Origin of the sequence: Aureimonas altamirensis (assembly GCF_023702225.1) — a bacterium.
GTDB classification, from domain to species: Bacteria; Pseudomonadota; Alphaproteobacteria; order Rhizobiales; family Rhizobiaceae; genus Aureimonas; species Aureimonas altamirensis_B.
Genome location: NZ_JAMQCO010000003.1, coordinates 258435 through 371275, shown reverse-complemented (window position 1 = coordinate 371275; position 112841 = coordinate 258435). Strand labels below are relative to the sequence as shown.

106 protein-coding genes and 2 pseudogenes (1 of these 108 only partly in view) are annotated in these 112841 nt (G+C 65.5%); 65 read left to right on the top strand and 43 right to left on the bottom strand.

Annotated features, from left to right (window positions below; genetic code table 11):
- The 14 genes from NDN16_RS07020 to NDN16_RS21080 all read left to right on the top strand — a co-directional run.
- On the top strand, positions 1-251 hold the end of the coding sequence (locus NDN16_RS07020) for a TerC family protein (RefSeq protein ID WP_251112897.1). It extends 778 nt beyond the left edge of the window; 251 of the gene's 1029 nt are visible here — the last part of the coding sequence; its start codon lies off the left edge, out of view; the stop codon is at positions 249-251.
- A gap of 247 nt (positions 252-498) precedes the next feature.
- The gene (locus tag NDN16_RS07015; RefSeq protein ID WP_435301070.1) at positions 499-1560 is read left to right on the top strand and encodes an ABC transporter substrate-binding protein; all 1062 of its coding nucleotides are present in this window, start codon (positions 499-501) and stop codon (positions 1558-1560) included.
- Between the two features lie 78 nt (positions 1561-1638).
- A complete protein-coding gene (locus NDN16_RS07010; protein ID WP_435301069.1) occupies positions 1639-2535 on the top strand; it encodes an ABC transporter permease in 897 nt (298 codons plus the stop codon).
- The gene (locus tag NDN16_RS07005) at positions 2532-3353 is read left to right on the top strand and encodes an ABC transporter permease (RefSeq protein ID WP_251112894.1); all 822 of its coding nucleotides are present in this window, start codon (positions 2532-2534) and stop codon (positions 3351-3353) included. Before NDN16_RS07010 ends, NDN16_RS07005 begins: the two co-directional genes overlap by 4 nt.
- A gap of 3 nt (positions 3354-3356) precedes the next feature.
- Positions 3357-4403 carry an ABC transporter ATP-binding protein gene (locus NDN16_RS07000; RefSeq protein WP_251112893.1) on the top strand — a complete coding sequence of 349 codons (1047 nt, stop codon included), beginning with the start codon at positions 3357-3359 and terminating at the stop codon, positions 4401-4403.
- A 66-nt stretch (positions 4404-4469) separates the two neighbouring features.
- Positions 4470-5894: an alkaline phosphatase D family protein gene (locus NDN16_RS06995; RefSeq protein WP_251112892.1), complete on the top strand. Its 1425-nt coding sequence runs from the start codon at positions 4470-4472 to the stop codon at positions 5892-5894.
- Positions 5895-6080: 186 nt separating this feature from the next.
- On the top strand, positions 6081-7097 hold the full coding sequence (locus tag NDN16_RS06990) for a sulfate ABC transporter substrate-binding protein (protein WP_251112891.1): 1017 nt from the start codon (positions 6081-6083) through the stop codon (positions 7095-7097).
- Positions 7098-7254: 157 nt separating this feature from the next.
- The gene (gene cysT, locus NDN16_RS06985) at positions 7255-8130 is read left to right on the top strand and encodes a sulfate ABC transporter permease subunit CysT (protein WP_251112890.1); all 876 of its coding nucleotides are present in this window, start codon (positions 7255-7257) and stop codon (positions 8128-8130) included.
- On the top strand, positions 8120-8986 hold the full coding sequence (cysW, locus tag NDN16_RS06980; protein WP_251112889.1) for a sulfate ABC transporter permease subunit CysW: 867 nt from the start codon (positions 8120-8122) through the stop codon (positions 8984-8986). Before cysT ends, cysW begins: the two co-directional genes overlap by 11 nt.
- Positions 8987-8998: 12 nt before the next feature.
- Positions 8999-10030: a sulfate/molybdate ABC transporter ATP-binding protein gene (locus NDN16_RS06975; protein ID WP_285292470.1), complete on the top strand. Its 1032-nt coding sequence runs from the start codon at positions 8999-9001 to the stop codon at positions 10028-10030.
- 128 nt (positions 10031-10158) lie between these two features.
- Positions 10159-12300, top strand: a complete 2142-nt coding sequence (locus tag NDN16_RS06970) for a type I secretion system permease/ATPase (protein WP_251112888.1) — start codon at positions 10159-10161, stop codon at positions 12298-12300.
- Between the two features lie 4 nt (positions 12301-12304).
- Entirely contained in the window at positions 12305-13711 is a 1407-nt protein-coding gene (locus NDN16_RS06965) for an HlyD family type I secretion periplasmic adaptor subunit (RefSeq protein ID WP_251112887.1), read from the top strand.
- A 250-nt stretch (positions 13712-13961) separates the two neighbouring features.
- On the top strand, positions 13962-14543 hold the full coding sequence (locus NDN16_RS06960; RefSeq protein ID WP_251112886.1) for a toxin-activating lysine-acyltransferase: 582 nt from the start codon (positions 13962-13964) through the stop codon (positions 14541-14543).
- A 25-nt stretch (positions 14544-14568) separates the two neighbouring features.
- Positions 14569-18963 (top strand): hypothetical protein, encoded by a 4395-nt coding sequence (locus NDN16_RS21080; RefSeq protein WP_251112885.1) that lies wholly within the window; start codon positions 14569-14571, stop codon positions 18961-18963.
- Between the two features lie 38 nt (positions 18964-19001).
- On the opposite strand, the gene NDN16_RS06950 is transcribed toward NDN16_RS21080, so the two are convergent.
- Complete coding sequence (locus tag NDN16_RS06950) at positions 19002-19346, bottom strand: RidA family protein (RefSeq protein ID WP_251112884.1); 345 nt, start codon at positions 19344-19346, stop codon at positions 19002-19004.
- A 3-nt stretch (positions 19347-19349) separates the two neighbouring features.
- Positions 19350-19988: an RBBP9/YdeN family alpha/beta hydrolase gene (locus tag NDN16_RS06945; protein WP_251112883.1), complete on the bottom strand. Its 639-nt coding sequence runs from the start codon at positions 19986-19988 to the stop codon at positions 19350-19352.
- 185 nt (positions 19989-20173) lie between these two features.
- Here NDN16_RS06945 and glgX point away from each other — a divergent pair, with 185 nt between their 5' ends.
- From glgX to NDN16_RS06910, 7 genes are all read left to right on the top strand, one after another.
- A complete protein-coding gene (gene glgX / locus NDN16_RS06940; RefSeq protein ID WP_435301064.1) occupies positions 20174-22462 on the top strand; it encodes a glycogen debranching protein GlgX in 2289 nt (762 codons plus the stop codon).
- Between the two features lie 112 nt (positions 22463-22574).
- Complete coding sequence (locus NDN16_RS06935; RefSeq protein ID WP_251112882.1) at positions 22575-22736, top strand: hypothetical protein; 162 nt, start codon at positions 22575-22577, stop codon at positions 22734-22736.
- Positions 22737-22879: 143 nt separating this feature from the next.
- A complete protein-coding gene (locus NDN16_RS06930; RefSeq protein WP_251112881.1) occupies positions 22880-23179 on the top strand; it encodes an alkylphosphonate utilization protein in 300 nt (99 codons plus the stop codon).
- A gap of 3 nt (positions 23180-23182) precedes the next feature.
- The gene (locus tag NDN16_RS06925) at positions 23183-23803 is read left to right on the top strand and encodes a LysE family translocator (protein WP_251112880.1); all 621 of its coding nucleotides are present in this window, start codon (positions 23183-23185) and stop codon (positions 23801-23803) included.
- Between the two features lie 40 nt (positions 23804-23843).
- On the top strand, positions 23844-24263 hold the full coding sequence (locus tag NDN16_RS06920; RefSeq protein ID WP_251112879.1) for a hypothetical protein: 420 nt from the start codon (positions 23844-23846) through the stop codon (positions 24261-24263).
- 62 nt (positions 24264-24325) lie between these two features.
- A complete protein-coding gene (locus NDN16_RS06915) occupies positions 24326-24811 on the top strand; it encodes a copper chaperone PCu(A)C (RefSeq protein WP_251112878.1) in 486 nt (161 codons plus the stop codon).
- 25 nt (positions 24812-24836) lie between these two features.
- Entirely contained in the window at positions 24837-26234 is a 1398-nt protein-coding gene (locus NDN16_RS06910) for a PepSY-associated TM helix domain-containing protein (RefSeq protein WP_251112877.1), read from the top strand.
- Here the strand turns inward: NDN16_RS06910 and glsA are convergent.
- A complete protein-coding gene (gene glsA / locus NDN16_RS06905) occupies positions 26188-27159 on the bottom strand; it encodes a glutaminase A (RefSeq protein ID WP_435301068.1) in 972 nt (323 codons plus the stop codon). The two genes, NDN16_RS06910 and glsA, sit on opposite strands and share 47 nt — an antisense overlap.
- A 102-nt stretch (positions 27160-27261) precedes the next feature.
- Here glsA and NDN16_RS06900 point away from each other — a divergent pair, with 102 nt between their 5' ends.
- A complete protein-coding gene (locus tag NDN16_RS06900; protein WP_251112875.1) occupies positions 27262-27837 on the top strand; it encodes a TIGR00730 family Rossman fold protein in 576 nt (191 codons plus the stop codon).
- Between the two features lie 57 nt (positions 27838-27894).
- Positions 27895-28329: a (R)-mandelonitrile lyase gene (locus tag NDN16_RS06895; RefSeq protein WP_251112874.1), complete on the top strand. Its 435-nt coding sequence runs from the start codon at positions 27895-27897 to the stop codon at positions 28327-28329.
- Here NDN16_RS06895 and NDN16_RS06890 read toward each other — a convergent pair.
- Positions 28326-29189, bottom strand: coding sequence for an alpha/beta hydrolase (locus NDN16_RS06890; RefSeq protein WP_251112873.1), 864 nt, complete (start codon positions 29187-29189; stop codon positions 28326-28328). The two genes, NDN16_RS06895 and NDN16_RS06890, sit on opposite strands and share 4 nt — an antisense overlap.
- A gap of 98 nt (positions 29190-29287) precedes the next feature.
- On the opposite strand from NDN16_RS06890, the gene NDN16_RS06885 reads away from it, so the two are divergent.
- The 3 genes from NDN16_RS06885 to NDN16_RS06875 all read left to right on the top strand — a co-directional run bounded on the left by NDN16_RS06885 (position 29288) and on the right by NDN16_RS06875 (position 32853).
- A complete protein-coding gene (locus tag NDN16_RS06885) occupies positions 29288-31444 on the top strand; it encodes a TonB-dependent siderophore receptor (protein WP_251112872.1) in 2157 nt (718 codons plus the stop codon).
- 22 nt (positions 31445-31466) lie between these two features.
- Complete coding sequence (locus NDN16_RS06880) at positions 31467-31895, top strand: EamA family transporter (protein WP_251112871.1); 429 nt, start codon at positions 31467-31469, stop codon at positions 31893-31895.
- Between the two features lie 67 nt (positions 31896-31962).
- Positions 31963-32853, top strand: a complete 891-nt coding sequence (locus NDN16_RS06875; protein WP_251112870.1) for a DUF3800 domain-containing protein — start codon at positions 31963-31965, stop codon at positions 32851-32853.
- 78 nt (positions 32854-32931) lie between these two features.
- Here the strand turns inward: NDN16_RS06875 and NDN16_RS06870 are convergent, their stop codons facing one another.
- From NDN16_RS06870 to NDN16_RS06850, 5 genes are all read right to left on the bottom strand, one after another.
- Positions 32932-34449 (bottom strand): tripartite tricarboxylate transporter permease, encoded by a 1518-nt coding sequence (locus NDN16_RS06870; RefSeq protein WP_251112869.1) that lies wholly within the window; start codon positions 34447-34449, stop codon positions 32932-32934.
- Positions 34450-34469: 20 nt separating this feature from the next.
- Positions 34470-34958 carry a tripartite tricarboxylate transporter TctB family protein gene (locus tag NDN16_RS06865; RefSeq protein ID WP_251112868.1) on the bottom strand — a complete coding sequence of 163 codons (489 nt, stop codon included), beginning with the start codon at positions 34956-34958 and terminating at the stop codon, positions 34470-34472.
- Positions 34959-35909, bottom strand: a complete 951-nt coding sequence (locus tag NDN16_RS06860) for a Bug family tripartite tricarboxylate transporter substrate binding protein (protein WP_251112867.1) — start codon at positions 35907-35909, stop codon at positions 34959-34961.
- A 125-nt stretch (positions 35910-36034) separates the two neighbouring features.
- A complete protein-coding gene (locus NDN16_RS06855; RefSeq protein WP_251112866.1) occupies positions 36035-38464 on the bottom strand; it encodes a sensor histidine kinase in 2430 nt (809 codons plus the stop codon).
- Positions 38454-39128 carry a response regulator transcription factor gene (locus NDN16_RS06850; RefSeq protein ID WP_251112865.1) on the bottom strand — a complete coding sequence of 225 codons (675 nt, stop codon included), beginning with the start codon at positions 39126-39128 and terminating at the stop codon, positions 38454-38456. The genes NDN16_RS06855 and NDN16_RS06850 overlap by 11 nt, the downstream gene beginning before the upstream one ends.
- Positions 39129-39322: 194 nt before the next feature.
- Here NDN16_RS06850 and NDN16_RS06845 point away from each other — a divergent pair, with 194 nt between their 5' ends.
- Genes NDN16_RS06845 through NDN16_RS06830 form a run of 4 tightly spaced genes read left to right on the top strand, consistent with a single transcriptional unit; the run spans position 39323 to position 42923 of the window.
- Positions 39323-40309, top strand: coding sequence for a metal ABC transporter solute-binding protein, Zn/Mn family (locus tag NDN16_RS06845; RefSeq protein ID WP_251112864.1), 987 nt, complete (start codon positions 39323-39325; stop codon positions 40307-40309).
- A gap of 10 nt (positions 40310-40319) precedes the next feature.
- A complete protein-coding gene (locus tag NDN16_RS06840; protein WP_285292469.1) occupies positions 40320-41078 on the top strand; it encodes a metal ABC transporter ATP-binding protein in 759 nt (252 codons plus the stop codon).
- 4 nt (positions 41079-41082) lie between these two features.
- Entirely contained in the window at positions 41083-42003 is a 921-nt protein-coding gene (locus tag NDN16_RS06835; protein WP_251112863.1) for a metal ABC transporter permease, read from the top strand.
- On the top strand, positions 42000-42923 hold the full coding sequence (locus NDN16_RS06830) for a metal ABC transporter permease (protein ID WP_251112862.1): 924 nt from the start codon (positions 42000-42002) through the stop codon (positions 42921-42923). The genes NDN16_RS06835 and NDN16_RS06830 overlap by 4 nt, the downstream gene beginning before the upstream one ends.
- A gap of 2 nt (positions 42924-42925) precedes the next feature.
- On the opposite strand, the gene NDN16_RS06825 is transcribed toward NDN16_RS06830, so the two are convergent.
- The 3 genes from NDN16_RS06825 to NDN16_RS06815 all read right to left on the bottom strand — a co-directional run bounded on the left by NDN16_RS06825 (position 42926) and on the right by NDN16_RS06815 (position 48028).
- A complete protein-coding gene (locus tag NDN16_RS06825) occupies positions 42926-44356 on the bottom strand; it encodes an FG-GAP-like repeat-containing protein (RefSeq protein ID WP_251112861.1) in 1431 nt (476 codons plus the stop codon).
- Positions 44357-44429: 73 nt separating this feature from the next.
- On the bottom strand, positions 44430-46520 hold the full coding sequence (locus NDN16_RS06820) for an Ig-like domain-containing protein (RefSeq protein WP_251112860.1): 2091 nt from the start codon (positions 46518-46520) through the stop codon (positions 44430-44432).
- Positions 46505-48028, bottom strand: coding sequence for a hypothetical protein (locus NDN16_RS06815; protein WP_251112859.1), 1524 nt, complete (start codon positions 48026-48028; stop codon positions 46505-46507). The genes NDN16_RS06820 and NDN16_RS06815 overlap by 16 nt, the downstream gene beginning before the upstream one ends.
- A gap of 146 nt (positions 48029-48174) precedes the next feature.
- Here NDN16_RS06815 and metH point away from each other — a divergent pair, with 146 nt between their 5' ends.
- From metH to NDN16_RS06785, 6 genes are all read left to right on the top strand, one after another.
- Positions 48175-51936: a methionine synthase gene (gene metH / locus NDN16_RS06810; protein ID WP_251112858.1), complete on the top strand. Its 3762-nt coding sequence runs from the start codon at positions 48175-48177 to the stop codon at positions 51934-51936.
- 66 nt (positions 51937-52002) lie between these two features.
- Positions 52003-52914: a sugar kinase gene (locus tag NDN16_RS06805; RefSeq protein WP_251112857.1), complete on the top strand. Its 912-nt coding sequence runs from the start codon at positions 52003-52005 to the stop codon at positions 52912-52914.
- A gap of 107 nt (positions 52915-53021) precedes the next feature.
- Positions 53022-54302, top strand: a complete 1281-nt coding sequence (locus NDN16_RS06800; RefSeq protein WP_251112856.1) for an L-fuconate dehydratase — start codon at positions 53022-53024, stop codon at positions 54300-54302.
- A 69-nt stretch (positions 54303-54371) separates the two neighbouring features.
- Positions 54372-55790 carry an FAD-binding oxidoreductase gene (locus NDN16_RS06795; protein ID WP_251112855.1) on the top strand — a complete coding sequence of 473 codons (1419 nt, stop codon included), beginning with the start codon at positions 54372-54374 and terminating at the stop codon, positions 55788-55790.
- Between the two features lie 27 nt (positions 55791-55817).
- Positions 55818-56843, top strand: a complete 1026-nt coding sequence (locus NDN16_RS06790; protein ID WP_251113012.1) for an Ldh family oxidoreductase — start codon at positions 55818-55820, stop codon at positions 56841-56843.
- Positions 56844-56864: 21 nt separating this feature from the next.
- Entirely contained in the window at positions 56865-57533 is a 669-nt protein-coding gene (locus tag NDN16_RS06785; protein WP_251112854.1) for an HAD-IA family hydrolase, read from the top strand.
- Positions 57534-57540: 7 nt separating this feature from the next.
- Here the strand turns inward: NDN16_RS06785 and rpe are convergent, their stop codons facing one another.
- From rpe to NDN16_RS06750, 7 genes are read right to left on the bottom strand one after another with little or no spacing between them, the layout of a single operon-like run.
- Entirely contained in the window at positions 57541-58218 is a 678-nt protein-coding gene (gene rpe / locus NDN16_RS06780; RefSeq protein ID WP_251112853.1) for a ribulose-phosphate 3-epimerase, read from the bottom strand.
- Positions 58215-59150: a CbbX protein gene (gene cbbX / locus NDN16_RS06775; RefSeq protein WP_251112852.1), complete on the bottom strand. Its 936-nt coding sequence runs from the start codon at positions 59148-59150 to the stop codon at positions 58215-58217. Before cbbX ends, rpe begins: the two co-directional genes overlap by 4 nt.
- Positions 59147-59566: a ribulose bisphosphate carboxylase small subunit gene (locus tag NDN16_RS06770; RefSeq protein ID WP_251112851.1), complete on the bottom strand. Its 420-nt coding sequence runs from the start codon at positions 59564-59566 to the stop codon at positions 59147-59149. Before NDN16_RS06770 ends, cbbX begins: the two co-directional genes overlap by 4 nt.
- Before the next feature lie 42 nt (positions 59567-59608).
- On the bottom strand, positions 59609-61069 hold the full coding sequence (locus NDN16_RS06765) for a form I ribulose bisphosphate carboxylase large subunit (RefSeq protein ID WP_251112850.1): 1461 nt from the start codon (positions 61067-61069) through the stop codon (positions 59609-59611).
- A gap of 38 nt (positions 61070-61107) precedes the next feature.
- Positions 61108-62187, bottom strand: coding sequence for a class II fructose-bisphosphate aldolase (gene fba, locus NDN16_RS06760; protein ID WP_251112849.1), 1080 nt, complete (start codon positions 62185-62187; stop codon positions 61108-61110).
- Between the two features lie 26 nt (positions 62188-62213).
- A complete protein-coding gene (locus NDN16_RS06755) occupies positions 62214-63089 on the bottom strand; it encodes a phosphoribulokinase (protein ID WP_251112848.1) in 876 nt (291 codons plus the stop codon).
- Positions 63090-63103: 14 nt separating this feature from the next.
- Complete coding sequence (locus NDN16_RS06750; protein ID WP_251112847.1) at positions 63104-64126, bottom strand: class 1 fructose-bisphosphatase; 1023 nt, start codon at positions 64124-64126, stop codon at positions 63104-63106.
- 113 nt (positions 64127-64239) lie between these two features.
- Here NDN16_RS06750 and NDN16_RS06745 point away from each other — a divergent pair, with 113 nt between their 5' ends.
- The 3 genes from NDN16_RS06745 (at position 64240) to NDN16_RS06735 (ending at position 67369) form a co-directional block, all read left to right on the top strand.
- Positions 64240-65178 (top strand): LysR substrate-binding domain-containing protein, encoded by a 939-nt coding sequence (locus NDN16_RS06745; RefSeq protein WP_251112846.1) that lies wholly within the window; start codon positions 64240-64242, stop codon positions 65176-65178.
- A 167-nt stretch (positions 65179-65345) separates the two neighbouring features.
- Positions 65346-66650: a Ppx/GppA phosphatase family protein gene (locus NDN16_RS06740; RefSeq protein WP_251113011.1), complete on the top strand. Its 1305-nt coding sequence runs from the start codon at positions 65346-65348 to the stop codon at positions 66648-66650.
- The gene (locus NDN16_RS06735) at positions 66647-67369 is read left to right on the top strand and encodes an RlmE family RNA methyltransferase (protein ID WP_251112845.1); all 723 of its coding nucleotides are present in this window, start codon (positions 66647-66649) and stop codon (positions 67367-67369) included. Before NDN16_RS06740 ends, NDN16_RS06735 begins: the two co-directional genes overlap by 4 nt.
- A gap of 39 nt (positions 67370-67408) precedes the next feature.
- Here NDN16_RS06735 and NDN16_RS06730 read toward each other — a convergent pair whose 3' ends face one another.
- Positions 67409-68785 (bottom strand): MFS transporter, encoded by a 1377-nt coding sequence (locus NDN16_RS06730; protein ID WP_251112844.1) that lies wholly within the window; start codon positions 68783-68785, stop codon positions 67409-67411.
- A 161-nt stretch (positions 68786-68946) separates the two neighbouring features.
- Between NDN16_RS06730 and NDN16_RS06725 the strand changes: the two genes are divergently transcribed.
- Together NDN16_RS06725 and guaB are read left to right on the top strand one after the other, a co-directional pair.
- Positions 68947-69999, top strand: a complete 1053-nt coding sequence (locus NDN16_RS06725) for an MBL fold metallo-hydrolase (protein ID WP_251112843.1) — start codon at positions 68947-68949, stop codon at positions 69997-69999.
- Between the two features lie 192 nt (positions 70000-70191).
- A complete protein-coding gene (guaB, locus tag NDN16_RS06720) occupies positions 70192-71694 on the top strand; it encodes an IMP dehydrogenase (RefSeq protein WP_251112842.1) in 1503 nt (500 codons plus the stop codon).
- Between the two features lie 10 nt (positions 71695-71704).
- Here guaB and prpB read toward each other — a convergent pair whose 3' ends face one another.
- The 4 genes from prpB to NDN16_RS06700 are packed head-to-tail and all read right to left on the bottom strand — an operon-like array spanning position 71705 to position 75610.
- Entirely contained in the window at positions 71705-72619 is a 915-nt protein-coding gene (prpB, locus tag NDN16_RS06715; RefSeq protein ID WP_251112841.1) for a methylisocitrate lyase, read from the bottom strand.
- A gap of 34 nt (positions 72620-72653) precedes the next feature.
- Positions 72654-74165, bottom strand: coding sequence for a tripartite tricarboxylate transporter permease (locus NDN16_RS06710; RefSeq protein ID WP_251112840.1), 1512 nt, complete (start codon positions 74163-74165; stop codon positions 72654-72656).
- A gap of 1 nt (position 74166) precedes the next feature.
- Positions 74167-74613 carry a tripartite tricarboxylate transporter TctB family protein gene (locus NDN16_RS06705; protein ID WP_251112839.1) on the bottom strand — a complete coding sequence of 149 codons (447 nt, stop codon included), beginning with the start codon at positions 74611-74613 and terminating at the stop codon, positions 74167-74169.
- A 10-nt stretch (positions 74614-74623) separates the two neighbouring features.
- Positions 74624-75610: a Bug family tripartite tricarboxylate transporter substrate binding protein gene (locus NDN16_RS06700; protein WP_251112838.1), complete on the bottom strand. Its 987-nt coding sequence runs from the start codon at positions 75608-75610 to the stop codon at positions 74624-74626.
- 121 nt (positions 75611-75731) lie between these two features.
- Here NDN16_RS06700 and NDN16_RS06695 point away from each other — a divergent pair, with 121 nt between their 5' ends.
- Positions 75732-76382, top strand: coding sequence for a GntR family transcriptional regulator (locus NDN16_RS06695; RefSeq protein ID WP_251112837.1), 651 nt, complete (start codon positions 75732-75734; stop codon positions 76380-76382).
- Between the two features lie 22 nt (positions 76383-76404).
- Here the strand turns inward: NDN16_RS06695 and NDN16_RS06690 are convergent.
- Together NDN16_RS06690 and odc2 are read right to left on the bottom strand one after the other, a co-directional pair.
- Positions 76405-76926: pseudogene (locus NDN16_RS06690) on the bottom strand (GNAT family N-acetyltransferase); the annotation flags it as partial.
- Positions 76927-77033: 107 nt separating this feature from the next.
- Positions 77034-78167, bottom strand: a complete 1134-nt coding sequence (gene odc2, locus NDN16_RS06685) for an ornithine/lysine decarboxylase (protein ID WP_251112836.1) — start codon at positions 78165-78167, stop codon at positions 77034-77036.
- Positions 78168-78709: 542 nt separating this feature from the next.
- On the opposite strand from odc2, the gene NDN16_RS06680 reads away from it, so the two are divergent.
- From NDN16_RS06680 to NDN16_RS06665, 4 genes are all read left to right on the top strand, one after another.
- Positions 78710-79630: a LysR family transcriptional regulator gene (locus NDN16_RS06680; protein WP_251112835.1), complete on the top strand. Its 921-nt coding sequence runs from the start codon at positions 78710-78712 to the stop codon at positions 79628-79630.
- Positions 79631-79669: 39 nt separating this feature from the next.
- Entirely contained in the window at positions 79670-80185 is a 516-nt protein-coding gene (locus NDN16_RS06675) for a L,D-transpeptidase (protein ID WP_251112834.1), read from the top strand.
- Positions 80186-80260: 75 nt separating this feature from the next.
- Positions 80261-80926 (top strand): DUF1007 family protein, encoded by a 666-nt coding sequence (locus tag NDN16_RS06670; RefSeq protein WP_251112833.1) that lies wholly within the window; start codon positions 80261-80263, stop codon positions 80924-80926.
- Entirely contained in the window at positions 80914-81948 is a 1035-nt protein-coding gene (locus NDN16_RS06665) for a nickel/cobalt transporter (protein ID WP_251112832.1), read from the top strand. Before NDN16_RS06670 ends, NDN16_RS06665 begins: the two co-directional genes overlap by 13 nt.
- Here the strand turns inward: NDN16_RS06665 and NDN16_RS06660 are convergent.
- A complete protein-coding gene (locus NDN16_RS06660) occupies positions 81922-82704 on the bottom strand; it encodes a gamma-glutamyl-gamma-aminobutyrate hydrolase family protein (RefSeq protein WP_251112831.1) in 783 nt (260 codons plus the stop codon). The two genes, NDN16_RS06665 and NDN16_RS06660, sit on opposite strands and share 27 nt — an antisense overlap.
- Positions 82705-82755: 51 nt before the next feature.
- Between NDN16_RS06660 and NDN16_RS06655 the strand changes: the two genes are divergently transcribed.
- From NDN16_RS06655 to NDN16_RS06630, 6 genes are all read left to right on the top strand, one after another.
- The gene (locus NDN16_RS06655) at positions 82756-83313 is read left to right on the top strand and encodes a regulatory protein RecX (protein WP_251112830.1); all 558 of its coding nucleotides are present in this window, start codon (positions 82756-82758) and stop codon (positions 83311-83313) included.
- Between the two features lie 79 nt (positions 83314-83392).
- On the top strand, positions 83393-83956 hold the full coding sequence (locus NDN16_RS06650; RefSeq protein ID WP_251112829.1) for a type 1 glutamine amidotransferase domain-containing protein: 564 nt from the start codon (positions 83393-83395) through the stop codon (positions 83954-83956).
- A 150-nt stretch (positions 83957-84106) separates the two neighbouring features.
- A complete protein-coding gene (locus NDN16_RS06645) occupies positions 84107-84331 on the top strand; it encodes an aa3-type cytochrome c oxidase subunit IV (protein WP_251112828.1) in 225 nt (74 codons plus the stop codon).
- 85 nt (positions 84332-84416) lie between these two features.
- A complete protein-coding gene (locus tag NDN16_RS06640; RefSeq protein WP_251112827.1) occupies positions 84417-85571 on the top strand; it encodes a Re/Si-specific NAD(P)(+) transhydrogenase subunit alpha in 1155 nt (384 codons plus the stop codon).
- Between the two features lies 1 nt (position 85572).
- The gene (locus NDN16_RS06635; RefSeq protein WP_039188862.1) at positions 85573-85992 is read left to right on the top strand and encodes a proton-translocating transhydrogenase family protein; all 420 of its coding nucleotides are present in this window, start codon (positions 85573-85575) and stop codon (positions 85990-85992) included.
- A gap of 6 nt (positions 85993-85998) precedes the next feature.
- Positions 85999-87399 carry an NAD(P)(+) transhydrogenase (Re/Si-specific) subunit beta gene (locus NDN16_RS06630; protein ID WP_251112826.1) on the top strand — a complete coding sequence of 467 codons (1401 nt, stop codon included), beginning with the start codon at positions 85999-86001 and terminating at the stop codon, positions 87397-87399.
- A gap of 43 nt (positions 87400-87442) precedes the next feature.
- On the opposite strand, the gene NDN16_RS06625 is transcribed toward NDN16_RS06630, so the two are convergent.
- From NDN16_RS06625 to NDN16_RS06605, 5 genes are all read right to left on the bottom strand, one after another.
- Complete coding sequence (locus tag NDN16_RS06625; protein ID WP_251112825.1) at positions 87443-88693, bottom strand: AGE family epimerase/isomerase; 1251 nt, start codon at positions 88691-88693, stop codon at positions 87443-87445.
- An 83-nt stretch (positions 88694-88776) separates the two neighbouring features.
- Positions 88777-89625, bottom strand: coding sequence for a tetratricopeptide repeat protein (locus NDN16_RS06620; protein ID WP_251112824.1), 849 nt, complete (start codon positions 89623-89625; stop codon positions 88777-88779).
- A gap of 215 nt (positions 89626-89840) precedes the next feature.
- A complete protein-coding gene (gene rpsU, locus NDN16_RS06615) occupies positions 89841-90071 on the bottom strand; it encodes a 30S ribosomal protein S21 (protein WP_039188866.1) in 231 nt (76 codons plus the stop codon).
- Between the two features lie 138 nt (positions 90072-90209).
- Positions 90210-90722, bottom strand: coding sequence for a DUF2380 domain-containing protein (locus NDN16_RS06610; protein ID WP_251112823.1), 513 nt, complete (start codon positions 90720-90722; stop codon positions 90210-90212).
- Positions 90723-90804: 82 nt separating this feature from the next.
- The gene (locus NDN16_RS06605) at positions 90805-92778 is read right to left on the bottom strand and encodes an FUSC family protein (RefSeq protein WP_251112822.1); all 1974 of its coding nucleotides are present in this window, start codon (positions 92776-92778) and stop codon (positions 90805-90807) included.
- A 62-nt stretch (positions 92779-92840) separates the two neighbouring features.
- On the opposite strand from NDN16_RS06605, the gene NDN16_RS06600 reads away from it, so the two are divergent.
- The 4 genes from NDN16_RS06600 (at position 92841) to NDN16_RS06585 (ending at position 95231) form a co-directional block, all read left to right on the top strand.
- Positions 92841-93302: an Lrp/AsnC ligand binding domain-containing protein gene (locus NDN16_RS06600; RefSeq protein ID WP_251112821.1), complete on the top strand. Its 462-nt coding sequence runs from the start codon at positions 92841-92843 to the stop codon at positions 93300-93302.
- Positions 93303-93441: 139 nt separating this feature from the next.
- Entirely contained in the window at positions 93442-94353 is a 912-nt protein-coding gene (locus NDN16_RS06595) for a class I fructose-bisphosphate aldolase (protein WP_251112820.1), read from the top strand.
- A 97-nt stretch (positions 94354-94450) separates the two neighbouring features.
- Positions 94451-94858 (top strand): Fur family transcriptional regulator, encoded by a 408-nt coding sequence (locus NDN16_RS06590; RefSeq protein WP_251112819.1) that lies wholly within the window; start codon positions 94451-94453, stop codon positions 94856-94858.
- A 130-nt stretch (positions 94859-94988) separates the two neighbouring features.
- Entirely contained in the window at positions 94989-95231 is a 243-nt protein-coding gene (locus tag NDN16_RS06585; RefSeq protein WP_251112818.1) for a hypothetical protein, read from the top strand.
- Here the strand turns inward: NDN16_RS06585 and NDN16_RS06580 are convergent.
- From NDN16_RS06580 to NDN16_RS06555, 6 genes are all read right to left on the bottom strand, one after another.
- Positions 95200-95634: a type II toxin-antitoxin system VapC family toxin gene (locus NDN16_RS06580; RefSeq protein WP_251113010.1), complete on the bottom strand. Its 435-nt coding sequence runs from the start codon at positions 95632-95634 to the stop codon at positions 95200-95202. The two genes, NDN16_RS06585 and NDN16_RS06580, sit on opposite strands and share 32 nt — an antisense overlap.
- The gene (locus NDN16_RS06575; RefSeq protein ID WP_251112817.1) at positions 95631-95882 is read right to left on the bottom strand and encodes a type II toxin-antitoxin system Phd/YefM family antitoxin; all 252 of its coding nucleotides are present in this window, start codon (positions 95880-95882) and stop codon (positions 95631-95633) included. Before NDN16_RS06575 ends, NDN16_RS06580 begins: the two co-directional genes overlap by 4 nt.
- 71 nt (positions 95883-95953) lie before the next feature.
- On the bottom strand, positions 95954-96331 hold the full coding sequence (locus NDN16_RS06570) for a response regulator (RefSeq protein ID WP_251112816.1): 378 nt from the start codon (positions 96329-96331) through the stop codon (positions 95954-95956).
- 11 nt (positions 96332-96342) lie between these two features.
- Positions 96343-97473, bottom strand: a complete 1131-nt coding sequence (locus NDN16_RS06565; protein WP_251112815.1) for a sensor histidine kinase — start codon at positions 97471-97473, stop codon at positions 96343-96345.
- 119 nt (positions 97474-97592) lie between these two features.
- Entirely contained in the window at positions 97593-98018 is a 426-nt protein-coding gene (locus NDN16_RS06560) for a MerR family transcriptional regulator (RefSeq protein ID WP_251112814.1), read from the bottom strand.
- A gap of 101 nt (positions 98019-98119) precedes the next feature.
- Complete coding sequence (locus NDN16_RS06555) at positions 98120-98560, bottom strand: c-type cytochrome (protein WP_251112813.1); 441 nt, start codon at positions 98558-98560, stop codon at positions 98120-98122.
- Positions 98561-98758: 198 nt separating this feature from the next.
- Here NDN16_RS06555 and NDN16_RS06550 point away from each other — a divergent pair, with 198 nt between their 5' ends.
- On the top strand, positions 98759-99520 hold the full coding sequence (locus NDN16_RS06550; RefSeq protein ID WP_251112812.1) for an outer membrane protein: 762 nt from the start codon (positions 98759-98761) through the stop codon (positions 99518-99520).
- A gap of 59 nt (positions 99521-99579) precedes the next feature.
- On the opposite strand, the gene NDN16_RS06545 is transcribed toward NDN16_RS06550, so the two are convergent.
- Positions 99580-100533 (bottom strand): carbohydrate kinase family protein, encoded by a 954-nt coding sequence (locus NDN16_RS06545; RefSeq protein WP_251112811.1) that lies wholly within the window; start codon positions 100531-100533, stop codon positions 99580-99582.
- Between the two features lie 128 nt (positions 100534-100661).
- Here NDN16_RS06545 and NDN16_RS06540 point away from each other — a divergent pair, with 128 nt between their 5' ends.
- From NDN16_RS06540 to pqqE, 5 genes and pseudogenes are all read left to right on the top strand, one after another.
- Positions 100662-101672, top strand: a complete 1011-nt coding sequence (locus NDN16_RS06540) for an asparaginase (RefSeq protein ID WP_251112810.1) — start codon at positions 100662-100664, stop codon at positions 101670-101672.
- A gap of 29 nt (positions 101673-101701) precedes the next feature.
- The gene (pqqA, locus tag NDN16_RS21075) at positions 101702-101875 is read left to right on the top strand and encodes a pyrroloquinoline quinone precursor peptide PqqA (protein ID WP_251112809.1); all 174 of its coding nucleotides are present in this window, start codon (positions 101702-101704) and stop codon (positions 101873-101875) included.
- Between the two features lie 42 nt (positions 101876-101917).
- Complete coding sequence (gene pqqB, locus NDN16_RS06530; RefSeq protein WP_251113009.1) at positions 101918-102832, top strand: pyrroloquinoline quinone biosynthesis protein PqqB; 915 nt, start codon at positions 101918-101920, stop codon at positions 102830-102832.
- A pseudogene (pqqC, locus tag NDN16_RS06525) lies at positions 102829-103862 on the top strand (pyrroloquinoline-quinone synthase PqqC). The gene pqqB and the pseudogene pqqC overlap by 4 nt, the downstream one beginning before the upstream one ends.
- 23 nt (positions 103863-103885) lie before the next feature.
- Positions 103886-104995 (top strand): pyrroloquinoline quinone biosynthesis protein PqqE, encoded by a 1110-nt coding sequence (gene pqqE / locus NDN16_RS06515; protein WP_435301067.1) that lies wholly within the window; start codon positions 103886-103888, stop codon positions 104993-104995.
- On the opposite strand, the gene NDN16_RS06510 is transcribed toward pqqE, so the two are convergent.
- Together NDN16_RS06510 and NDN16_RS06505 are read right to left on the bottom strand one after the other, a co-directional pair.
- Positions 104990-106081: a magnesium transporter CorA family protein gene (locus NDN16_RS06510; protein WP_251112806.1), complete on the bottom strand. Its 1092-nt coding sequence runs from the start codon at positions 106079-106081 to the stop codon at positions 104990-104992. The two genes, pqqE and NDN16_RS06510, sit on opposite strands and share 6 nt — an antisense overlap.
- A gap of 12 nt (positions 106082-106093) precedes the next feature.
- The gene (locus NDN16_RS06505) at positions 106094-106444 is read right to left on the bottom strand and encodes a DUF2267 domain-containing protein (protein WP_251112805.1); all 351 of its coding nucleotides are present in this window, start codon (positions 106442-106444) and stop codon (positions 106094-106096) included.
- A gap of 95 nt (positions 106445-106539) precedes the next feature.
- On the opposite strand from NDN16_RS06505, the gene NDN16_RS06500 reads away from it, so the two are divergent.
- Positions 106540-108066 (top strand): helicase HerA-like C-terminal domain-containing protein, encoded by a 1527-nt coding sequence (locus NDN16_RS06500; protein ID WP_251112804.1) that lies wholly within the window; start codon positions 106540-106542, stop codon positions 108064-108066.
- A gap of 18 nt (positions 108067-108084) precedes the next feature.
- Here the strand turns inward: NDN16_RS06500 and NDN16_RS06495 are convergent, their stop codons facing one another.
- Entirely contained in the window at positions 108085-108792 is a 708-nt protein-coding gene (locus tag NDN16_RS06495) for a L,D-transpeptidase (RefSeq protein ID WP_251112803.1), read from the bottom strand.
- Positions 108793-108944: 152 nt separating this feature from the next.
- On the opposite strand from NDN16_RS06495, the gene NDN16_RS06490 reads away from it, so the two are divergent.
- The gene (locus NDN16_RS06490) at positions 108945-109847 is read left to right on the top strand and encodes a branched-chain amino acid aminotransferase (RefSeq protein ID WP_251112802.1); all 903 of its coding nucleotides are present in this window, start codon (positions 108945-108947) and stop codon (positions 109845-109847) included.
- A gap of 83 nt (positions 109848-109930) precedes the next feature.
- Positions 109931-110533 carry a superoxide dismutase gene (locus NDN16_RS06485; RefSeq protein ID WP_251112801.1) on the top strand — a complete coding sequence of 201 codons (603 nt, stop codon included), beginning with the start codon at positions 109931-109933 and terminating at the stop codon, positions 110531-110533.
- A 73-nt stretch (positions 110534-110606) separates the two neighbouring features.
- Here NDN16_RS06485 and NDN16_RS06480 read toward each other — a convergent pair whose 3' ends face one another.
- Positions 110607-112703, bottom strand: a complete 2097-nt coding sequence (locus NDN16_RS06480) for a S9 family peptidase (protein WP_251112800.1) — start codon at positions 112701-112703, stop codon at positions 110607-110609.
- Positions 112704-112841 lie beyond the last annotated feature (138 nt).

Here is a 112841-nt window from a genome sequence, read left to right as displayed (position 1 = left end):
TTCTGGGCGGACTGCTGGACCGGCTGGTCTATCTGGGCTTCGGCCTGGCGCTCATCCTCGGCTTCATCGGCGTCAAGCTGATCATCCACGCCATGGAGGCGAACACGCTGCCCTTCCTCAACGATGGCCAGCCGATCGAGGGCCTGCCGCACATCGAGACCAGCTTCTCGCTGTCGGTCATCATCGGCATCCTGGTCATCACCACCGTCGCCAGCCTTCTCAAGAGCCGCGCGACGGCACGAAAGGAGTAGCTCCGCCACGACGCGTCGCTGCCTGTCATTTTTGCTTGCACAAGTTTTGGGAAGACGCTTCTCTTGTGCTCCGGCAGCGCCGCGTTGATCGGGTGTTCAATCGTCACCCGCCTGTCATCCGGGCCGCATATGAGGCGATGCGTTCACACCGGGTGGCAGGGGCGAAAATCCTGCCTTCCCGCCGCTTGAGGGAAGCAGGGGATACAAGATGTTCAAACGTTCGATCTCGCTCGTCGCGCTGGTGGCCATGTCCACGAGCGCGGCGTTCGCCCAGGAAGCGTCGATGGACGCCCTGGTGGCGGCCGCCAAGGAAGAGGGGCAGCTCACCACGATCGCGCTGCCGCACGACTGGTGCAACTACGGCGAGGTGATCGCCGGCTTCAAGGACAAGTACGGCCTGACCGTCAACGAGCTGAATCCGGATGCCGGTTCGGCCGACGAGATCGAGGCCGTCAAGGCCAACAAGGGCAATACCGGCCCCCAGGCCCCCGACGTGCTGGATGTCGGCCTGTCCTTCGGACCGGCGGCGCAGGCCGAAGGGCTGGTGCAGCCCTACAAGGTCGCGACCTGGGACGAGATTCCGGACGACGCGAAGGATGCGGACGGCCATTGGTACGGCGACTACTACGGCGTCCTTTCCTTCGAGATCAACAAGGACATCGTCGAGACGGCCCCGGCCGACTGGGAAGATCTCCTGAAGCCGGAATACGCGAATTCGGTTGCGCTGGCCGGCGATCCGCGCGCGTCGGCCCAGGCTATCCAGGCGGTTTACGCGGCGGGCCTGTCGCGCAAGCCGGACGGCTCTCCCACCGAGATCGCCGAAGCCGGCCTGCAGTTCTTCAAGGAATTGAATGCCGCCGGCAACTTCGTTCCGGTGATCGGCAAGCCGGCCTCGCTGGCGCAGGGCACCACCCCCATCATGATCCGCTGGGACTATAACGCCCTGTCGGGCCGCGACACGCTGGCCGGCAACCCGGAAGTCGAGGTCGTGGTGCCGAAGACGGGCGTGCTCGCCGGTGTCTACGTGCAGGCGATCAGCGCCTATGCGCCGCATCCCAATGCCGCGAAGCTGTGGATGGAATATCTCTATTCCGACGAGGGCCAGCTTGCCTGGCTGAAAGGCTATTGCCACCCGATCCGCTTCAACGCCATGGCCGAGGCCGGCAAGATCCCGCAGGAGATGCTGGACCGCCTGCCGCCGGCCGAAGCCTACAACGAGGCCAAGTTCCCCAGCGTCGCCGAGCAGGACGAGGCCAAGGCCGTGATTACCGCCAAGTGGGACGAGGTCGTGGGCGCCAACGTCCAGTAAGGCTTAGGGGCGCGCGGCATGCCGTGCGCCCTTTCCGTCCGTCCGGCAACTTCCGACAAGCGGGGTTTCATGGCCACAATGGCACGGGCCGGCCTGCCGGCAGGGACGCCCGCCGGGGCCCCGGCGAGGCGCAAGCTGTCCCTGTCCTGGCTTGGGGTCGTCCCCTTCTTCCTGTTCGCACTCCTGTTCCTGGTGGCGCCTACGCTGTACCTGGTGGTCGGCGCGTTCCAGGATCCGGAAGGCAACTTCACGCTCGCCAACATGATCGGCCTGTTCCAGCCGCAGATCATGGCCGCCTACTGGATATCCATTCGCGTCAGCCTGGCCTCCGCCGCGCTGGGCGCGCTGATCGGCTTTTTCCTGGCCTATGCCATCGTGCACGGCAATCTGCCGCGCTGGGTGCGCCCCACCGTCACGACGTTCTCCGGCGTCGCCTCCAACTTCGCCGGCATTCCGCTGGCCTTCGCCTTCCTGGCCACGCTCGGCAGGCTGGGGCTCGTGACGGTGTTCCTGAACGAAGCGTTCGGCGTCAATATCTATCGCCTCGGCTTCAACCTCCTGTCGTTCTGGGGCCTGACGATCACCTACCTGTATTTCCAGATCCCGTTGATGGTGCTGATCATCGCGCCGGCGCTCGACGGGCTGAAGAAGGAGTGGCGCGAAGCGGCTTCCATCCTCGGTGCATCGCGCTGGCAGTACTGGCGCATGGTCGCCCTGCCGGTGTTGTTCCCCAGTCTTCTGGGCTGCTTCCTGCTGCTCTTCGCCAACGCGTTCGGCGCGGTTGCGACGGCCTACGCCCTGACGGGATCCTCGCTCAACATCGTGCCCATCCTGCTCTATGCGCAGATCCGCGGCGACGTCCTCTACAATCCGCATCTCGGCTATGCCCTTGCCGTCGGCATGATCCTCATCACCGGCTGTTCCAACGTGCTCTACATCTGGCTGCGAACCCGCGCCGAAAGGTGGCTCAAATGAGCGCCCGCCGCATCGGGCCCTGGATCGCGGTGTTCGTCGGGGCGCTCTACTTCCTGCTGCCGCTGGTGGCGACGTTCCAGTTTTCGCTGTCGATGCTGCGGGGGCAATGGAGCTTCGAGGCCTATCGCGTCGTCTTCGCCGATCCCCGTTTCCACCAGACATTCCTGTTCTCGGTAGTGGCGGCGCTGGCAACCATCGCAATCGGCGCGCTCCTGGTGGTGCCCACGGCCTACTGGGTCCGGCTGCGCCTTCCGCGCCTGCGGCCCTGGGTCGAGTTCGTCACCTTGCTGCCCCTGGTGATTCCGCCCATCGTGATCGTGTTCGGCTATCTGCGCCTGTACAATTCGTCGTCGTGGCTGCCTTTCACGGGCACCGTCGCAGGCACCAACGTGCTGATGGTGTTCGGCTACGTCATCCTGTCGCTGCCTTACATGTACCGTGCGGTGGACACCGGGCTGACCGCCATCGACATCCGGACGCTGACGGAGGCCGCCGAAAGCCTCGGCGCAAGGCGTCGCACCGTGCTGTGGCGCGTCATCCTGCCCAATGTACGGGCGGCCGTCCTGTCCGGCGCCTTCCTGACCTTCGCCATCGTGATCGGCGAATTCGTCATCGCCAGCCTCCTCAATCGCCCGGCCTTCGGACCGTATCTGCAACTGATCGGCGCCAACCGCGCCTACGAGCCGGCCGCGCTTGCCATGATCGCCTTCGCGGTGACGTGGGGCTGCATGGTCATGCTGCAATTCGTGGGCGGCGCGACGCCGGGGCAGGCCAAGGCGCCGCCGCGCCGCTGGTTCCGCCGCCGCCAGGAAGGGTAAGACATGGGGTTTCTGGAACTGTCCGGGTTGCGCAAGACCTATCAGCACAACGCCGTCGTCGAGAATTTCGATCTTTCCGTGCAGCGAGGCGAATTCATCTCGTTTCTCGGCCCCTCCGGCTGCGGCAAGACGACGACCCTGCGCATGGTGGCCGGCTTCGAAACCCCGACGGCCGGCACGATCCATATCGACGGACAGGATGTCGGCCCCCTGTCGCCCAACCAGCGGCGGATCGGCATGGTTTTCCAGTCCTATGCGCTGTTTCCGAACCTTTCCATCGCCGACAACGTCGCTTTCGGGCTCAAGGTGGCCGGCCGCCCGCGCGCCGAGATCGATGCGCGCGTGAAGGAAATGCTGGAGATGATCAAGCTGCCGCATGTCGCCGGCCGCTATCCCTACCAGTTGTCCGGCGGCCAGCAGCAGCGTGTGGCGCTGGCGCGGGCCATCGCGGTGCGGCCGCGCGTGCTGCTTCTGGACGAGCCGCTGTCGGCGCTGGACGCCAAGATCCGCGTGTCCCTGCGCGAGGAGATCCGCGCCCTGCAGCAGGAACTGGGCATCACCACGATCTACGTGACGCATGACCAGGAAGAGGCCCTTTCCATGTCCGACCGGATCGTGGTGATGAGCGAGGGCCGGATCGAGCAGGTCGGCGCCCCCTTCGAGATCTACAACCGGCCGGCCAGCCGCTTCGTCGCTTCCTTCGTCGGCAATCTCAGCCTACTCGAAGGTCGTTCCGCGCCCGGCGGGCGGGTGCTGCTGGGCGATGAGGCCGTCGCCGTCGACGGCGAGCAGGGCCGCGAAGGCGAAGCCGTCACCCTGGCATTGCGGCCGGAGGCCCTGTCGCTGGACGCCAGCGAACGGCGCAGCAACGGGGTGTCCGGCACGGTGGAACAGGTGGCCTTCCTGGGCTCCGTCGTTCGTTTGCGCGTGGCCACGGCCGGTGGCTCGGCCCTCGTCGATACCTTCAACGACCCGACCCGTCCGCCGCCCGGTCAAGGTCAGCTGGTGCGCATCTTCTTCTCCCCCCAGGACGGGCAGGTGATCCGTTAACGCCCTTGATATTTTTGCACCGCAACCGACATGCCGGTCACCGAAACGTAAGATGCAGGTGAATGGATGATCGTTGCCGGGCCCGTCCTCTATGCCAGGGGCGCCGACAGGACTGCCGCCCATATGACGGTTCTGGCGGTCACGCGGGAAGGCGATACCGCGCCTCTCGTGGCGGCTGCGGGGCAGGAGCATGCGATGGCGGCTGCGGCACGGCTGCAGGGACACGTCGTGTGGATGCGCGATATCGCCCTTCCGGTCGGCGGCGCGGCCCACTACGCGCTCGATGGAACGTCCTACCGCGTCCGAACCGATCTTGGCGGCGGGGTGCGTATCGGCTTCGTTTCGTGCAACGGGCAGGAAAACGGCGACGAGGACAGGGAGCACGAGCATCGCGACGTCATGTGGCGGCGGCTGCGGACCGAGCATGAGGAGCGGCCGTTCGCGCTGCTGCTGCACGGTGGGGACCAGCTTTACGCCGACGAGGCGGTAGAATGCCATCCGGCCATCGCGGCATGGGCCAGGGCCGACCCCGCCCGGCGTGCGCAGGCGCCCTTCACGCCCGAAATGGAGGATGCGCTGCGCGGCTACTTCTTCCGCCGATATCTGGACACGCTGACGCAGGCTGCCGCCGCGCCGCTCTACGCAACCGTGCCCTCGCTGATGATCTGGGACGATCACGACATTTTCGACGGCTGGGGCAGCCACCCGGATGCCCTGCAGCAGAGCCCGATCGCGCAGGGCATCTTCAAGGTCGCGCGGGAAATGTTCATCCTGTTCCAGGTCGGCGCGGCAGAGGGCGCGCTACCGCCCACCTGCCTGGACCCGTCCGGCGCCACGATGACGCAATCGGCGCATTTCCCGGGCTTCTCCGTGTGCCTGCCCGATCTGCGCAGCGAGCGGACGCCCGACAGGGTCATGGGGCCGGCCGGATGGGCCGCCTTCGAACGCGCCCTTTCGGATTGTCCGGCCGGCGATGCGATCCTGCTGGTCTCGAGCGTCCCGGCGCTCGGGCCTCGTCTCAGCCTAGTGGAATCCGTGCTGGACCGCATGCCGCGCGCCCAGAAATACGAGGACGACCTGCGCGACCAATGGCAGAGCCGCAGCCACCGGGAGGAATGGCGTCGATTCCTGTCCTTGCTGGAGGCGAAGGCCGTGCAAGGCAGCCGACCGCTGACGGTGATCTCCGGCGAAATCCATCTTGCGACCCGGGCCGAGATGCGGCTGGAGGACGGTTCGACCATGCACCAGCTTGTGGCGTCGGGCATCACGCATCCGAAGCCGCCGGCAGCCTTTCCGCTGGCGCTCAGCCTTCTGTCGCGGCTGGGCGAGTCGCCGCTCCGAGGCCGCCCGATCCGGATTTTTCCGCTGCCGGGCCGCCGCATGCCCTACATCGCCGACCGGAACTATCTCGTCGTCACGCGGCGCGAAGGTCGATGGAGCGCCGAATGGGAGCTGGAGGAAACCGGCCGAACGCCGGCGCTGGCCCTCTAGCAAAACTTTCCGAACCTTGATTTTTGGTCGGGTTTTTCCCCGAGGCGGCTTGCGGGCGAAAGGGCGTACCCTCCGCCCGCGTTCCCTCGACGCGAATATTGCATTCTACTTGTGCACGATTGACAGGCGGGCGGAAGCGCGGGAGCTTGAACTACAAGATTGATAGACATTTCCTCGGGAGACTTCATGATCCGCCTTCTTCCCCGATTGCTCGCTCTTGGACTTGTCCTGTCGGTAGCCGCCCCGGCCATGGCGCAGACGGTCCTGCTGAACGTTTCCTACGATCCGACGCGGGAGCTGTACCGCGATTTCAACGACGCGTTCCTCAAGCACTGGACAGGGGAGGGGCATGCCCCCGTCGAGATCCGCCAGTCGCATGGCGGGTCCGGGGCGCAGGCGCGCACGGTCATCGACGGGCTGGACGCGGACGTCGTCACGCTGGCGCTGGAAGCGGATATCGACGCCATCGCGGCCGCCACCCAGAAAATTCCCGCCGATTGGCGCGGGCGTTTGCCGCACAACTCGGCCCCCTATACGTCGACGATCGTCTTCCTGGTCCGCAAAGGAAATCCCAAGGGCATCGCCGACTGGGGCGACCTCCTGAAGGACGGCGTCCAGGTGATCACGCCCAACCCGAAGACTTCGGGCGGGGCGCGCTGGAATTACCTCGCGGCCTGGGCCTATGCCAACAAGGCGTTCGGCAACGATCCGGAAAAGACGAAGCAGTTCGTCGGCGATCTCTATCGCCACGTGCCGGTACTGGACACGGGGGCGCGGGGCTCCACCACGACATTCGTGCAGCGTGGCATCGGCGATGTGCTGCTGGCCTGGGAAAACGAAGCCTTCCTGGCCATCGAGGAACTCGGACCCGACCAGTTCGATATCGTGGTTCCCTCCATCTCCATCCTGGCGGAGCCGCCGGTGACGCTGGTGGACGGCAATGTCGATGCCAAGGGCACGCGCGAGGTGGCGACCGCCTATCTCGAATATCTCTACTCGGCCGAGGGTCAGACCATCGCGGCGCGTCACTTCTACCGGCCTGCCGAACCGGAGAAGGTGACGGAGAAGGGCGAGCTGGAACGCTTCCCCGACGTGGAACTCGTGTCCATCGACGACGCGCAGTTCGGCGGATGGGCCAAGGCGCAGCCCGAGCATTTCGGCGACGGCGGCATCTTCGACCAGATCTACCGGCCTGCCAATTGAGCGGCTTCACGGCTGATGCAGGCTGCCGGGGCGGTGCTTTCGCACCGCCCCCTTTTCCATCGCCAGAACTTGGGCCACACTTTTGACAGCACTCAATTCGCAATCCGGCCGGCCCCAGCATGAGGCGGCGGGTGGCCGCACCGGGACAAGGCCGTTCATGGCAGGGCGTTTCACCGTCAAGCAACCGAGCGTCATTCCCGGTTTCGGGATCGCCATGGGATTCACACTCGCCTATCTGGGCCTGATCGTGATGGTTCCGCTGGCCGCCCTGGTGTTCCGCAGCGCCAGCATCGGCTGGGCAGAGTTCTGGGCGCTGGCGCTCGATCCGCGCGTCATCGGCGCCATGCGCCTGTCGTTCGGCGCGTCGCTGGCGGCCGCCTGCATCAATGGCGTCTTCGGCCTGCTCATCGCCTGGGTCCTGGTCCGCTATCGCTTTCCCGGGCGGCGCTTCGTGGATGCCGTCATCGACCTTCCCTTCGCCCTGCCGACGGCGGTCGCCGGCATCGCACTGACGTCCCTCTACGCGCCGAACGGTTGGGTGGGCCAGTTCTTCGCACCGGGCTCCGCCATCGGCTCTCTGTTCGGGGAAGGGGGTTTGCGCATCGCCTACACGCCGCTCGGCATCGTTGTGGCGCTGACCTTCGTCTCGCTGCCCTTCGTCGTGCGTACCGTGCAACCCGTCCTGGAGGAATTCGATGCCGAGCTGGAACAGGCGGCCGCCACGCTGGGGGCCGGCCGCTGGCAGATCGTGCGCCGGGTCATCCTGCCGTCGATCCTGCCTGCACTGCTGACCGGTTTCGCGCTGGCGCTCGCCCGCTCGATCGGTGAGTACGGCTCCGTCATCTTCATCGCGGGCAACATCCCGTACGTATCGGAAATCGCGCCCCTTCTGATCGTCATCCGCCTGGAGGAGTTCAACTATGGCGGCGCGACCGTCGTGGCGGCCCTGATGCTGATGGTGTCCTTCGCCATGCTTCTGCTCATCAATCTCATCCAGGCCTGGAGCCGCCGGAGGTACGGTCATGCCGTCTGAGCTCGTCCACCAGCGCGGCGTCACCACCGAAAGCCGGGCCGTCAAATGGCTCCTGATCGGCACCGCGCTCGCCTTTCTCGGCTTCTTCCTGTTCCTGCCGCTGGTTGCCGTCTTCGTGGAGGCCTTCCGCAACGGGCTCGCCATGTACTGGTCGGCGATCACCGAACCGGATGCCGTGGCGGCCATGAAGCTGACCTTGACGGTCGCGGCCATCGCCGTGCCGCTGAACCTCGTCTTCGGCGTGGCGGCCGCCTGGGCCATCGCCAAGTTCGAGTTTCGCGGCAAGAGCCTGCTCATCACCTTCATCGACCTGCCGTTCTCGGTGTCGCCGGTGATTGCCGGTTTTGTCTTCATCCTCCTGTTCGGCGCGCAAGGCTATTTTCTGCCGGTCACGCAATCGCTCGGGCTGCAGATCGTCTTCGCGCTGCCGGGCATCGTGCTGGCAACGGTCTTCGTCACCTTGCCCTTCGTGGCGCGGGAACTGATCCCCCTGATGCAGGAGCAGGGAACGGGCGACGAGGAGGCGGCGATCTCGCTGGGCGCCGGCGGCTGGAAGACGTTCTTCCTGGTCACCCTGCCCAATGTGCGCTGGGCTCTGCTGTATGGCGTTCTGCTGTGCAACGCCCGCGCAATGGGGGAGTTCGGCGCCGTTTCCGTCATTTCCGGACGCATCCGCGGCTACACCAACACGATGCCGCTGCATGTCGAGATCCTGTACAACGAATATGCCTTCTCCGCCGCCTTCGCCGTGGCGACGCTTCTGGCGCTTCTGGCGCTGGTCACGCTCGGTGTGAAAACCCTCCTGGAATGGCGCTATGCGGGCGATCTCGCCGCCGCCTCCCGCAACGGTCATTGAGGATCGCGCTTCATGGACATCCATCTGAAGAACATAGCCAAGGAATTCGACGGCTTTCGCGCGCTGCACGACGTGTCGCTGGACATCCGCTCCGGCGAGCTGATTGCGCTGCTCGGCCCCTCGGGAAGCGGCAAGACGACGCTTCTGCGTCTGATCGCCGGTCTCGAGAGGCCATCGTCGGGCCGGGTCCTGTTCGGCAGCGAGGACGCCTCGCACAAGAGCGTGCAGGAGCGCAATGTCGGCTTCGTCTTCCAGCATTACGCGCTGTTCCGCCACATGACGGTTGCAGACAACATCGGCTTCGGCCTGCGCGTACGGAAGGGCTCCGCGCGGCCGTCCACCGCGGATATCCGCCGCCGCGCGCTGGAACTGCTCGATCTGGTACAGCTTTCGGGCCTGGAAAATCGCTATCCGCAGCAGCTTTCCGGCGGCCAGCGCCAGCGTGTGGCGCTGGCGCGGGCGCTGGCGATCGAGCCGCGCATGCTGCTTCTGGACGAGCCGTTCGGCGCGCTGGACGCCCGTGTGCGCAAGGATCTGCGGCGCTGGCTGCGCCAGCTGCACGACAAGATCGGCCATACCACGGTATTCGTCACGCATGACCAGGAAGAGGCGGTGGAACTGGCGGACCGCGTGGTGGTGATGAGCCAGGGGCGCATCGAGCAGGTTGGATCGGGCGACGACATATACGACCGGCCGGCCACGCCCTTCGTCTATTCCTTCATCGGCCAGTCCAACATGTTGCCCGTCGAGGTGGAAGACGGCGTCATCTCGTGGCAGGGGCGCAGCCTGGGGCAGACGCCGCAGGCAAACGGCCGATGGCAGATGTTCATGCGTCCGCACGATCTGCAGGTGGTGAACGACGAGACGGCGCTGTCCGGCCGCGTCGCCGTTTCGCGACGCGCGGGCCGCTCGCGCTTCGCGGAGTTCGATATCGAGGCGACCGGCCAGCGCATCGAGGTCGAGCTGTCGCCGGAGCTGGAGGCCCGTCCCGGAGACGTGATCCATGTGCAGCCGAAGCGCTGGACGCTCTATCCCGCAGCCTGAATTCAACGTCGAAAGCAATTTGTGTTTTAATAAATAAATACTTTGCGAAACCGGGGGTTCATTGCGCAGAGTATAAAAGGCGATAGCGTGACTGGATAGTTTTAAGTCTAGTTCGGGCTTTTACCCTTATGTCCCCCGACGTCGCCGTTTCGTCCAACGGCGCGCTGGAATGTCTCGTCATTCTTGCCGCGCTTCACAGCATTCCGGTTTCCGCCGAAAACATAGCGCATCGCTATCGCGCCACCGACGGTGCTTTCGGCGAAACGGAGCTTCTTCTGGCCGCGCGGGCGGCTGGCCTGCGGGCGCGCGGCACGACGACGACGCCAGAAAGGCTGGCGCAGCTTCCGTTGCCGGCGATCGCCATAGACACGGATGGCCGCTTCCTCGTGCTGGCCCGCGTGGACGCGGCGCGCAACCGCGTCCTGATCCAGGATCCGGCCGTCGGCCATCCGGCCTGGATGCCGGCCGATGCGCTTGTGGCCCGCTGGTCCGGCCGCGTGGTGCTGGCCCAGGCGATGCTGGGGCGCGGCGGCGAGATGACCAGGTTCGATTTCACCTGGTTCATCCCTGCGATGGTCAAGTATCGCCGCCTGCTGGGGGAAGTGTTCGTCGCTTCCTTCGCCATGCAGATCGTTGCGCTTCTGACGCCGATCTTCTTCCAGGTCGTCATGGACAAGGTGGTCATCCACGGTAGCCTCACCACGCTGGATACGCTGGCGATCGGGCTCCTGTGCATCGGCATTTTCGAGACGTTCCTCAGCTTCATCCGCGGCTACGTCTTCACCCATACGACGTCGCGCATCGACGTGGAGCTCAGTGCCCGGCTTTTCCGGCATCTGATCGCGCTTCCCATGGCTTATTTCCAGAGCCGGCGCGTGGGAGATTCGGTCGCCCGCGTCCGCGAACTGGAAAACATCCGCGCGTTCCTGACGGGCAATGTCATCACCGTCATGCTGGACTGCATGTTCTCCGTCGTATTCGTGGTCGTGATGCTGTTCTACAGCAAGGTCCTGACGCTGATCGTGGTTCTGTCGCTTCCGGTCTACGCACTGATATCGCTTGTCGTGACACCGCCACTGAAAAGCCGGCTCGACGAAACCTTCCGGCGCGGCGCGGAGAACCAGTCCTTCCTGGTCGAGTCCGTGACCGGCATCGAAACGGTGAAGGCGATGGCGGTGGAGCCGCACGTCGCGCGGCGCTGGGAAGAGCAGACGGCCGGATACGTCCATGCCAACTTCCGTACGCAGCAATTGTCCATCGCGGCCAACGAATCCGTCGGCCTCGTCGGCAAGGTGGTCAACGTGCTGACCCTGTGGTTCGGCGCCAGATACGTCATTTCCGGAGATCTTTCCGTGGGGCAACTGATCGCCTTCAACATGCTGGCGGGGCGCGTTGCGCAGCCGATCCTGCGGCTTGCGCAACTCTGGATCAATTTCCAGCAGACGGGCATCTCCATGCAGCGGCTGGCCGACGTCCTGAACGCGCCGGCCGAAACCGCGGGCGTATCGCGTTCGGTGATGCCGCGCCTGCGCGGCGACATCGTCTTCGAGCGCGTGTCCTTTCGATATCGCCTCGATGGGCCCGAGGTTCTGCGGGACATCAATTTGTCGATCCGCGCTGGCCAGGTGGTCGGCATCGTCGGGCGATCCGGCTCCGGCAAAAGCACGACTGCGCACCTCATCCAGCGCCTGCATGTGCCGGAACGCGGGCGCATCCTGGTGGACGGCAACGACATCGCCCTGGCCGAAGCGGCCTCGCTTCGACGGCAGATCGGCGTCGTGCAGCAGGAGAATCTTCTGTTTCATCGCTCCCTGCGCGACAACATCGCCTTGACCGAGCCGGGCGCGCCGATGGAGCGTGTGATCGCGGCTGCACGTGCGGCGGGCGCACACGATTTCATCCTCGAACTGCCCGAAGGCTACGACACCATCGTCGGCGAACGCGGCGCCTCCCTGTCCGGCGGCCAGCGGCAACGGGTCGCCATTGCCAGGGCGCTCATCGGAGATCCGCGGATCCTTATTCTGGACGAGGCGACGAGCGCCCTCGACTACGAATCAGAGCATGTCATCCGGCAGAACATGGCGGCGATCTGCCGGGGGCGGACTGTCGTCATCATAGCGCATCGCCTGTCGGCCGTGCGCCACGCGGACACGATCATCGTGATGGATCGGGGCGAAGTGCGCGAGACGGGAAGCCACGACGAACTCGTGGCGCGGCCGGGCGGCATCTATGCCCACCTGCACGCCCTGCAGGCAGCCGGAAGGGATTGAAGCGATGATCTTTCAGGCGCTCCGCTCCCTCCTGTCGCGTTACCGCGAGGCGTTGGCCGAGGCCTGGGCGGCACGGCGCAGCCTGGACGCGGAGCGCCGCACCCCCGAAGAGCTGGAATTTCTGCCGGCGGCGTTGTCGCTGCGCGATACGCCGGTGCATCCCCTGCCCAGGAGACTGTTGTGGGGCCTCCTGATCATGCTTGCGCTGGCGCTCGGCTGGTCCACCATAGGCCGCATCGACGTCGTCGCCGTCGGTCGCGGCAAGGTCGTTCCGGGAAGCGGCAGCAAGACCATCCAGGCCGCCGAGCTGGCCGTCGTGAAGACGATCCACGTTCGGGACGGGCAGGCGGTGCGGCGAGGCGACCCGCTGATCGATTTCGACAGCAGCCTGACGGAGGCGGATGTTGCGCGCATCTCCGGCGACATAGAAGCCCGCCGCATCGACGAGGCGATCGCCGGGGCCATGCTGGACTGCATGCAGCGCAATGTGCGGCCGGAGCCGCTGGACGCGCAGCTTGCGGACCTGAAAGCCGAAACCATCGAGGCGGCCAATATCCGCCTGATGGGCAGCTATCGGTCGATGCGCAGCGAGATCGACGAGAAGAACAGCGAGATGAGTCAGTTCGATACCCAGCTTGCCGCCGCGAAAGCATCCGTGCGGGCGCTCGAGCGAATGGTGCCGCTGTCGCGGGAAATCTCGGCGAATCTGCGATCCCTGTCGTCCAAGGAGTTCGTGGCGCGCAGCCAATATCTAGACAAGGAGCAGTTTCGGCTTTCGCAGGAGCGGGAACTGGTGGCCCAGCAGTTCGACGCGCGCAAGGCCTCCGCCTCGCGGGAACTGCTGTTGCGACAGAAGGGCACGGTCGTCGCCCGATGGCGCCTGTCGACCCTCGACACGCTGCATCGCGCGCGGGAAGAGCGCCGCTCCCTGGAAAAGGAACTCGAAAAGGCGGTCAGGCGCGACCAGTTGATGCACCTTGCCGCACCGGTGGACGGTACCGTCCAGCAGGTCGTCGTCAAGACGGAAGGCGGCGTCGTGCAGGAGGCACAGACCTTGATGATCGTGGTTCCGAGATCCGACCCGATAGAGGTGGAGGCCATGCTTCCCAACAAGGATGTCGGGTTCGTTCGGCCCGGAATGGAAGTCGAGATCAAGGTCGATGCGTTCGAGTTCACGCGCTATGGCCTCGTGAAGGGAACGATCCGAACCCTGTCGACCGATTCCATCGATACCGAAAACAGCGGGCCGGTTTACGCCATGCGGATCGTCGTCGATGAAACGCCGCCGTCGATTACCCTGTCGCCCGGCATGAGCGTCTCGGCCGAGGTCAAGATCGGCAGCCGACGCATCATCGAATACTTCCTGTCGCCCTTGAACGTCTATCTCCACGACAGTCTGAGGGAGCGCTGAACGGGGGTGTGGGGAAACGCAACGCAAAGTTGCAAAGTGAGAGTATTTTCAATTTACGAAAGCATTGAAATGAAGATCGAGCAGTATTAGCGTATTCATATTGGTTGAAGTTTTTATTTATCAAAGAGTGTAAAAATGTCGTTTCTTCAATTACGGACGGCGTTGTGCCGTATTGCATGGCCGGGCATTCCCGGCGCCTCACAGCCTTTACCCCGTGGGCGATGCGTCCCGAAGCTCGGGAGGGGCGATCATGAGCCCGTTCGCCGGTGAGGGTAAGTGCAGGGTCCATGCTCCGGGCAAGGATATCCCAGAGGCGGAGGCCGCTTCGATATTCGGATACGTTGCCTGGCTCTGGTTGCGTTGCCCGCTCCATTGCAGATGGCCGGTCTGGCTTCTGAACGAGCATGTCCTGCCTGGGATCCGAGCCGGTTCCTTCGCCTTGTTCCAGGATGATCGCAGGCCTCTCGGCTTCCTGTCCTGGGCAAGCCTCAGCCCGGAAGCCGAACGCCGCTATCTAAAGAATCCGAACTCCCTCTCGCAAGAGGACTGGAGTTCCGGGGACAGGGTCTGGATCGTCGATTGTGTCGCGCCCTTCGGGCATTTCCCGTCGATGTACCGGTACATCAGAGGCCATTTCAGGCAGACGCACGTCGTGGTGCGTGCCCTTCGCCTTCATGCCGGGGAGGAGACGGCGAAGGTGGTGGAATACTTCAATCCGGATGTCCCGGAAGGACTTCGTCGCGCCAACAGAAAGGACTTCCTGGAAAATTACGAGGCGGCCTTCGGCCCCCAGGAACAACTGATCGAATCCGGAATGCTTCGTTTCTCATAAGATATTTCGATATGGGAGTAGACCTGTGCCAACAAAAATAAGCCTTCAGACGTCCAGCGTCCAGAAAACGGCCTACGACGTTCTTGAAAAACAACTTGGCCTGCAGTCGGATTTACAGCGTATCGCGGCTGGCAAAAGTTATCTCGCACGCGTATCGGCCGCCATCGATGGGCTCGCGGCGGAACTGGGCGTCGGCGACGGTTCGACGCAATCGCAGTCGCAGTCGCCGAGCGTCGGCGATCTTCTCGAGGCGAGCGCCGGGGAGGCCGCGCGAATGGCCGCGCTGGAGAAGCTCTGGCAGACCCGGCAGTTCGAAACGACGGGAAAGTTCGGCGACTTCAAGGCGTTTTGGGGTGGGCTTACGCCGGAGCAGAAGGCATATCCTGACGATTGGCTCGACAGCTGGAACCTGACGGTCTGGCAGACCGGCCGTATGCTGCGGCTCGCGGGCATCGCCGATCAGGCGCTCGACTATATCGTCCTTCGAGAAGCGCTCGACAGCGGCTCCGATGCGGCGATCGCAAGGCTTGCGGATTCCTCGAAATATTTCAGGTACACGATGACCGACAGAGGTACGGTCATAAGTCCGGTGGCTGTGAAAGCGTCGGCTTTCGAGGCCAGGCAGGCACTCACCCTGCAGGCCGCGACCGTGCCTGTGGCCCTGCTTGGAGCGATCTCTTCCACCCTTCAACTCGACCCGAACGACCCCGAGATGGGCGCCCATAACGTTGCGACGCTCATCGTCATGTGGACGCAACTCGCCGCCGAGCTGGGCTTCGCGGTGATGCTGGAAATGAACGCTTCGGCCGCCAATACCCCTGCAAGCGGCGGCCAGACGGGGCAGAGTTCAGGTATCTCGGCCGCCGGATGGGTGGGGCTCGCCGGCCATGCCACGCTTGCAGCCCTCTATATCTCTGCCATCGTCGCCCGCGCCCTCGACGACAGCAAGAAGACGGATTTCGAAAGGGACATAGACAGCGTCAAATATGCCTCCAACGCCATAAACCTGTCGCGGCCCCTGTTCGGCGCGGCCGGGATCATCGACCCGGTATTGGCTGCCAGCCCGCTGTTCAAGGGGGGGGCCACCTTCTTTGCCGGGGCCGCGCAGGTGCTCAACACCGCCGCGTCCATCATGACCCTGGCGAATATGAAGTTCAAGGATGCCGACAACCGGCTGATCGCCGCCGCAAGCGTGGACATCGCGTTTCAGACGGGCATGACGGTTGCCATCATGGCCATGGCCGCATCCGGCGTGGGCGTGCTGCCGGCCGCGTTGCTGGCGACGGCGAACTTCTCGTCGTTCGCGGTTGCCGACATGTACTACGACTTGGCCAATGCAGCGGATACCCGTTACAAGCAGACGGGCTGGCTCGGTGATCGGGCGATTACGACATATTACAGGCAGCGGGGGACCGAGGCAGTCTTCAACGGCCTGCCGGTCATAAATATCGCCACCAGCCTGATGTCGATGTTCGGCAAGAGTCTGACGGACATGTCGTTCATGCAGGGCGAGGTCCTCACCTCCTACTTCAAGAAGTTGGATACCGACCCGGCCTACCACGACAACCCGCGTTACGCTTACAGCAATGCCGACGAGAAGAAGGTGGCCGTGGTGCTGGCGTTCTGGGATGACGGTTTCCAAAGCCGCTTCTCCGAATCCGAGCGCCAGGCCTACCGAACGCAGGCTGCACAGTTGAAGGAGGAAGCCAAGGTCGACCGGGTTACCGTCTACGTGACGCGGCAACTGGACGCCGACGCGGAGATGATGGGATGGGAGATCGGCGGCGACGTTCGCAACGGGATGCGAAGCGGGCGGACCTATCAGTTCTCGAAGGCCGCAGAGGGCAGCGATAGCTGGGATCCCTTTGCCGTCGGCACGAAGGATTACAATGTCGGCAAGGCAGGCGATACCGTCGACGTGACGCAGTACGTCACGTTTGCCACCCCCTTTACCGGCGTCGAGCAGGAAGTGCGCGAGAATGTCGGCAGCGGCAAGAAAAGTTCGAACCGCCCGGTTCTTCCATCGCAACTGAAGTTCAGCGACGGAGCGGCAAGCACGACCTTCGACGCACGAATGCTGACACCCGCCGTGGCGATGGTTTCACGAAGCAAGAGCGAATTCATCGGCGGCAAGCTCGTCACCTCGACCTATTCGATCGAGAATGTCGACGATGTCGTCGGTGAAGAGGGAGGGATCGTCCTGTCAATGGGCGCGGGGAGCGACCGCGTGATCGCGGCTGCCCGGGCGATGAGCGTGGATGGCGGCCAGGATGCCGGCGCCGCCGCAAGCAAGAAGGCCGGATACGTCGAGCAAGACATCGTCGATTACTCGGGCTACTACAAGTCGAACGGGCGTATCAGCGTCACGCCCGGCAAGAAAGGCGGCTTCGAAGTCGTGAAGAAGGGCGTCGTCGAGATCGGCTACCGATACGTCAAGGAAGAAGCCCAGGGGAAGAACAAGCCCGTAAAGTATACGGCCGTAACCGAACTGCGGACTTACGACCTGAAGGGGAACACCGATATTCTGAAGAACGTCGAGGGTATCGTCGGCACGGGAAACGCCGACGAGTTCTACGGCGGTATCGGCAGCATTTTCATGGGCCTCGGAGGGGCGGACCGCTTCGCCTGGATCTTCAACGATACGGTGCTTGCCGGCGACGGCAACGACACGGTCGCCGGAGGCCAGGCGGGAAGCCTCAGCGCCGCCGTCTCCACCAAGGGCAGCTACGTCGACGGCGGCGACGGCAACGACCGTATCGACATGCGGACCGGCAACGACTCGATCATAGGCGGCCTGGGCCTCGACACGATCTTCGGGGGCCTGGGTGACGACATCATCATCGGCGACCTCGCCGACGAAAAGCTCATCCCTGCCGGATACGTCGCCTCCCAGTATGCCGACAGCCTGTCCGGCGAGGCAGGGGCCGACACCATCATGGGCGGGGTGGGCATGGACACGATTTCCGGCGGGGACGGCGGCGATCTCCTTCTGGGTGGCCTCGACGACGACATGATCTATGGCGATGCCGGCGACGATCGAATTTCCGGCGATGCCGGCAACGACCGCCTCTATGGCGGCGAGGGAGCCGATACGGTCTGGGGCGGAGACGGGAACGATCTGATCGACCTGGGCGCCGGCGCCGATTATGCCTATGCCGGCGCCGGCAACGACACCGTGCAAGGCGGGGCTGGACCCGGCAACCTCTACGGGGAAGAGGGCAACGACTATCTCGTCGGTGGTTCCGACGCGGACAAGCTCTACGGCGGAGACGGCAACGACACCCTCTCGGGTGGCGCGGACAACGATGTCGTCAATGGCGGCGATGGCGACGATCTCATCTACGGTGGCAGTGGAAACGATACGCTGATCGGAAGTTCCGGCAATGACGCCCTCTATGGCGAAGATGGCGACGACTGCCTCTTCGACGACACGGGCAAGTCCATGTTGTACGGCGGAGCCGGAGACGACGTGATCGTTCTCGGAAGCGGATCGCTGGTGTCCAGTACCATTTCACGCGGAAGCGTGGTGGATGGCGGCGCCGGCGGAGACATCGTCAGCGCCCGACTGGCCTCCACCATCGGTGCGAACCAGATGATGCTCGGCGTAGTCGCTTCCTTGAGCGCGGGCATGGATATGTTCGGCAACGCATTTTCCGCAGCGAGCATGCGGTTCGCCTCCGGTTCCGCACCGAGCGCCATCGACGCGGCGCGGGGCGTGAGCCTGATCGGTATCGAGAATCTCGAGGGCTCTGCCGGCGACGACGCCTTGACGGGTGACGGCGGCTCGAACGTGCTGATCGGCCGCGAGGGCAGCGACTCGATCGCCGGCCTGGGGGGCGACGACATCCTCTACGGTGGCCGGGGGATGGATGTGGTGCTTGGCGGCGAAGGCCACGACATCATCTTCGGCGATGCCGGCGACGACGTGCTGATCGGCGGTGCGGGAGGGGATACGTTCGTATTCGCGGGCGCTTTCGACAACGACAATCTGGATATCGGTTCCGGCGGCAGGCAGTCCGATCAGAACGGCGACATCCTGTTGTTCATGGATGTCGATTACCGGGATCTGCTGTTGCGGCCGATGACGGGCAACGCGCTGGAGATCAAGCGCGTCATGACGCTGTCGGACAGCGCCTACGGCCAGGAGTTCTTTACCGGGAGCCGCGACGACTCCGTGCTCGTCTCGTCCTTCGGGAACGATGTCGACGGCTATGCCGACATCTCGCTGGTGGCGCGGGCCGGTGACGGGTGGGCAGTGCTGACGGGTGCGGCGCTGCAGGCCCTGATCGGCGAAATGAACGTCTTCCTCGGGGCGGAAGGCAACCTCGCCCTCGACTGGAACAACACCATCGACCCGTCCTGGCGGCAGAAGGTCCTGCCGACCCAGGAAGCCCTCTGGTCCGTGCAGTCAGCAGCATGAGAATCTGGGCGGCGCTTGGGCGCCGCCCTGTCCAAGGCTCAGGCGGCTGCCGTCACGATGATCTCGACCTTGTACTCGGGCGCGGCGAGCCGCGCCTCTCCGGTGGCGCGGGCCGGCGGGTTGGCCGGGTCCACCCATGCGTCCCATACGGCGTTCATCGCGGCGAAATCGTCCATGTCGGCCAGCCAGATCTGCGCGTAGAGCAGCTTCGACTTGTCGGTGCCGGCCTCGGCGAGAAGGCGGTCGATTTCCGCCAGAATGGTGCGCGTCTGGGCGCTCACATCCTCACCCGGCTCGCCGACCTGGCCGGCAAGGTACACGGTGCCGCCATGCACGACGCCCATGCTCATGCGCTTGCCGGGCTCGATCCTGCGAATGCTCATCTATCAGACTCCTTGTGCCTGTCGGCGCACGGGAAGTCGGGCGCCGTACGGCACCGTCTGATACGGGAACGGGGCGCCGATGGAAATGGGCTCGCGCGCCGCGTCGCCTGCGCGCCCGGCCAGCGAAGCCGCCAGCACATGTGCCTCCGGCCAGTGCCCATGCCCGCTCTCGATATTGATGTGCCCCGCCTTGCCGGCGTCTACCAGCGCCGCGCCCCAGCTTGCCGCAAAGGATCGGGAGGCCGCGAAGCTCATGTAAGGGTCGTCGCGGGACGCGACGAGGATGGACGGGAAGGGCAGGCGTTTCGTCGGCATCTCGGCGAAGCTGGCGAAGGCCGCATCGGACCGCGCCATGCGCGCGCCATCGGCCGGCGCAACCATCAGCGCGCCGACGACATGCGCGGCGGCAGGCCGCTCCGCCAGATGTGCGATCAGCAACGCGCCCAGGCTGTGCCCCACCAGCACCGTGCGCGGATGCTCCATGAGCGCCGCTTCCAGCCGGTGAAGCCAGTCGGACAGCACCGGACGGTCCCAATCGTCCTGCTCCACCATGAGGGCGCCGGCCTCCCGACGCACGAAATGGTCCTGCCAGTGGCCCGGGCCGGAGCCACGGTAGCCGGGTATGACGAGCGTTCTGACCATGCGATCCATCTCCGGTCATTCTTCCTTGTATCGGAAGGTAGAGACCGGCCCGGCACGGCGAAAAGCCAAATATACTAAATTGGTGGATGAATGCGAAAGCATTGCCCCGTCCTGGCGGATGCGGGAACAAATCCGCGCGCCATCGCTTACTGGCCCGTCCTCCTCGAACAGAAGCGAGCCCGTCCGTGAACGTTCAGACCCCGCCGAAGATCGCATTGCAGCAGAAGCCCGCCAAGCCCGCCGTCAGTCGCACCCGGATACAATCCGGGCGGCCTTACCCCCTGGGCGCCACGTGGGATGGCCTGGGCGTCAACTTCGCCATTTTCTCGTCCGCCGCCACCAAGGTGGAATTGTGCATCTTCGACCCGCAAGGCGAAAAGGAGATCGAGCGGATCGAGTTACCGGAATACACGAACGAAATTTATCACGGCTATCTTCCCGATGCCCGTCCGGGCTGGATCTACGGCTTCCGCGTCCACGGACCGTACGAGCCGGATGCAGGGCACCGCTTCAACCCGAACAAGCTTTTGCTGGATCCTTATGCCAAGGCGCATGTCGGCGACCTGGTGTGGGATCACTCGATCTTCGGCTATACGATCGGCTCCGACGACGCCGACCTGTCCTATGACGAGCGGGATAGCGCCGCTTTCGTGCCGAAGGCCCGGGTGGTGGACCCGGCCTTTACCTGGGGCGACGAGCGACGGCCCAGCATCCCGTGGGAATCCACGATCTTCTACGAAACCCATGTGAAGGGCTTCACGCAGCGGCACCCATCCGTCAGCGACCATGATCGCGGCAAGTTCGCCGCCCTGATGAATGCCGACGTCATCCGTTATATCCGGAGCCTGGGCGTCACCTCGGTGGAGCTGATGCCCATCCATGCCTTCGTCGACGACAGCTATCTGGTCGACAAGGGTCTTCACAATTACTGGGGCTACAACACGCTCGGCTTCTTCGCGCCTGCCCCGCGCTACCTGACGAGCCCGTTCATCAACGAGTTCAAGGAATTCGTATCCACCTTCCATCATGCGGGCCTCGAGGTCATCCTCGACGTGGTCTACAACCACACGGCCGAGGGCAACGAACTCGGCCCGACGATCTCCTTCAAGGGCATCGACAATGCCAGCTACTACCGGCTCATGCCGGACCAGAAGCGCTACTACATCAACGATACCGGTACCGGTAACACGGTGAATACCAGCCATCCACGCGTCATGCAGATGGTGATGGACAGTTTGCGCTACTGGGCTGGAGAGATGCGGGTGGATGGATTCCGCTTCGACCTGGCGACGATCCTCGCGCGGGAGCCGACCGGCTTTTCCGAAGAGTCTTCTTTCCTGCACGCCTGCATGCAGGATCCGCTTCTGAGCCAGGTGAAGCTGATCGCAGAGCCATGGGATTGCGGCCCAGGGGGCTATCAGGTAGGGCGTTTCCCGCCCGGCTGGGCCGAGTGGAACGACGGCTACCGCGATACGATCCGCGCCTACTGGAAGGGCGACGAAGGCATGGTGCCGAAGGTGGCAGGCAAGATCAGTGCCTCCGCGGACCTGTTCGACAATCGGGGACGCAAGCCCTGGGCCTCCGTGAATTTCGTCACGGCGCACGACGGTTTCACGCTGCATGATCTCGTCTGCTATAACGACAAGCACAATGACGCCAATGGCGAAGACAATCGCGACGGCCATTCGCACAACCTCTCCTATAATTACGGACATGAGGGGCCGAGCGACGACAAGGAACTTACGAGCCTGCGCTTCCGCCAGCTGCGCAACTTCTTCGCCACGCTGCTCTTCTCGCGCGGGACACCGATGATCCTGGCCGGTGACGAGTTCGCCCGCACCCAGGGCGGCAACAACAATGCCTATGCACAGGACAACGAGATCGGCTGGATCGATTGGGATGTGACGGATGAGGGGCGCGATCTGGCGCAATTCGTGCAGAAGCTCATCCGTGTGCGCCAGGCGCTCCCCATGCTGCGGCGCGGCCGCTTCCTGCATGGCGAGTACGACGAGGAACTGGGCGTCAAGGACGTCGCCTGGCTGACCCCGGCCGGCGTCGAGTTCGAGGACGCGAACTGGGCCGACGACAGCACGCGCTGCTTCGGCGTCCTCGTCGACGGCCGGGCGCGATCGGACGGTATCCGGCGGATCGGAACCGATGCCACCATGCTCATCATCATGAACTCCTACGAGGACGTGGTGAACTTCAAATTGCCGGAGGCCCCGGGCGGGGTGTGCTGGCATGCCGTCATCGACACGAACCAACCGGACATGGACGATCTCCCGGCCTTCGAGTTCGGGTCGGAATACATGGTGACGGGGCGTTCCCTCATGGTGTTCCTGCTGGAGCCGGAAGAAGGCGGGGAGACCACTCGGGACTGGGAGAGGTCGTTCACCTACGTTTCGGAAGCCTTCATCAAGGCAGCGGCCGACCGGGTGCGCTTCGCGCTGGTGGACAAACGCCAACAGGGCTAGGTGCTGAATTCGGCAGCCATGCAGGTCATGCATGGCTGCCACTTGTTCATGCCTCTTCTTGTTGCACCGCCGAGGGTCCATATTCCTCATCAAGAGATGAAGGAGATGGAACATGAACGGACGTAGCTTCACCAGCCGCCTGCGCAGCCTGACTGATTTCGTTGGCGGTGTCGCCGCTTGCGCCGCTGCCGCAGAAGCCGGCCGCCGCCCGAGCCGGGCCGCCCTCAAGGCCGCTGGTATCGATGCCGAGCATTATTACGGCATCAGCCGCTAAGCTCTCAAGGCATAGCTTGGATGCATTCCAAAGGCCGCTCCCGGCAACGGGAGGCGGCCTTTCATGCGTCTGCAACTTTGGGTCGATTGTTCGCGGCGTGGGGCCGACGTAAGGTTTGCCGATTCTGAGACAGGACAGGCGGCATGAGCAGCGACGACGACTACATCTACGACGAGGAAACCGGTGAGTGGCTCCCGGCTTCCGATATCGCGGCACGCACAGCCGAGTCCGCTACGGTGCGCGATTCAGCCGGAAATATCCTGTCGGACGGCGACCAGGTCGTGCTGATCAAGGATCTGGACGTGAAGGGCGCAGGCCAGACGCTGAAGCGCGGCACGCTGATCCGCTCCATCCGCCTGACGGGCGACAGCCAGGAAATCGACTGCAGGTTCGACGGCATCAAGGGTCTCGTGCTGCGTGCCGAGTTCGTGCGCAAGAGGTAGGCGATGCTCGACGTCACGCAGCTTCTGCCCTTCTGCATCGCGCTGGCCATCGCAGCGGCAGTGCCGGGTCCGGGCGTCGTCGCGCTTGTGGCGCGTGCACTCGGCTCGGGCTTCGGCCACGGTCTGGCCTTCGCCGGCGGCCTGATCCTCGGCGATCTTACCTATCTTGCCGCAGCCTGCTTCGGCCTTGCGATGATCGCCCAGCTTTTCGGCGAATTTTTCGTCGTGGTGCGGATCGCGGCCTCGCTCTATCTCGCATGGCTGGCTTTCAAGCTATGGCGTACCGCTGCACGCCCCCGCGCCATGGAGCGCGCGGCGGCCGGCAGCCTGCGGGGAAGCCTTGTTGCGGGGTATCTGATCACGCTCGGCAATCCCAAGACGATCGTCTTCTATCTGGCCTTGCTTCCCACGCTCATGGACCTGTCGCATGTATCGCTGCCCGGCTTTTTCATGCTGGCCTGCGCGACCATCCTGGTGCTGACGCTCGTCATGACGCCCTATGCCGCACTCGCCGCCAGGGCGCGCGGCTTCATGGCGCGGCCCCGGCGGCTGGAACGCCTGAACCGGAGCGCCGCCGCCATTCTGGCCGCGACGGCGCTCTGGACGCTTCTGCGCCGCGTTTGAGCGCGTGACTTTGCGTCGGTGATGCGGCAATGATCGCGCCATGAATCGGGTTCGGCAACTTCTGGGGGATCGGCTGTCCGGCGGCATGCTTGCCGCCTTGACGGGCTACCTCCTCGTGTTGCAGGTGCTGATGACGGGCTTTGCCTGCGGCAGCACCGTCCCTCTTCAGGCCGACTCCGGCGTCCAGTTCGTCATCTGCCATCCGTCCGACGTGTTCGGCGCAACGGATGGAAAAAAGCAGACGCAGGACGGCCAGGGTCATCAATGCCCATGCGCGGTCTGCCATATGGCGGACCCGACGCTTCTGGCGGCCCTGCCGCAGGGCAGCGACCTCGGACCTGCATTCGCGCTTGCCGAGACGGCCGCGCCGAAGCCGCACCGCGATGTCGACCCGCTGCCGACGCCGCATCTGCTGGGTCTGGCAAGGGATACGCGCGGACCGCCCCGCACCTCCGCCTGACGGTCGGCCGTCCGCGACAATGCGGTGCGGCTTCATCGATTTCGGTTTCGGAGAGACATCCCATGTCCAGACATGCATTCGCCGCCCTGACGCTCGCGGCTTCGATCCTTGCCTTCACCCCTGCATCGGCCCACGACTACAAGGCGGGCTCCCTGCATATCGACCATCCCTGGTCGCGTGCTACCCCGCCGACCGCCAATGTCGGCGCGGGGTACATGACCATTCAGAACACCGGCACACAGGCCGACCGTCTTGTCGGTGCCTCCACGCCGGCCGCGCAGACCGTGGAGATCCACTTCATGGAGATGGCCAACGGTATCATGAAGATGCGCGCGGTACCCGAAGGGCTGGAGATTCCAGCGGGCGGGGAGGCTGCGCTTGCGCCCGGCGGCTACCATTTGATGCTCGTCGGCCTGGAAAAGCCGTTCTCCGAAGGGGAGAAGATACCGCTCGAACTTCGGTTCGAGAAAGCCGGAACGGTGTCGGTGGAACTGGCGGTCGGACCGATTGGCGGCGGCAGCGGCCCGTCCGGCCACAGCGGCCACTGACGCCCCGAACGCCGGATAAACGATCATGTCGACTTCACCCCGTACAGGGGTGGGCGGGGCCGTGCGCGGCCGTCCGTCCGCCGACCTGTACCGCGCCGTGTGGCGCTGGCATTTCCTTGCCGGACTGTTCGTCCTGCCCTTCCTGATCACCCTGTCGATCACTGGCGGGTTGTACCTGTTTCGGGACGAACTGGACGCGTTGATCCATTCGGATCTGAAACGCGTCGAGATTCGCGAGGGCGCCGTCACGGCGGCGCCCTCCGCCATGATCTGGTCCGCGCTTTCGAAGCAACCGGGCACTGCGGTCAAGTACACCGATCCGTCACGCGCCGACGCTTCGGCCGAAATAACGGTCGTGACGCCGCTCGGGGACAGGGTCGCGGTCTATGTGGATCCATATGACGCAACGGCGCTCGGCGCACTCGCCGACCGTGGGACCGTCATGTGGACGGTACGCTATCTGCACAGCCTGCGCTATTTCGGGCCGGTGGCCCGCGGTGTCATCGAGATCGCCGGTGGGCTGTCGATCCTCCTTGTGGTGACGGGGATCTATCTCTGGTGGCCACGCGGGCAGGCCGGCGGGGTGGTCACCATACGCGGTACGCCCGCCAGGCGCGTCTTCTGGCGCGATACGCATGCTGTTCTGGGCCTCGTGCTTGGGGGCTTCATCGCCTTCCTGGCCATTACCGGAATGCCGTGGTCCGGCGTGTGGGGCGCCACGGTCAATGCCTGGGCCAACGGTACGAACTTCGGCTATCCGTCCGGGGTCCGTGTCGATGTGCCCATGTCGCAGCGCAAGCTGTCCGAAGCAGGGACGACGACATGGTCGCTGGAGCAGGCGAAGGTGCCGGAGTCCGCTCCGCCTGCGGCCGGCGCCCCGGTGCCCATCGGCATAGACGATGCGGTTGCCGCGTTCGACAGGCTGGGGCTCCACGCCGGCTATGCCGTCAACATCCCGTCCAGTCCCACGGGCGTCTATACCGGCTCGGTCTATCCGGACGATCTTGCGCAGCAGCGCGTCGTGCACCTGGACCAGTATACCGGCGCGCCGCTGCTCGACATGTCCTATCCGGATTACGGGCCTCTGGGGCGCTGGCTGGAGTTCGGCATCAATGTTCACATGGGCCAGCAATTCGGGCTGTTCAACCGGTTGCTGCTGTTGGCGGTCTGCATCGGAAACGTCATCCTTGCGGTGTCGGCGGGGATCATGTGGTGGAAGCGAAGACCGGCCGGCACCCTGGGGGTGCCGCCGCTTCCGAAGGAGCGGAGTGCCTTTGCCGGCATCCTCGTCATACTGGCGATCGGCGGCATCGTCTTCCCGCTGGTCGGCGCTGCCCTGCTGGTGATGCTGGCTATGGATATCCTCGTCGTCCGCTTCACACGCGCGATGCGCCGAAGACGGACCAGTCCGTCAGTGACGTGAGGGTTTCCAGCCCGAGCGTACCGAGCCAGCTGTTGCCCATCGGGTCCAGCGCGGGAGAGTACACCGCGATCGAGGCCCGGTGCGGCGCTATGGCGAGGATGCCGCCGCCGACGCCGGATTTTGCCGGCAGTCCGACGCGATAGGCGAAATCGCCGGAGCCGTCATACTGGCCGCACAGCATCATGATGGACAGTATGCGCCGCGCCCGCCGGGCGGCTGCGCGCGTGCGCTCGTCCTCCGCATGGGGGTCGTCCTGCATCAGGAAGCGGCCCGCGCGGGCCAACCCGCGGCAACTCATGGAGATGGCGCACTGGCGTACATAGGCATCCATGACCTTTTCGACAGGATGGTCCAGATTGCCGAAATGGCTGGCCATGAACATCATAGACCGGTTCAGGTCGCCGCCCGTCCGGTCGCTTTCGGCCACTGCCTCGTCGATCTCGACCGTTTCGTCTCCGACGAGTCGTCGGACGAAGCTGTCCACATGCCGGTTCGGGCCCGCGCGGCCCGGCAGGCCCACCAGCATGTCGCAGACCACCAGGGCTCCGGCATTGATGAACGGGTTGCGGGGGATGCCCTTGTCGCGCTCGAGATCGATGATGGAATTGAAGGGATCGCCGGACGGCTCGCGGCCCAGCCGCTTCCAGACCCCGTCGTTCAACGCCTCCAGGGCGACTTCCAGGGCGAAGACCTTGGAGATCGACTGGATGGGAAAGGACACTCCCGCGTTGCCGGCGGCGATGGTTTCGCCCTCGCGCGTGAAGACGGCGATGCCGAAAGCATCGAAATCGCCCTTGCGCGGCTTCGGCTTGCCCTTCGCGCCGGCTGCCGCGATGGCTTCCTCGTAGACCGAGGGCGCGGCCTTGCGCACGCGCTCGGCGACCTCTTCCACGATGGAGCGAAGCTTCGTTTCGTTACCTGCTATATCCACGAGGGGCCTTTCCTTTCATGCGCGGCGATGCTGGAAAGGGTCATAGGGCGCCGGCGCGCGCCTTCCATGTCAGCCGCCACACTCGAAAGTCAGCCCATGCCGCATATCGCTTCCATCGCCGTGTTCTGCGGCTCCAATTTCGGCGGCGACGACGCCTATGCCGAAGGGGCGCGTCAGCTTGGGCGCAGCCTTGCGGCCAACGGCATACGGCTCGTCTATGGCGGCACGACCAAGGGTTTGATGGGCCAGGTGGCCGATGCGGCGCTGGCGGGCGGCGGCCGGGTACATGGCGTGATCACCCGTCGGCTGCACGACAAGGGGCACAGTCATGCAGGGCTGAGCGAAGCCGAGATCATGCCCACCCTGCGCGCCCGCAAGGAGCGGATGGCCGAGTTGGCCGACGCCTTCATCGCCCTGCCGGGCGGCATCGGCACTCTGGAAGAGTTCATGGAAGTCTGGACGATGAACCAGCTGGCGGAGATCGACAAGCCGGCCGGACTACTAGATACGCGGTCGTTCTTCGCGCCGTTCCTGAGCTTCATCGACCACATGGTGGCGGAGCGGTTCCTGCCGGCGGCGCACCGACACTCCATCGCGGTCGACGCCGATGCCGACGCGCTTGTGCGCAAGCTGAAGGATTTTCAGCGGGTGGACGTGCCAAAATGGCTTTAAGGTCTGCGCAACGCGGCCGGATGCCGGGTCCGCTGCCATATTTCAGGAGATCGAATAATGAACGATGCCCCCAGCGACAATCGGGAACTCCTGATCGTTCGCGCTTCCGCCGATGCCCCGGTGCCGGGTCCTGAAGCCTACTTTACCGGCAATGTCACCATTGCGACACGCTATCAGGCCGATGCGCCAGCCCGTATCGGCGGCGCGACCGTATCCTTTGCGGCCGGCGCGCGCACCGCATGGCATACGCACCCTTTCGGCCAGACGCTGTTTATCGTCTCGGGCATGGCCGTCGTGCAGAACGATGGCCGGCATGCCGAAAAGGTGGGTGCCGGCGACGTGGTCTTCATACCCCCGCATGTCCGCCATTGGCATGGCGCAGGACCGTCCGCGCCCATGGTCCATTTCGCGGTGGCGGAGGCGCTGGACGGAAATCCGGTGACCTGGATGGAGAAAGTGACGGACGAGGATTACGCGGCGGCGACGCTTTAGCTGCGTCGCGCGAAGGCGATGCCGACGGCACGGGAAACCGCGACGGGAATGAGCGTCATGTGCGTCTCGCCCGCAAAGGTTTCGTAGGTCGTGTCGATGCCGGCTGCGCCCAGCCGTGCCGCCATGTCCCGCGCCAGCGGCGCGGTCCGCGCGAGGCGCAATTGTGCAAGCCGTTCCACCCGGTCCTCCTGCTCTTGCTGGAACGGAGCGAGGCTTTCGTCCTCATACTCTCCGGCGGACAGGTGAACCGACAGGCCGGCCCGCGCGGAGCGCTTCATGAAGCGGCCCTCGGAGGCGGCAAGAACGCCGTCTTCCCAATAGATCGTCGGGCTGGCCGCAACATAGGTATCGAAGATACGGCATCCCTCGAACATGGCGTAAAGTGCGAAGAGGCCTCCAAATGAATGTCCGAACAGCGTGCGTCGCGTCGCGTGAAGCGGCGCGCGCGCTGCTACGAAGGGTAGCAGCGTCCGTTCGATGAAGGCGATCAACCTGTCGGCCCCACCCGTGCGCACCACGGGACCGCCCTCGGCAAACGGCGGATAGTCGCGCCCGGGCGGCGGGCTGAGATCGATCGACCGGCGCAGCGGATCGTAATACCCGTCCGTCGGGTATCCGATGGCCACGATAACGCCGGGCAATACGTTCGTGCCGTTGGGATAAGCGGACTGTATCTCCATCGCCGCGATGGCGGAATCGATGACCGCGTTGCCATCCGTCATGACCAGCAGCGGCCACCCCTCGGCCGGAGCGGCGGAAGCCGGCACATGGACGAAGACGCGCCAGGGCGGTCCTTCGCCATCGCCCAGATCGTGCCAGGCCGGGCCGCGCTTGTGCCCCTCTTCACAGGTCCGTGACATATCGGCACCAAGTCCCATTCATTCAGTTTGCGAGAGTTGACTATCATGGTCATGTTTAGTGATTGACGGTTGAGTTGTCATCGCACGGAACGATCCCCATGAAATGTCGCCATGCCCCTGCCAAGGCTCGCCTTCGTCGCGCGCTGATGGTTTCCTGCTGCCTGCCGCTCTCCGCTCCGGCGCTGGCGCAGCAGCAGGTCGTGCTGGACACTGTCGTGGTCGAGGGAGGCGGAGCCTCGCAGGGTGGCGGAACGGGCGTCGGGACGGGCGGCGGGCTGGTCACCGACGGATATGTCGGCACGGCCTCCAATGTCGGCACCAAGACGGAAACCGAATTGCGGAAGGTGCCTCAGTCGATCTCGGTTGTTTCCCGTGCGCAGATGGAGGACCGGAATGTCCAGACGCTGAAGGAAGCGCTCAATTATACGTCCGGCGTTCGCGTCGGCGCATTCGGCTTCGATCCGCGCTTCGATGCCTTCTATATCCGAGGCTTCGACGTAACCTATACAGGCGTCTATCGCGACGGCCTGCGCGAGCCGACCGGCAATTTCTCGATCTTCAAGACCGAGCCCTACGGCCTGCAGGGCCTGTCCGTTCTGAAGGGGCCGAGCTCGACCGTGTATGGCAGCGGCTCTCCCGGCGGGTTGGTCGACCTCGTGTCCAAACGGCCCACCGATACGCCCTTCCGCGAAGTGGAGGTTCAGTACGGCACCAACAGCCGCAAACAGGCCGCCTTCGACGCCTCAGGCCCGCTGGGGCAGGGCGACAACGTGCTGTACCGCATCACGGGGCTTGCGCGCGACGCCGACACCGAGTTGCGCAGCGCACCCGACGACCGTGCCTTCGTCGCCCCGGCATTGACGCTGCGCTCGGATGACCGCGATACGCAGCTGACGATCCTCGGCGAATATTCCGACTTCAAGACGGGCGGCAACGCCTCCTACGTCAACGAGAACGGAGCCATTACCGGCATCGAGAGCGGCGATCCGGCGCTGGGAGATTTCGACCAGCGGCAGGGCCGCATCGGCTACGCCTTCGAGCACCGCTTCAGCGACAGTTTCACCGTGCGACAGAACCTGCGCTACGCGAGCATCGATGCGGATGTGAAATACACGCAGATCGACGCGTTGCTGCGCGACAGCGGCATCGCCTCGCGTTCGGCCTGGCGCATCACCGACGAACTCGACTCCTTCGTGGTCGACAACAATGGCGAGCTCCGGGTCGATACCGGGCCGGTGCAGCATACGCTGCTGGGCGGCGTCGACTACAACTACGTCGATGTCAACGACCGCATCGGCTTCGGCCCAGCGCCGGACCTGAGCCTCGTGACCTTCGACTACGGGACGCAGCCGATCGACGCGCCGGGCTACAATTTCGCCGATACGACGACGCAGCAGTCGCAGACCGGCGTGTATCTGCAGGACCAGGCGGAGTGGAACCGCTTCGTCCTCACGGTCGGCGGACGCTACGACTGGGTGACCACCAAGGTCTTCGACTTCATGGACGAGGATGGGTCCAGCGACGAGGACGATTCGCAGTTCTCGGGCCGGGTGGGGCTGACGTACCTCTTCGACAACGGCATATCGCCCTATGTCAGCTACTCCACTTCCTTCGCGCCGACGATCGGCCGCGGCTTCGATGGCAGCCCCTTTGCGCCGACGAAAGGCAAACAGGAAGAAGTCGGCGTCAAGTACGCGCCGGACGACCTGAACCTGACCGTCAATGCCGCCCTGTTCCGTATCCGGCAGACGAACGTGCTGGCCAGCGATCCCGACAATCCGACCTTCCAGATCCAGCGCGGCGAAGTCGAGTCGCGCGGTTTCGAGCTCGAGGCGACGACCAGCCTTGCCGACGGCCTCAACCTGACGGCAGCCTATACCTATACGGACCTGGAGATCCTGGCCGGCGACAATGCGGGCAACGCCCCATCTGGGCTTCCTGCGCACCAGTTCGCCGTCTGGACGGATTATACGGTACAGGATGGAGCGCTGGCGGGGCTCGGGCTGGGCGGCGGCGTGCGCGTGGTGGGCACGAGCTTCGGCGACGACCAGAATACCTTCGAGAACGGCAGCCGCGCCTTCGTGGACGCCAAGCTGTCCTACGATTTCGGCGAGCGCTTCCCGCAGCTTGACGGTGCAACGGCGCAGATCAATGCCACGAATCTCCTGGACGAGAAGGACCCGACCTGTTCTTCCGCCTATTGCTACCTGGACGAGGGACGCAAGGTCATCGGTACGCTACGCTATCGGTTCTGACGCGTTTGGAGAGGGCCGGGCGATGACGGCTTCATGGCAGTTCTGGGCGCTGGGCTCGGCGGTCTTCGCCGCGCTTACCGCCATTTTCGCCAAGGTCGGCATTGCCGATATCGGCTCGGACCTCGCGACGCTGATGCGCACGCTGATCATCGTCGCGATGCTCGTCGTCATCGTCGCGGCGACGGGCCAGTTCCAGCCGCTGAGTGAGATTCCCCGCAAAACCTGGATATTCCTGACGCTTTCGGGACTGGCCACGGGTGCGTCCTGGCTATGTTACTTCCGTGCCTTGAAGCTTGGGGAAGCGGCCCGCGTGGCGCCGGTGGACAAGCTGAGCGTCATCTTCGTCGCGGTATTCGCCGTCGCATTCCTGGGGGAGCGTCTCTCGCCCTACGCCTGGACGGGGGTGGCGCTGGTTGCCGCGGGCGCCGTCATTCTGGCGACCGGCCGCTAACTCATTCCAGGATTGTTTCCTCTAGGAAATATATTCTAGAGAAGGCCATGGCGCATGAGGTGACGCGATGACCGATATCCTGACTTTCTACATCGACGATAGCGGCACCAGGCACCCAACACGGCGGCGAGGTACGGTCGCCGGCCACGGCTATGACTGGTTCGCTCTGGGTGGCGTACTGATACGCGACCGCGATGAAGAGAGCGCGCGGACATTGCATGCTGCCTTTATGGCCCGGTGGTCCATTACGTCTCCGCTCCATTCATCGGAAATCCGGTCGCAGAAGGGGTCATTCGCATGGCTGCGGGGATTGAGCGCCCCGGATGAGGCTCGATTTTACGAAGAGCTTTTTCAGTTTCTGATCGACGTGCCGGTAATTGGTCTCGCATGCGTCATCGACCGGCCCGGATATAGTGCTCGGTACCTCGACCAGTATGACCAAAAGCCCTGGATGCTTTGCAGGACTGCATTTAGCGTCGTTGTAGAGCGTGCCGCCAAATATGCCCGACAACTCGGCGCGCGCCTTCGGATTGCTCCTGAACGATGCAACCGGACCGAGGATGCCTGGATGAAGGGGTATTACGATGCCTTGAAGGAAGACGGCATGCCATTCGCAGCGCAGAACTGCGACAAGTATGGTCCATTGAGTCCGAGCGATTTCAGAAAGACTTTGTACGAATTCCGACTAAAGGCGAAGTCATCGCCTATGGCGCAGCTGGCGGATCTTTATCTTTGGCCGATCTGCGTCGGCGGATACCATCTTTCCAACAGGCCATACGCCCGACTTTTCAAGGAAGGCAAACTGATCGAGTCCCGGCTGCCGGAAGACACATGGTCTGTGGCGGCTACAAAATACAGTTGTTTCGACAGCGTCGCACGGAAGCCTTGTGGAAACCAAAAAGCCCCAGCGTTTCCACCGGGGCTTCGAAGCGACCGCAAAGGCGATCTCGTAGGCTAGGCCTGACATCTATCTGAGAGACTGTGCCGGAATTGTCAAGACGTAGGCCGTGCCGGGTACCGGCACGCCACTACCGCATCAATCCTCGTCGGCCGCCATCTGCGACAGCACCGCGCCGCGGCCCCGCGCGCGCATGATCATCGGCACCACGAGGGCCAGCACGGCAAGTCCGAGCAGGATGATCGCCAGAGGCGAGTGGACCAGCACCGTCGGGTCGCCCTGGCTGATCGCCAGCGCGCGGCGCAATTGCTGCTCCGCCATCGGGCCCAGGATAAGGCCGACGACGACAGGCGCGATCGGATAGCCGAAGCGGCGCAGCATGTAGCCCATCAGGCCGAACAGCAGCAGCATGCCGAGTTCGGTGGACGAGTTGTTGGCGCCGATGCAGCCGAGCGTCGCGAAGACGAGGATGCCGGCATACAGCCATGGCCGCGGTATCGTCAGAAGCTTTACCCACAGCCCGACAAGCGGCAGGTTAAGCACCACCAGCATCAAATTGGCGATGAGCAGGCTGGCGATGAGGCCCCAGACCAACTGCGGCGACGTCATGAACAGGAGCGGGCCGGGCTGCAGGCCGAATTGCTGGAAGGCCGCCAGCATGATGGCCGCCGTCGCCGATGTCGGCAGGCCGAGCGTCAGCAGCGGCACCAGCGTGCCGGCGGCAGAGGCGTTGTTGGCCGCTTCCGGCCCGGCCACGCCTTCGATGGCGCCGTGCCCGAACTCTTCCTTGTGCTTCGACAGGCTCTTTTCCGTCGTATAGGAGAGGAAGGTGCCGATTTCGGCGCCCCCCGCCGGCATGGCGCCGATGGGAAAGCCTATGAAGGTGCCGCGCAGCCACGGCTTCCAGGACCGCTTCCAGTCTTCGCGGTTCATCCAGACGGAGCCCTTGACCGCCTCAACCTGCCCATCGTCGCGCGAGGAACCACCCGCAACGACCAACGCTTCGCCGATAGCGAAAAGTGCCACGGCAAGCGTGGTGACTTCGATTCCGTCGAGAAGCTCCGGCACCCCGAAGGCAAGCCGCGCCTGACCCGTCTGCAGGTCGATGCCGACCAGGCCGAGCGTCAGTCCGAGCACCAGCGCCGTCAGACCGCGCAGGGCGGAGTCGCCGAAGGCGGCGGAGACGGTGACGAACGCCAGGATCATCAGCGCGAAATATTCGGCCGGGCCGAAGGACAGGGCGAAGCGCACGATGTAGGGGGCGATGAAGGCAAGGCCGAGAGTGGCGATGAGCCCGGCAACGAAGGAGCCGATGGCCGCCGTGGCGAGCGCCGGTCCGCCGCGCCCCTTGCGGGCCATCTTGTTGCCCTCCAGCGCGGTGATGATCGAGGCGCTCTCACCCGGCGTATTGAGCAGGATCGAGGTGGTCGAGCCGCCATACATGCCGCCGTAATAGATACCGGCGAACATGATGAGCGAGCCGGTCGCGTCGAGCTGATAGGTCACCGGAAGGAGCAGGGCGACGGTGAGCGCCGGGCCGATGCCCGGCAGAACGCCGACCGCGGTGCCGAGCGTGACGCCGATCAGTGCGTAGAGAAGGTAGATCGGCTGGGCGGCGGTGAGGAGCCCCTGACCGAGAAGAGCGAGCGTGTCCATGATTTACGAGCCCGACATGGTCAGATGAAAAGGGATTCGAGCGGCCCTGCCGGGAGGCGAAGCCGCAGCAGGCCGAAGAAGACGCCCCAGACGGCCAGCGACATGAGGATGCCGATGGGAATGGTCTTCCACAATTGGCGCTTGCCGAAGGCGCGCGCCGTCGCCGCGAAAAGTAGTCCGGTGGCAATGGAGAAGCCGGCCGGATGCAGCAGCAGCGCCTGGGCGGCAAGGCCGCCGACGATCCAGGCTATGGGGCCGATCTTGTCGTCCTCGCGCGCCGGAAACCGGCCGCGCCAGGCTTCCACGAAAGTCCAGCCCGAAAGGACGATCAGGGCTGCGGCGATGGCATAGGGAAAGGCCGTCGGGCCGATCTGTGCATAAGAGCCGCCGCTGAGGCGGCTTGCGTCGTAACCGACGAGAAGGCCGAGAAGGCCGAGCGCCGCGCCGATGGCGAACGCCGCCCGGTCGGGGCGGCGCTGCCCGGCAACATCGTGCCGAAGCTCGGTCATTTACTTGACCAGACCGATCTTGGTGAGGATCTCGCGGGTGTTCTCGGTATCCGTCGCCAGCTGCTGCTTGAACGCGTCGCCGGCCAGGAACGTGTCCTGCCAGTTGTTGCGCTCCAGCGTTTCCTTCCATTCCGCGCTCTGCACCATCTTTTCGATGTTGGCGGTGATTTCGGCAGCCTGCTCCGGCGTGATGCCGGGCGCGGCCGAAACCATGCGCCAGTTTTCCAGCGTCACGTCGTAGCCGGCTTCCTTCAGCGTCGGCGCGTCCACGCCCTCGATGCGGTCTTCCGTGGTTACGGCCAGGAGGCGCAGTGCGCCCGCCTGGATCTGAGACTCGAACTCGCCGTAGCCGGAAATGCCGGCCGCTACCTGCGCGCCGAGGATGGCGGCCAAGGCTTCGCCGCCGCCCGAGAAGGCGATATAATTGATCTTGGTCGGATCGACGCCGGCCGCCTCGGCGAAGAGGCCTGCCGCGATATGGTCGGTACCGCCGGCGGAGCCCCCCGCGATGGCCACGGCGCCCGGATTCTCCTTCATGGCCGCGGCAAGGTCGTCGATCGTCCGGAAGGGCGAGGACGCCGGCACCACGATGGCTTCCGCCTCGCCGGTGAGGCGGGCGATGGGGGTGACCTGATCGAGGGTGACGGGCGAGTTGTTGGTCAGGATGGCGCCGACCATGACGTAGCCGCCGACGATCAGGGCGCTCGGGTCGCCTTCCTTGCCGCGTACGAACTGCGCCAGGCCGATCGTTCCGCCGGCTCCCGGTACGTTGACCACCTGTACGTCGCTTGCGACGCCGCTGTCCTGCAGGACGGTCTGCATGGCGCGGGCGGTCTGGTCCCAGCCGCCGCCGGGCGAAGCCGGCGCCATGATCTCGTAGGATGCACCCTGTGCCAGCGCACTCGTGGAAAGGCCGGCCGCCAGAATGGCGGCGGCGAAGAATCGGTTCATGATTTCCTCCCGGATGCGCCCTTGAAGGCGCATGAAACACGTGAACCACGCATGCGACGCTCCCCGCGCCGGACATGGAACGCCTCAAGGTTAGGCGCGCCGACCTGTCGTAATCCTGTCATGCGTCACGGACCGACGATTTCGAGCCATGTTTCCAGAAAGCGGGCGCGCCGCTGGCGGTCCAGCGCCACCAGCAGACCGGGGCCAAGGGCGATGGGCTGCACGGCGCCGCGGCCAAGCGCCGCAATGCGCTCGGCCGTGAACGCGCCGGACGAGCCGGGTATGACGGCGCCGAGCGCGATCTCGCCGGCAAGGATCGACTGCCCCTCGGCAGACAGGGCGAAGTCGATGAAGGCGCGGGCGAGGTCGGGGCGGGGCGCACCCTCGGGAATCAGCAATGTGCGCGTGAGCACGAGGACGTAATCGTCCGGCACCACCACGCCGATGCGGTGGCCGGCAGCCTGCCGCGCCAGCGCATAGGAGCCGAGGACATTGTAGCCGAGCGCGAGCTCTCCGCGCTCCACCCTGTCGAGTATGTCCGGGCTGCTCCCGGACAGTTGCGCGTCGACATGGCCGAAGGCGCTGGCAAGCCGCCAGAAATAGGATGATATGGTCTGGTCCTGCGCGGCGAGGAGATAGCCGACGCCGCTTTTCGCGATGTCGTAGGTGGCGACCTTTCCGGAGAAGCGCTCGGGAAACCGCTCCAGCAGTTCCGCCAGCGCGATGCGGGTGCGCGGCACTTCGGCTTCGGCGACGAGGTCGGGGTTGTAGACGATGACGGCCGGCTCGAAGGTGAAGCCGAACACTTCGCGCCGCCATTGCGCCCAGCGGGGCAGGGCGGCCAGATTGGGCGGTTCGTGCGCCTGCGCGAAGCCGTCATTGGCCAGCTTCACCTGCAGATCCGTCGCCGAGCTCATGACGAGATCGGGCTTCGGGTCGGCGCGCGCTTCGGCGACCTCAAGGTAGATCGGCAACGTTTCGCCTTCCTCGTAGGCCACGGTCACGTCGGGCCAGACACGCTGGAAGCCCTCGACCAGCGAGCGGAACAAAGGGGTGTCCGTCGTGCCGAGGATCGTCAGCACCTCGCCCGGCCGGCCGGATGGCGCCGGATAGGTTTCCAGCGCCTGCGCAGGGTGCGGCGCCCCCCAAAGGCCGGCCGCCACGACGAGCGCGGCAAGCGCCGTTGCGGCCCGCCGTGCCGGCAGGCGCACGCGCGCGGTGAGGCCCCCGCCGGGGGTATCGTCCAGCAGGAAGCGTCCGCCGGCCGCGGCCGCGACGCGCGCGACGATGGCCAGGCCAAGGCCCGACCCGCTGGTGCCTTCGGCGGCGCTGCCACGGCGGAACCGTTCCGTAACGGCCTGCCTTTCGTCGGGCGCTATGCCCGGACCATGGTCGATAACCGACAGGATCGCGGCTCCGTCGTCGGCCTCGGCCTCGACCAGAACCGGGCCGGGGGCGTAGATGAGGGCGTTGTCGATCAGGTTGCGCAGCATTTCGCGCAGCACCACGCGGTCCATGTCGATCACCAGTTCCCGCGCGGCGCGTGGAACATCGACGTCCAGCCGCTCCGCGAGATCCGGCGACAGGCGGCCGACCACCTCGCCCACGACGTCGCCGAGCTGCACCGGGTCGATGCGACGGGCCTCGAGCCGGTGCGCCACCGTTGCGTCCATGAGAAGCTGGTTTACCAGGTGGCTGGCCTGCACCGCACCCTGGTGGATGCGCTGGACGCGGCCCCGCAGCATGGCCGGGTCGTTCTCCGACAGGGCCACTTCCGCTTGCGCACGCAACGAGGCGAGCGGGGTGCGCACCTCGTGTGCGGCTTCAGCGACGAGGGCGCCGAGCCTCTCGGTGGTCTGGCGCAGGCGCCCGATGAAATCGTTGAGGGCGTCGACAAGGCGGCGCACCTCTACCGGCACGGCTTCCACGACGGGGGACAGATCGTCCGGCGTGCGGCGGTTGAGATTGCGCTCCAGAAGGGTGAGCGGGCGGAAGGCGCGGCCGATGGCAAACCAGACGAGGGCAATGGACAGAAGCGTCATGGCGACGATGGGCAACAGCGCGTTGCCGAGGATCTCGCGCGCCAGAACCGCGCGCTCGCCCTTGGTCTCGGCAACGCGGATGGTGACCCAGCCCGTGCCCGACGCGGTCGATACGAGGCGTCCGACCGTCGCCACGCGCACCGGCTCGCCGCGGAAATCGATATCGTCGTAATCGGGCTCCGAGTCCGTCGCCGGCGCAAGATCTGCACCGAGCTCGGGATAGCCGGTCACGAAGCCGCCGTCCGGCCCGGCGACCGAGTAGAAGACCCGGTCGTCGTCGGAGAACATGGCGAAGGAGGCGAGCGGCAGTTCCACCGTCACCCGTCCGGCCTCTGCCTGCACCGCGCCTGCAATGGTGAAGGCCGATGCGGACAGCAGCCTGTCGTAGGCGGTGTCGGACGAGCGCCGGGCATAGTCCAGCACGAAGACGACCAGCGCCAGCGCGGCGGCGAGAAGCAGCGCGATGGCCAGCCACAGGATACGCCGGCGGATGGAAAAGCCGTCAGCCGCCATCGGAAATCCGGGCCACGTAGCCGACGCCACGGACGGTTGCGATCTCGAGCGCCGCCCCTTCCAGCTTGCGGCGCAGGCGCGAGACGTAGAGTTCCAGTGCATTGACGGAGACTGCCTCGTCGAAGCTGAAGAGCTGCGACATCAGGCGCTCTTTCGGCACGACGGCGCCGATGCGCGCCAGAAGGATTTCCAGAAGGCGGAACTCGCGGCGCGACAGTTCCACCGCCTGTCCCGATACGCTGACGCTGTGGCCGGCGAGGTCCACGACCGTGTCGCCGAACTCCATCAGGCTCGTCGTGCGGCCCGAAGGACGCCGCAGCACGGCTCTCAGGCGCGCATCCAGCTCGCGCAGGTCGAATGGCTTGACCAGATAATCGTCCGCGCCCCGGTCGAGAAGGCTGACCTTGTCGTCGATCTCTGCCCGCGCGGTGACGACAAGGATGGGGATCGCGTTGCGCGCGCGCCGCAGCTCCTCTATGATGGACAGGCCGTCGCGACCGGGCAGCATCAGGTCGAGGATGAGCGCGTCGTAAGGTTCTGCCGCAACGGATTCGAGCGCAGCCTCGCCCTGCCTGACCCATTCCACGGAATGGCCGGCATTGCGCAGATGACGGAAGACGGCGTCCCCCAGATCCTCGTTGTCTTCCGCTAGCAGCAGCCGCATGGCCCGTCAGTCATCTCCCGTTGGCCGCAGCATAGACCGGCGGCGTCCTTACGTCATGGGGCAGACCGGTTGCCCGAGTGGAATGCAGATATGGCATCACGCCGATGGAGAAAAAACAGAATTCATGCACTTGCAAATCATTTGCAAAAACGTAGATTGTTGCGATGCAGTGGCAACAACGTCGTCGAGGTCGCATGAGGCAGGGTTCTGGAGTTTGGTTCGGCAGGCGTCTGGCGCCGCTCCTGGGCCTCGTCGCGATGCTGGCCATAGCCGGCAGCCCCGCACGTGCCGATGAGCCGCTGCATGTCGTGGCCACGACCGGAATGATTGCAGATGCCGTTGCCGAGGTAGGGGGCGACAGGGTCGAAGTGGTCGCCCTGATGGGCCCCGGCGTCGATCCGCATCTCTATCGGCCGACGGCATCGGACATCGCGCGCATGGCGCGCGCCGATGCCGTCTTCTACCATGGCCTCAATCTGGAGGCGCAGCTTCGCGAGTTTCTGGAACGGCTCGGATCACGTGTGCCGGTCGTCGCGCTGGCGGATGGTCTGCCCCATGAACGTCTCCACGAAAATCCCGACTATCCCGACCAGTTCGATCCGCATGTGTGGATGGATCCTCGCCTGTGGCGCGGCGTGGTCGGCGAGGCTGCCGATGCCCTGAGCCGGATGGACCCGGCGGGCGCCGAGACCTATGCCGCCAATGCGCAAGCCTATCTGGCGCAGGTGGATGCGCTGGCCGATTATGGCGACACTGTCCTGGCGACGGTGCCGGCGGGCGCACGCGTGCTGGTGACGGCGCATGACGCCTTCGGTTATTTCGGAGCGGCGCACGGCTTCGAGGTTCTGGGCATCCAGGGCATTTCCACCAATAGCGAGGCGGGCGTGCGGCAGATCGAAAGCCTCGTCGACACGCTGGTCGGCCGCGATATCGGTGCGATCTTCGTCGAAAGCTCCGTCTCCGACCGGAACGTCCGTGCCCTGATCGAAGGGGCTGCCGCGCGCGGCCATGAGGTGAAGATCGGGGGCGAACTCTATTCCGACGCTATGGGAACGCCGGGCACCTACGAAGGCACCTATATCGGGATGATCGACCATAATGTCACCGTCATCACCCGTGCGCTGGGCGGCGAAGCCCCCGATGGCGGCATGAACGGCCGCCTCGCGGTGGCGGGGCTTTGAGGGGCGGACGATGGATACGATGGCCGTCACCGACACCAACCCGCCATTGGCCGTGGAGAAACTTTCCGTCGCCTACAACGGCAAAGTCGTTCTTTCCGATGTCGATACGATCGTACCGGAAGGCGCGATGCTTGCCATCGTGGGGCCGAACGGAGCCGGCAAGTCGACCTTCCTGAAGGCGACGCTGGGCATCGTCCCCAGCTTGTCCGGGCGCGTCCGGTTTTTCGGGCAGAGCTTCGGCGATGTGCGGCGCCGCATCGCCTATGTGCCGCAACGCGCCAGCGTGGACTGGGATTTCCCGACATCGGCTTTCGGCGTGGTCATGATGGGGTTCTATGGGCGTCTCGGCCTGCTGAGGCCGGCCGGCCGCCGCGAGAAGGCGAGGGCCATGGAATGCCTGGAGCGTGTCGGACTCGGCGATTTCGCCGCACGGCAGATCGGCCAGCTGTCGGGCGGCCAGCAGCAACGCGTCTTCCTGGCGCGGGCGCTGGCGCAGGATGCCGAGTTGCTCATCATGGATGAGCCCTTCGCCGGCGTCGACGCCGCCACGGAAAGCGCCATCGTCGACGTGCTCAAGGGCCTGCGCGCGGCGGGCCGTACTGTCGTTTGCGTCCATCACGACCTGTCGACGGTGCCCTCCTACTTCACCCATGTCCTGTTGCTGAACGGCTCCAAGGTGGCCGACGGCCCGGTGGAGACAGCCTTCACATCCGAAAACCTCGATGTCGCCTATGGCGGCCGGCTGGCCACGCCGGCGGGGATGCGCTGACGTCATGGATAGCTCGGTCTTCCTTTCCGCGCTCGTCTTCGATGCCGGCTACAACACCGCGCTCGTCGGCGCGGGATCGGCGCTGCTGGGCGCCTCCGCCGGCGGCATCGGCGCCTATGTGATGCTGCGAAAGCGCAGCCTGATGAGCGATGCGATCAGCCATGCTACCCTTCCGGGACTGGTCATGGCCTTCATCCTGATGGCCATGACCACCGGTAACGGGCGCTTCCTCCCGGGATTGATGATCGGCGCCGCTGCCAGCGCCTTCGCCGGATTGTGGATCGTGGAGTGGCTGGGCCGGCGCACGCGCCTGCCGGAAGACTCCGCCATCGGGGCCGTCCTTTCGGTCTTCTTCGGCTTCGGCATCGTGCTTCTGACAGTCGTGCAAAGCATGCAGACCGGCGGGCAGGCCGGCCTTGAAGGATTTCTGCTCGGCTCCACCGCCTCCATGCTGCGCAGCGAGGCGGAAACGATCGCGATCGCCGCCGCCGTCACCGGGATCGCCGCCTTCTGCCTGCGACGCTCCTTCACGCTGGTCGCGTTCGACCCGGTCTATGCCGCAACCACGGGCGTATCGGTGCGCCGGGCCGACCTCATGCTGCTGCTGCTGCTGCTGACCGTGACCGTGATCGGCCTGCGTGTCGCCGGGCTGGTTCTGATCGTCGCGCTGACCATCATCCCCGCGGCGACGGCCCGGTTCTGGACCGATGATGCCGGACGCCTGGCGGCGCTTGCCGCCCTGTTCGGCGCAATCAGCGCCCATGTGGGCGCGGCCCTGTCGGCCTCCGGTCCCTCGCTGCCCACCGGCGCGGTCATCGTGCTGACCGCCTTCGCCCTGTTCGTCGCGTCGCTCATCCTGTCGCCGCGCAGGGGCCTTGTCGCGGGCGCCATTTCGAGCCTCCGGGCGCGCCGGAGCCTTGCATGATGGCCGACTTCTTTTTCCTGACCTTCGTGCCGCTGCTTGTCGCGGTCTTGTCGGCGCTGTGCTGCGCGCTGGTCGGCAATTTCCTCGTGCTTCGGCGGCAGGCTCTGGTAGGCGATGCGATCAGCCATGTCGTGCTGCCGGGCATCGTCGTGGGCTTTCTCGTGTCGGGCACCATGAATGCCTGGCCGATGTTGCTGGGTGCAGCCGCTGCGGCGCTGCTGTCCGTCATGCTGATCGAGTTCGTGCGCCGGGCCGGCGGGGTGGAGCCGGGTGCGGCCATGGGCACCGTCTTCACCGCCATGTTCGCGGCCGGGGTCCTGCTGATCGAACAGTCGGACACCAGCGGCGTGCATCTGGACGTCGAACATGCCCTCTATGGCAGCGTGGAAAGCCTGATCTGGTTTTCCGGCACCGGGCCGGGCGCGCTCCTGGATCCGGCCGCGCTGGCCGACATGCCGCAGCAACTGCCGCGGCTTGTGGCGATGTTGGTGGTGACGGTGCTGTTCATCGCCGTCTTCTGGCGCAGTCTCGTCGTTTCCACATTCGATCCGGCCTATGCGACCGTGGTCGGCGCATGGCCCCGGCTGACTTCCATCCTGCTCGTGGCGGTAACGGCCGCCGTCGCCGTGACGGCCTTCGACGCCGTGGGGTCCATCATCGTGATCGCCATGTTCATCTGTCCGCCGGCGGCCGCACGGTTGATGACCGATACGATGGCCGGGCAGATCTTGTGGAGCATCGTCTTTGCCGTCCTGGCGGCTGTCGGCGGCTACCTGCTCGCCGCCGAAGCCCCCCTTGCGCTGGGGTGGGGCGCCAGCGTCTCGGCGGCCGGGATGATCGCCACGATCGGCGGTCTGCTCCTGATGGCCGCGGCCCTTTGGGGGCCGCGGCGTGCCAGCCATACGGGATTGGCCGGCTGAGACTATGGCAACACGATATGTATTCCGTCCTGGACGAATACCTGGACTACGTCCGTCCCGACGACATGATACACTTCATTGTCCAGTATCGCTTCGGAGAAGGTGTAGCCGGGCCGATCCGTGAGGGCCATCGCATCGAACGTATCGGCACTGTCGCCCTTCACCATCAGCTGCACCAGGCCGGTTTGCTGGAACACATCGGCCCGAGACAAGGCAACGATACTGGCTTCCGTGAGCCTTAGCTCGTTGGCGCCTTGACCGGCGCCCAAGTCGATGATCTCGATATTCTCGAGGCGACCGTCGCCGGACACCGTGGAACTGCCACCCGTCAGCAAGCTCAGGTCGATAACGTTATTGCCTGTGTAGGGTGCCATTTTCAGTGTGTCGATGCCCGAGCCGCCGTCGATGCGGCTGGATCTGACCGCAGTCGAACTCGGGTTCTCCAGCGACGCGAGGAAGCTGGCGTGCATCAGGAACGTATCGTCTCCTGCACCGCCGTATCCGACCGAATCCGGCGCCGTCATGTAGATCTGGTCGGGCCCGGCACGCCCCATAATCGTGGTCGGAAGGCCGTCGCTGTTGAACGTGTCCGGATCGGACGTGCCATCGTATTCGACCATCGTGGCGGGCGTATACGGTCCGTCAGACCCGCCGAAAAGCACATAGGCGACGCCGAAGGTACCCTTGCCGGGGGCGCCGATCAGGAGGTCGTCATAACCATCTGCATTGACGTCCCCGGCGGCAGCGACGCTGACGCCAAATCGATCGCCGGCGGCCGCGCCTCCGATGAAGAAGCCCGACGATCCTGTGGATATCGAGCTCAGGGTCACGGCGTCCGACTGGCTTGTGCCGTAGAGCACGAAGGTGCGCCCCTGACCGTTATCGGCTCCACCGAAGCCGATCAGAATGTCCGATCGACCATCGCCATTGAGGTCTCCCGCCGACGAGACGCTTGGCGCCTCCAGGGTGGAGACGGCTGTCGTATCGATGAAATAGCCATCCTGGGTGTTGCCGGTGCGGACCGCCGATACGGCTATGCCGCTGTTGCCGACACGCCCGAACAGCACGTAGACGCCGTCCGTGGAGGAAACGGCGATGTCGGCGATGCCGTCGCCGTTGACGTCGCCGATGCCGGTCACATTCAGCCCGGCACTGCCGGATGAAATTCCGCCGAAGATGCGCAAGCCGTTGACGGGCGCGTCCAGGTCGATGAGCGACCAGGGGTGCGAGCTGCCGAACACGACGAAAACCTCACCGGCGCCATTCGAAATGCCCGGCGCTGCGATGATGACATCCTGGTAGCCGTCGCCGTTCACGTCGCCGGCCGCCGAAACGCTGTAGCCGAGCTTCGCGCCCTGTTGTCCGACAGTGATGGAAACGGTGTCCGGCATGACGGCGACGTTGGCCGACGTCCGGTCGGAGCGGCCCAGCACGATGATCGCGCCGCCGCCGGATGCGCCGCCGCTGGATGGACCGCCGACGATATAGTCCGCGATGCCGTCGCCGTTAGAAGTCGCCGATGCCCGCCACCGACTGGCCGAAAAGGCTGCGATCGAGCGTCGAGTAGCCGGAGGTCATATATCCATCGGAACCGGTGATCAGGTCATCGACCGCCAGGCCGGGGGAATGGACGTTGAATCCGAGGGAATAGGCAGGCAATCCTGCATAGGGGTTGCCCGCGACGTCGAAGATGGACCCTGGTGTGATCGTCACGCCATAGACGGAATCGTTCACGAGCGGGGTGGAAAGCGTCAGCACGAGGGTAGAGCCTGTACGCGTGACCTGAGGATCATCCAGGGGAATAATGCGGACGTCCGAGCCGCCATTGCTGACAGTGATCGTGCCTGTGCCGAGGACGATATCCTCCGAGAAGCTGAAGGCGATTTGCGGATTCCGCCCGACGTTGGTTCCGTTGACCGGGGTCGTGCCGACCAGCGTCGGGGCGGTCGTATCGATCCGGTAGGCAGGGTCGTTGCTGACGGTGTCGAAACTGCCGATAACCACGTTGCCTGCGGCGTCGCGGATGATCGCGCCGAAGGCGCCCATTCCGCCGTAGCCGTCCAGGCCCAACCCGTCGGCATCGCTGTCTCCGGCCTGGATCGTATACTGGAACGTAAGCGTCCGGGCGTCCGGATGGGCGAGATAGGTCGCATTTCGGGTGCTCGAGCCGAGCAGCATGGTCACAAAAGGCGACCCGCCGGCGGTGTCGAAGACCAGATCCTCGTCGAATGACAGCGTGATCGTGACCGTGTCGCCCTCATTGAGGATATCGTGGACATTGTCGGATTTTGCGGTGAAGGCCGCGGACGTGATCGTCGGGCGATGGACTTCCAGTGACAGCGGGATCGATGCCGCAGCGCCGGCGTTGCCTGCCGCGTCATGGTAGCCTGACAAGGTTACCGTTACGGTGGTCTCCAAACTGCCGGGCGTCGGCGTGTAGACGACGGTGAATGTATTCAGGTACGGCGACATCATCAGATTGCTGAGCGTTCCGCCGGTCGCCTCGAGCCTGTCTTCGGTCATGTCTATGATGAAATCGTCGAAGGCCAGGGTCAGGGTCGCGCTTTCGCCGGCGAGAAGGCTTTGCTTGTTGCTTGTAATCGTGACGCCGGGCCTGGTGTTGTCGATGGTCATCGCGGGCATGGTGACCTCGCCGCTGACATTTCCCGAGGCATCCCGGACGCGGGCCCGCACGCCATTGGCCTCGTAGACGCCGTCGGGCAGAAGGACCGTGTCGGAAGAGGCGTCTGTCCAGGTAAGACCGCTGTTCAGGCTATACTGGACATGCCCCCCCTGCTCGGCGAATGTAAATCTGATTTCACCGTTGGTGGTGACGCCGTCGCTGCCATCCACGCCGGTATCCTCGACCAGCGCGATCGTCGGCGCGGACGGGAGGATCGTGTCGATGGCAATGGGCTGGCTCTGCGCGGCGGTGCCGCCTGCGCCCGACGCGCTTTGCCAGCTATTGGCGAGGACCGCGACGGTTATCGAGCCCTCGTATCCTGCCTGGGGGGTGAATAGCGCCGTGTACACACGCGCATCGTCGGTCTGCGTGAAGCTGCTGATGGAGCCATGCGTCACGGTGATGTCGGATTGGGTAAAGCCGACCGGAACCACCGAAAACGTGAAGGTGAGCAGCGCCGATTGCCCGTCGATCAGCGAGGTCCTGTCGCTGGTGATGGTGACGGACGGCGGAGCATCGATGATTTCCGTTGCGGGGAGGGATGCGGTGCTGCCTACGTTTCCGTGCGGATCAATCTGGCGAACGCGGATGGCGCCGTCGGCATAAGAGCCGGGCGCCGGGGCGAAGGTCATGCCCTGGCCCAGCGCCCACGAGGCGCCTGCGTCGAGCGAGTAGAACCAGCTTGTTCCGTCCTCGAGGCCGGACACGCTTACGGTACCGTTGGCGAGCGCCAGTGCGGGCAGTGCCGGTGGCCGGGTATCGACGGTCAGGCTTGCGCTGGCCGCCCGTGCATTGGCTACTCCGGTGATCTCGGCGGTGACCACGAGCTGGCCTTCGAAAGGTCTGGCCAGGAAGTCGCTGCTCAGGAAGATGTCGGCATATCCGTTGACGACGTCGATCAGGAGACGTTCCACTCTCCTATGATGGTGTCGCCCGACTTTACTATTATGGCAGCACCTTCGGTGGCGTTCTCCGGCAGCGTCATGTGGGCAAGGATGCCGGCCGAGAGCGCCGCCGTCGTATCGAGTGTGACGACGCCTCCGTGCAGCACTTCGGAGACGTCCTGTCCCGTGAGGGTCGTGAGAACCAGGGGCGAGGGCGGTAATTCGTCGAGCGGTTCATCCTGCGGGATAATGACCGCCTCGCCCCTGTTGGGGCCGGATTCGAAGATGGCGGCGCCTTGCTGCAGCATGGCAGCCCCGCCGGGTGAAAGCATGGCCGCTCCGCCTTGCAGCGTCAATTGGGCGGCGAGCGCGTCGAGCGTTGCGCCGATACCGCCGGTCTTCATGTCCAGGCCGGACAGTTTTGCCAGGAAAATGCCGTAGGCTTCGGCCGGGCTGATGCCGTCGGCCTCGTTGAACGTGGCATCCAGCACGGTGACGACGCCTTGCGACATGTCGATGCCGAGGGCCTGGGATATCGCCTGGGTTCCCTGTGTAATTGTGGCTTCGTCGGGCAGGGTGCCGCCGGCATGCTGTTCGAGGAGCTTGCGGGCGATGAGTTCGGTGACGGGGGTCACGCTGACGGATATGTCGCCATCGGCCTTGATCGCGAGTGCGCGCATGTCGGTCATAAGGGAAAGCGTGTTGCCGCTGGCTTCGTCGCTGTAGTCTGCCGCCGTGCCGTTGGCATCCATGATCCTGACGAGGATGGGGCCCTTGTAGTCTGCGCTGACGAGGACGTCGGCCTTGCCTGCCGCGTCGGTGGTGCCGGAGGCGAGGATGGTGCCGTCTGCGCCGATGACCTGGTAGGACAGTGCTGCACTGATCGGGCCTGCGGCGGCCGAGATGTGGATGAGGCTGCCTGCCGCGGGCTGCGGCGATGGCGTAGGCGCCGGTGCGGGCGCGGCCTGATGGGACGAGCCGCCACCGCCGGCGGCGGCCAGCGCGACACCCCCCGCCGCTGCCAGCCCCCCGATGGCCACGAACGGGTTGATGGTGCCGAACGCGGACTGCGCGGCTCCGGCCTCCGGCATTGCCTGCGGCTGTTGCGAGAGAACGTCGTAGTAGCGGGCGAAACTGTCCGTAAGGCCGGAAAGCATGGCCTGATCGCCCGCCATGTGGAGCAGCAGCGAGCCGTCGCCGCCGGTCGCGACGGCGCGGGATGCGCCGTCGATCACGACGACGCCGCCCTTGCCGTCCGGCAGTTCGATATCGCACGTACCCTTGCGGCACAGCTTCATGAAGTCGTCCAGCACGACGCGCGTATGCCCGTCGAGAAGAAGGACGAGGTCTCCGCCATCCTTCGGCGAGGCGATGGCGACCACGTCTTCGACGGGCAGAACCTTGCCGCCCTTGCCCAGCCGCGCGATCTTCATACGGCCTGCCGCAGGCCTGATACGAAGCGTTTCGCCTACAGCGACGGGAAGGCGGCCATTGCCGTCGACAACGACGAATCCGGATTTCGAGCCAGCAGCAACCATGAAAACACACTCCAGATAAACGTTATAATCTGCAGGATATTGTTTTCCGGTCGGTTGTAAACAGGGATTATCGCCGTTCTCGCGCAGTGTCTTCAAATCATATAAGGATCGGTTTATATGATGCTCCAAACGATGAGGAGCCGGACATGAGCGCCACGACCGACACGATCTTCGGTGCGGGTAAGACCCGCAGCCGCGCCGAGCGCATCGCCGCGCTGCATGCCGCCGCGAAACAGCGGATCCTCATTCTCGACGGAGCGATGGGCACGCAGATCCAGGGCCTCGGTTTCCACGAGGAGCATTTCCGCGGAAACCGGTTCGGCGCCTGCGAATGTCATCTGGCCGGCAACAACGACCTGTTGATCCTGACGCAGCCGAAAGCCATCGAGGATATTCACTTCGCCTACGCGATGGCCGGGGCGGACATCCTCGAAACCAACACTTTTTCGGCCACCACCATCGCCCAGGCCGACTACGGCATGGAATCGGTCGCATACGAGCTGAACGTCGAAGGTGCGGCCGTGGCGCGACGGGCCGCCGACAGGGCCGAGGCCGCGGACGGGCGGCCGCGCTTCGTGGCCGGCGCCGTCGGGCCGACCAACCGCACGGCCTCGATTTCGCCGGACGTGAACAATCCGGGCTTCCGGGCGATCTCCTTCGATGGTTTGCGCACGGCCTATTGCGAGCAGATCCGGGGGCTCGTCGACGGCGGCGCGGACATCATCCTGATCGAGACGATCTTCGACACGCTCAACGCCAAGGCCGCCATCTTCGCCGCCGAGGAGGTGTTCGCCGAGACCGGCGAGCGGCTGCCCGTGATGATTTCCGGCACGATCACCGACCTTTCGGGGCGTACGCTTTCCGGCCAGACGCCGACCGCCTTCTGGTACTCTGTGCGCCATGCGCAGCCCTTCACCATCGGGCTCAACTGCGCGCTCGGGGCGGATGCCATGCGCCCGCACCTGGCGGAGCTTTCGGGCGTCGCCGACACCTTCGTCTGCGCCTATCCCAATGCCGGCCTGCCGAACGAGTTCGGCCAGTACGACGAGACGCCGGAAACGATGGCCGCGCAGGTGCGCGGTTTTGCCGAGGAAGGGCTGGTCAATGTCGTCGGCGGCTGCTGCGGCTCGACGCCCGAGCATATCCGCGCCATTGCCGATGCCGTCGCCGGCCTTGCGCCGCGCGGCTTCGAACCGGCGGAGCCGCTGCTGCGGCTGTCCGGGCTGGAGCCGTTCACGCTGACGGGCGACATCCCCTTCGTGAATATCGGCGAGCGGACCAACGTCACCGGCTCGGCGCGCTTCCGCAAGCTCATCACCGCGGGCGATTTCGCAGCGGCGCTGGACGTCGCGCGCGACCAGGTGGCCAACGGCGCGCAGGTCATCGACATCAACATGGACGAGGGCCTGATCGATTCCGAGCGGGCGATGGTGGAATACCTCAATCTCATCGCGTCGGAGCCCGATATCGCCCGCGTGCCGGTGATGATCGACTCGTCCAAGTTTTCGATCATCGAGGCCGGTTTGAAATGCGTGCAGGGCAAGCCGCTGGTCAATTCCATCTCCATGAAGGAGGGGGAGGCGGCTTTCCTGGAGCAGGCCCGCAAGGTGCGCGCCTACGGCGCCGCCGTGGTGGTGATGGCCTTCGACGAAGCGGGGCAGGCCGACACCTATGAGCGCAAGGTCGAAATCTGCTCCCGAGCCTATCGGCTGCTGACCGAAGAGGCGGGTTTTCCGCCGGAGGACATCGTCTTCGACCCCAACGTCTTCGCGGTCGCCACTGGTATCGAGGAGCATGACGGCTACGGCGTCGCCTTCATCGAGGCCACGCGCGCGATCCGCCAGCAACTGCCGCACGCCCACATATCGGGCGGGGTCTCCAACCTGTCCTTCTCGTTCCGCGGCAACGAGCCGGTGCGGGAGGCCATGCATGCCGTTTTCCTGTACTACGCCATTGCGGCGGGCATGGACATGGGCATCGTCAATGCCGGGCAGCTGGCCGTCTACGAGAGCATCGACCCCGACCTGCGCGAAGCATGCGAAGACGTCATCATGAACCGCCGCGCGGACTCGACCGAGCGGTTGCTGGAGATCGCCGAGCGGTTCAAGGGAGGGCCGGGACGAGAGGCCAAGGCGCGCGACCTGTCCTGGCGGGAGCAGCCGGTGGAGGCGCGGTTGTCGCATGCGCTCGTCAACGGCATCACCGAGTTCATCGAGGCCGATACCGAGGAGGCGCGGGCCAGGGCCGAGCGCCCGCTGCACGTGATCGAGGGCCCGCTGATGGCCGGCATGAACGTCGTGGGAGACCTGTTCGGCGCAGGCAAGATGTTCTTGCCACAGGTGGTGAAATCGGCCCGCGTCATGAAGCAGGCCGTGGCCTATCTGCTGCCTTTCATGGAAGAGGAAAAGGCCGGCGAAGGCGGTGGCCGGCAGTCGGCCGGACGCATCCTGATGGCGACGGTGAAGGGCGATGTCCACGACATCGGCAAGAACATCGTCGGCGTGGTCCTGGCCTGCAACAATTACGAGGTGATCGACCTCGGCGTCATGGTGCCCAGCAACAAGATCCTGGAAACCGCCCGCGCCGAGAAGGTGGATATCATCGGACTGTCGGGCCTGATCACCCCGTCGCTGGACGAGATGGTCCATGTAGCGGCGGAGATGGAGCGCGAAGGCTTCGACATTCCGCTGCTGATCGGCGGCGCGACGACGAGCCGCGTGCATACGGCGGTGAAGATCGACCCGCGCTATGCGCGTGGACAGACGGTCTACGTCACGGATGCCAGCCGCGCCGTCGGCGTGGTGTCCAACCTTCTGTCGCCTTCGGCGCGCACGCAGTACATGGATACGGTGCGGGCGGAATATCGCAAGGTCGCCGAGGCGCACGCCCGCTCGGAAGCGGAAAAGCGCCGCCTGCCGCTGGCGGCTGCGCGAGCCAACGCGCACAAGGCCGACTGGTCGGCCTGGCGTCCCGTAACGCCGTCCTTCCTCGGCACGCGCGCCTTCGACGACTGGGATCTCGCCGACCTCGCCTCGGCGATCGACTGGACCCCCTTCTTCCAGACCTGGGAGCTGAAAGGCCGTTTTCCGAAACTTCTGGACGATCCGAAGCAGGGGGAGGTCGCACGCTCGCTCCATGCCGACGCGCAGGCCATGCTGGAGCGGATCGTGGCCGAGAAATGGTTCCGGCCCCGCGCTGTCGTCGGCTTCTGGCCGGCCAATGCCGTGGGGGACGACATCCGGCTTTTCACCGACGAAGCCCGTACGCAGGAGCTTGCGACGTTCTTCACCCTGCGCCAGCAATTGTCCAAGCGCGACGGACGGCCCAATGTCGCCCTGTCGGATTTCGTCGCGCCGCTGGACACGGGCGTCGGGGATTATGTCGGCGGCTTCGTGGTGACGGCCGGCGCCGAGGAGGAGGAGATCTCGGCCCGTTTCGCCGCGAACCACGACGACTACCAGTCGATCATGGTCAAGGCGCTGGCGGACCGGTTCGCCGAAGCCTTCGCCGAGCGGCTGCACCAGCATGTGCGGCGCCAGCTCTGGGGATACGCGCCGGACGAGAGTTTCAGCAACGACCAGCTGATCGATGAAGCCTATGCCGGCATTCGGCCCGCGCCGGGCTATCCCGCCCAGCCCGACCATACCGAGAAGGAGACGCTGTTCCGCCTTCTTGATGCGGAAGCGGCGACGGGCGTGCGGCTGACGGAGAGCTTTGCGATGTGGCCGGGCTCATCCGTTTCCGGGCTCTATATCGGGCATCCCGAGAGCTATTATTTCGGCGTCGCCAAGGTGGAGCGCGACCAGGTGGAGGATTACGCCGCCCGCAAGGGAATGCCCCTGCCGGAGGTCGAGCGCTGGCTTGCGCCGATCCTGAACTATGTGCCGGTACGGGAGGAAGCCGCCTGACCGGCACTCTGGTCAGGCCAAAGCCGCTGGTCTAGAAGCATAACCACCAAGGCGTGCGGAGGCGAGATGTCGCAGAGGGTTGAGACCGTCCTTTCCATCGGCGAATGCATGATCGAGCTGTCGCCGACCGGGCAGGGCACATACAGGCAGGGCTTCGCCGGCGATACGTTCAATACGGCGTGGTATCTGCGCCGCCTCCTGCCGCAGGAGCGTGAAGTCGCCTATTTCACCAATGTCGGCGACGATCCGCTCAGCCATGCGATGATGGCTTTCATCGAGGGGTCGGGCGTCTCCACGCGCCACATCAGGGCGATGCCCGGTCGCGTCGCTGGCCTGTATCTCATCACCCTGGATGGGCACGAGCGGAGCTTCTCCTACTGGCGCGATACGGCCGCCGCCAAGGCTCTCGCCGACGACGAGGCGCGGCTGAAGGCAGCGGTGGACGAGGCGGCGCTGATCTATTTCTCGGGCATCACGCTGGCGATCCTGCCACCGGAGCGCCGCGCCGCCTTCCTGTCCGTCCTCCGGTCGGCACGCGGAGGCGGCAAGAGCATCGCCTTCGACCCCAACATCCGCGACCGCCTGTGGGCCGGCCGCGCCGCCTGTGCCGAAGGCATCGAGGCGGGCGCCGAAGTGGCGTCGATCTGCCTGCCCAGCTTCGACGACGAAGCCCGTATCTTCGGCGATGCGGATGCTGCCGCGACGGCGGCGCGATACCGCGAGATCGGCTGCGATGAAGTGGTGGTGAAGGATGGCGGCGGCGACGCCCTGCTGCTCGTCGCCGGCATGCAGGCTCCGTTGGTCGTTCCGGCGAACCGGGTGGAAAAACCGGTCGACACCACGGGCGCGGGCGATTCGTTCGGCGCGGGCTACCTGGCCGCACGCCTTCAAGGCCATTCTCCCGAGGCCGCCGCGCGGAGCGCGCATGCCACCGCCGCGCGGGTGATCCAGGGCTATGGCGGGCTCGTCGACGTTTGACGATTGCAGAATTGGCCTGACCAATATATCGCATAATGTCATGAGAGGCGGAGCGGTGCGGGTGGCGCGCCCGACGCTGCCACGACATGCGCAAGGAGGTCAGGCCAATGTCGCCGAAGATCACAGGCTACCGCACATACGACATCCGCTTTTCGACATCTCAGGGGTTGGACGGATCGGACGCGATGAATCCGGATCCGGATTACTCTGCCGCCTATGTCGTGCTTGAAACCGATAGCGCCGGGCTTGAGGGCCACGGCCTGACCTTTACCATCGGACGCGGCAACGACATCGTGAAGCAGGCGGTGGAAGCGGTCGCCCGTCGCCTCGTCGGCAAGACGCTGGACGAGATGACCGCCGACATGGGCGCCTTCTGGCGGTATGTGACGGGCGACAGTCAGTTGCGCTGGCTGGGGCCGGACAAGGGCGTCATGCACCTCGCCACGGGCGCCGTCGTCAATGCGGTTTGGGATCTGTGGGGCAAGGTCGAGGGCAAGCCCGTCTGGCAGCTCGTGGCCGACATGAGTGTGGACCGGATCCTCTCGCTGGTGGATTTCCGCTACCTGACCAACGCCTTGACGCGCGAGGAGGCCCGGGACATCCTGGAGGCCGCGCGGGCGGGCGCGGCGGGCCGGCGTGAAACGCTGGCCGCGAAGGGCTATCCCACCTATACCACCTCGGCCGGCTGGCTCGGCTACAGCGACGAGAAGATGCGCCGCCTGTGCCGGGAGGGTATGCAGGTCGGCTGGACGCATTTCAAGCTGAAGGTCGGGCGCGACCTTGAGGACGATATCCGCCGTTGCCGCATCGTGCGCGAAGAGATCGGCCCGGACCGTACGCTGATGATCGACGCCAACCAGGTCTGGGAGGTCGGCCAGGCGATCGAGTGGGTCAACGCCCTGGCGGAGTTCAAGCCATGGTTCATCGAGGAGCCGACCTCGCCGGACGACATCCTCGGCCATGGGCAGATCCGCGCCGGGGTTGCCCCGATCAAGGTGGCGACGGGCGAGATGTGCCAGAACCGCATCCTGTTCAAGCAGTTCATGCAGGCCGACGCGATCGACGTGGTGCAGATCGATGCGGCGCGCGTCGGCGGGCTGAACGAGAACATCGCGATCATGCTGATGGCCGCGAAATTCGGCAAGCCGGTGTGTCCGCACGCCGGCGGCGTCGGCCTGTGCGAGTATGTCCAGCATCTGTCGATGATCGACTACCTCGTGATCTCCGGCACGATGGAAGGGCGCGTGGCCGAATATGTCGACCATCTGCACGAGCATTTCGTCTATCCGTGCGACGTGCGGGACGGGCGCTACATGCCGCCGCAGGCGCCGGGATTCTCCATCGAGATGAAGGCGGCGTCGATCGAAGCGCATCTCTACCATGGATAGACGATGCTACCTTTCGCTCGCCGTCCTGCTGTTCTAATCAGGGGCACGATCCACGCGAAGGGGGACCTCATGGAGGACGCGGTTGATTTTGGCCGGCTCCTGTCCGAGCGCCTCGGCGCCGGCGCGGTTCTGGCCGACCCGGCCGACACGGTGCGCTACTGCCGGGACTGGCATGGCGACGTGACCACCGGAGCGGTCGCCGTGCTGCGGCCGGCCTCGACCGACGAGGTGTCCGCCGCCGTGCGCCTTTGCGCCCAGCTCGGCCTGTCCATCGTGCCGCAGGGCGGAAATACGGGGCTGGCGCTGGGCGGCATACCGGACAGGCCGCAGGCGCAGGTCGTCCTGTCGCTGGAGAGGATGAGCCGCATCCGCTCCATCGCTCCGGACGACTTTTCCGCCGTCGTCGATGCCGGCTGCGTGCTGGAGGCGATCAAGGCCGCGGTGGATGCCGAGGGATGCTATTTCCCGCTGGCGCTCGGCGCACAGGGATCGTGCCGGATCGGCGGTAACGTCTCCACCAATGCCGGCGGCATCAACGTGCTTCGCTACGGCATGACGCGCGATCTGATCCTGGGGCTGGAGGTGGTGCTGGCCGACGGCACCGTATGGGACGGCCTGTCCACCTTGCGCAAGGACAATCGCGGCATCGACCTGAAGCAGCTCTTCATCGGGGCCGAAGGTACGCTGGGAATCGTCACCGGCGTGGCGATCAAGCTTCTGCCGAAGCCGGAGCATGTGGAAACCGCACTTCTGGCGCTGCCCAGCGTCGAAGCGGCGATGGCGCTGTATCGCCGGGCGCGGCGCGATTGCTGCGACCTTATCAGCGCCTTCGAGCTGATGCGGCCCGAAGCCTTCAGCTTCGCGCGCGATGCGCATCCGGATCTGCCGCAGTCCCTGCCCACCGACTACCCGGCCTATGTGCTGACGGAGCTGACGGCCACCGGCCCGATCGATCTGCGCGCCATGCTGGAGGCCTTTCTGGAGAAGGAGATCGAGGCGGGCGAGGTCCTCGACGGCGTCATCGCGGCGTCGCGCCAGCAGGCCCTGAACCTGTGGAAGGTGCGCGAAGGCATGAACGAGGGGCAGGCCATGCGCGGCCCGCATCTGCGCACCGACCTTTCGGTGCCGCTTTCGCGCGTCGCCGATTACATCGGCGAGGCCAGCGCCGCCATCGCCCGCAGCATGCCGCAGTGCGATGTCGCGGCCTATGGCCATGTCGGGGACGGCAACATCCACTTCAACGTCATACCGCCACGCGGCGCTTCCCCGGACGAGGCACAGGCCGTCATCAAGCAGGCCAAGACGATCCTCTACGACATACTGGACCGGTATGACGGCAGCCTGAGCGCCGAGCACGGCATAGGCCGCCTCAAGAAGGCGGATTTCGTGCAGCGCATGCCGCCGGCTCAGGATCGCCTCCTGCGGGCCCTGAAGACCGCGTTGGACCCGGATTGGCGACTGAATCCGGGCTGCCAGATCGATCGATAGAGTGACCGAACCGAAGAAAGAGACATGATGGCCGACGTAGTGCTGACACCCGCAGAGCTTCTGGAAACGCGCGTCCATGCGGCGCTGGTGGAAGCGGGGGCGGACGAACCCTCGGCAATCGCGGCGACGCGCGCGATGATGCATGCCTCGAAGCTGGGCGTGGACAGCCACGGCGTGCGGCTGACGCCGCATTACAGCCGCGTCCTGAAGGGCGGGCGCGTCAACGGCCGGCCCGACATGACGGTGAAGGAGAATTCGCCCGTCTCCTTTGCGCTGGATGCCGACCACGGCCTCGGCCATCCGGCCATGTACAAGGCGGTGGACGTCGCCACCGACGCCGCCACGCGAATGGGTATCGCGGCGGTGGGCGTTCATCGCTCGTCCCATTTCGGGGCGGCCGGCGCCTATGCCATGGCCGGGCAGGAGCGGGGGTGCATCACCATCTGCGTTGCCAACAGCGACTCCATAGTGGCGCTGTTCAACGGCGCGGAGCGCTTTCACGGAACCAATCCGCTGGCCATCGGCATCCCCGTGCCGGGGGAGAAGCCCTGGCTCTTGGACATGGCCACCTCGTCCGTACCGATGAACCGCGTTCTCCTGTACCGGGTGCTCGGCATCGAATTGCCGGAGGGTGTCGCCGCAGACCTTGCCGGCACGCCGACGCGTGACGCCAGGGAAGCCGAAATGCTGATGCCGCTGGGCGGCGCCGATTTCGGCTTCAAGGGCGCGGCGCTGGCCGGCTTCATCTCGATCATGTCGTCCGTGGTTGCCGGCGCGACGCCCGACCCGTTCGTCATCGACATGGTGGGCGAGGACGTCTCGACGCCGCGCAATATCGGCCACTTCCTGGTCGCCATCCACCCGTCGTTCTTCGGCGGCGGCTCCAGCTACGGCGAGCAGATCAAGGCCTATCTCGGCGCGCTGCGCGGCAGCCGCGCGCGGGAGGGCGGGGTGATGGCGCCGGGCGAGCGTGAGTGGAAGGTCGAGATCGAGCGCGCCACCAACGGCATCCCGGTCGATCCGGAGACGGCAGCCTTCCTGGGCCTTGCCTGATGCGCTGAAACCGGAGGCCGCATGCCCGCGCTGATCTTCGATGTCGATGGAACGCTGGCCGAGACGGAGGAGCTTCATCGGCACGCGTTCAACCGCGCCTTTGCCGAGCATGGCCTCGGATGGCATTGGGACGAGGCGCAGTACCGCGACCTCCTGCAGGTCACTGGGGGCAAGGAGCGCATTCTCGCCTTTGCGCAGGGGCAGGGCCGGATGGCCGTGCCCGATGCGGCGGGGCTGCATGCTTCGAAGACGCGCCATTACGTCGATGCGGTGGATAGCGGCCGGCTGGCCCTGCGTCCGGGCATCGCCGCCCTGATCGCCGAGGCGCGGCGGTGCGACGTCGCCCTCGCCATAGCCACGACGACCAGCCGCGCCAATGTCGACAGCCTGCTCGCCCATACGCTCGGAACGGATCACGGCTTCGGCGTCATCGCGTGCGGCGACATGGTGCCGGCCAAGAAGCCGGCGCCCGACATCTACGAACTCGCGATGCGGATGCTGGACCTGCTGCCCGCCGAATGCCTTGCCATCGAGGATTCCGCCAATGGGCTGAGGGCTGCGAAGGCGGCCGGCCTGCGCTGCGTGGTGACGCCGGCGCTGTATACCGCAGCGGACGACTTCACCGGCGCGGACTGGATCGCCGAAGGGGCGATCGATCCACGCCGGGTCCTGGCGATGCTGGATCGTTGAGAAAGGTTCAGGCCGCCTTGCGGGCGGCCTCGACGCTGTCGCGGATCGCCTTCATGTTGCGGGCGTAATGATCGGGCGTGCCGCCCTTGAAGATGGCCGAGCCGGCAACCAGCACATCGGCCCCGGCTTCCACGACGAGGGGCGCGGTATCGGGTGCGACGCCGCCATCGATCTCGATATGGATCGGCCTGTCGCCGATCATCCGTTTCACGCGGCGTACCTTGTCGACGACGGCGGGAATGAATGCCTGGCCGCCGAAGCCGGGATTGACGGTCATCAGGAGGATCAGGTCGACCCGGTCCAGCACGTATTCGATGGCCTGTTCGGGCGTGCCCGGGTTCAACGAGACGCCGGCCTTCTTGCCGAGATCGCGGATGGCCTGCAGGGAGCGGTCCAGATGCTTCGTCGCCTCGGCATGGACGGTGATGTAGTCCGCGCCGGCCTTGGCGAAGGCTTCGAGATAGGGGTCGCACGGCTCGATCATCAGGTGGCAATCGAAGATCTTGTCGGTCGTGTGCCGCACCGCCTTCACGACGGGCGGGCCGAAGGTGATGTTGGGTACGAAATGACCGTCCATCACATCGAGATGGATCCAGTCGGCGCCGGCCTTGTCCACGGCGACGATCTCCTCGCCCAGGCGGGAGAAATCCGCGGAGAGGATCGAGGGTGCGATGATGAGCGTCATTGCGTGTCCTTCTCGGTATCGGGCGCTGCGCCGGCCAGTACGCGGCTGGCGGCGATGTCGCAAGCTTCGATCCGCGATAGATCGTCTGCTGTCAACGCCCCGCCGCCGCTTTCGAACAGGCGGTTGGCCTGCCGCAGCCGCGCCCGGTCCAGCGCGTTGCGGATGGAACGCGCATTGGCGAAATGGGGTTGTTGCCGGCGTCTGTCGATATAGCGCGCCATCACCGCCTGCGCCTCCGGGGCGAGACGATATCCCTGCCGCTCGAGCATACCCTGCGCGATGGCCAGCAATTCCGCGCCCGCATAGTCGGGAAAGTCGATATGATGCGCGATGCGGGAGCGGAAGCCCGGATTGCTTTCGAAGAAGCGCTCCATCCGGTCTCCGTATCCGGCCAGGATCACCACGAGGTCGTCGCGCTGGTTCTCCATCACCTGCAACAGGATCTCGATCGCCTCCTGCCCGTAGTCGCGCTCGTTCTCCGGCCGGTACAGATAGTAGGCCTCGTCGATGAAGAGGACGCCGCCCATCGCCTTCTTCAGGATTTCCTTCGTCTTCGGCGCCGTGTGGCCGATATACTGGCCCACGAGATCGTCCCGCGTGACGGAGACGAGGTGCCCCTTGCGCACGTAGCCGAGGCGATGGAGCAGGTCCGCCATGCGCAAGGCGACGGTGGTCTTGCCGGTGCCGGGATTGCCGGTGAAGCTCATGTGCAGTGTCGGCGTCTCGAAGGCCAGGCCAAGGCGCCGGCGGGCCCGCTCCACCAGTAGCAGGGCCGCCGTCTCGCGGATGCGCTGCTTGACCGGGGCCAGCCCCACAAGCGAGCGGTCGAGCGCGTCCAGCACCTCCGCGACGCCGGATTCCACGAAGTCGCGGCGCAGATCCACCGCCTCTGCCGTCTCCGCCGGCCCCCGTTCCAAGGCGGCGGCCGTCATGCGTAACGCTCGCCTTCCGGACGGTCGCCCGAATAGGGCTCGGTCGTGTAGCGGATATTACGGCCCTCCGCCTCCTGTCGCCGCAGGCGGAAACCCGGCTCGTCCGTCGGGCGGTTGACGATGAAGGACAGTTTCACCGACTCCCAGCCGTGGCTGGAATCGAAGGCCGAGAGGCGGATGTAGAGATGGCCGTTGACCTTACGGCAGGCCTGCAACTCCATCATCACGCCGGCGCCGTCGGCGATGTCGAACATCGGATGGCCCCACATGTCCCAATAGGTGTTGCGGGGATGCGGATCGTCGGTGTACTCGATGTTCACCGCCCATGCATTGTCGAGGCAGTATTGCACCTGCGCGGCGATCTGCGCGTCCGTCAGGTCGGGCAGGAACGAGAATGTTCCCTGGGTCACCTTCATGATCGTATCTCCTTCTGGTCGGGTTCGGATCGTCCGTGGCCGTCAGGCAGCCACGGAGACGCTGGTCTGGTAATCGGGGGCATCGGTGGACGCGTAGTTGAAGGTCACGTTCTTCCAGGTATCGAGGGCCTGCTTCAGCGGCGTGCAGTCCCGCGCGGCGGCTTCCAGGATGTCCGGCCCTTCGTTGACGATGTCGCGGCCCTCGTTGCGCGCCAGGATCATCGCCTCCAGCGCCACGCGATTGGCCGTGGCCCCGGCGGCGATGCCCATCGGATGGCCGATCGTGCCGCCGCCGAACTGCAGCACGACATCCTCCCCCAGAAGGTCCAGAAGCTGGTGCATCTGGCCGGCGTGAATGCCGCCCGAGGCCACCGGCATCATCTTGTTCAGCGATGCCCAGGGCTGGTCGAAGAACACGCCGTTGGCAAGGTTCTGGGGCGTGAACTCGTCGCGGCATATGTCGTAATATCCGCGCGTCGTGGCCGGATCGCCCTCGAGCTTGCCGACCACGGTGCCGGCATGGATATGGTCCACCCCCGCCAGCCGTGCCCATTTGGCGATGACGCGGAAGGACACGCCATGCGCCTTCTGCCGCGTATAGGTGGAATGCCCCGCGCGGTGCAGGTGCAGGATCATGTTGTTGCGGCGGGCCCATTTCGCCATCGACTGGATGGCCGTCCACCCGATGACGAGATCTATCATGATGATGGCCGAGCCGAGGTCGCGTGCGAATTCCGCCCGCTCGTACATGTCTTCCATCGTGGCGGCGGTGACGTTGAGATAGGTGCCCTTGATCTCGCCGGTCGCGGCCTGCGCCTTGTTGACCGCCTCCATGCAGTAGAGGAAGCGCTCGCGCCAATGCATGAAGGGCTGGGAATTGATGTTCTCGTCGTCCTTGGTGAAGTCGAGACCGCCCTTCAGCGCCTCGTACACCACGCGCCCGTAATTGCGGCCCGAAAGGCCGAGCTTGGGCTTGACGGTGGCGCCCAGCAGCGGCCGGCCGAACTTGTCCAGCCGCTCGCGCTCGACCACGATGCCGGTGGCCGGCCCCTGGAAGGTCTTCACATAGGCGGTCGGCAGGCGCATGTCCTCGAGCCGCAGCGCCTTCAGGGGCTTGAAGCCGAAGACGTTGCCGATGATCGACGCCGTCAGGTTGGCGATGGATCCCGGCTCGAACAGGTCGAGGTCGTAGGCGATGTAGGCGAAGTAGCTGCCTTCCGCGTTCGGCACCGGATCGACCCTGTAGGCCTTCGCCCGGTATTTTTCGGCGGCCGTCAGCCTGTCCGTCCAGACGACGGTCCATGTCGCGGTGGAGGATTCGCCCGCCACGGCGGCAGCGGCCTCGATCGGATCGACGCCATCCTGCGGCGTGATGCGGAAGCAGGCGACCAGGTCCGTATCCTTCGGCTCGTAGCGGGGCTCCCAGTAGCCCATGCGCCTGTATTCCATGACGCCGGACTTGTAGCGCTCCTTGCCGGTGACGGTCTGCGACGATTCTGTCATGACTTTCTCTCCCTCGTTGGAACTCGCATGTGCGGCGGTCAGGCCGCGGTCCTGTATCGGTTGGCCTGCCGCAACTCTCCGCCGGCATATCGCCGCGCCATCTCGGCCATGGATCTCGGTCGTATGCGCGCGGCGTTGCCGGCGGTGCCGAAGGCTTCGAACCGGTCGCGGCAGAGTTGCCGCAACTGGTCCATCGCCGGCTGCAGGAACTTGCGCGGATCGAATTCCTCCGGCTTCTGCCGGGCGATGCGGCGAAACTGCGCCGTCATCGCCAGCCGGCAGTCGGTATCGATGTTCACCTTGCGCACGCCATGGCGGATGCCGCGCACGATCTCGTCCACCGGCACGCCCCAGGTCGGACGCATCTGGCCGCCGAAGCGGTTGAACATCTCCTGCAGCGCCTCCGGTACGGAAGAGGATCCATGCATGACGAGGTGCACGCCGGGCAGGCGTCGATGGATCTCCTCGATCACATGCATGGCCAGGATGTCGCCGTCGGGCCGGCGGCTGAACTTGTACGCGCCATGCGAGGTGCCCATGGCGATGGCCAGCGCGTCGACATCGGTCCGCGCCACGAAGTCCTGCGCCTGGGCAGGGTCCGTCAGGAGCTGGTCCGTCTCCAGCCGTCCCTCGAAGCCGTGGCCGTCCTCGGCCGCGCCTTCGCCGCTCTCCAGCGAGCCGAGGACGCCGAGCTCGCCTTCCACCGACGCGCCCACGGCATGGGCCGCTTCGGCCACCTTCGCGGTGATGGCGACGTTGTAGTCGAAGCTGGCCGGCGTCTTCGCATCGGCCTCCAGGGAGCCGTCCATCATGACGGAGGTGAAGCCGTGCTGCAGCGCGGTCAGGCAGGTGGCTTCGTTGTTGCCGTGGTCCTGGTGCAGGCAGACGGGGATGCCTGGAAACATCTCCACCAGTGCGTCCACCATATGCGACAGCATGATGTCTCCCGCATAGGACCGCGCCCCGCGCGATACCTGGAGGATCACCGGCGCATCCGTTTCTGCGGCCGCCTCCAGTATGGCGAGGCCCTGTTCCATGTTGTTGATGTTGAAGGCGGGGACGCCGTATCCATGCTCTGCGGCGTCGTCCAGAAGCTGCCTCAGGGTGATCTTGGCCATCTCTTTGCGTTCCTTCCCTTTTTGCTTCAGAGCACGCGCCGCCGGCGCTCGATGAGTTGCAGGATCAGCGGCGTGAGAATGAGTTGCATGGCGAGGTCCAGCTTGTTGCCCGGCACGACGATGGAGTTCGGCCGCGACATGAAGCTGTCGTGGATCATCGACAGAAGGTATGGAAAGTCGATGCCGCGCGGGTTGGCGAAGCGGATGACGAGCATGGATTCGTCCGGCGTTGGTATCCACCGCGCGATGAAGGGGTTGGACGTATCGACGATCGGCACCCGCTGGAAATTGATGTTGGTCAGCGTGAACTGCGGGCAGATGGTGCGCACGTAGTCCGGCATGCGCCGCAGGATCACGTCCATCACCGCCTCGGTGGAGTAGCCGCGCGAGGCCTTGTCCCGATGGATCTTCTGGATCCATTCGAGGTTGATGACGGGCACGACGCCGATCTTCAGGTCGACGTGCGACGCGAGGTCCAGCGTTTCGGTGCGCACGCAGCCGTGCAGCCCTTCGTAGAACAGGAGATCGCTGTCACCCGGAAAATCCTGCCAGGCGCTGAACGTGCCCTGCGGCGCGCCATAGGCGGCCGCCTCGGCGTCGTCGTGCACGTAATGACGCGTGCGTCCGGTGCCCTTTCGCCCATACTCGGCGAAGATCTCCTGCAGCGTGTCCAGGATGTTCGCTTCCGGACTGAAATGCGAGAAGTCGTGATTGCCGGCGGCTTCCTCCTCGGCCATCTTCGCCTTCATCGCCGACCGGTCGTAGCGGTGGAAGGCGTCGCCCTCTATGAAGTCCGCCTTCACCTCCTCGCGGCGGAATATCTGCTCGAAGATGCGCTTGACCGACGTGGTGCCGGCGCCGGAGGAGCCCGTTATGGCGATGATGGGATGCCTGGCCGTCATCGGTTCGTTCCTCCTTACGCGCGAAACAGGCTGCGGCGGCCGAAGAGCGGCGAGCGCTCCCCGATGGCCGACGGATCGGTGAGGTATCGGGCGATGCGCTGGACCTCGCGTGCCGAGCCGAAGACGAAGGGGGTGCGCTGGTGCAGGGCGGCCGGCACGATATCCAGAAGCGGCCGTATGCCGTCCGTTGCCGCGCCGCCGGCCTGCTCGACGATGAACGCGATGGGGTTCGCCTCGTAAAGCTGGCGCAGGCGGCCCTCGCGGTAGGGACGGCGCGCGTCGGCCGGATACAGGAAGACGCCGCCGCGCTCCAGGATACGCGCTGCCTCGGCCACCAGCGAAGCCGTCCAGCGCATGTTGAAGTCCTTGCCCCGCGGGCCTTCGGCGCCAGCCAGGCAGTCGTCGACATAAAGGCGCACCCGCTCGTCCCAGTGCCGGTAGTTGGATGCGTTGATGGCGAACTCGGACGTCTTCTCCGGGATGGGGCCGGAGCGCGCTTCTTCCACGAAGCCGCCGAATGAGGGCGAGTAGGCGAAGTTGAGCGTGCCCCCGCCGAGCGTCAGGATCATCTGGCAGCGCGGCCCGTAGACGACGGCTCCCGCGGCCAGCAGGTTGCGGCCTGGCTGGGCGAAAGGCGTCTCGCCGGTAGCCGGCAGCAGCGAGAAGATGGAGCCGATGGACGCGTTGGCCCCGATATTGGAAGAGCCGTCCAGCGGGTCTATGGCCAGCGCCAGTCTTCCGGCCGCATGCATCGTCAGGGGCTCGGCGCGTTCTTCCGAAGCCATGATGGCGATGTTGGCCTGCCACGCCGCGGCGGTGAAGATGCGGTCCGCCTCGATGTCCAGCCAGGTCTGGGTATCCCCCGATGCGTTTGCGGCAGCCGGTATCGGGGCCTGCGCGCGGACAGGATCCTCCATGATGACGCCACGCAGCTTGACGGCCGCGACGCCGAGCTGGCGGACCGCTTCGGCGATGTCGCTGCGCAGCGGGTCTTCCCCCGCGAAGGCACGCAGATGAGCTTCGAGCGACGAACGCATGGACAACACCCTCCCGATGTCGACCACGACTATCGGGCAGGATATGGACTAAGTAAAATTTATTTGCTTAAGTATCGTAATCAGAAAAAATTACGCATAGCCGGGAGGTATCCATGCAGGCCGTGACCTTGCGCCAGTTCCGGTCCGTCCAGGCCATCAATCGCCTTGGAACGATTGCAGCCGCCGCGCGTGCGCTGGGGCTGACGGCGCCGGCCATCACGCTCCAGATCAAGCAGATGGAGGAAGAGTTCGGCCTGCCGCTTTTCGACCGGACCAGCGACGGCATGCGGATCAAGGAAGCCGGAGCCTGCGTGCTGGCCGCCGCCAACGCCATCGAGCACGCCTTGCGCGACATGCGGGACGAGATCGACGCGTTGAAGGGGCTCAGGCGGGGGCGCGTACGGCTCGGGGTGGTCTCCACCGCCAAGTATTTCGCGCCGTCCATCCTTGCCGCCTTCGGGGCGGAGCACCCCGGCGTCGACATCGAGCTGGAGGTCGGCAACAAGAGCCGCATCGCGGAGGACCTGCGCACGATGGCGCTGGACATCGCACTGATGGGCACCCCCCCGCGCGACCTGCCGGTACGGGCGCGGGTGTTCGGCGATCATCCGCTGGTGGTCGTGGCCGCGCCCGGGCATGTCCTGGCCGCGCGGCGCAGCCTGGACCTGCAGGACCTGGCGGGCCATCGCATGCTGGTGCGCGAGCGCGGATCGGGTACGCGCCGCTCGCTGGAGCTTTTCGTGCGCGATATGCCCGAGCTTCTGGACGACCGGCTGCTGGAACTGGACTCCAACGAGACGATCAAGCAGTCCGTCATGGCCGGGCTGGGTATCGCATTCCTGTCGGCCCATACTGTCGCGCTGGAGGTGGAACTCGGCCGCCTGGTGATCCTGAATGTCGCGGGCACTCCGATCCGCCGTCAATGGTTTGCCGTGACGCGGGCCGACAGGGTGCCGACGCCGGCCGAATCCGCCTTCTGGGATTTCCTGATGCGTCGGGCCGCGCGGTTCCTGCCCGTGCTGCCCAATCTCTACGATGAGGCGAATGTATGATGTGGGCAGGCGATGGGCGCGCTTGTGAAAGCGCAACGGGCTGTTACACTTAGGGCAACGAAAGATTCTGATTGGTCCAGGAGCGCCTCCGCATGAGGCCTGCTCCGGAGTTGGTATTTGTGGTTCAGGATACAGAGCGGGAGCGGCGTGCCGCCTCCCACCACCCGATGAAGGAGACGGCCGCGCCCGGCGACAAGGCCGGCAGGCTGTCCAAGCGCCAGCGCCGACGGCGTCGCAAGCCTGCGACGACGGGGCCTAAAGGCGCGCCCGATTGCGATCTGCCGCCCGCGCTCGGCGAAAGGCTGGCCAAGGCCGAAAGCGCCATCGCGCGGCAGAACCCGGATCCCCGCAAGAAAAGCAGGCGTCGGCGCCGGCGTCGGGGGGCTGCGGCCTCGGAGGCATCGGAAGCCTCGGTCAAGACGCAGCGTCCGCCGCAGCGCGCCGTGGACAAGGGGCGTCCGCCGCTCTACGCCGCACTCGACCTCGGCACCAATAATTGCCGGTTGCTCATCGCCGTTCCGGGCCGGCCGGGCCAGTTCCGCGTCATCGACGCGTTCAGCCGCATCGTCCGCCTTGGCGAGGGGCTGGGCCGCACGGGCAGCCTGGCTTCCGGCGCCATGGACAGGGCGCTCGCGGCGCTGGAGATCTGCAGTCAGAAGCTTGCGGCGCGCGACATTCGCGCCCTGCGGCTGATCGCCACCGAGGCCTGCCGCGCAGCGGCCAACGGGCCGGAATTCCTGGAGCGCGTCAAGCGCGAGACGACGCTGGATCTCGAGATCGTCAGCCGGGAGACGGAAGCGCGCCTGGCGGTGTCCGGCTGCGGATCGCTGGTGGATCGTTCGGCGCGCGGGGCGGTGCTGTTCGATATCGGCGGCGGCAGTTCGGAGATCGCGCTGCTGGACCTCGGCCAGGGGCCGAGCCGCCGCCTGTCCAATCACATCGTGGCCTGGACGTCGCTGCCGGTAGGAGTCGTCACCCTGGCCGAGCGTTATGGCGGCCGCACGGTGACGCCCGAACTGTTCCAGCAGATGGTGGACGAGGTGTCCGGGCATATCGAGCGGTTCAAGGGCCGCAACCGGCTCGCGCCTTATGTGGGCAAGGCCGGCTTCCACCTGCTGGGCACTTCGGGCACGGTCACCACGCTGGCCGGCGTGCATCTGGGGCTGGAGCGCTACGACCGGCGGCAGGTGGACGGGCTGTGGCTGCGCGATGCCGAGGTTTCGGAACTCGTCGGCCGCATCGCCGGCTGGAGCTTCGAGGAACGCATGGCCAATCCCTGCATCGGCAGCGAACGCGCCGACCTGGTGCTGGCGGGATGCGCCATACTGGAAGCGATACGCAAGGTCTGGCCGGCGCCGGCGCTGCGGGTTGCCGACAGGGGCCTGCGGGAAGGATTGTTGATCGAAATGATGGTGGCGGACGGCGTCTGGCGGCGCGACACGCAGGGCAACCGGGCGAGGCAGGGCGCGTGACGGGCGGCAAGAGCGGAGATCGCGGACTTTCGGTGCGCGTCAAGAAGAAGCGCGGCATCAAGGCATCGTCGCGAAGGTGGCTGGAGCGGCAGCTGAACGACCCCTATGTCCGCCGCTCCAAGGCCGAAGGCTATCGTTCGCGCGCGGCCTACAAGCTGATCGAGATCGACGATCGCTACAAGCTGCTGAAGCCCGGCATGCGGGTGGTGGATCTTGGTTGCGCCCCGGGCGGCTGGTGCCAGGTGGCGGTGCAGCGCACCGCCGACACGCCGGACAAGGCGCAGGTCGTCGGTATCGACTACCTGCAGGTGGACCCGATCCCCGGCACGACGATCTTCGAGATGGATTTCCTGGATGACGCCGCCCCCGGCCGCCTTCTGGAGGCGCTAGGCGAGGCGCCGGACATCGTCCTGTCGGACATGGCCGCGCCGACGACCGGCCATCGCCGGACCGACCATCTGCGCACCATGCATCTGGTGGAGGTGGCGGCGGATTTCGCCATCCGGACCTTGCGGCCGGGCGGGCACTTCCTGACGAAGACCTTTCAGGGCGGCACCGAAGCCGACCTCCTGACCATGCTGAAGAAGAATTTCACCAGCGTGCACCACGTCAAGCCGCCCGCCTCGCGCGATGGCTCGGTGGAACTGTTTCTGCTGGCCAAGGGCTTTCGCGGGCAGGGCCGCCGCGACGGCGCGCAAACCGCCGCGGACGAGGACTGACCTCCAACCTTTGTGCGTCCGAATGGACGCAACGGCGCTCTATCGGCGGCCGGATATCTCCGATCCGGCGGACGCCGGCAGCGAGCGGAAGCAGAAGAGCGCGGCGATGGTGACGCATCCGGCCGCAACGAAGGCGACGGTAAAATCCGCCGGGACGGGCACGACACCGCCCCGCATGACCATGCCCGCTTCCAGTATGCCGCCGGCGAGGGCGACGCCCGTGGCGATGGAGACCTGCTGGAAGGCGGCCAGCATGGCGGTCGCATCGCCGGCCCGGGGCGGCGGCACGTCGGCGAAGGCCAGGGCATTGGTGCTGGTGAAGAAGAGCGAGCGGAAGAAGCCGCCGACGAGCAGCAGGACGAGCAGCAGAAGCAGCGGCATGTCCGGGCGATAGAAACCGATGACGGCGACCGAGGCCCCGCCGAGGACGGCGGTTGGCATCAGGGCCGTGCGAAAGCCGAAGCGCCGCAGCAGCGGGCGTGCCAGAACCTTCATGGCCATCGCTCCGCCCACCGTGGCCGCGCTGACGAGGCCGGATTCGAACGGCGTGTAGCCGAAGCCAAGCTGCAGCATCAGCGGAAGCAGGAAGGGCATCGCGCCCGTGCCGATGCGGAACAGGCCGCCCCCGGTGATGGAGGCACGCAACGTATTGATCTTCAGGAGCGACAGGTGCAGGAGAGGATCGGGGCTTCGTCGGGCGTGGCGGATGTAGAGCAGCGCGAACGCCGCCCCGCCGGCGGCCAGCGCGAAGCCGAAGATGGGGGGCAGGGCCGGCAGCGAGATGATCGACATGCCGAAGACGAGTCCCGAGCAGGCGAGGCCCGAAATCACGAAGCCCGGCCAGTCGAAGCGGATGGTGGCGACCGGCTCTACATAAGGCAGCACCTTCTGCGACAGCACGATGCCGATGAGGCCGATGGGGAGATTGATAAGGAAGATCCAGCGCCAGTCCGCGTAGGTGGAGATGGCGCCGCCGATCGGCGGGCCGACCAACGGCCCCACCATGGCCGGAATGGAAAACCATGCCATGGCGGTGACGAGGTCGGACTTGTCCGCGGCGCGGACCAGCAACAGCCGGCCGACCGGCGTCATCATCGCGCCGCCCATCCCCTGGAAGAAGCGCGCCGCCACGAATGCCTCGAGCGAGCTCGACAGGGCGCAGGCCAGGGAGCCCAGCATGAAGACGGCGATGGCGCACTGGAACACGAAACGCGCGCCGAAACGGTCGGCCATGCGGCCGGAAATGGGGATGAAGGTGGCCAGAGACACGTAGTAGCTGGTCAGCGCAAGCTTCAGCGCGATCGGGTTCGTGCCGATATCCTCGGCGATGGTTGCAAGCGACGTCGCTATGACGGTCGAGTCCATGTTCTCCATGAACAGGGCGACGGCGAGGACGACGGGAACGATACGCTTCACGGCTGGGGTTGCTTTCCGGAAAATCGATAAGGCCGTCTTACCTCTGCCCGATCGTTCGTACAAATTTGTCGTGAGGCCTCACGGCCTGCCCAAACTTGCCCATATTGAAGCCTATCGAAGTCAGGCAAGACGACATGCGTGAAACTGCTAGGAGCAGGCTAATGAATCGGCACAAGATGGGTCTCGATCGTCGTGGAGCGTTGAAGCTGGCCCTCGGCACGGCCGCGGCGGGCGCGATGGTAACGGCTGCGCGGGCCCAGCAACCTGCCGCAGAACCGGCAGCGCCCGCAGCCGCACCCGCTGCACAGCAGGGCGCAGAGGCCGCGATGGCGCCCGGCTGGCAACGCTTCAGGCTTGGCGATGCCCGCGTCACCGTCATTCTGGATGGCGTTCGCCCCGGCGACGGGCCTTTCCCGACCTTCGGCGAGGACCAGACCGCCGAGGCGGTGGCCGAGCTGATGGAAGCGAACCTTCTGCCTGCCGGCCGTTTCGTCACCTTCTTCAACCCGGTCGTCATCGAGACGGGCGGAGAAACGGTCCTGATCGATACCGGGTTCGGCTCCGGCGGCCGCGAAGGCGGTCTCGGCCAGTTGCGCCAGCGCATGGAAGCCGCCGGCATTCCGGCCGACCGCGTCACCATGGTGGTGATGACGCATCTGCATGGCGATCATATCGGCGGGCTGATGGAGGGCGATGCCCCTGCCTTTCCGAATGCGCACCTGATCGTCGGCCGGCAGGAATACGAGTTCTGGACATCCGACGCGGCAAAGAGCGGCGGCACCGCCGGCAATGCGGAAGCGGTCGCCGCAAGGGTGACGCCGCTGGAGAGTACCATGACCCTGGCCGAGGATGGCGACGAGGTGGCTCCCGGCCTGTTCGCGCGGGCCGCCTACGGCCACACGCCGGGCCATTTCGTCTACGAACTGACGTCGGGCGGCAAGCGGCTGTTCCTGATGGGAGATACGTTCAGCCAGTATGTCGTGACGCTGCAGAAGCCGGAATGGCACGTTCGCTTCGACATGGACAAGGCGGCGGCGGTGGCGACGCGCAAGCGCTTCGCCGCCATGCTGGCAGACGAGAAGCTGCCCTTCACCGGCTATCACCTGCCGTTCCCGGCGGTCGGCTACGTGCAGCGCGACGGCGAGGCGTTCCGCTATGTGCCCGAGACCTACGCGCTGATGATCGATGAGGCTGCGCCGGCCGATAACGGCTGATTTGCTATGGCTGTGCCGGCCGGGGACACGAGGCCCGGCAAGGGGCCGGCCGTCGACTGCAATCTCGCGATCGCGAAATCAGGCGGCAAAACGGGGCTTCCCTAAAGCGGCGCCCCATGCTAGCAGCCCTTGCCATCCCTCAATCGGGCGCGGCCCATCTCCGGCCCCCGATCCGCTACCGGAAGGACTGGCATGGCCCAGATTATCGAGACATCAACCGGCGCCCTCGCGCTGACGTTCGACGACGTCCTGCTGCAGCCGGCGCACTCGCAGGTCATGCCGGGACAGGTGGATGTCCGCACGCGCATTACGCGCACCCTTCGTCTCAACCTTCCGATCCTGTCCGCCGCAATGGACACGGTGACGGAAGCCCGACTGGCCATCGCCATGGCCCAGGCCGGCGGCATCGGCGTCATCCACCGCAACCTTACCCCGGCCGAGCAGGCCGAGGAGGTGAGGCAGGTGAAGAAGTTCGAGAGCGGCATGGTGGTCAACCCGGTCACCATCGGGCCCGACGCGACGCTGGGCGATGCCCGTGCGCTGATGGCGGCCCATCGCATCTCCGGCATTCCGGTGGTCGAGAACGGCGGCAGGGGCGGCCAGACGCGGGGCAAGCTGGTGGGCATCCTCACCAATCGCGACGTGCGCTTCGCCTCCGACGACCGCCAGAAGATCCACGAGCTGATGACGAAGGACAACCTCGTCACCGTTCGGGACACCGTCGACCAGCAGGAGGCCAAGCGGCTGCTGCACGCGCACCGGATCGAGAAGCTGCTTGTCGTGGACGGCGAGGGCCATTGCGTCGGCCTGATCACCGTCAAGGATATCGAGAAGTCGCAGCTCAACCCCAATGCGGCGAAGGACGGGCAGGGTCGTCTCCTGGCGGCGGCGGCGACCAGTGTCGGCGACGATGGTTTCGAGCGCGCCGAACGCCTGATCGACGCCGGCATCGACCTGATCGTCGTGGATACGGCCCATGGCCATTCGCAGCGGGTGCTGGATGCCGTGGCGCGCGTGAAGCGCATGTCGAACGAGGTGCAGGTGATCGCCGGCAATGTCGCGACGCCGAGCGGCACGCAGGCGCTGATCGACGCAGGCGCCGACGGCATCAAGGTGGGCATCGGCCCCGGCTCGATCTGCACCACGCGCATCGTGGCGGGTGTCGGCGTGCCGCAGCTTTCCGCCATCATGGATGCCGTCGCGGTGGCCGACAAGGCCGGCGTGCCGGTGATCGCCGATGGCGGCATCAAGTTCTCGGGCGATCTCGCCAAGGCGCTCGCCGCCGGTGCGTCGGCGGCCATGGTGGGCTCGCTTCTGGCAGGCACAGACGAAAGCCCGGGCGAAATCTATCTGCACCAGGGGCGCTCGTTCAAAGCCTATCGCGGCATGGGCTCGGTCGGCGCGATGGCGAGGGGCTCGGCAGACCGCTACTTCCAGGCCGAGGTGCGCGATACGTTGAAACTGGTGCCCGAAGGCATCGAGGGGCAGGTGGCCTACAAGGGCCCGGTCAGCGCCGTGCTGCACCAGCTCGCCGGTGGCCTGCGCGCGGCGATGGGCTACACCGGCGCTGCGACGCTGGACGATTTCCGCACCAACGCGACCTTCGTTCGGATCTCCCCGGCCGGCCTGCGCGAGAGCCACGCGCATGACGTGACCATAACGCGCGAAAGCCCGAACTACCCGGGCGGCCTCTGATCCGGCGGGGTCAGCCGAACTCGTCCGGCAACACCGTCTTGATGATCGACCGGTCGAGCGCCTCGTACTCGGCAAGTCCGATTGTGTCGTAAAGCTCGGCCCGCGTCTGCATGGCGCCCAACACCGCCGCGGGGGTGCCGTCGCGGCGGATCGTCTCGTAAAGCGAGGCCTGCGCCTTGGCGGCAACGCGCAACGAGGAAACCGGCCAGATTACCATGGCGTAGCCAAGCGCCTGAAATTCGTCGGCAGTCAGCGGCGGCGTGCGCCCGAACTCGGTCATGTTGGCGAGAAGGGGCACGCCGGGCAGGGCCTCGGCGACGGCCCGGAACATCTCCACCGATGTCAGGGCCTCGGGGAAGATGGCGTCGGCCCCGGCTTCCAGATACAGCTTCGCACGGGACACGGCCCCCTCGATGCCTTCGCTGGCGGCAGCGTCGGTGCGGGCGATGATGACGAGATCGCGCCGCGCACGCCGCGCCGCCGAAACCTTGGCCGCCATGTCGTGCGCGCCAGCAAGGCGCTTGTCGTTGAGGTGGCCGCACTTCTTGGGCAGGAGCTGGTCTTCTATCTGCACCGCGCCGGCCCCGGCATCCTCGAAGGTGCGAACCATGTTCATCACGTTCAGGGCTTCGCCGAAGCCGGTATCGCCGTCGACCAGCACGGGAAGCGCCGATGCGCGCGACAATTGCCGCAGATGGAAGGTGACGTCCTCCAGCGTCAGGATGCCGAGATCCGGCAGCCCCATGGATGCGCTGACCGCGCCACCGGAGAGATAGAGCGCCTCGAAGCCGGCATCGCGCGCCTGGATGGCGGCCAACCCGTTATGCGCGCCGGGTATGCGCATGATGTCCGGCGCGTCCATCAGCGCCCGGAAGCGCCTCCCCGCCGGTTCGCGCGGCCGGTCCTCGTCGATCAGATAGGTCACTAAGGTATCCTTCGATGTGTCGTGCGGCGCGGCATCAGCCGCCCTCGCTTTCGGAAGCTTCCCGCACGCGGGAGCGCAGTCGCGGCGCCAGCAGCGGCAGAAGCACGATCAGTGCCGTGACGATCCAGAACAGGATGGCGGTTATCGAGCCGAACAGGATCGACGGATCGCCGTCCGAAAGGGAAAGCGCGCGTCTGAGATTGTCTTCGAACAGGCGCGACAGGACGAATGCGATCAACAGTGGGATGAGCGGGATGCCGACCTTGCGCATGGCATAGGCGAAGATGCCGATCAGCGTTGTCAGCACGAGTTCGAACGCCGAGTTGGTGGCGGCATAGACGCCCGCGAAGGACAGGCCCAATACCCCCGGAAAGAGAATCCAGTACGGCACCATCAGCAGGCGTGCGAACAGGCCGACAAGCGGCAGGTTCAACGCCAGAAGCATCAGGTTGCCGACATACATCGAGGCGATCAGCCCCCATGCGATCTCCGGACGCTGCGTGAACAGCAGCGGGCCGGGCGTCACCGAATACATCAGCAACGCACCCAGAAGCACTGCCGTCGTGCCCGAGCCGGGAATGCCGAGAACCAGCATTGGCACCATGGACGCGGTTTGCGCGGCATTGTCGGCGGTTTCCGGTGCGGCGAGGCCGCGCATGTCGCCCTTGCCGAACGTGCCCTTGTCGGAAACCTTCTTCTCGGCGGTGTAGGCCAGCACCGACGAGACGGCCGCTCCGGTACCCGGCAGGATGCCGAGGAAGAAGCCGATGCCGGTGGAACGCAGCATCGCGGGCAGGCAGCGCAGGGTCTCGCCGACCGCCAGCCGCTTGCCCCCGCCAAGTTCGGTGATGACGCCTGAGCGCAGCCCTTCGGCGACCACAAGGATTTCGCTGACGGCGAAAAGGCCGATCGTCAGCACCGTGAAGTCGATGCCGCCGAGAAACTCGAGCGAACCGAAAGTGAAGCGCTCGACGCCGGAGCCCCCGTCGATACCGACACAGGCGAGTAGAAAGCCGAGGGCGATGGCGGCCCAAGTCTTGGCGGTGCGGGCCATGCCCATCGCCGTCAGGAGCGCGAAGGCCAGCGCCATCAGCGCAACGTAGTCGGCCGGGCCGAAGGAAACGGCAAGGCGTGCCAGCGGCACCGCGAGGAAGGTCAGCAGGATGACCGTCAGCGTGCCGCCGACGAAGCTGGCGATACCGCTGATGGCCAGCGCCGCGGCGCCGCGCCCCTGCTGCGCCAGCGGATAACCGTCCAGCGTCGTCATCACCAGCCCCGGATCGCCGGGGATATTGAGAAGGATGGACGATATGCGGCCACCGTAACCGCTGCCGTAATAGATGCCGGCGAGCAGGATCAGCGCGCTTTCCGGCGGCAATTGCAGCGAAAAGCACAGTGGCAGCAACAGGACGATGGCGTTGATGGGGCCGATGCCGGGTAAGGCCCCAATGGCGGTGCCGAGGGCAGCGCCGACCAGCGCGAGCGAGAGGTTGAACGGCGTCAGCGCGACACTGAATCCGTAGGCGAGCGAGGAGAGCGCTTCCATGTCAGATCCCCAGCGGGCCGCGCGGCAGCGGCAGTCCGAGTGCGGTATCGATGATCAGCAGGAAGGCGGCCGCCAGCAGGATCGATGCGATGATGGAGCCCAACCACGGACCTCGAAAGGCGCGCGCGGTGACGAGGCCCAGCAAGGCCGTCGCCGGAACGAAGCCCAGCGGAAGCAGAAGGAACGGGTAGACGAGCGAGGCGATGGCAACTCCGGCGACGCGCATCCTGTGCCCGGTCTCCAGTTCGATCGCTTCGGGGCGAAACAGGATGCTGGCGCCCGCCAGGACCAGTATGGCCCCGGCGATGGTCGGGAAGGCCTTGGGCCCTATGGGGTCCGAGGCGAAGGGCACGGAAAGGGTCTGGGCATGCCAGACGGCCCCGATGCCGAGCAGGAGCAGCAATGCGCCGCTGGCCCGGTCCATCGTCTTGGCGGCAAGCGGCGTCATGGGTTGCGCCTCAGTTGCCGGACGTCGGCAGGCCGACTTCGGAGGCGAGCGTACGGAAGGCGGTCGTCCGCTCCTTGGCGAAGGCGTCGAACTCTGCGCCCACGAGATCGTATTCGAACAGGCCCTGCTCGCCGCGCACTTTCTGCCATTCCGGGTTTGCGTTCAGCTTGGTCAGCGCGTCCACCCAGTAGGCGTATTCCTCATCGGAGATGCGGGGCGGCGCATAGAAGCCGCGCACGATCGGCCATTCGACATCGTATCCCGCTTCCTTGGCGGTCGGGATGTCGGCAAAGGCGCCGGGAAGCCTCTCGGCCGAAAACGTCGCCAGCACGCGCACCTCGCCCGCTTCCAACTGGCCGAGGATCTCGGATGCATCGCCGGGCAGAACCTCTATCGTTCCGCCCAGCAGGGCGGCCAGCGCCTCGCCGCCGCCTTCATAGGACAAATAACGCATCTGGCGAGGATCGACCCCTGCCGCGCGCGCCACGAGGGCCGGCTTCATCCAGTCCTGGCTGCCGACCGTTCCGCCTGCGCCGATGGGCACCGAACCCGCGTCTTCCTTCAGCGCCGCGACGAAATCTTCCAGCGTCTCGAAGCGGCTGTCCTTGCGGACGGCTAGGACCCCGTAGTCGGCTCCGACGGCGCCGATCCAGCGGACATCGTTTTCCGTAAAGCGACCGAACTTGCCCTGCGCGAGATTGACCCACGAGCCCGTCGAAACGGCGATGATCACGTTCGGATCCTGCGCCCGGTTCGCCTGGATGGTGTTGTAGGCCACCGCGCCGATCCCGCCCGGCATGTTGGTGGTGCGGATGGTGGGCTCCACGATGCCGAGCTGATTCAACTGCTGACTGGTGATACGGCAGGTCAGGTCGAAGCCGCCCCCCGGCGCCGCCGGCGCGATGCATTCGGGATTGCGCGGCTCGAACGCCGAGGCGGAGACTGCGGGTGCAAGGGCCAGCAAGGCTGCGGCCATAAGCGTACTGCGGATCATCATCGGTTTCCTCCCAGAACCAGAAAGTGTCGACACCTTACGCGATAAACCACACGTTACAAGTACGTATATTGGAATTGTGCATATGAACGGGCAATATGTGTCGACAATTGAGGAGTCTTCGATGAGCCGATCCGTACCGTCGCGAACCGTCTACGACAGCTTGAACAACGCGATCCTGACGGGGGAATTGAAGGCCGGCGACAAGCTCAGCGAACCGGCCATCGCCGCGGAACTCGGCATCAGTCGTGCCCCGGTGCGGGAAGCCATCCGCCGTCTTCAGGAGCGCGGGCTGGTAACACATGTCGCAAACCAGGGCGTGCGGGTCATCGCGCCGACCCTGCCGGAGTTCCTGCATCTTCTGGATGTGCGGGAGGCGCTCGAAGGAATGGCTGCCCGGCTGGCGGCAGACGAGATGACCGACGCCGAGCTGGCCGAGTTGACCGATCTCGTCGAAGAGCATGGGACAGCGTTGCGCGCGGCGCCGCAGGGCCCCTACAACCAGCGCGACAGGGATGGCGACTTCCATGTCCGCATTGCACGGGCCAGCCGCAACCCGGTGCTTGCAGACCTTTTATGCGACCAGTTCTATCCGCGCCTTTTTCTCTGCCGTCAGAAACATGGTGCGGTCAAAGGGCGGGGACTGGAGGCATGGAAAGAGCATGTGCGCATTCTCGCCGCTCTGCAGGAACGAGACGGCGAGGTGGCCGAGTTGCAGATGCGGCGGCATGTGCGGTCGGCACGGGCGGCGCTGATCTCCGCCAATGCCGGATAGCCGCATATGCTGCCCTGCGATCGGCGATCAGGCGCCGGCCTGTGCCGCAGATGACCCCGTCCGCATCCTGAAGCGCGCCGGGCGCCAGTTCCAGCGCCAGCAGGCGATGCCGTTCGTAGGGGCCGGGCATGGCGAGACGTCCCGTCGCCAGTGCGCTGAAGCCGAAGCGTTCGTAATAGGACGCGTCCCCCACCAGGAGGATCACCCCGTGGCCGCGAAAGCTGGCTTCGGCAATCGCCCGTCGCATCAGCATAGAGCCGATGCCCATGCCGTCGAGCCCCGGCTGCACGGCCAGCGGGCCAAGCAGCAGGGCACGCCGGCCGCCGGCATCGACGTGCCACAGGCGGACCGTGCCGACGACGCGGCCGGCCTCGTCTTCCGCAATGAGCGAAAGGCCATCGGCCGGCATACGGCCGCGGCGGATCGCCTCCGAGGACTTGCGCTTGCGCGCCTTGCCCATCGCGGCGTCCAGCAGCGCTTCGCGCGCCGGCACGTCTGCGCCGCACTCGGCGCGCAGGCGGATCTCTGGCCGGATTGAAGGCATCGGAAAAGAATGCGCAGGCAGCATGGCGCGGCACTCCCTCGGGAAGGGCGGATGAAAAGTCGGGCGGGTATGACGGGCGGCACAGGGCCGCCCGCAACGGTCGGGCGTCAGATGACGTAGGCGCGCAGCGGCTCGAAGCCGTTGAAGGCCACCGAGGCATAGGTGGTCGTATAGGCGCCCGTGCCCTCGATCAGGACTTCATCGCCCACCGTCAGCGTGATCGGCAGCGGATAAGGCACCTTCTCGTACATCACGTCGGCGCTGTCGCATGTCGGGCCTGCGAGGACGCAGGGCTCCTTGCGGTCGGCATCGCGCGCGGTGACGATGGGATAGCGGATCGCCTCGTCCATCGTCTCGGCGAGCCCGCCGAACTTGCCGATGTCGAGATAGACCCAGCGATTCTCGTCGGTCGCGGACTTGCGCGACACCAGAACCACTTCCGCCTTGATGACCCCGGCATCGCCAACCATGCCGCGGCCCGGCTCGATGATCGTCTCGGGCAGGCGGTTGCCGAAATGCCGGCTCAGCGCGGCAAAGATCGACTGTCCGTAGGCCTCGGCGGTGGGTACGTCCTTCAGGTAGCGGGTGGGGAAGCCGCCGCCCATGTTGACGAGCGTCAGCACGATGCCGCGCTCGGCCAGCGTATTGAAGACGTTGGCGGCATCGGCCAGGGCGCTGTCCCAGGCTTGCGTGTTCGTCTGCTGCGAGCCGACGTGGAACGACACGCCGGTTGCCTGAAGGCCCAGACGATGCGCGGTTTCCAGCACATCGATGGCCATGGCCGGCACACAGCCGAACTTGCGCGACAGCGGCCATTCCGCCCCGGCCCCGTCCGTAAGCACGCGGCAGAAGACGCGCGCTGCGGGCGCTGCGCGCGCCACCTTCTCGACCTCTTCGACGCAATCGACCGCGAAAAGCGAAACGCCGAGCGCATGGGCGCTTGCGATGTCGCGCTCTTTCTTGATCGTGTTGCCGTAGGAGATGCGGTCCGCGGTTGCGCCGGCATTCAGCGCCATCTCGATTTCGGCCACGGAGGCGCAATCGAAGCTGGAGCCGAGCGAAGCCAGAAGACGCAGGATTTCCGGCGCCGGATTGGCCTTGACGGCATAGTAGATGGCGGAGCCGGGAAGGGCGCGCCGGAAGCCGATGAAGTTTTCGCGCACGACCTCGAGGTCGACGACGAGGCAAGGTCCGCTCGGACGTCGGGTGGCGAGGAAATCGGTGATACGCTGCGTTGCCATGGTTGAGCTCTCCCACGAACCGGAAGGTTGAATAGGAGCGCACGCACGACAACGAAGAACAGCCTGTGGAGACCCTGTTCTACCGCTGTCCGCGCGAAACGCGACATGCGTCGACGCGATTTCGCCCGCCATGAAGACATGGTTGAGGACGATCTACGCCGAATTGTCTGCCATGGCTTGGTGGGGAAGAACCCGCCGCACTTCAGGCAATGATGGTGTGCCTCTTCAGTAATCCCGGTGGTGGAGACCGGGAGAGACCAGAAAGGCCCGGACCGTCGTTGCTTCAAGGCGTCCATGATTTCGCGAGCAGCAAAACCAACTGGAGGATCACTCCAGGTACCGTCCCGGCAACCCTCGCATATGAGGACCGGGGGACGCCCACAGGCACGTGCGACATGGGGCAAGGCCGATATATGAAAGGGGTGCGTCATACACAACAGGAAATTTCCGCTGGACCGGATTTTTTCTTGCGCCAAGCTTGCAGGTGCGATTCTTGGGTGTCGCCGAAGGCGGGGAACGGCCCGCGAATACGGGAGACGGCATTGGACACACTCACGCGCATGCGCGCCTTCATCGCCGTGGTCGAGAATGGCGGCTTCTCCGCTGCCGCCCGCAAGACGGGGCGCTCCAAGGCTCTGCTGTCGAAATATGTTCGCGAGCTGGAAGACGAGCTCGGCGTTCTCCTGATCAACCGGACGACGCGGCAGGTGGCGCTGACGGCGGCAGGAGAGGTGTATCTTGCCCGGGCGAGCGCGCTGCTGTCCGACCTCGACTCCCTCAACGAGGAGGCGCGCGCCGCCACCGGCGAGGCTCGCGGCACCTTGCGCATCAGCGCAGCCCGCACCTTCGGCGATGCCGAATTCGGCCTTTCGCTGATCGAGTTCGCCAAGGCGCATCCGGAAATCCGGCTGGAGGTCCATCTGGACGACAATTTCGTAAACCTCGTGGAAGAGGGGTTCGACGTGGCGATCCGCATGACGCGGCTCGATGATTCGTCGCTGATCGCCCGGCGGCTGACCGCGCTCGACTTCGTGATCTGCGCCACGCCCGAACTGGTGCGCCGCCACGGCCTTCCTGCCCATCCGCAGGATCTGGCCGACTGGCCGGTCGTCATCGATTCCAACGCGCGTACGCTCTACAACTGGACCTTCCGCGACCCGGACAGCGGCGCGGCCATACCGGTGAACGTATCGGGCCGGTTCACCGCGAACTCGCCCGTCACGGTCCGCGCAGCCGTCCTTGCGGGGCTCGGCGCGGCGCTGGAGCCGGAGTTCATCGTCAGGGAAGACATTGCCGCAGGGCGGCTGGTGCGCCTGCTCGACGCCTACATGCCGAGCGAGGCCGGCATTTACGCGGTATTTCCACACAGGCGGCATCTGCCGGCGCGGACACGGCTGTTCGTTGACTTTCTGGCAACCTGGTTCCGTCAGAATTGTGCGGCAAAGCTGGGAGCGGCCGCCTGACGTCGGCCGGCCCCGCCGAACTCGTCACGGGCCGCCTCGATGAAACGCCTCGCCTTTTCCATTGCTCTCGTCGCATGGCTGTTCGCCGCACCGGCCATGGCCGCGACGGGCCCCGCGCCACGCCTGCCGGTCGTCTTCGATTCCGCCGGCTACGAAGCCGGGACGATCGTCGTGCTGACGGCCCAGCGCAAGTTGTACCTCGTGACCGGGCCGGCGGAGGCGCTCGTCTACGATATCGCCGTCGGCAAGCCGAGCGAGCAATGGTTCGGCAAGAGCTGGGTGTCGCGCAAACGCGTCAACCCGACCTGGATCCCGACGCCGGACATGCGGTCCAAAAATCCCAAGCTGCCGCAATCGGTGGGGCCGGGGCCGAAAAATCCGCTGGGCGTGCGGGCGATCAATCTGGGCTGGGGCTACTATCGCATCCACGGAACGAATGCGCCGAACTCCATCGGCGGAGCGGCCTCGGCGGGTTGCTTCCGCATGCGCAACGCCGATGTCGCCGACCTGTTCGAGCGGGTCCATGTCGGCGCGGAGGTCGTCGTTTTGAAATAGGCGAGGTTCCCGAGCCATCGCAAAATCGCCATGCTATGCAGCGATGAGCGACAGGCTACCGGCATGGGGAACGACATGGCCATCCGAAGATCCGCAAGGCTTGCGGCCGCCCTTCTGGCTTGCGGCGCGGCAACGCCGGCGCTGGCGCATCCGCATGTCTTCGTCGACGGCCGCATGGAAATCGTGGGCGGCACCGGCACGAACCTCAAGGCCATTCGCAATGTCTGGCGGATGGACGAGCTGTTCTCGTCCAGCGTTCTCTTCGATTTCGACAAAAACGCCAATGGCACGCTCGACCCGGACGAGTTGACCGAGATCGGCGAGACGGTGCGCCACTCCATAGCGGAATGGGACTTCTATACGCTCATCACCATTTCCGGTCGCCCCGTCGCCATGACGCCGCCGGAGCGGATCCGCGCCCTGTACGAGAAGGATCAGCTCCTGCTTTTCTTCGAGATGACACCGGCCGAGCCCGTGGACCTTGCAAAGCAGGCGGTGACCTTCTCCAATTTCGACGACAGCTTTTTCGTGGCCTTCGATTTCGCCAGCGAGGAGGCCTTCCAGCTTCTCGACCTGCCAGCCACTTGCACGAAAGCCTATACGGTGCCGGATCCGGACGAGGCCGCAGCGAATTGGATGGCCCAGATTTCGATGCTGCGACCGGACGAGAAGGTGCCGGATGACGGCATCGACTATTCCAAGGCGCTGGCAACCCATGTGGACGTCACATGCGCCGGCTGAGCGCATTCCTTGTCGCGGCGACAGCGATCGTCTGCCTGACAGTGCCGGCGCTGGCCCAATCGTCCCTCGGCATCGGCAACGCGGAAGTGGCGATGCAGCCGGGCACCGGCCCGCTGGCGGGGCTGTTTCTGTGGATCGGAGGCGTTCAGCGCGAATTCTTCACCGGCCTGCGCCAGGGGCTGGTGGCGCTGCGCGCCGGTGAGGGCGGCGTCGCTCCGCTGGTCGGCCTGTCCTTCGTCTACGGCGTCTTCCATGCGGCCGGGCCGGGTCACGGCAAGGCCGTCATCTCGTCCTACATGTTGGCGAACGAGGTCCAGTTGCGTCGCGGCGTTGCGCTGTCGTTTCTTTCGGCGGGCTTTCAGGCCCTGTCGGCGCTGCTCCTGGTCGGCGTGGGCTGGTACGTCCTGCGGGGAACCGGCCTGTCCATGACGACGCTCGGCTGGGGCATGGAAGTCGCCTCCTATGCGATGATCGCGGTCTTCGGATTCTGGTTGCTGGCGCGCAAGCTGGGCCGCCTATGGGCAACCCGAAGGGCAGGGTCCGCAGTGGCGGGCGGACTGGCATTCGCCGAAGCCGGAAGCCACTCGACCGGAAGGACTTCATCGCGGTTTGCCGCAACGGGCTATGATCCGGATGTCTGCCAGGCACAGCCGGTTGACTGCGATTGCGGCCGTGCCCATATGCAGGACCCCGCAAGCCTGGCGACCGGCCGCTTCACCATCGGCTCGGGCGTCTCGGCAGCGCTTGCCGTGGGCCTTCGGCCCTGCGCCGGGGCCATCGTCGTTCTCACCTTCGCACTGGTCAACGGCCTGTGGCTGGGCGGCGTCCTGTCCGTTCTGGCCATGGCCCTGGGAACGGCGATCACCGTTTCGGCGCTGGCCGCATTGGCCGTCTATGCAAAGGGGGCAGCCTTGCGCTTCGCAGGGCGGTCCGCGGCGTGGCGCGATGTCATGGAGATCGCCGGCGCGCTGCTTCTGGTGCTGTTCGGCCTCCTGCTACTCGGCGGCGCTCTGCAGATGTGACGTCCGCCGCGCCGCGAAACGCCGGCAGGCAGCTCCGAATCTCTCGATGATCATACGCGAGGGTGCGTCCGTTTCCGCCCAGTATTCCGGATGCCACTGGAAGCCGAACGCATAGTCCGGCGCCGAGGCCACCGATACGGCCTCGACCGTCCCGTCCGGGGCGCGGGCTTCCACGACGAGGCCATCGGCCAGCCGGTCCACGGCCTGGCGGTGCAGCGAGTTCACCTCGATCGTGTCCGCGCCGATCAGCGTACGCAGACGTCCGGCGGGGTCGAGGGCCACGGGGTGGCGCCGGGCGAAACGCGCGGCCTGATCGGGATCGGACGGAGCGCGATGGTCCATTCGGCCCGGGATATCCTGTATCTCCGTCGCCAGGCTGCCGCCGAGCGCCACGTTGAGTTCCTGATGGCCGCGGCAGATGGCCAGAAGCGGCATGTCCCGGGCCAGGGCCCCCCGGATCATTGCACAGGACAGCGTATCGCGGTTCGTGTCGAATGGCTCGTGCGAGGCCGTGGCCCCGACGCCATACCGGCCCGGATGAACATTGGTGGCCGATCCGGTCGTCATCACGCCGTCGACGCGGTCGAGAATGTCGGCAACCTCGAAACCATCGGACAGGGCCGGTACGATGAGCGGCACGACGCCGGCGACACGCAACGCGGCCTTGAGATAGGTGTCGGGCGTCGCGTGCCATGTATAGGCCTCGAATGCGCGTATATCCGCCGGCACGGCGATTATCGGGCGGTGCATCGTCATGGCTTTCTCGATCCGCATGTATCGTGGATGCAGGAGGTACTCCATCCGCCTATGGGCATGAAGCACCCTGAGGTATTATATCGCGGCATGCATGGCGACACTCAACCTCCGGCGGAAGCGGCGTCCGACATCGAGCGCTGGCTGATGCGCGCGGCGCTTTCCTACATCGACCGCTACCCGACCTCGCGGTCCAATCTCGCACGTGTGCTCGCGCGCAAGCTGCAACGCCGCCACGACGACCCGGATGCGGCCGCTGCCATGGTGGAGCGCGTCGTCGAACGGCTCTGCGCGGCGCGCCTCGTCGATGATGCGCTTTTTGCCGGGGCGCGTGTAGCATCCCTGAAACGGCGCGGCATTTCCGCCGCGGCGACGCGGGCGAAACTGCGGGAGAAGGGCGTGGACGACGCCACGGCGTCGACGGCCCTTCTGGAGGAGGGGCATGACGAGCGCGCCGCCGCCCACGCCTATGCCCGCCGCCGCGGGCTGGGCCCCTTCCGCACCCGGGACAGGGCGGAACGCCGCGACCGCGATGTCGCTGCCATGGCGCGCGCCGGATTTCCGGTCGATATCGCGATCCGGATCGTCGACGGGGACGGCCGGGAAGGGTAGCGACTGCGGCAACCTGTCGGGAACGCGGGCGCGGCGACGCGCATCATTCATGCAAATCCAAACATGAGGAGCATGACAGATGCCCAACATCAGGCAGGCCCGTATCGCGATTCTGGCAACCGACGGTTTCGAGCAATCGGAGCTCGTACAGCCGCTGACCAAACTGCGCGAAGCCGGCGCGACCGTGGACGTCGTGTCGCTGGAGCCGGGCGAAATCAAGGGCTGGGACGAGACGGACTGGGGACAGAGCGTGCCCGTCGACAAGACGCTGTCGCAGGTGTCGGTGAACGATTACGACGCGCTCGTGCTTCCAGGCGGGCAGATCAACCCGGACGTCCTGCGCTCGAAGCCGGAAGCGGTAAAGTTCGTGCACGATTTCTACAACACGAAGAAGACGCTGGCCGCCATCTGCCATGCGCCGTGGCTGCTGGTGGAGGCGGGCGTCATCCGCGACCGCGACGTCACGTCTTACCAGTCCATCCGGACCGATGTCGTCAATGCCGGCGGCCGCTGGCACGACGAGGCGGTCGTGACGGACCAGGCCCTCATCACCTCCCGCAATCCCGGCGATCTTCCGGCCTTCATCGCGAAGATCATCGAAGAGGTGGAAGAAGGCCGGCACGAGAAGCGCGAAGCCGCATGATCCGTGCCCATCGCACCGGAAAGGGTCGCCCGCAGGGGCGGCCCTTTTCCATGTCCGGGCCTGCCCCGAAAAAGCCGCGTTCGCGATTGCCCCGCGGGCCGGCATGCGTATAAGTGAGCGACTGCATTTTTGCCGAACGAGGACTTGCCGATGGCGGACCATCATCACACCGGGCCCATCACATCCGCACCGATGGACTATCCGGAGCATGAGCGCACCTATTCGGGCTTCCTGTGGCTGGTGAAATACGGCACCATCGCCGTGGTCGCCATCCTGCTCGGCATGATGGTCAGTCTGGTCGGCAACTGGGGCGTCATCGGCGGCCTCTTCATGTTCGTGCTTTCGGGCGCCGTCATGAGCTACATCCTGCGCTGACCGCCCGGGCGCGTTTCCGGCGCCCGCCTTTCCCGCACAGTCGCATGGCGCGCCGGCTATGGACCCGCGCGATGGAGGAGCATCCATGAAACTCTTCGTTCCCAAAGAGCGGGAAGCGGGTGAGCCGCGCGTTGCGGCATCCCCCGACAGCATCAAGAAGCTCAAGGCGCTGGGTTTCGACGTGGTCGTCGAAAGCGGCGCGGGCGACCTGTCACGCATTCCGGACGATGCCTTCGCCGCTGCGGGCGCCTCCATCGGCGGTGCGGCCGACGCCGGCGACGCCGATCTGATCCTCAAGGTCCGGCGGCCCGGAGCCGAAGAGCTGGCCGGCTATCGGCGAGGCGCCGTCGTGGTGGCGGTCATGGACCCCTATGGTAACGAATCCGCATTGTCCGCCATGGCCGATGCCGGCGTGACCGCCTTCGCGATGGAATTGATGCCGCGCATTACCCGTGCGCAGGTGATGGACGTCCTGTCCAGCCAGGCCAACCTTGCCGGCTACCAGGCCGTCATCGATGCCGCCGAAGTCTATGACCGCGCTTTCCCGATGATGATGACGGCGGCCGGCACGGTGCCGGCGGCGCGCGTCTTCGTGATGGGGGCGGGCGTTGCCGGCCTTCAGGCCATCGCGACGGCGCGCCGTCTGGGCGCCGTCGTCACCGCGACGGATGTGCGCCCCGCCGCCAAGGAGCAGGTCGAATCGCTCGGCGCCAAGTTCATTGCCGTCGAGGACGACGAGTTCAAGGCGGCCGAGACGGCGGGCGGCTATGCCAAGCAGATGTCGGCCGAATACCAGAAGAAGCAGGCCGAGCTGACGGCAAGCCACATAGCCAAGCAGGACATCGTCATCACCACCGCCCTCATACCGGGCCGGCCCGCGCCACGCCTCGTCAGCCGGGCCATGATCGACACGATGAAACCCGGCTCCGTGCTGGTGGACCTTGCGGTCGAGCGCGGCGGCAACGTGGAAGGCGCCGTCGCCGACACGGTCGCCGATGTCGGCCCGGCCCGGATCATCGGCTATCTCAACGTGCCCGGCCGCATCGCCGCGACGGCGTCGCTGCTGTACGCCCGCAACCTTTCGGCCTTCGTTGAGACGATGGTCGACAAGGATACCGGGGCGTTGCGCATCGACCTCGGCGACGAGTTGCAGAAGGCGACGGCGCTGACGCACGAGGGTGCCGTGGTGCATCCGCAGTTCAAACCGGCGGAAGCCGCAGCTTCGGGGGAGGTTGCCTGAGATGGCAAGCGAAACGCTGAACACGACGCATCAGGCGCTCGATGCCGCACAGGGCGCCATCGAAGCGGCCCGCGCCGGCGTCGACAGGCTGGCGAGCGAACCGGGGATCGCCGGCGCGGTGCAGGCCGCGACCGGAGTGGACCCCTTCCTGTTCCACCTGGCGATCTTTGTCCTGGCGATCTTCGTCGGCTACTATGTGGTCTGGTCGGTGACGCCGGCGCTCCACACGCCGCTGATGAGCGTCACCAACGCGATTTCCTCCGTTATCATCGTCGGCGCGCTCCTGGCGGTCGGCATCTCTGCCTCCGGCCTCGCGACGACGTTCGGGTTCATCGCCCTCGTCCTTGCCTCGGTCAACATCTTCGGTGGCTTCCTGGTCACGCAGAGGATGCTGGCGATGTACAAGAAGAAGGACAAGTAAGCCGCCATGTCCGAAAATTTCGCGGCCTTCCTGTACCTCGTCTCCGGGGTTCTCTTCATCCTCGCGCTGCGTGGCCTGTCGCATCCGACGACGTCGCGCCAGGGCAACATGTTCGGCATGGTGGGCATGGGCCTTGCCATCGTCACGACGCTGCTGCTGGCGCGGCCCAGCTTCGGCGGCCTGCTGATCATCGTCATAGGCATCGCCATCGGCGGCGGGGCGGGCGCCTATATCGCCCGCAAGATCGCCATGACGGCCATGCCGCAGCTCGTGGCGGCCTTCCACAGCCTTGTCGGCCTCGCGGCGGTGGCTGTCGCGGCCGCCGCGCTCTACGCGCCCGAATCCATCGGCATCGGCACGGTAGGCCATATCCACGCGCAGGCCCTGGTGGAGATGTCCATCGGCGTCGCCATCGGCGCGATCACCTTCACCGGCTCGATCATCGCCTTTCTGAAGCTCGACGGGCGCATGAGCGGCAAGCCGATCCTGCTTCCGTCGCGCCACATCATCAACATCGCGCTCGGCGTCGCGCTGCTGCTGCTGGTCATCGGCTTCGCGACGACGCAGAGCCACCTGATGTTCTGGCTCATCGTGCTGGTTGCCCTTGCCCTGGGCGTACTCCTGATCGTGCCGATCGGAGGCGCGGACATGCCGGTCGTCGTGTCGATGCTCAACTCCTATTCGGGGTGGGCCGCCGCCGGCATCGGTTTCACGCTGCAGAACCTTGCGCTCATCATCACGGGCGCGCTCGTCGGCTCGTCCGGTGCGATCCTGTCCTACATCATGTGCAAGGGCATGAACCGCTCCTTCATCTCCGTCATCCTGGGCGGTTTCGGCGGCGACGCCGGGCCGGCGGGCGGCGCCGACCTCGGCGACCGCACGGTCAAGCAGGGTTCGGCGGACGATGCGGCCTACCTGATGAAGAATGCCGCGCGCGTCATCATCGTGCCGGGCTACGGCATGGCTGTGGCGCAGGCGCAGCATGCACTGCGCGAGATGGCCGACGTGCTCAAGAAGGAAGGCGTCGAGGTGAAGTATGCGATCCATCCGGTCGCAGGCCGCATGCCGGGCCACATGAACGTGCTCCTGGCCGAGGCGAACGTGCCCTATGACGAGGTGTTCGAACTGGAGGACATCAACTCCGAGTTCGCGCAGACGGACGTCGCCTTCGTGATCGGCGCCAACGACGTGACCAACCCGGCCGCCCGCGACGATCCGTCCTCGCCCATCTACGGCATGCCCATCCTGAACGTGGATCAGGCGCGCACCTGCCTGTTCGTCAAGCGTTCGCTGGGCTCCGGCTATGCCGGCATCGACAACACCTTGTTCTACAAGGATAACACGATGATGCTGTTCGGCGACGCGAAGAAGATGGTGGAAGACATCGTCAAGGCGATGGCCCACTGAGCTTTTTGCCGGCGGGCAGCGCCCGCCGGCTATGGATCGGCGATCACACTGCCAGATCGGTCAGCCCGGCGCGCTGGCGCGACAGCCCGTCGACAAGCGGATACAGCGCCGCCTGAAGGGAATGATACAGATCCGGCTTGCCCTTGAAGGTGCCATCGGCCGGTTTGCCTTCATCGTCCAGTTCCGGAAACCAGCCGCCATAGGCATGGTCGATCAGCGTATCCTCGGAGAATGACCAGAGGCGGCGATACCAGATCTCGTCGGCTTCCGTAGGCGCCAGCTTGATCAGGCTTGCCAGGGCGCCGATGCCCTCCGTGACGGGCCACCAGAGCCGCTTGCCGATGGCCACCCGGCCATCCGCGTCCATCGTGTAGGCGAGGCCGCCCCGCTCTTCGTTCCAGGCATCCGACAACGCGCGATCGACAAGATTGCGCGCCGCGGCCGGAAGGCGGTCGTCCTCGCGTCCCGCGAGGTCCCAGTACTGCAGCAGGAGCCGCGCAAATTCCAGCGAGTGGCCGGGCGTCGTGCCCGGCGGCCGGAACATCGGATCGCCGGAATAGGTGGGATCGGGCGTCCAGTCCTCGTGATAGTGCTCCGGGATGCGCCAGCCCTTGGCCGGCGCCATCGTCAGCGTGAAGAAGCCGAGGATACTGCCGGCCATGTGCAGAAAACGCCGGTCTTCGGTGGCTTCGAAAGCCGCCATCAGTGCTTCCGAAAGGTGCATGTTGGCATTCATGCCGCGATAGGTGGAGAAGGGCGTGAAGTTCCGGTTCAACTCGTCGCGGGTCCGCTCCAGCCCCGGCTCCCAGAAATGCCTTTCGATGATGGACAACACGTCCGCCATCAGCCCGGCGGCATCCGGATGCCCGGCCTGCATGGCGCTGGCCGAGGCGAGCAGAACGAAGGCATGGCCATAGGCCAGCTTCTCGGACCGCACAGGTCCATCGTCATCGACGCTCCAGAAATAGCCGCCATCGATTGCGTCGCGGTGCGCCGACAGGATAAAGTCCATCCCGTGCCCGACCATCTCCTCGGCTCCCTGGAAGCCGATGGCCATGCCGAGACTGTAGGCGTGCACGAGGCGCGTCGCGGTATGCAATTCCTGCTCGGTATCCGGCAGGGGCGAGCCGTCGCGCCCGAGGGCAAAGAAGCCGCCTTGCGGCCTCAGGCTGCCGGAGAAGAAGCGGAGTTGCCTATCCGCATCGCGCCGCAGCGCCTGTCTATGCTCTGCCGAAAAAAGCAGCGGTTGCCCGAGGGGCGCGGTGTCATCCGTACCGACGATGGAAAGCGTCATGGAGTCCTCCCGGCCGCGGAAGGATCGCGGCGCACCAAGCGGTTGTGTCCCGGTTGGCGCGCCGAAGCAAGGTCATCGGTATGTCAGGCCTGCGTATTGCCCGCGGCGCCGCCCTGCGTGCGCGACATGCCGTCGCGCGCGGGCTGGTATTTCGGGTCGAGCTGCGCCCCGCGCGAGAAGGCGCGATAGGCCTTGCCCGACTCTCCGGCCGCTTCCAGCACAAGCCCCTGCGTCACCCAGAACTCTGCGCGGTTGCCGTCGAGTTGCAGGGCGCGGTTGATGTCGTCGCGCGCGTCGTCGACATTCTGCAGGGCCAGATAGGAGATGGCACGGGCCGAATAGGGCTCCGGCGAGTTCGCCTCCATCGAGATGGCCGTCGAGAAATCCTCGATCGCCAGCCGGTGCTGGCCGTCGATCTGATAGAGCAGGCCACGATTATGGTAGGCGCGCGGGTCCGTGGTGCTGAGGTCGATGGCGCGCTGGAAGTCGGCGAGCGCTTCCCGGTTGCGTCCGGCCACCCGGTAGATGTTGCCGCGCCCGATATAGGCGCTGTCGTAGCTGGGGTTGATCTGCACCGCCCGGCCGTAATCCTGGACGGCCTCGGCAAGCTTGCCCTGCTGGCGATAGACGAGCGCGCGGTTCGCGTAGGCCTGGTAGTAGTTCGGGTCGATCTGGATGGCCTGGCTGAAGTCTCCGATCGCGCGGCCGTACTCCCCCGCCTGCCCGTAGGCCGTGCCCCGGACATTGTAGGTTTCCGGGTTTTGCGGGTTGGCATTGATCGCCGCCGTCAGCGACGAGATGTTCTCCGACGAGCCCTGAGCCTGGTTGAGGTTGATCGCCTGAATCGGATTTGCGCTCTGGCAGGCCGATAGAAGCAGGGCTGCGGTGCAGGCCGCGAGTATGCGAAAGGACTTGCGCGTCGTAAGGACCATGATCTTCCCCCGGTCGTGATGGCCGTAATTCGTTGCATCGACGCCCGGAGCCTCCAGGCTGCCGCCTCCACGGCCTGCCCACTCAGTTTATGCGAGGGCACCGAACTGGAAAGGAGAAGACGAGGCGAAAATACGGCGAAGCCATACAAAAAGGGCGGCGGGGTCAGAAACCTCGCCACCCGTTGCAAACATGTACTGGCCTGTCGGCAGCTGGATCAGCGCGCCGCCGTGCGGCCGCCTGCGACCAGGCCTTCACGCTGTGCGCGCTTGCGCGCCAGCTTGCGGGCGCGACGCACGGCCTCGGCCTTTTCACGCGCACGCTTTTCCGACGGCTTCTCGTAGAAGTTGCGCATCTTCATTTCACGGAAGATGCCTTCCCGCTGCATCTTCTTCTTGAGAGCGCGGAGAGCCTGATCGACATTGTTATCGCGAACGAGTACCTGCACGAGTGTTCCGTTTCATTGTTCGTTGAGCGGAGAGGGCGTCATGCAAACGCACAAACCCTCGCGGAAGAGAAGCCCTTCCACAGAATTGCGCTTCAGATAGCAGATCGGCCCCACCTTGTCGAGACGGGCGGGAAGGCTTTATTTCGCCCGGCCGGGTGACGCGACAGCCGGCAGGTTGCGCACGATGTCGTCGGCCGCAAAGCCCGCGGCACGGCGGAATGCCTCGTCATTGTCGCCCCTGAACGACAGTTTGCGGGCCAGCGCGAGTTGCCCGCTGCCGACATCGATGACGTTGACCCAGCCTGTCGAAATCAGCGTGCTCATCTTCTGGACGGCGCCGAGCACGATGAAATCCGCCGAAACGCTGCGAGCCGAGTCGAGGAGATCGAGCGGGCGGGAGTTCGCCGGGGTGCAGCCGCTCCGCGTGCACGGCAGTTCCACCGCATCGACCTTTCCTCCGGCTTCGAGGGCGCCTTGCAGGGTTTCGCGGAACAGGCCCATCCGCCTCTCGTGCGCGACGCTCTGGTCGGTCGGCTCTCCGGACGTGTCGACATAATCGAACGGCATCACGGCAAGGCGCGGCTCGGCGTTCGCCCCTTCGGGGTTGAGCGCGGCGAGCAGGAGGGGCAAGGCGAGAAGACGGAGCGACATGGGCACACCTTCGACGGCGTCCTGTACGGACGGTGGAGACGGCACCCTTGCGAAGCATTAGCCACCAGGATGCCGGCGGCCGTCAAGTGCGGCCGCGCGCCTGCCTTTCCGGATCGGCCTGCGACAGGACATGGGCGATCGACCGAAGCGCGATTTCCACGCTGTCGCTCGAGTTGGCCCCATCCCCATCCTGCGGCTCCGGCATCTCGGCCACTTCGCTGCGCCCGAAGAAGTTGCGCCCGTGGCTCGCCAGCGCCGCGATCTGCGCGCGCATGGCCGCCAGGCGTTCCCGCTCGGCTTCCGATGGCGGCGTCGCGGCAAAGCGGCGCACCAGCACATGGGCTGCGTGGACGATGGCGTTCAGGCGCATGAGGGCGCGCCGAAGGCCGACCTGCCCGGCGCCGAACGTCCATGCGCTCTGCAGCGGGCCGACGGCGCTTCGGATGTCGGCATGGGCCCTGTCCATCTGGCGCGCGCGAACCAGCAGGCGCGCATCGTTGTCGCCCTGCTCGAGGGCGGCGGCCGTCTCGAGAAGCTGGTCCAGGGCCTGCATGAACCGGTCGACGGCTTGCCGCGTCTGGCTGGAGGTGCTGCGCGGCAGCACGAAGAAGGACACGAAGATACCGGCTGCGGCGCCGATGACGGTCTCTTCGAGCCGGAGGACCAGCAGTTCGGGCGTGAAGGTGCCGATCAGGCCGTAGACGAGCGAGATCGCCACCGTCATGAAGAAGGTCATCGCGCTGTAGGACAGCGTCAGGAGATAGAATCCCAGGAAGACGCTGAGAGCGACGATGATGATGGTGGGCCAAAGGGCGCCGGACACCAGCACGGCAAGCCCCATCCCCACCACGATGCCGAGCGCCGTGCCGGCGGCACGCTCCAGCCCGCGGATCGCCGTCTCGCCCCGGGACTGGGTATTGGTGAACACCAGAAACGCCGTCAACACCGCCCAGAACCAGCGGTCGGGAGACAGGAAGAGGCCACCGGTCATGGCGATGGCCGAAGCGAGCGTTACTTGCAGCGCCTGCCGGAGGAACGGGTCGTCCAGAGCCCGTTTTCTGCCGGCGCCCGCCTTTGCCGGACGGTTGGGGGCGGAGCCGCCGCCGCCGGCGGCGAAAGCGGCGGCCGGCGTCGCCGCCGCGCTGCGGCGTACCTCGCGGCGCGCCTTGGCGAGGATGTCGAGCCGCCCGGCAACCCCTTCCGGCAGCTTGCCGGAACCGGGCGCGTGCATGGCGAACGCGCTTCCGAGGGCGCTTTCCAGCGCCAGATGGAGGTCGAACAGGTGGTTGGCGAGGGCCGCCGCCCGCCCGCTCGACGGGTCGCCGGCTTCGGCCTGTACCGGCAGGTAGCCTTCGCAGATCAGGATGGCATCCTTGGCGCGACGCTCCATCTCCTGCGCCTCGCGCCGGCTTGCCGGCGACCACCCATTGCGGGCTGCCCGTCGTATCCGGCCGGCCAGCCGCCCGACGATCTCGTCCACACCCTCCAGTGCCCGCTGGAAATCTTCCGCCGGCCTGTCGGGCAACAGGAAGTTGCGGATCAGATGCGCGATCACCGACGACAGCACGAGGGATACGGCGATCCCCGGCAGGTCTGCCGGTCGCGGATGCAGATAGGCCGCGATGACGAAGCACATGAAGGTGAACATGCCGACGGCCTGCCAGCGCAGGCCGAACCGCCGCGCATAGACAGAGATGAAGATGACGGCCAGAAACAGGGCGCTGACGGCAAAGGTCTGGCCGTTCAGCAGCGTGATCGCCAGGACGGTCGCATAGGCGGCCGCCACCGCATAGGCCCTCGTGACGGCCCTGGCCAGCGGCGTTGCATCCTTGATCGCGACCGCGCCCTGTATGGCGGTCACCATCGCCATGCCGTAGGCGGACGGCGGAAAGGCGATCCAGGGATGGACGAGGGCGAGGATGCCGGCCACCAGGGCGACGGTCAGCACCACACGGCTGCCCAGCCGCAGCCGGACGAGGCCGGGATCCGATGCAAGGAACCGCTGCCGCAGGCCGGCCGTATCGCGCTCTTCCGAAAAGGTGCTCTTTATGCTCATGGGCCGCGTGTGTAGACCGGTCGTGTCATTATGTGTGAGCGGCAGTGCGGGCGGCAACCGGAATGAACGAACTCGACAGAACGGACAGGCGCATCCTGCGTGCCCTGCAGGCCGATGGCCGCATCACCAACGCGGAGCTGGCCAGCCGCATCGGGCTTGCGCCGTCCTCGTTGGGGGAGAGGCTCAAGCGGCTCCAGAAGGAAGGCTTCATCACCGGCTTCTCGGCGAGGCTCGATCCGCAGAAGCTGGGGTTCGGCCTGCTGGTCTTCGTGGAAGTCATCCTGGATACGACGACGCCGGACGTGTTCGACCGCTTCGCCAAGGCGGCGCGGCGCACGCCGGAAATCCTCGAATGCCACATGGTAGCCGGCGGCTTCGACTACCTCATCAAGACACGGTTGCCCGATATGGCGGCCTACAGGCGGTTTCTCGGAGAAATCGTCCTGGCGCTTCCCGGTGTCCGGGAAACACGGACCTATGCAGTGATGGAAGAAGTCAAGAATGACGGCCCGCTGCCACTTTGAGACGGCAAGACGATTTTCAAACGATTTTAATTTGGATTGGCCGGGCGTGCATCTTTACGCCGGCTATTTTGCGCCGCAGAAGATCATCCCGAATGTAATCGGCAACCATACAGTCGGGTTGCGCAATCCCGGAGGCACCATGCTGAGAACCGACACCGTTCGCAAGATCCTGTCCTGGTACGAAGGAGAGACACCCGGTCTCAAGAGCAATCTGTCGCGGCTTCTGATGCATGGCCGGCTGGCCGGCACCGGTCGCCTCGTCATCCTTCCGGTGGACCAGGGGTTCGAGCACGGTCCGGCCCGCAGCTTCGCGCCCAACCCCGCAGCCTACGACCCGCATTACCTCTATGAACTGGCGATCGAGTCAGGGGTTTCGGGCTATGCCGCGCCGCTTGGCCTGCTCGAGCAGGGCGCCGATACCTTCGCCGGCGAGGTACCGTTGATCCTGAAGCTCAACAGCGGCAACTCGCTCGTCAACACGCAGGACCAGGCACTGACCGGTACCGTAGAGGATGCCTTGCGCCTCGGCTGCGTGGGCGTCGGCTTCACCATCTATCCGGGCGCGGACGCATCCTACGACATGATGGAAGAGCTGCGCGAGATCACGCTGAAGGCCAAGTCGCGCGGCCTGATGACGGTCGTCTGGTCCTATCCGCGCGGCGGCAAGGTGTCCAAGGAAGGCGAAACCGGTTTCGACATCATCGCCTATGCCGCGCACATGGCGGCGCTGATGGGCGCCACCATCATCAAGGTCAAGTTGCCGACCGACTTCGTCGACCTCAAGGATGCGAAGCCGACCTACGAAAAGAACGACATCCCGCGCGCCACGGGGGCCGACCGCGTCCGCCATATCATGCAGTCGTCCTTCGCGGGCAAGCGCATCGTCGTCTTCTCGGGCGGCGCGGCCAAGAACGAGGACGAACTCCTGGGCGAAGTCCAGGCCATCCGCGACGGCGGCGGCAACGGCTCGATCATCGGGCGCAACTCCTTCCAGCGCCCGAAGGCCGAAGCCCTGGCCCTGCTGAACAAGGTCATGGACGTCTACGCCTGACATTGCACTGCGGCGCAGGGGCGATTAGGTAATAGAGGCAGGCCGAAACGGGCCTGCCTCTCGCCCCTCCCGCCGTCATGAAGCAGATCGACAGGGCATGTCCAAAGCCGCGAAGTTGACCCGCAACGAAAAGCTGGTGCTCGATGCGCTGCGGGGCGACCATGCGCCGATGACGGCCTACCAGCTTCTCGACAGGCTCCGGCCGGAAGGGCTGAAGGCGCCGCTGCAGATCTATCGCGCCTTGCGTGCGCTGGGCGACCGGCATCTCGTTCACAAGCTGGACAGCCAGAATGCCTTCATGGCCTGTACCCATCATGGTCATGGGGGGCATGATCATGCCGTCATCTTTCTCGTCTGCACCGAATGTCAGAAGGTGATCGAGGCTGCGGACGAAGCCATCGATACGGATGCGGCGCGCATCGCGCGCGCTAACGCCTTTGCCGCGCAGGGCGTGTCGGTTGAAATCCGGGGTCGATGCGCCGACTGCGCCGCGACGCCCGCCTGACGCTTGCCAACGGCGCGTCACGCCCTAGTTAAATCTTTGAAATGTCGTTGCTTGTCGCCATCGGGCGAGAGGCGCCTATGAAGGCCGGACGTTACCCGGCCTTTTGTTTTTGAATGGAAGGATGCGGACGATGGCCGATGTGATCACAGAGCAGGATGCCTTCAAGCCGAAGCTTTCCAAGTCGGAATCCAAGCACGACATGACCACCAGCGCGGCGCGCGCCATCATCGACGCCGAGTCCAAGCGGCGCTTCGAAAAGACGGCTCGGCTTCGGGCCGCACGCATGGCCGTCGAGGCGACGGCCGTGGCCGAGGCGCCGGTGAAGAAGCGGCGTGCCCCTGCTACGCGCGCGGCTGCACGTTCCAAGGGTTGATCAGATCGACGTTCATCGACCCGAAATCGATTGTGTTGCGCGTGACTACAGTCATGCGGTGGGCCAGCGCACAGGCTGCGATCAGGGCGTCGCGCTCGGGTCTTGGAGTGTCGGCGTGGAGAGCAGCACACTCACGGGCTACAGCATGATCTATCATGATGGTCCGTCCCGCAAAGGCCGGCAGAACATGGTTGGTCATCCAGGATCGCAGACGCGAGCCCTGTCGTGGATCCTTTCTCTCCATCCGGATAATGCCGAGGTCGAGTTCCATGATCGTGATGATCGAAACATAGAAATTGCCGGTGTCCTGAAGTGAAAGCCACGACACGACCATGGGGTCGGCCTTCCCGTCGCCTGCCTTGCGCAGTTCCGATACGACATTTGTATCGAGTATGAACATCAGTCGAATTCGGCGGGGCGGGCTACACTGCCGGAACGCGGGATATCGAATTCGATCTCGCTGAGGCCACGCATAGCCAACGCGTCGACGATGCTTTTGCGTTGGGCGGTAATGCGCTGATACTCCTCATAACTCAACAGCACGTTTGCGGTGCGCCCCCTGTTCGTGATGAATACAGGGCCGGTTTGCGCGGCCTTCTGGGCCTGATTGGCATTCTGCTGGAATTCCCTGCTCGACAATGTGGTAATCATCGCAATCGCCCGTAGCCGCAATGTTTATACATTAGAACATCGAGGGGCCGGCTGCAAGTCCGGGCGGTAGTCTACGCGGCCATCCGGTGCAGGGCCTCGACGACCTTCTCGGCGACATATGGCTTCTGGAAGAAGACGCTGCGCGCCGGCATACTGTCGGCGTCGGGCGTCACGTAGCCTGATGTCAGGATGATCTCGATCGGCGGCCAGCGATCCCGGATGGCGGCGGCAAGGCGCATGCCGTCCATGCCTCGCGGCATGTCGATATCGGTGAAGACGATGCGAATATCGAGGCGATCCTGCAGGATTTCGATTGCCTGCGTCGCATCCGCGGCCTCAAGGGCCTCGAAGCCGGCATCTTCCACCATGTCCACGGCCATCATGCGCAGGACCGGTTCATCCTCGACGACGAGAACGACTGGTCGCTTCTCTCTGTCGTTTCGGGTCAAGGGCTCGATCCTTATGATTCCACTACTTGCGACACCGGTGCTTTAAACACCGCGAAAAATCCTTCGGCGGGGTAACGAAGCTCGCTCCCGCCCGTTCCCGCAAGGCCCATGGCAATTAGTCGCGACCCGAAACCTCGCCCCCGCGGCACGCTTGGCGGAGGCCCGCCGCTTTCGCGCCATTCCAGAACCAGCTCGTCGTCCCCATCGGCGGGTTCTATGCGCCAACCGATGGCGATGCGGCCCGTTTCGGATGACAGGGAACCATATTTCAGCGCGTTGGTCGCAAGCTCGTGAAGCAGCAGGGAAAGCGACAAGGTAGCGCGGGGCGCCAGATCGACCGGGGGACCGGATAGATCGAACCTCTCGTCCAAGTCGAATGTGCCGACCATCGCCTCGACGACAGCCGCCATGGACGCGCCGGACCAGCTGCGCTGCAGCAGGACCCCATGCGCGGAAGCGATGGCGTGGAGCCGCTTGCCGAACGCCTCGACCGCCTCCCTTTCGGTCACGCCGCGCAATGTCTGCGTGGCGATGGCCTGCACGGTCGCCATCGTGTTCTTCATGCGGTGCGCCAGTTCCTCGTTGAGAAAACGCCGACGCTCTTCGGCCGCATCACGCTCATTGATCGCGCGGCGCAACGCAAACTGCGTCATCACCTGCCGTGCAAGCCGTTCCAGGCTGCTGGCCTGGCGATCGGTCAAGCCGTCGGGGCGGGGCTTGTCGTCCAGTACGCACAGCGTTCCTATGCCGATGCCTTCCGGCGTTTCCAGCCGCGCACCTGCATAGAATCGAATATGGGGAGGGCCCGTCACGAGCGTGTTCTCCATAGACCGGGGGTCTGCCGTCAGGTCCGGAATGACGAGCAGGCCCGGCCGCTGCAGCGCATGAACGCAGATCGACTGGCCGATGGGGGTCTGGCAGGCATCGAAGCCGACACGCGCCTTGAACCATTGCCGTTCCTCGGCGACCAGGCTGACCAGCGCCGTCGCCGATTCGCAGATGTCGGCTGCAAGATGAGCGATGTCGTCGAACTCGACTTCGGCCGGCGTATCCATGATCTCGTAGAGATCGAGGGCATCCAGCCGAGCCTGCGTATCGCTTTCCGCCATCGGCGCAAGATCGGGAACTGAGCGGGAAGCCATGATTGTCGCGCGTGGCCTGACTTGGGATGGGGGAGATACGATAGTGCGGGAACCGCGCCACGCTTCAACCGTAGGATGAAGGCTTTTCCAAGTCTTATTAGTGTCGCTCTTGCCGATACTCAGTGATCGTGCGCGATGCACTTGTCGTGATCGGCAAGCACCTCGATCACCCTGCACTCGCCGATGCTCCCGTGATCGCAGGCAAGCATGCGGGCGATTTCGGACCGGAGCGCGGTCAGCCTGGCGATCTTGCTGTCGATCTCGGACAAATGCGACATGGCTATCCTGTCCGCCCCCTCGCAGGGCCGGTCCGGTTCCTGCGCGAGGTCCAGCAATTCGCGGATCGGCTCGATCTCGAAACCGAGCTCGCGCGCGTGCCGGATGAAACGCAGCCGGCGCAGGTCCGCCCCGTCGTAGAGGCGGCGGTTGCCCTCGGTGCGGGACGGGGAGGGCAGGAGCCCTATGGATTCATAGTAGCGGATGGTCGGCGCCTTGATGCCGCTGTCACGCGATGCCTGCCCGATGGTCACTCCGCCGATACGCATGATGCCTGATCCTCCAGTCGCTGGAGATCGAAATCTGACCATCTTGGGCAGGGTAATCAAGTGGCGCGGCCGGAACGAACCGGCCGTCGCCGGAAGGCAGCTCAGTTGCCCCCGGCCGCCTTAAGCGCTTCCGCCGGGTCGCGCGGGGCGCCGCTTTCGTCGAAGCCGGCCAGATAGGCCGTGATGTCCTTCAACTCCTGCTCCTTCTTGATGCCGGGAAAGATCATCTTTGTCTTCGGTACCACGGCCTTGGGGTTTTGCAGCCACTGCGCCATCAGTTCGGCGTTCCAGACCTTGCCCTCGCCCCAGGCGACGAGATCGGGCGAAAAGCGGAATCCCTCCACCTCGCCGGGCTTCTCGCCGATGATGCCGTTGAGTTCGGGCCCCACCTTGTTGGCGGCGCCTGCCCCGACGGCATGACAGGCCATGCAACGCTTGAAGACCTTCTCGCCGGCGACCGGGTCGCCGATCTCCTGAGCCGTCACGGGCGAAGAGAGCGCAAGGACAAGCCAGGCTCCCGCGACGAATGTCGCTTTCCGCATGCTTCCTCCAAAGACTTGCGGCGCCCAGCCAGGGTTTAGAATAAGGACAAGGATCGGGGCTTGGCAATCTCCCTGTGCGGATTCTCCGGTTAACCATGCTTCTTAGCAGGCGGTTAGGGATTATTCCTCTAAAGGAGCGGGGTCGCGCCGCATAAGCCTTTCGGTGGTGCGCGACGGGTTTCTGGAGCATCCTGACACATGAAGCGCATCGCCCTTCTCCTGGCCGTTTCGGCCCTCGCCACCCCGGCTCTCGCCGCGGACATCATCTACAACGATCCCATCGCGGCGCCGATGGCCTACGATACCGGCTTCACCTGGACCGGCTTCTATGTCGGCGGCCAGGCCGGCGCGGCGCTCAGCCGCGATTCGGGCCTGTTCTCGTCCGCCGGCTCGTCCTTCGCGGGCGGCAGCAAGGACGGCGAAGCAGGCGTGGTACTGGGCGTTCATGCCGGTTACGACCACCAGATCGACAATTTCATCGTCGGCGCCATCGCCGACATCAATTACGTCGACGCCAACTCCTACGCCAACTTCACCCAGTTCGGGCAGGAGTTCGGCTCCAAGCAGGACATCGACTTCCTGGGCACCCTGCGCGCCAAGGCCGGCCTGACGTCGGATCGCTTCGCCGTCTTCGCGACGGGCGGTCTCGCCTTCGCCAAGGTGTCCAACGACCTGATCGGCAACAGCAGCGTTTCTTCCGGCGGCACGACCTATAACGTCTCGCTGGAAGAAGACACCAAGGATTTCGGCTACGCGCTCGGCGCGGGCCTCGATTACCTGGTTGCACAGAACGTGTCGGTCGGCCTGGAATATCTCTACACCGATCTCGGCAAGTCCGACACGAAGGTGAAGTACACGCCGGCCGGATCGAGCATCGCGACGGAATCCCTCACGGCGACGTCCGGCAACAGCCTGGATTTCCACACCGTTTGGGCCAAGGCTTCCTACCGCTTCAACTGAGCGGACGGACCTTCTTGAACGCGCCGCCGGCCATCGAGGCCGGCGGTCGCCGCGTCCGATCAGGCAAGCGGCTGCAGCCCCAGGTCCGCCCGGCGCGGAAGGTCGGCTCCGCGCCGCCCGCAGGTGATCGCTGCGGCACGGATGGCGAAGCCGACCAGATCTTCCAGGTCGGCCGGCGACATGGCCACGACGCCTTCACGGCTCAGGCGGCCATGCTCTCCCAGGCAGGCCAGCGTCGCCGCCTGGAACGTATCCCCCGCACCCACCGTATCGACCACCGTCACGGCGATACCCGGCAGTTGGACCTCGTGTCCGCCGGCCGTGGCCGCGATGGCTCCGTTTTCTCCGCGCGTCACCAGCGCGATGGCGGGCCCCGCCGACATCCAGTCCGACAGGATGGAATCCAGCGAGCGCCCGGGATGGATCTGCTGCAGATCCTCTTCGCTGGCCTTCACCAGCGTTGCCTTGGGCAGGATGCGCGACACACGGTCGCGCCACAGGTCGAGATCCGGCTCGATCGTGGCGCGGATGTTGGGATCGTAGGAAATGAAGCGCCTGCCCGACTCCTGACCGACAAGATGCAGCAGCGCCGAGGCGGTGGGCTCCGTCACGGTAGAATAGGACGCGATGTGGATGGCCGAAAGATCGTCCGGAAAATGCTCCGGCACGTCGGCTACCTCGACCGAGCGGTCTGCGGTCCCCTCGATATGGAAATCGTAATGCGGGGTGCCTTCCGGCGACAGCGATACGACAGCCAGCGTCGTGCCTCGCGTGGTGGGCACCAGGAAACGCTGGTCGATACCTTCCTCCTGCATGAAGGCCCGGATGCGGCGACCGAACAGATCGTCCGAAACCTTGGTGAAGAAAGCGCTGGGATGGCCGAGCCGGGCAAGGCCGAGGGCGACGTTGAGGGGCGAGCCGCCGACGCGACCGTCCAGCGCCACCGATGCCGGCCCACGGCCATCCTGGACTTCGAACAGGTCGAACAGTGCGTCGCCGCAACTCAGGAACATGCAATCCCTCCCGTCTCATCGTCGCCTGCGATAGCAAAAAACAATGCGGGCGAATACCGCCCGTTACTGGCGCAGGCCGCGCCCGGCTGTTACAGCGACGGCAAATCCGGCAGGCGGGGTAAGGTGACATGGCCGATCCGATGATCATCGAGGTCACACGCGGGGCGCTGGTGGAAAGCCACCACCGCGTGCATGTGAGCGTCACGGACGCGGCCGGGCGCAACGTCGTGGCGCTGGGAGACGTCGAGCGGGCCGTTTTCCCGCGCTCGGCGGTCAAGGTGCTGCAGGCGCTTCCCCTGATCGAGACGGGCGCTGCCGACGCTTCCGGCTTCTCCGACGAGGAACTGGCGATGGCCTGCGCCTCCCATTCGGGCGAAGAGGCCCATGTGATGGCGGCGCGCGAGATGCTGGCCAAGGGCGGGCTGGATCCCGCGCAGCTCGAATGCGGCTGCCACTGGCCCTTCGATCTGCCGGTCGCGCTGGAGCTTGCCCGCAGCGGCGGTGCGCCGACGGCCCTGCACAACAACTGCTCCGGAAAGCATGCCGGTTTCCTCTGCACCGCCGTACATATGGGCGAGGAGACGGCGGGCTACGTCACGGCCACCCATCCGGTTCAGCGCCGTGCGCGCGCGGCGATCGCGGAGACGACCGGTGCGCAATTGAGCGAGGATGCCTGCGGCATCGACGGCTGCTCCATCCCCACTTATGCCGCGCCACTGTCCAGCTTCGCCACCGCCTTCGCGCGCCTCGTCGCGGGGCAGGGCATCGATGCCGGCAGGGCCGCAGCGGGACAAAGGCTGATCCGTGCTTGCATTGCCCATCCGTTTGCGATGTCGGGCACGGCCCGCAAATGCAAGGCGCTGATCGAAGCGGGGCAAGGCCGCGTCTTCGTGAAGACAGGGGCGGAAGGGGTCTTCTGCGGCGCGGTGCCGGAACTGGGGCTCGGTATTGCCCTGAAGGCCGAGGACGGCACCACGCGGGCCGCCGAAAGCGCCGTCTCGGCCCTTCTGGCGGGCCTTTTCCGCAAGGTGGACCGAAATCTCGCCGAAACCTTCGATGGGGAGGCCCGTACGACCCTGCGCAACTGGGAAAAGCAGAGCGTCGGGGAGGTCCGGCCGGACCGGCCCTGGAACTTCTGACCGGGTCAGGGAAGAATTCTCGCCTTTACGTGATCGTCAAGGTCTTTAATATCGTCATTCAGTGGGCACCTATTACGAGACGTAACGCGGGCATTCTGCGCGCGTCCGAGAATGGGAGAAATATCATGGCCTGGAACAAACCGGCTATCGTCGAAGTATGCGTGGCAATGGAAATCAACGGCTACATGCCGATTGAATTCTGATTGCCCGGGCAATCAGTCGATCGTGGGCGGCCGGAAGGCCGCCTGCGATTGACCGTGCTGGGTTCCGCTGCCGGGGGCGGCTACCCGCAGTGGAACTGCAACTGTGACGTCTGCGCCCTTGCCTGGCGCGGCGACCCGAGAGTGCAGGCGCGGACCCAATCCTCGATAGTCGCGACGGCCGATGGCGAAAACTGGCTTCTCGTCAACGCATCGCCCGATCTGCGCCAGCAGATTCTGTCCACTCCGTCCATGGCGGCCAGCGCCGCCGCGGCGCATGGTGCGCGGCGAGCCTCTGCCATTGCCGCCGCATTGGTGACGAACGGCGATGTCGACCACGTGGCAGGGCTCCTGACACTGCGCGAGCGCCAGCCCTTGACTCTTTATGGAACCGCGGGAGTGATGGATGTGATCGCCGCGAATCCGATCTTCGAGGTCTTGTCGAAGGATTGCGTCGAGCGGATCGGCGTGCCGCTGGACGCGCCGTTCGAGCCGGTGCCCGGATTGACGGTCGAGATGTTCGCCGTGCCCGGCAAGGTTCCGCTGTACCTGGAAAAGGGCGACGTGACTGTCGGCGAGGTCGGCGAAATGACTGTCGGCCTTCGCCTTTCGGCCGGCGGGCGATCGATCTACTACATACCGGGATGCGCCGAGATCACGGACGATGTGCTTCGCCGCCTGTCCGGTGCGGACGCAATCCTGTTCGACGGCACCGTTTTCACCGACGGCGAGATGGAGGCGGCCGGCGTCGGCACGAAGACCGGCCGGCGCATGGGCCATGTACCGATCTCCGGGTCGGGCGGAAGCCTTCGAGCCTTCGAAGGGCTCGGCATCGGCGAGAAGATCTATATCCACATCAACAACACCAACCCGATCCTCGTCGAGGGATCGGAAGAACGCGACCGCGTGGAGGCGTGCGGCTGGCGCGTCGCCCATGACGGGCTGGAGCTTGTTCCATGAAGCCGCTTCTGAACGCGGATGAATTCGAGGCGGCGCTGCGGCGGATCGGCGCCGAGCGCTATCATAATTTGCACCCCTTCCACCGCCTGTTGCATACGGGCAAGCTGTCCAAGAGCCAGGTGCAGGCCTGGGCGCTCAACCGCTATTACTATCAGTCGATGATCCCGGTGAAGGATTCCATCATCCTCAGTCGCCTGACGACGCCTGAGCTGCGCCGGGAATGGCGCCGCCGCATCATCGACCATGATGGCGACGGCAGCGAGCCCGGCGGGATCGAGAAGTGGATCGCCCTCGGACGCGGCGTCGGGCTGGACGAAGCCTATGTCGTGGCAGGGAAGGGAATCCTGCCGGCAACCCGTTTCGCCGTCGATGCCTATGTGCATTTCGTACGGGACAGGACGCTGCTGGAGGCCGTCGCCTCGTCGCTGACGGAGCTTTTCTCGCCGACGGTCATCGGCGAGCGCGTGCGGGGCATGTTGGAGCATTATCCCTTCATAACGCGGGAAACCCTTGCCTATTTCGACAAGCGGCCGGTGCAGGCGAAGCAGGATTCCGACTTCGCGCTGCATTACTGCATCGACAACGCCCGCCGGCCGGAAGAACAGGAGGCGGTTTTGAATGCCCTGCGCTTCAAGTGCGACGTGCTTTGGGCGCAGCTCGACGCGCTCTATTTTTCCTATGTCGAACCGGCCATGACCCCGCCCGAGGCATGGCGCCCCGGCAGTGGCCTTGCCTTGGCGGAGACCGGGCGATGACCGGCCTTGCCGACGAACTGGTGCCGCGCTTTCCGCACGGCGTACGCTTTCGGGAGGACAAGACGCGCGGGCGCCACATACTGGTGGGGCCGGAGCGCATCTTCGAAGCGGACGGCGTGGCGACGGAAATTTTGAAACGGGTGGACGGCAGGCGTAGGCTGGACGAAATCGTCGCCGATCTTGCCGCCAATTTCGCTGCCGATGTCTCTGTGATCCGGCCCGATGTGGAGGGGTTCCTTTCCGAACTGGAAGAAAAGCAACTGGTGGTCCTATGAACGAGATGCCGCATCCACGGGCCATGCCCACGCCGCACCCCGCGCCGCCCGCCCCCATCGGCGTCCTGGCCGAATTGACGCATCGTTGCCCCTTGCGCTGCACCTACTGCTCCAACCCGCTCGAGTTGGAGACGCGCTCCGCGGAATTGTCGACCGACGACTGGAAGCGCGTCTTCGACCAGGCAGCGGAGATGGGCGTGATCCACGTCCATCTTTCGGGCGGGGAGCCGACCGCCCGGAAGGACATCGTGGACCTGACGGCGCATGCCGCCGCCGCCGGCCTGTATACCAACCTCATCACGTCCGGCATCGCCGTGGGTGAGGACATGCTGGACCGCCTCCTGGCGGCCGGGCTGGACCATATCCAGTTGTCGATGCAGGGGGCCGATCCGGAGATCACCGAGCGGGTAGGCGGCATGAAGGGGGCGTTCGAACGCAAGGAGGCCTTCGCCCATGCCGTCGTCGCGCGGGGGTTTCCACTGACGTTGAACGCCGTCATCCACCGCCAGAACATTCATCAGGTGCCCCTGATGATCGACAAGGCGCTGGCGCTGGGCGCCAAGCGGCTTGAGGTGGCGCATACGCAATATTATGGCTGGGCGCTGAAGAACAGGGCGCAGCTTATGCCGCGTCGCGAGGATGTGGACAGAACCATCGAGGAGATCGCCGCCGCGCGCGAAGCGCTGAAGGGGCGCCTTGCGATCGATGCCGTATTTCCCGATTATTACGCGCGCTTTCCGAAGCTGTGCAACGGCGGTTGGGGGCTGCGGACCTTCAGCGTCACGCCGTCCGGCATGGTGCTGCCGTGTCACGCGGCGCAGACCATCGGGCATCTGGAATTCTGGTCGGTGCGCGATCGTTCGCTGCAGGAGATATGGACGACGTCGCCGGCTTTCGAAGCCTATCGCGGTACGGGCTGGATGAAGGAGCCCTGCGCCAGTTGCGAGCGCAAGATGATCGATCTCGGCGGATGCCGCTGCCAGGCCCTCGCCCTGACGGGCGATGCCTCCAACGCCGATCCGGCCTGCATCAAATCGGCCTTCCACGAGCGGGTAAAGGACATGGCCGTTACCGAGGCGGCCTCCCGCGACCCCGGCCCCGCCGCCTACCGCCAGTTCGGGCGGGCCTCATAGCCATCGCTTGTAGCGGAAATAGGCGAGCGGCAGGATCGCCGAGACGAACATGCCGGCGATCGCCACCGGATATCCGAAATGCCAGGACAGTTCCGGCATGTCCTGGAAGTTCATGCCGTAGATCGACGCGATCAGCGTCGGCGGCATGAAACCGACGGCCGCCACCGAGAAGATCTTGATGATCGCGTTCTGCTCGATCGAGATCATGCCGACGGCCGTGTCGAGCAGGAAGTTGGTCTTGTTGTTCAGGAAGGCCGCGAAGTCGTTGAGGGACTGTATGTCGCGCGACATCGCCTTGATGCGGGTCTTCAGTTCCTTCGGCGCCTTGCGACGGTCGAAGGCAAGCTGGGCGAAGGGAAGCATCCGGTCGAATGTGGCGAGCGCTTCCCGCGTACGGGAGGCGAGGTCGGCGCACCGGCCGATCTGCCGCAGCATCTCCTTGTAGCGTGCGTTGGCTATGGGAGCGCGCTGCTCCGAAGACTGGAAGATATCCTTGGCGGTGTGGTCGAGATCGACGGCCGTACCTTCCAGAAGGTCGGCGACGCGATCCACCACCGCCTCCAGCAGCCCGAGCAGGATGACCTCCGGGCGCGGCGCGCGAGGCGGCTTGCGGGACGGTCCGGCCGTGGACGGCTGCTGCACCGCGCCGTCTTCGGCCGGACCCGCGGCCTCGACGTCCTCGGGCGTGGGCGGCAAGGTCAGGTCGAGCGACACGGGCTCGCGGCACAACTTGGCCGCATACAGCTCGAAGCTGCGCGGCTCGCTGTAGCGCAGGGTGATGAGGGACGTGCGCGCCAGGATGAAGGTGACGGGTGCGAACTGCGCTACGCCGGTCGCCTGGCGCCCATGCGGCAAAAGCAGCGTCATGAAGTCGGCGCCGTCCTCGGTGTAGAGGCGGCTCGAGACTTCGATCTCGCGCATTTCCTCGGGCGTCGGAACGTCGATGGCAAGGTGCTTCTCGATGGCGGCGACTTCTTCCTGGGTGGGGTCGAAGAGATCGAGCCAGATGGCGTCAGGGGGAAAATGCGCACCGGCCGAGGCGACCGGGCGCATGCGCCCATCGGCGAACACATAGGCGAGGATCATCGCGAAAGCCGTTCAGATGAACTGGGCGAGCGCGGGCACCGAGGCGATGGCCTTGTCCACCGTCTCGTCCCCGGCATGTTCGCGCGCGACGGCGACGAAGTTTTCCGCGACGTCGCGGATCTGCTCCATGTCGAGGCCGAGCCCCATCAAGCGGGCGCCCAGGCCCATGATGCCGCCGCTGCCATCGTAACCATCGGCCGCCGCCAGGGCGTCCGCCGCCCCGGGGGTGGCCGACACCATCCCGCGCAGCGAATCATCTTCGCTTTCGGCGTGCATGTAGGCGAGGATGTATCCAACGGCCTGACGGGCATCGCTTTCCGAAATCTCGGCCGCAGCTGATATACGGGAGAAGAGATCGTCCATTTCTGGTAGTCCTGACTTTGGCGATCGTCCGGCAACCCGCCGGGCACGGCGGGACCATGGCAAAGGCTGGCGTGAACGGCAAGCGGAGGGTGAACATGCAGGAAGACGGTCAGCTGTTTCTCGGGGCGAGTGTCTCCCGGGGCACGCCCACGCCTGAGGAACTGGTGCTGAAATACGCAAACCGCCACGGCCTCGTCACGGGCGCCACCGGCACCGGCAAGACGGTGACGCTGCAGGTGCTGGCCGAGGGGTTTTCCGCTGCGGGCGTTCCCGTCTTCTGCGCCGACGTCAAGGGCGACCTTTCCGGCCTCGCAGTGCGCGGCGAAGAAAAGGACTTCCTCGTCAAGCGCGCCGGCGAAGTCGGGTTGGACCCCTATGTGAACGACTATTCCCCGGCGATTTTCTGGGATCTCTTCGGCGAGAAGGGGCATCCGGTCCGCACGACCGTATCGGAGATGGGACCGCTTCTCCTGTCGCGGCTGATGGATCTGACCGAGCCGCAGGAGGGCGTGCTCAACATCGCCTTCCGCATCGCCGACGAGCAGGGGCTGCTGCTGCTGGACCTGAAGGATCTTCAGGCCATGCTGACCCATGTCTCCGAGCAGGCGGACGAGATTTCGCGGCGCTACGGCAACGTGGCCAAGGCCAGCGTCGGTGCGATCCAGCGCCAGTTGCTGGTGCTGGAGAACCAGGGGGCCCGCAATTTCTTCGGCGAGCCGGCCATGGCCATCGACGACCTCATGCGCGTCGACCGCGACGGGCGCGGCTATGTAAGCGTGCTGGCAGCCGACAGGCTGATGTCGAGCCCGCGCCTCTATGCGACCTTTCTTCTGTGGCTGCTGTCGGAATTGTTCGAGGAGATGCCCGAAGTGGGCGATCCGGACAAACCCAGGCTCGTCTTCTTCTTCGACGAAGCGCATCTCTTGTTCGATGACGCACCCAAGGCGCTGGTCGACCGTATCGAGCAGGTGGTCAAGCTGATCCGGTCCAAGGGCGTGGGCGTGTATTTCGTGACGCAGAACCCGATGGATGTGCCCGAAAGCGTGCTCGCTCAACTCGGTAACCGCGTGCAGCATGCGTTGCGCGCCTATACCCCGCGCGAGCAGAAGGCCGTGCGCACGGCCGCCTCGACATTCCGTCCCAATCCGGATTTCGACACGTTCAAGGCCATCACGGAACTGGGCGTCGGCGAAGCTCTCGTGTCGACCCTCGGCAAGGGCGGCGTCCCGAGCGTCGTGCAGCGATGCCTGATCCGTCCGCCGGTCGGACGCGTGGGGCCCCTGGACGATGCGGAACGCCGCGCCGTCATGAGCGACAGCCCCGTGCGCGGTCGATACGACACGGCGGTGGACCGCGAGTCGGCCTACGAGATCCTCAACCGGCGGGCCGACGAAAAGCTGGCCGAGGCTGCGGGCGCCGACGTGCCGCAGCGCCGCCTGCCGATACCGGATTTCGGCGACAGGCCGGAGGCGCCGGCGCCGGCGCCCCGCCGGCGCGCATCCGGCTATCAGCGGCAGACGGTGACGGAGGCGATCATGAAGTCGGTTGGCCGGACCGTCGCCACGCAGGTCACCAATGCAGTGCTGCGCGGCATCCTCGGCGGCTTTCGGCGCGGGCGGTAGGAACCCGCTCGCATCCGATCAGACGATAATCGCCCCACTCTGCTGGTTGACGATCACCGTCGCGCCGTCGGCGGCACGATCGTAAAGGTCGATGATGTCGTGATTCATGAAGCGTACGCAGCCGGACGACACCGCCTTGCCGATGGTCCACCACTCCGGCGTTCCGTGCAGCCGGTAGAGCGTGTCCTTGCCGTTCTGGAACAGGTACAGCGCCCGGGGGCCGAGCGGGTTCATGAGGCCTGGCTCCATCCCCTGGCGATACTGCTCCAACTCGGGCTGGCGCGCGATCATCTCCGCGGGCGGTGTCCAGCGCGGCCACCGCCGCTTGTACTGGACACGGGCGCGGCCGTCCCAGGCGAAGCCATCCCGACCGATCCCGACGCCGTAGCGCATGGCCGTTCCGCCGGGCTGGATCAGGTAGGCGAAACGCGTCGGCGTATCGATGATGATCGTTCCGGGCGCTTCGGGGCCGTTATATGCGACCTCGCGGCGCAGGAATTGCGGATCCATCCGGTTCAGATCGATCGCCGGAATGGTGAAGCCGCCGTCCTCGATCGGGCCATAGGCCGCCAGATATTCGGGCGGCAGGTTGCCCCGGCTGGGCAAGTCGGCAATGGAGGCCCGGTCGGTGGTCGTGCAGCCGGCGAGCGCAAGCGCAGCGGTTGCCCCCAGCCCCACCAGCAGATGACGCCGCGTGAGGCCGTTGAAATCGATGATGTCCGTCATGTCCCGCCTTGATCGTCGAACGCTAAAGAACTCAAATTCCCTCTTAAGGTAACCGCCAAAGGTTGCGAATGTTCCACCATGCATCGCGCGGCGTTGGCAGGCGCGTGCAAAGGGCCTATCACTCGCGCGAACGCAGATATACGGAGAGCGCAATGGCCATCGAATTTTCGCGGACCGTCACCTTTTTCCAGGGCGAATGGCTCGAGGGAAATCCCGCTCTGGTCGGGCCGCGCAGCCATGTCTTCTGGCTCGGCTCCTCGGTCTTCGACGGGGCGCGCTGGTTCGAGGGCCTCGCGCCCGACCTCGACCTTCATGCCGCCCGCGTCAACCGTTCGGCGCTGGCCCTGGGGCTGAAGCCCACGGTCGAGGCGGCGGAGATCGTGCGTCTGACGCATGAGGGGCTGGCGAAGTTCGACGGAGGCACGGCGGTCTACATCCGCCCGATGTACTGGGCCGAGGATGGAGGCTACATGGGCGTGCCGGCCGACCCCGAGACGACGCGCTTCTGCCTGTGCCTCTACGAATCGCCGATGATCGCATCGTCGGGTTTCACGCTCGGCATTTCCAGCTTCCGCCGCCCGACGCCCGAGACGATGCCGACCGCCGCCAAGGCCGGCTGCCTCTATCCCAACAATGCCCGCGCCATCATGGAAGCGAAGGGCAGGGGATACGACAACGCACTGGTGCGGGACGTCGTGGGCAACGTTGCCGAAACCGGAACGTCGAACATCTTCATGGCGAAGGACGGCATCGTCTATACGCCCGTACCGAACGGCTGTTTCCTCAACGGAATCACACGCCAGCGCGTGATCGGACTGCTGCGGAAGGATGGCGTCGAGGTGATCGAAAAGAGCCTTGCCGTCGAAGACTTCATGCAGGCGGACGAAATCTTTTCCACGGGCAACCATTCCAAGGTGGTTCCCGTGACGGGCATCGAAGGGCGCATGCTGAAGGTCGGAGCCTTTGCCGAGCGGGCCCGAGAACTCTATTTCGCCTTCGCCCGGCAGGGCAAAAATTCCGCTGCAGGACTGCAATTGGAAAAGGCAGGCGGCTGACAAATCGGGCATCCGCCCCTAATTAGGAAATTCATCGGACTGATGTCCGAGCGAAGAATGACGATCAGAAGGGAACTGACGAAATGGCTTTCACCCTGCCTGAACTGCCCTATGCCTACGACGCGCTGGGGCCGTACATGTCCAAGGAAACGCTCGAATTCCACCACGACAAGCATCACAATGCCTATGTGGAAACGGGCAACAAGCTGGCGGCGGAAGCGGGCCTCGGCGATGCCTCCGTGGAAGAGGTGGTCAAGCAGTCTTTCGGCAAGAACCAGCCGCTCTTCAACAATGCCGCCCAGCATTACAACCACATCCATTTCTGGAAGTGGATGGCACCGAACGGGGGAGGCAAGTCCCTCCCGGGGAAACTGCAGACGGCCTTCGATTCCGACCTCGGCGGCTACGACAAGTTCCGCACCGACTTCATCGAGGCGGGCAAGGGCCAGTTCGGCTCGGGCTGGGCCTGGGTGTCCGTAAAGGATGGCAAGCTCGAAATCTCCAAGACGCCGAACGGCGAGAACCCGCTGGTTCACGGCGGCACGCCGATCCTCGGCGTCGATGTCTGGGAGCACTCCTATTACATCGACTACCGCAACCTGCGGCCGAAGTACCTGGAAGCCTTCGTCGATAATCTCATCAACTGGGATTATGTGCTGGAGCGCTACGAGGCCGCGACGCGCTGAGCGCGACGCCGGACCTTGTGCATGGTTCGAAGGGCCCTCCCGGCGACATCGCCGGGAGGGCCCTTGCGTTTCCTCAGCCGTCCTTCCCTGTGACGGCCAGCGCGAAAGCGTAGACGAGCGCCGTCTCCTCCAGCCGGGCAAACCGACCCGAGGCGCCGGCATGGCCTGCATCCATGTTGGTCTTCAACAGGACGGGGCTGTCGCCCGCCTTCAGCTTGCGCAGCCGCGCAACCCATTTGGCCGGCTCCCAATAGGTGACGCGCGGGTCCGTCAGGCCGGCCAGCGCAAGAATGGGCGGGTAATTCCTGGCGCCGACGTTGTCGTAGGGGCTGTAGGCCGCGATGCGCGCGTAATCGGCCTGCGAGGCGATCGGGTTGCCCCATTCCGGCCATTCCGGCGGGGTGAGGGGCAGGCTGTCGTCGAGCATCGTGTTGAGCACGTCGACGAAGGGAACGGAGGCGACGATGCCGCCGAATGCATCGGGCGCCATGTTGGCGACGGCACCCATCAGCATGCCGCCGGCCGAGCCGCCATGCGCCACGATGCGGTCATGCGCCGTGAACCTCTCCGCAACCAGATGGCGTGCTGCCGCGATGAAGTCGGTGAAGGTGTTCTCCTTGAATTCGCGGCGGCCTTGTTCGTACCAGGCGAAGCCCTTGTCCTTGCCGCCCCGGATATGGGCGATCGCCCAGACAAAGCCGCGATCGACGAGCGACAGCGCGTTCGAGTTGAAGCTTGCCGGAATGGTGATGCCGTAGGCGCCGTAGCCGTAGAGGAGGCACGGGGCACTGCCGTCCAGTGGCGTATCGCGGCGATAGAGCAGCGAAACGGGCACCAGTTCGCCGTCCGGGGCCGGCGCCATGATGCGTCGCGTCACGTAATCCGCCGGATCGTGGCCGGACGGGACCTCCTGGGTCTTGAGCAGCCGTCTCTCGCGGCTCTCCACATCGTATTCGAATGTCTGTGCCGGCGTCGTCAGCGAGGAATAGCTGAAGCGGATGACCGTCGTGTCGAACTCGTAGGTGCCCGAAAGACCGAGTGCATAGGCTTCTTCGTCGAAGGCGACCGAGTGCTGCTCCCCGTCCGACAGGCGGTGCACCACGATGCGGGGCAGTCCGTCGCGACGCTCCAGCCAGACGAGATGGCGCTTGAGTACGAAATGCGACAGGATCAGCCGCCCGGCCTCGTGCGGGATCAGATCCGTCCAGCCTTCGCGCCCCGGCGTATCGGCCGACACGGTGACGATCTTGAAATCCTTGGCTCCACCGGCATTGGTGAGGATGTAGAGGAGGCCGCCGGCCTCGTCGACGCTGTACTCCACACCTGTTTCCCGCGGCGCCACGAGGCGGGGTGCGGCTTCCGGATCGCCGGCCGGCACAAGCCAGACCTCGGACGTCTCGTGATCGTGCAGGTCGATCGTCACGAAGGCGCGCGACTGGGTGTCCCCCGCATTCATGAAGAAGCCGGCATCCGTCTCCTCGAAGACGAGCCGGTCGGCGTCGGCCGGCGTGCCGAGCCGGTGATAGTAGAGCTTGTCCGGGCGGTGATTGGCGTTCATCCGTGTGTAGAAGAAGCCGTCGGAACCGGCGCTCCACGTCGCGTCGCCGCCGGTTTCGCCGATGCGGACGACATCGTCCGTACCGCTGGCAAGGTCGCGGACCGCGATCGTATAGAATTCCGAACCCTTGTCGTCGTAGCTCCAGGCCAGCCGCGTATGGTCGGGCGCATGCGTGGCGGTGCCCAGCGAGAAGTAGCTGCGCGCGCCGGCTTCATGCGGCACGTCCAGCAGGATTTCCTCCGCACCTCCGTCGCGTGGGGTCCGGATGAAGCGCGGATACTCGGCGCCGGCCTGGTAGGAGATTCCGTAGGCGAAAGGCCCATCCGCCGCCGGAACGGAGGAATCATCTTCCTTGATGCGTCCGCGCATCTCCGCGATCAACCGCTCGCGCAGGGCGGCCGTGGGGCGGAGCACCTGTTCCTGGTAGGCGTTCTCGGCCTCCAGGTAATCGCGGATCGCCGGGTCCAGAAGGGTCGTGTCGTGAAACATCTCCTGCCAGTTCGCGGCCCGCAACCAGCCGTAAGGGTCGGTGCGTTCGATGCCGTGGATGGTATGGCTTTCCGGGCGCTCGGGCGCCACGGGCGCGACGGCGCCGACGGGGATCTTCAGCATGGGAATCTCATGTTGGAAAGGGAAGGGGCGGTCGGGCCGGAGAATCCGGCCCGACGATCGGATGTTCAGTCGCCTTCCGGCGTGAACTCCATGGCATAGCCGTTCATGCAATAGCGAAGCCCGGTCGGTCGGGGGCCA

What these genes read in the sequence shown, in the direction of transcription:
- NDN16_RS06995 (WP_251112892.1), top strand. Translation starts at nt 4,470, where the DNA reads ATGATCGTTGCCGGGCCCGTCCTCTATGCCAGGGGCGCCGACAGGACT.
- NDN16_RS06925 (WP_251112880.1), top strand. Translation starts at nt 23,183, where the DNA reads ATGCTCGACGTCACGCAGCTTCTGCCCTTCTGCATCGCGCTGGCCATC.
- NDN16_RS07010 (WP_435301069.1), top strand. Translation starts at nt 1,639, where the DNA reads ATGGCACGGGCCGGCCTGCCGGCAGGGACGCCCGCCGGGGCCCCGGCG.
- NDN16_RS06675 (WP_251112834.1), top strand. Translation starts at nt 79,670, where the DNA reads ATGAAACGCCTCGCCTTTTCCATTGCTCTCGTCGCATGGCTGTTCGCC.
- NDN16_RS06880 (WP_251112871.1), top strand. Translation starts at nt 31,467, where the DNA reads ATGACGGCTTCATGGCAGTTCTGGGCGCTGGGCTCGGCGGTCTTCGCC.
- NDN16_RS06975 (WP_285292470.1), top strand. Translation starts at nt 8,999, where the DNA reads ATGGACATCCATCTGAAGAACATAGCCAAGGAATTCGACGGCTTTCGC.
- NDN16_RS06815 (WP_251112859.1), bottom strand. Translation starts at nt 48,028, where the DNA reads ATGGTTGCTGCTGGCTCGAAATCCGGATTCGTCGTTGTCGACGGCAAT.
- NDN16_RS06990 (WP_251112891.1), top strand. Translation starts at nt 6,081, where the DNA reads ATGATCCGCCTTCTTCCCCGATTGCTCGCTCTTGGACTTGTCCTGTCG.
- NDN16_RS06645 (WP_251112828.1), top strand. Translation starts at nt 84,107, where the DNA reads ATGGCGGACCATCATCACACCGGGCCCATCACATCCGCACCGATGGAC.
- odc2 (WP_251112836.1), bottom strand. Translation starts at nt 78,167, where the DNA reads ATGGCAACGCAGCGTATCACCGATTTCCTCGCCACCCGACGTCCGAGC.
- NDN16_RS06745 (WP_251112846.1), top strand. Translation starts at nt 64,240, where the DNA reads ATGCAGGCCGTGACCTTGCGCCAGTTCCGGTCCGTCCAGGCCATCAAT.
- NDN16_RS06510 (WP_251112806.1), bottom strand. Translation starts at nt 106,081, where the DNA reads ATGATCCTCGCCTATGTGTTCGCCGATGGGCGCATGCGCCCGGTCGCC.
- NDN16_RS06960 (WP_251112886.1), top strand. Translation starts at nt 13,962, where the DNA reads ATGAGCCCGTTCGCCGGTGAGGGTAAGTGCAGGGTCCATGCTCCGGGC.
- NDN16_RS06850 (WP_251112865.1), bottom strand. Translation starts at nt 39,128, where the DNA reads ATGCGGCTGCTGCTAGCGGAAGACAACGAGGATCTGGGGGACGCCGTC.
- NDN16_RS06625 (WP_251112825.1), bottom strand. Translation starts at nt 88,693, where the DNA reads ATGACGCTTTCCATCGTCGGTACGGATGACACCGCGCCCCTCGGGCAA.
- NDN16_RS06920 (WP_251112879.1), top strand. Translation starts at nt 23,844, where the DNA reads ATGAATCGGGTTCGGCAACTTCTGGGGGATCGGCTGTCCGGCGGCATG.
- NDN16_RS06725 (WP_251112843.1), top strand. Translation starts at nt 68,947, where the DNA reads ATGAATCGGCACAAGATGGGTCTCGATCGTCGTGGAGCGTTGAAGCTG.
- NDN16_RS06600 (WP_251112821.1), top strand. Translation starts at nt 92,841, where the DNA reads ATGAACGAACTCGACAGAACGGACAGGCGCATCCTGCGTGCCCTGCAG.
- NDN16_RS06650 (WP_251112829.1), top strand. Translation starts at nt 83,393, where the DNA reads ATGCCCAACATCAGGCAGGCCCGTATCGCGATTCTGGCAACCGACGGT.
- NDN16_RS06910 (WP_251112877.1), top strand. Translation starts at nt 24,837, where the DNA reads ATGTCGACTTCACCCCGTACAGGGGTGGGCGGGGCCGTGCGCGGCCGT.
- NDN16_RS06630 (WP_251112826.1), top strand. Translation starts at nt 85,999, where the DNA reads ATGTCCGAAAATTTCGCGGCCTTCCTGTACCTCGTCTCCGGGGTTCTC.
- NDN16_RS06665 (WP_251112832.1), top strand. Translation starts at nt 80,914, where the DNA reads ATGCGCCGGCTGAGCGCATTCCTTGTCGCGGCGACAGCGATCGTCTGC.
- NDN16_RS06935 (WP_251112882.1), top strand. Translation starts at nt 22,575, where the DNA reads ATGAACGGACGTAGCTTCACCAGCCGCCTGCGCAGCCTGACTGATTTC.
- NDN16_RS06640 (WP_251112827.1), top strand. Translation starts at nt 84,417, where the DNA reads ATGAAACTCTTCGTTCCCAAAGAGCGGGAAGCGGGTGAGCCGCGCGTT.
- NDN16_RS06840 (WP_285292469.1), top strand. Translation starts at nt 40,320, where the DNA reads ATGGATACGATGGCCGTCACCGACACCAACCCGCCATTGGCCGTGGAG.
- rpe (WP_251112853.1), bottom strand. Translation starts at nt 58,218, where the DNA reads ATGACGCTCATCATCGCACCCTCGATCCTCTCCGCGGATTTCTCCCGC.
- NDN16_RS06890 (WP_251112873.1), bottom strand. Translation starts at nt 29,189, where the DNA reads ATGTCACGGACCTGTGAAGAGGGGCACAAGCGCGGCCCGGCCTGGCAC.
- metH (WP_251112858.1), top strand. Translation starts at nt 48,175, where the DNA reads ATGAGCGCCACGACCGACACGATCTTCGGTGCGGGTAAGACCCGCAGC.
- NDN16_RS06845 (WP_251112864.1), top strand. Translation starts at nt 39,323, where the DNA reads ATGAGGCAGGGTTCTGGAGTTTGGTTCGGCAGGCGTCTGGCGCCGCTC.
- NDN16_RS06875 (WP_251112870.1), top strand. Translation starts at nt 31,963, where the DNA reads ATGACCGATATCCTGACTTTCTACATCGACGATAGCGGCACCAGGCAC.
- NDN16_RS06805 (WP_251112857.1), top strand. Translation starts at nt 52,003, where the DNA reads ATGTCGCAGAGGGTTGAGACCGTCCTTTCCATCGGCGAATGCATGATC.
- NDN16_RS06560 (WP_251112814.1), bottom strand. Translation starts at nt 98,018, where the DNA reads ATGCGTATCGGCGGAGTGACCATCGGGCAGGCATCGCGTGACAGCGGC.
- NDN16_RS06595 (WP_251112820.1), top strand. Translation starts at nt 93,442, where the DNA reads ATGCTGAGAACCGACACCGTTCGCAAGATCCTGTCCTGGTACGAAGGA.
- guaB (WP_251112842.1), top strand. Translation starts at nt 70,192, where the DNA reads ATGGCCCAGATTATCGAGACATCAACCGGCGCCCTCGCGCTGACGTTC.
- NDN16_RS06930 (WP_251112881.1), top strand. Translation starts at nt 22,880, where the DNA reads ATGAGCAGCGACGACGACTACATCTACGACGAGGAAACCGGTGAGTGG.
- NDN16_RS06550 (WP_251112812.1), top strand. Translation starts at nt 98,759, where the DNA reads ATGAAGCGCATCGCCCTTCTCCTGGCCGTTTCGGCCCTCGCCACCCCG.
- NDN16_RS06895 (WP_251112874.1), top strand. Translation starts at nt 27,895, where the DNA reads ATGAACGATGCCCCCAGCGACAATCGGGAACTCCTGATCGTTCGCGCT.
- NDN16_RS06660 (WP_251112831.1), bottom strand. Translation starts at nt 82,704, where the DNA reads ATGACGATGCACCGCCCGATAATCGCCGTGCCGGCGGATATACGCGCA.
- NDN16_RS06800 (WP_251112856.1), top strand. Translation starts at nt 53,022, where the DNA reads ATGTCGCCGAAGATCACAGGCTACCGCACATACGACATCCGCTTTTCG.
- NDN16_RS06965 (WP_251112887.1), top strand. Translation starts at nt 12,305, where the DNA reads ATGATCTTTCAGGCGCTCCGCTCCCTCCTGTCGCGTTACCGCGAGGCG.
- NDN16_RS06585 (WP_251112818.1), top strand. Translation starts at nt 94,989, where the DNA reads ATGGCCGATGTGATCACAGAGCAGGATGCCTTCAAGCCGAAGCTTTCC.
- NDN16_RS06695 (WP_251112837.1), top strand. Translation starts at nt 75,732, where the DNA reads ATGAGCCGATCCGTACCGTCGCGAACCGTCTACGACAGCTTGAACAAC.
- NDN16_RS06750 (WP_251112847.1), bottom strand. Translation starts at nt 64,126, where the DNA reads ATGCGTTCGTCGCTCGAAGCTCATCTGCGTGCCTTCGCGGGGGAAGAC.
- NDN16_RS06765 (WP_251112850.1), bottom strand. Translation starts at nt 61,069, where the DNA reads ATGACAGAATCGTCGCAGACCGTCACCGGCAAGGAGCGCTACAAGTCC.
- NDN16_RS06870 (WP_251112869.1), bottom strand. Translation starts at nt 34,449, where the DNA reads ATGGACACGCTCGCTCTTCTCGGTCAGGGGCTCCTCACCGCCGCCCAG.
- NDN16_RS06900 (WP_251112875.1), top strand. Translation starts at nt 27,262, where the DNA reads ATGCCGCATATCGCTTCCATCGCCGTGTTCTGCGGCTCCAATTTCGGC.
- pqqE (WP_435301067.1), top strand. Translation starts at nt 103,886, where the DNA reads ATGCCCACGCCGCACCCCGCGCCGCCCGCCCCCATCGGCGTCCTGGCC.
- NDN16_RS06540 (WP_251112810.1), top strand. Translation starts at nt 100,662, where the DNA reads ATGGCCGATCCGATGATCATCGAGGTCACACGCGGGGCGCTGGTGGAA.
- NDN16_RS06705 (WP_251112839.1), bottom strand. Translation starts at nt 74,613, where the DNA reads ATGACGCCGCTTGCCGCCAAGACGATGGACCGGGCCAGCGGCGCATTG.
- NDN16_RS07015 (WP_435301070.1), top strand. Translation starts at nt 499, where the DNA reads ATGTCCACGAGCGCGGCGTTCGCCCAGGAAGCGTCGATGGACGCCCTG.
- NDN16_RS06950 (WP_251112884.1), bottom strand. Translation starts at nt 19,346, where the DNA reads ATGAGCATTCGCAGGATCGAGCCCGGCAAGCGCATGAGCATGGGCGTC.
- fba (WP_251112849.1), bottom strand. Translation starts at nt 62,187, where the DNA reads ATGGCCAAGATCACCCTGAGGCAGCTTCTGGACGACGCCGCAGAGCAT.
- NDN16_RS06620 (WP_251112824.1), bottom strand. Translation starts at nt 89,625, where the DNA reads ATGGTCCTTACGACGCGCAAGTCCTTTCGCATACTCGCGGCCTGCACC.
- NDN16_RS06565 (WP_251112815.1), bottom strand. Translation starts at nt 97,473, where the DNA reads ATGGCTTCCCGCTCAGTTCCCGATCTTGCGCCGATGGCGGAAAGCGAT.
- NDN16_RS06770 (WP_251112851.1), bottom strand. Translation starts at nt 59,566, where the DNA reads ATGAAGGTGACCCAGGGAACATTCTCGTTCCTGCCCGACCTGACGGAC.
- NDN16_RS06865 (WP_251112868.1), bottom strand. Translation starts at nt 34,958, where the DNA reads ATGACCGAGCTTCGGCACGATGTTGCCGGGCAGCGCCGCCCCGACCGG.
- NDN16_RS06790 (WP_251113012.1), top strand. Translation starts at nt 55,818, where the DNA reads ATGGCCGACGTAGTGCTGACACCCGCAGAGCTTCTGGAAACGCGCGTC.
- NDN16_RS06480 (WP_251112800.1), bottom strand. Translation starts at nt 112,703, where the DNA reads ATGCTGAAGATCCCCGTCGGCGCCGTCGCGCCCGTGGCGCCCGAGCGC.
- NDN16_RS06885 (WP_251112872.1), top strand. Translation starts at nt 29,288, where the DNA reads ATGAAATGTCGCCATGCCCCTGCCAAGGCTCGCCTTCGTCGCGCGCTG.
- NDN16_RS06610 (WP_251112823.1), bottom strand. Translation starts at nt 90,722, where the DNA reads ATGTCGCTCCGTCTTCTCGCCTTGCCCCTCCTGCTCGCCGCGCTCAAC.
- NDN16_RS06915 (WP_251112878.1), top strand. Translation starts at nt 24,326, where the DNA reads ATGTCCAGACATGCATTCGCCGCCCTGACGCTCGCGGCTTCGATCCTT.
- NDN16_RS06785 (WP_251112854.1), top strand. Translation starts at nt 56,865, where the DNA reads ATGCCCGCGCTGATCTTCGATGTCGATGGAACGCTGGCCGAGACGGAG.
- NDN16_RS06755 (WP_251112848.1), bottom strand. Translation starts at nt 63,089, where the DNA reads ATGACGGCCAGGCATCCCATCATCGCCATAACGGGCTCCTCCGGCGCC.
- NDN16_RS06545 (WP_251112811.1), bottom strand. Translation starts at nt 100,533, where the DNA reads ATGTTCCTGAGTTGCGGCGACGCACTGTTCGACCTGTTCGAAGTCCAG.
- NDN16_RS06590 (WP_251112819.1), top strand. Translation starts at nt 94,451, where the DNA reads ATGTCCAAAGCCGCGAAGTTGACCCGCAACGAAAAGCTGGTGCTCGAT.
- NDN16_RS07000 (WP_251112893.1), top strand. Translation starts at nt 3,357, where the DNA reads ATGGGGTTTCTGGAACTGTCCGGGTTGCGCAAGACCTATCAGCACAAC.
- NDN16_RS06505 (WP_251112805.1), bottom strand. Translation starts at nt 106,444, where the DNA reads ATGGACGATCTCTTCTCCCGTATATCAGCTGCGGCCGAGATTTCGGAA.
- NDN16_RS06500 (WP_251112804.1), top strand. Translation starts at nt 106,540, where the DNA reads ATGCAGGAAGACGGTCAGCTGTTTCTCGGGGCGAGTGTCTCCCGGGGC.
- NDN16_RS06575 (WP_251112817.1), bottom strand. Translation starts at nt 95,882, where the DNA reads ATGATTACCACATTGTCGAGCAGGGAATTCCAGCAGAATGCCAATCAG.
- NDN16_RS06700 (WP_251112838.1), bottom strand. Translation starts at nt 75,610, where the DNA reads ATGATGATCCGCAGTACGCTTATGGCCGCAGCCTTGCTGGCCCTTGCA.
- NDN16_RS06970 (WP_251112888.1), top strand. Translation starts at nt 10,159, where the DNA reads ATGTCCCCCGACGTCGCCGTTTCGTCCAACGGCGCGCTGGAATGTCTC.
- NDN16_RS06795 (WP_251112855.1), top strand. Translation starts at nt 54,372, where the DNA reads ATGGAGGACGCGGTTGATTTTGGCCGGCTCCTGTCCGAGCGCCTCGGC.
- NDN16_RS06605 (WP_251112822.1), bottom strand. Translation starts at nt 92,778, where the DNA reads ATGAGCATAAAGAGCACCTTTTCGGAAGAGCGCGATACGGCCGGCCTG.
- cysT (WP_251112890.1), top strand. Translation starts at nt 7,255, where the DNA reads ATGGCAGGGCGTTTCACCGTCAAGCAACCGAGCGTCATTCCCGGTTTC.
- NDN16_RS06945 (WP_251112883.1), bottom strand. Translation starts at nt 19,988, where the DNA reads ATGGTCAGAACGCTCGTCATACCCGGCTACCGTGGCTCCGGCCCGGGC.
- NDN16_RS06710 (WP_251112840.1), bottom strand. Translation starts at nt 74,165, where the DNA reads ATGGAAGCGCTCTCCTCGCTCGCCTACGGATTCAGTGTCGCGCTGACG.
- NDN16_RS06830 (WP_251112862.1), top strand. Translation starts at nt 42,000, where the DNA reads ATGATGGCCGACTTCTTTTTCCTGACCTTCGTGCCGCTGCTTGTCGCG.
- cysW (WP_251112889.1), top strand. Translation starts at nt 8,120, where the DNA reads ATGCCGTCTGAGCTCGTCCACCAGCGCGGCGTCACCACCGAAAGCCGG.
- NDN16_RS06670 (WP_251112833.1), top strand. Translation starts at nt 80,261, where the DNA reads ATGGCCATCCGAAGATCCGCAAGGCTTGCGGCCGCCCTTCTGGCTTGC.
- NDN16_RS06835 (WP_251112863.1), top strand. Translation starts at nt 41,083, where the DNA reads ATGGATAGCTCGGTCTTCCTTTCCGCGCTCGTCTTCGATGCCGGCTAC.
- NDN16_RS06860 (WP_251112867.1), bottom strand. Translation starts at nt 35,909, where the DNA reads ATGAACCGATTCTTCGCCGCCGCCATTCTGGCGGCCGGCCTTTCCACG.
- NDN16_RS06485 (WP_251112801.1), top strand. Translation starts at nt 109,931, where the DNA reads ATGGCTTTCACCCTGCCTGAACTGCCCTATGCCTACGACGCGCTGGGG.
- NDN16_RS06490 (WP_251112802.1), top strand. Translation starts at nt 108,945, where the DNA reads ATGGCCATCGAATTTTCGCGGACCGTCACCTTTTTCCAGGGCGAATGG.
- NDN16_RS06555 (WP_251112813.1), bottom strand. Translation starts at nt 98,560, where the DNA reads ATGCGGAAAGCGACATTCGTCGCGGGAGCCTGGCTTGTCCTTGCGCTC.
- NDN16_RS06635 (WP_039188862.1), top strand. Translation starts at nt 85,573, where the DNA reads ATGGCAAGCGAAACGCTGAACACGACGCATCAGGCGCTCGATGCCGCA.
- NDN16_RS06855 (WP_251112866.1), bottom strand. Translation starts at nt 38,464, where the DNA reads ATGGCGGCTGACGGCTTTTCCATCCGCCGGCGTATCCTGTGGCTGGCC.
- cbbX (WP_251112852.1), bottom strand. Translation starts at nt 59,150, where the DNA reads ATGACGGCCGCCGCCTTGGAACGGGGGCCGGCGGAGACGGCAGAGGCG.
- NDN16_RS06495 (WP_251112803.1), bottom strand. Translation starts at nt 108,792, where the DNA reads ATGACGGACATCATCGATTTCAACGGCCTCACGCGGCGTCATCTGCTG.
- NDN16_RS06655 (WP_251112830.1), top strand. Translation starts at nt 82,756, where the DNA reads ATGGGCATGAAGCACCCTGAGGTATTATATCGCGGCATGCATGGCGAC.
- NDN16_RS06740 (WP_251113011.1), top strand. Translation starts at nt 65,346, where the DNA reads ATGAAGGAGACGGCCGCGCCCGGCGACAAGGCCGGCAGGCTGTCCAAG.
- NDN16_RS07005 (WP_251112894.1), top strand. Translation starts at nt 2,532, where the DNA reads ATGAGCGCCCGCCGCATCGGGCCCTGGATCGCGGTGTTCGTCGGGGCG.